The sequence below is a fragment of the Aestuariimicrobium sp. G57 genome (assembly GCF_050110855.1).
GTDB lineage: Bacteria > Actinomycetota > Actinomycetes > Propionibacteriales > Propionibacteriaceae > Aestuariimicrobium.
Window position 1 is genome coordinate 57672 of sequence record NZ_JBNINW010000006.1, and the last position, 92784, is coordinate 150455.

Genomic DNA, 92784 nt, shown 5'->3' on the forward strand with positions numbered 1-92784 from the left:
TCGAAGCGTTCATGGGCGGCAAGGGGCTCGAGCCCGACATCATCGTCGACGGATTCAACGCCGTCGAGGCCCCCGCACGCCTCGAGCTGATGCGCACCTCACCGCCGATCGTCGTCGACACCGCCCACAACCCGCACGGCGTGCGCGCCACGCTGGCCGGCGCCGCCGAGGCCTACGGATTCCAGCCCATGGTCGGCGTGCTCGCGATGATGCGCGACAAGGCCGTCGACGACGTGCTCACCCTGCTCGACGAGGTGCTCGACCACGTGGTGGTCACCACGGTCAGCTCGACTGACCGCGGCATGACGGTTGACGAGCTGGCCGAACGTGCCGAGGGGGTCTTCGGTGCCGCCCGCGTCGACCGTGCCGACACGATGGCCCAGGCACTCGAGAAGGCCACCCTGCTCGCGGACGAGGCAGGCGCCGGTGCCGGTGTGCTCGTGCTCGGCTCGGTCATCGCGGCCGGCGAGGCACGCGCGCTGCTGCTGCCCGCCCGGCTCGCCGAACAGCACGAGGCCGCCAACGACGCCCTGCTGCGGGTGGGCCCGACCCGGGCTGACCTGGGGCTCGACGACGCCGAGGAGGCATGGTGATCCTTCCGCCGACCAACCCGCTGCTGCGCGCCATGGCCATGACGCTGTGGTTCGAGGTGATCATCTTCATCCTGGCGCTGCCCGGCATGCTCTTGATCGACCACCGCGACACCGCGCTGAGCATCACCATCGTCGTGGTCGCCTGCGTGGCGGCGGTCGTGGCCGCCATGCGCGTCAAGCGGCCGTGGGGCCAGGTGCTCGGCCTGGTGGTGCAGGCCGGTGCCATCGCGATGGGCCTGATGACGTCGATGATGTTTGCCGTCGGCATCATCTTTGCCGTGGTCTGGTTGATGTGCGTGATCCTGGGCCGTCGGCTCGAATCGCAGGCAGCGGCCCGCGACCAGTAGGCTCCGGCGCATGACTGATGCCACCTTCAGCCCCGCGGACGGTTCGCAGACCCTGGTGATCCTCAAGCCCGACGCCGTCTCGCGCGGGCTCGCGGGCAAGATCCTCGACCGCTACCTGACCAAGGGGTTGACCCTGGCAGCGCTTGAGCTGCGCCACGTCGACCAGCAGCTTGCCGCCGCCCACTACGCCGAACACGAGGGCCGCCCGTACTACCCGACGCTGATCCAGTTCATCACCTCGGGGCCCGTCGTGGTGATGGTGCTGCAGGGTGAGCGGGCCATCGACATCGTGCGGCTGCTGAACGGCTCGACCGATGCGGGGCTGGCCGCTCCCGGCACCATCCGCGGGGATTTCTCGATCTTCTACCAGCGCAACGTCGTGCATGCGTCCGACTCACCCGCGACGGCCACCCGCGAGATCGGGTTGTGGTTCCCGCAGCTGTGAGTGCGCGCCCGTAGGTTGCGTGGCGAAGATCACTTATCCTTGGTCGCAATGAGCACCATGACTGAGCCCGAAACCCTCTTCCCGAAGCTGGAACCGCTGCTGGCGCAGGTCAGCAAGCCGATCCAGTACGTCGGTGGCGAGCACAATTCCGTGCGCAAGGCCTGGGACTGCGGCGCCGATGCCGGCCACGAGACCGTCCGCTGGGCGCTCATGTACCCCGACGCCTATGAGGTGGGCCAGCCCAACCAGGGTGTGGCGATCCTCTACGAGATCCTCAACGAGCGCGACTGGATCCTCGCCGAGCGCACCTATTCCGTGTGGCCCGACCTGGCCGACCTGATGCAGGCCCACGGCATCCCGCAGTTCACCCTCGACACGCACCGCCCCGTCGGCGCGTTCGACGTGCTGGGTCTCAGCTTTGCCACCGAATTGGGTTACACCAACATGCTGCAGGCGCTGCACCTGGCCCAGCTGCCGCTGCACGCCGTCGACCGCGGCGAGCATGACCCGATCGTGCTGGCCGGGGGGCACGCCGCGTTCAACCCCGAGCCGATCGCCGACTTCATCGACGCCGCCATCATCGGCGATGGTGAAGAGGCGTCGCTGCTGGTCAGCGAAATCATCCAGGAATGGAAGGCCGATGGCCGCCCCGATGGCCGCCACGGCCTGTTGCTGCGGCTCGCGTCGACCGGTTCGGTCTATGTGCCGAAGTTCTACGAGGTCACCTACCTGCCGGACGGGCGCATCCAGCGGGTGGCGCCGACGCTGCCGCAGGTGCCGTTCCAGGTGCGCAAGCACACCCTGATGAACCTGGACGAGTGGCCCTACCCCCGCAAGCCGATCGTGCCGCTGGCCGAGACGGTGCACGAGCGCTATTCAGTCGAGATCTTCCGTGGCTGCACCCGTGGCTGCCGGTTCTGCCAGGCCGGCATGATCACCCGTCCGGTGCGCGAGCGCAGCATCGAGACCGTCGGCCAGATGGTCGCGGACGGGCTGAAGGCCACCGGCCTCGAAGAGGTCGGGTTGCTGTCGCTGTCGAGTGCCGACCATTCCGAGATCGGCGACATCACCAAGCAGCTGGCCGACCGTTACGAGGGCACGAATGTCTCACTGTCGCTGCCGTCGACCCGCGTGGACGCGTTCAACATCGACCTCGCCAACGAACTGTCGCGCAACGGCCGCCGTTCGGGCCTCACGTTCGCTCCCGAGGGCGGCTCTGAGCGCATGCGCAAGGTGATCAACAAGATGGTCAGCGAGGACGACCTGATCAACACCGTCGCGACGGCTTTCGGCAATGGCTGGCGGCAGGTGAAGTTGTATTTCATGTGCGGGCTGCCCACCGAGACCGACGAGGACGTGCTGGCGATCGCCGACATGGCCGCTCGGGTCATCGAGACCGGTCGCCAGGCCTCGGGCACGCGCGACATCCGGTGCACCGTCTCGATCGGCGGGTTCGTGCCCAAGCCGCACACGCCGTTCCAGTGGGCCGGGCAGACGTCGGCCGAGGTCGTCGACGACCGGCTGTTCAAGCTGCGCGAAAAGATCAAGGCCAACAAGCAGTACGGCAAAGCCATCGGCATGCGCTACCACGATGGACGACCCGGGATCATCGAGGGACTGCTGTCACGCGGCGACCGTCGGGTGGGCCGGGTCATCGAAGAGGTGTGGCGCCGCGGCGGCATGTTCGACGGCTGGAGCGAGCACTTCAGCTATGACCGCTGGGTCGAGGCGAGCCGCGATGCACTCGCCGGCGAGCCTGTCGACCTGGACTGGTTCACCACCCGCGAGCGGGACTACGACGAGGTGCTGCCCTGGGACCACCTGGACGCCGGCCTGGACCGCGACTGGCTGTGGGAGGACTGGCAGGACGCCATCGACGAGCAGGAGGTCGAGGACTGCCGCTGGACGCCGTGTTATGACTGCGGCGTGTGCCCGCAGATGTCGACCGAAATCCAGATCGGGCCGACGGGTCGCCAACTGCTGCCGTTGTCGGTGGTGGGGCGCGACCTGGCCTAGGGCTTCGCGGCCTGTCAGTGCTTGGCGGGTGCCAGGCCCAGCTCGTCCTCAATGGTGCCGCAGCTCACGGTGATGAAACCTGCGGTGCTCATCGCCAACGACATGGCCAGCATCAGCAGCAGCGGGGCCGTCCAACCGCCGGTGGCCTCGTAGAGCACGCCGACCAGGAACGGCCCGAACAGCGCGATCGCATAACCGGCGCCCTGGCCGAACCCGCTGAGGGCGACGGTGCCGGCGCCGGTGCGGCCCTTCATGGCGAACAGGCCCAGGATGAGCGGGAAGCTCGACGTGCCGATGGCGGCCAGCGTCGCCCACAGCCAGGGCATGGTCATCGGCGCGACCAGCAGGCCGGTGTAGGCCGCGAGGCCGCACAGCCCGATGATCACCTGCAGCGTGATGGGGCGCGGGTTGCGCTGCATGTATGCGGGCCACAGGAACGCCAGGGGAACGCCGACACCGGTGGTGATGCCGAGCATCCAGCCGGCGTCGGTCTGGCTCATGCCGGCGTCGGTGTAGATCAGGGGCATCCAGCCGAACAGCGAATAGGCCTGTGCCGACTGCATGCCGAAGAAGATGGCGATGGCCCAGCCCAGCGGGGTGCGGGCCACGCTGGTGAGCGTGATCGGCGAGGCGGGTTTGGCTGAGGCGGTCTGGGGATTGGCCTTGTCGAAGCCGATGGCGAAGAGCCACGGGATCACGGCGAGCAGGGCGGTGACGGCAGAGGCCAGGTAGGCCTGCCGCCAGCCGCCCAGTGCAATGGTCATGGGCACGGTGAATGCACTGGCGACAGTGACGCCGATCGAGAGCAGCAGCGAGTACAGCGCGGTGACCAACCCGATCTGGTGCGGGAAGTGCCGCCGGATCACGCTCGGGGCCAGCACATTGCCGACGGCCATGCCGGCCAGCGCCAGCACGGACAGCGCCAGGAACACGTACTGGTTGCTGGTGAACGTGCGGGCCACGCTGCCCACGAGCAGGGCCAGCATCGCGACCAGGATGAGCCGGTGCATGCCGATGCGGGTGGCCAGCCACGGGGCGGCGAAGCCGAAGATGGCGAAGCAGATGGTCGGCAGCGAGGTGAGCAGGCCCGCAGTGATGCCGGACAGGCCGAGGTCGGCCTGCAGGTTGCTCATGACGGGGCCGATCTCGGTGGCCACGGGGCGCAGGTTGTAGGCCATCACCAGGATGGCGACGAGCATGAGGGCGCCTTTGCTCCACCAGGGGGCGGCTGCGGTGGGTGCGGGGTTGTGGCTCACAAGCTCAGGAGTCTACGTGGGCCGCGGCGTGGGTGTGGTTTCGTCCGGGGTGGGGGTGGGGTCTGGGGGAGAGCGGGGGCGACAGTGTGTGAAAAGACGTGCCCAGAGACGTCTTTTCACACACTGTCGGACGAGCTGCCGCGGCGGGTGGTCACGCGGGTGCTTACAAGGGGCCGCATGCGGGACATGGCTGCGGGTAGCCCTGCCAGCCGCGCTGGCGCAGCACCCGGGCCACGAGCCCCGCCACCCCGCAGGCTCGGTGGAACACGTCGATCCACCCAAACCTCATCGTGACCAGCCCCATGGTGAGGTGCTCGGCATCACGCCAGGCATCGCGCACTTCACCGGCCCCACGATGGCCCAGCTCGCCGTCAAGTTCGATGAGGGTGTTGAAGTCGGCATAGACAACATCGGTGCGGGTGCGCTTGCTCATCGAAACCTGCCGCAGACCCGTCGGCAGCGCGTGGGCCTTCTCGACATCGCGGCGGTAGCGCAGTTCCAGCGGGCTCTCGATGCCGCTGTCGAGCCAGTCCAGCAGCTGCACCACCGACGCGCGCCCTTTCAAGCGCGTGGCGCCCTCGAGTGTCGCGCGCAGCCGAGACGTGGTCGTCCGGCGCCCCACCACCGCCCGGGTCACCCAACCTGCCTGGCCGTCGATGGATTCGCCTGCGCAGAGATCGAGCACCGTCTGCTCTATCGAGAGCCGCGCAGGTGAGCTGTGGCCGGCGCGATGGCCACGGCGAAACCTCCAACCGGGTTGCTGGCGGACGGCATTGGCGTTCGGGGGCAGCCAGACCTCGATGAGGTCGACGCCACCCCTGTGCAGTTCGTGCAGCTTGGCAGCGACCAACCCGCCAAGCACGGCTTGTTCCCCCCCTGCCAGCACGCCAGCCCAGGCCCGCTGCTGCCAGTCGGCGCCGGCGCTGGAGTACACCCCGTGCAGCAGCCGCTGCCAGCCATGGTCCGGCAGCGTTTGCACTTGCGTGCGGCTCAACCCGTGTGCCCGAGCCTGCGCATTCGACATGACGCCTCGCTGGGCATGGACGAGCTCAGCCAGTGCCGGGGGGAGCTGATGGGGGCGCATGCGTCCCATTCTGTGGCGTCGGCGGGTCATGAGCCCGGCAACAGTGTGTGAAAAGACGTCTTGGGAGACGTCTTTTCACACACTGTCGGTTCAGGGGCGCTGGGGTGATGACCAACGGCGGCTCACGCGCCCGCCCGCAGGTGGTTCAATGGTCGGCGATGAGCGAGAACACCGCCCCCGAGCCCAAGAAGCGGCGCCAGCCCGAGCAGCAGGCCCCACCCGTGCAGCGCCTGCGCGTGCGCTATGCCAAGCGGGGTCCGGCCCGGTTCACCAGCCACCGTGACGTCGGGCGAGCGCTCGAGCGGGCGCTGCGGCGCGCTGAGATCCCGATGGCGTATTCATCGGGGTTCTCGCCGCACCCGCGCATCTCGTATGCCAATGCCTCGCCCACCTCAGCCGCCACCGAGGCGGAATACCTCGAGCTCGGCCTCAGCGAGGTCTGTGATCCCGACAAGGTGGCCGCCGCCCTCAACGAGGTGCTCGGCCCGGGCCTTGATGTGCTCGAGGTTGTCGAGGCCGGCAAGGAGTCGTTCAACGACCTGCTCGTGGCCTCCGCGTGGTTGATCGACCTCGGCGAGGTCGACCAGGCCACCCTCGCCCGGGCCGTCGACGCACTGCTCGCCAGCGAGTCGGTCACGGTGAAGCGCATGACCAAGAGCGGCATGCGCGAGTTCGATGTGCGCGCCGCGCTGGTCGAGTTGCGCGTCGAGTCGGCCACCGGTCAGTTGTTCTTCATCGGACGCCACGAGGCCCCGCTGGTGCGACCCGATGATGTGGTCCAGGCGCTGCGCCAGCTCGAGCCCGGGCTGGGCTCCGCTCGTCCGGCACTGCTCACCCGACTGGCACAAGGACGACTGCCGGTGCCCGCGGCGCAGGGGGTGCTCGTCGACCCCTTCAGCGACACCCCGGTGGCGGTGCGGTAGCGGAGAATCACGTCACCGAGGGGCTGTGTGGCATACTGGCAGGCAGGGAACGGGCACCAGATGTGCCCAGTACCGGCAGCAGTACCGCTAGCCACACCGCGACGAAACCTCGACCGCGGGGGTAGCCGGCAGCTGCCGACCCGCCTGCTTTGGACACGGTTCGCCGTGCCCCGAACCGCACCTTCGTGTGCCAGGAGCCGCCATGCTCGATGAGAACACCACCGAAAACTCCACCCCTGTCGACGAGCCCCAGGCCACCAGGCCCGTGCGTCGCCGTCGCGCCGCCACCCGGCCCTCGGGCCCGCCCAGCACCGCGGTGAAGCCGGCCGTCGTGACCACGCCCGAGCCGGTCGCTGACGCGCCGCAGCCTGAACCCGTGCCGCAGCCTGAGCCGGAGCCTGCGCCGCTCGACCAGCCCGAGGCCGCCGCCGAGGCCGACACCACCGCTGAAGAAGACGTCGTTGAGCCAGCCCCGCGCAAGACCGCGGCCCGCAAGACCACGCCGCGCAAGCGCGCCGCGCGTGAAGAAGGCGCTCCCACGACCACCCGCCGCCGCAAGAAGGCGGCTGAGCCGGTGACCTCGCCGAGCGCCGATGAGCCCATGGAGGCCAGCGAATCCACCGACGAGCTCGGCGAGCGCCTGCGTGCCGCCGCCGAGGCCGCGGCCGGTCGTCAGGGCACCGGCCGCGCGGGCCGCAAAGTCAGCGGAGTCGTCGCGAACCCCTTCGCCACGTCCGGTGACGGCGATGCGGCCGCAGTGCTGCAGTCGCTCGCGGCGTCCATTGCCGGTGCTGCGCCCGTCGTGACCTTTGATGCCGCCCCCGTGGCCGAGGACGAGGCCGAGGATGAGGCCGAGGTCGAGGTCGAGGCCACCGCCGAACAGACCACTGCCGAGACCGACGAGCAGGCGGCGACCGAGGCCCCCGAGGCCACCGAGGTCGTCGCCCAGGATGCGGTCATCGAGGATGAATCGTCCACCGATGAGTCCGCCACCGACGATGCCGCCACCGACGATGCCACCACCGAGGACGAGTCCAGCGAGGATTCCGATGACGAGGGTGACTCGGGCAACCGTCGCCGCCGCCGTCGCCGGGGTGGGCGCCGCCGTCGTCGCGGGTCTGATTCCGCCGAGGCCGAAGCAGACACCGATGCCGAGGCGTCGACCGACGAGGGCGACGAGACGACCGCCGACGCCACTGAGGCCACCGAGGGTGACGAGAACGTTGACCAGGCCGACACCGGCCGCCGTCGTCGCAGGCGCCGTCGCCGTCGCGGCGAAGACGCGTCCGGTGCTGATGATGACCCCAGCGATGTCGTGGTGCGGGTGCGCGAGCCGCGTGCCCACCGCAGCGCCGCCGATGAGGTCACCGGCATCGAGGGTTCGACCCGACTTGAGGCCAAGCGCCAGCGCCGCCGCGAGGGGCGCGCTGCCGGGCGCCGCCGCGCGCCGATCCTGAGCGAGGCCGAGTTCCTGGCCCGTCGCGAGTCGGTCAAGCGGTCGATGCTCATTCGCCAGCGCGCCGACTACACGCAGCTCGCGGTGCTCGAGGACGACATCCTGGTCGAGCACTACGTCGACCGGGCCACCGCGCAGTCGCTGATCGGCAACGTCTACCTGGGACGAGTGCAGAATGTGCTGCCCAGCATGGAGGCGGCCTTCATCGACATCGGCCGCGGCCGCAATGCCGTGCTCTATGCCGGCGAGGTTGACTGGGACAGCTTCGGCGCCCAGGGCGGCCAGCGCAAGGTCGAGCAGGTGTTCAAGTCGGGCCAGACCGTGCTCGTCCAGGTGTCGAAAGACCCGGTCGGTGCCAAGGGTGCGCGCCTTACCAGCCACATCTCGATCCCGGGCCGCTATGTCGTGTACTCACCCGGTGGCCAGCTGTCGGGCATCAGCCGCAAGCTCGCCGACACCGAGCGGCACCGCCTGAAGGAGATTCTCGGCCACCTGATCGACGAGGATTCGTCGGTGATCGTGCGCACGGCCGCCGAGGGCGCCTCGGAGGACGAACTGGTGCGCGACGTCACCCGACTGAAGGCGCAGTGGGAGGCCATCGAGAAGAAGGTCAAGCAGGGTTCGGCCCCGCAGCTGCTGTATGCCGAGCCGGTGCCGACCGTGCGCATCGTGCGTGACCTGTTCACCGAGGACTTCCACGAGCTGGTCGTCGAGGGGGCCGGTGGCACCGAGGACGTCGGCGACACGATCATCAACTACGTCGAACACGTCGCCCCGCACCTGCTCGAGCGGGTCAAGCGCCACGAAGCAGGCGATGGTGACCTGTGGGCGAAGTACCGCATCGACGAGCAGATCTCGAAGGCGCTGGAACGCAAGGTGTTCCTGCCCTCGGGTGGTTCGCTGGTGATCGACCGCACCGAAGCCATGACGGTCATCGACGTCAACACCGGCCGGTTCACCGGCAGCGCCGGCAACCTTGAGGCCACCGTCACCAGCAACAACCTCGAGGCAGCCGAAGAGGTCGTGCGCCAGCTGCGGCTGCGCGACATCGGCGGCATCATCGTGATCGACTTCATCGACATGGTGCTGCCCAGCAACCGTGAGCTGCTGCTGCGCCGCCTGACCGAATGCCTGGCCCGTGACCGGACGAGGCACCAGGTCGCCGAGGTGTCGAGCCTCGGCCTGGTGCAGATGACCCGCAAGAAGATCGGCACGGGGCTGGCCGAGGCGTTCACCGAGCAGTGTGAGCACTGTGGCGGACGCGGCTACCACAAGTTCACCGAGCCGGTGGATTCGCAGGCCCCGGCCGATGGTGGCGATCGCCATCGTCGCGGGGGAGGGCATGGTCCGGTGCCGGCGATGGCGCACAAGGCGAAGACCGAGCCGGTGAAGGATGAGCCGGCCAAGGAAGCGCCGAAGGACGAGCCGGCTGCTGAGGAGCCCGCGCCGCGTCGACGTCGGGCGCGCCGGGCTGCGGGCAAGCCGGAGCCGGTCGTGGTTGACGAGACCCCGGTGGTTGACGAGACCCCGGTCATCATCGAATCCGAGCCGGTCGAGGCACCTGTCCAGGACGAGGCTACTGCCGCGGCTGAGTGATCAGCCCAGCTCCTCCGCGAGCCCGATAAGGATTCCCTCGGGCCCGCGGAGGTAGCAGAGCCGGTAGATGTCCAGGTATCGCTCGACCGTGCCTTCGAGCTGTGCGCCATGCTCGAAGGCCGACGTCAGTGTGGCGTCCAGGTCGTCCACCTGGAACATCACCCGCAGGTAACCCAGCGCGTTCACGGGCGCGCGGCGGTTGTCGGCGATGACGTCGGGTTCGAGGAAGCGGGACAGCTCCAGGCGCGAGTGGCCGTCGGGAGTGCGCAGCATCGCGATTTCGACGCGTTGGTGGCCCAGGCCGGTGACCCGACCGGCCCAGTCGCCCTCGACCAGCTGGCGACCCTCGAGTTCGAGGCCCAGTGCGGTGAAGAAGTCGATCGTCGTGCTGAGGTCTTCGACGACGATGCCGACGTTGTTCATGGTGATGGTCATGGGCGACGGTAACAGGCAAGCACCCTCCCAGGCCCGATGTGGGCCGGGGAGGGTGCTGCGACGTCCAGTAGGAGACGTCCAGTAGGAGGGGTACGCAGACCGGGCCGGACACCCTCCAGAATTGTGTGACGTCGTTTTCGTTTTCATCACGTTGTTATTGAAACAACGTCGCAGAATATGTTGCAGTGGGTTTCCGTGGATCGCTCGTCGACGCTGCCGCGATGGGGCTATCTTGGGTCCATGTCGCGCATTCTCGTCCGGTCGTTCCGATTTCAGGAAATCGTGACCCGGTCGATACACTTCCTGCGGTCTTGGCGTGCGACAGCGAGTTTTTGAGGAGGATGAGTGCCGAAGCGAAGCGCGGTGGTGGGGCTCGTCCTGCTGGCGGTCGTTGCGTTGGCCTTGTCCTGGCTGGCGCTGTCCCGACCCGCGGCCACCCACACCACCGGGACGCCCTCGCGGCCCACTGGTGAGGTGCCGGTCACTCCCACGCCGACGGATGGTTCGAGTCCCTCAGCCTCGGCCAGTCCCGCGCAGTCGCAGGCGCAGGGCACCCTGGTGGTGCTCGGTGACGGGTACTCGGCCGCCGCGTCATGGCCCAAGTATGCGGGTGAGGCACTCGGCATGACCGTGGTGAACATGGCCGCAAGCGGCACGGGGTACACCAAAGCGCCGGGAAGCTGCCCTGTCGCCCCCTGCACGTCTTTCAAGGATTCGGCTGCCAAGGTCGCCGCTGCGAAACCCGCCGTCGTCGTGGTTGTCGGGGGTGAGGTCGATGGCGACGTACCGCTCGCTGCGGACGCCACTGCCACCCTGAATGCGCTGAAGCAGGCGGTGCCGCGGGCGAGGATCGTCTTCATGACGCCGATCAGCTCGCGCGCCACACACCCGGTCTGGCTCACCACCCATGCCGAGACACTCAAGACGGTGGCGGCGGACGGCAATGCCATCTGGATCGACACCAGTTCGGTGGTCGCCACGGCCAGCTCCTATGCCAATGGTGACCTGACCGATGAATCAAGTCAACGAATCGCTGCCCAACTTGTCGAAGGCCTGAAGTAGCCAACAGAGAGGTTCCCACGTATGGGATTGACGGACTACTTGCAGATTCTGCGCAAGTTCTGGATCAGCATCACAGCGGTGACCCTGATGGGGCTCGCCGTTGGCGCCATCGCCTCGCTGCTGGCCACCCCCACGTACACCTCGTCGGTGTCGGTGTACCTCACGGTGCAGAGTGGCGACAGCGCCGCCGACCTCTCGCAGGGTTCGTCCTACACCGAACGCCAGGTGAAGTCGTTCGCCCAGATCATCGAGGCACCCGTTGTGCTGCAGCCGGTGGTGGACCAACTGCAACTTGGCATCTCCGCAGGTCAGCTGGCGGGTCGGGTCACCGTGCAGGTGCCCGCCAATACGTCGATCCTCAACATCTCGGTTGTTGACACGGACGCCAACCGAGCGGCGGCAACCGCCAGGGCGACCGGCGACCAGCTGATCAAGACCGTGGCGAACCTTTCGCCCAAGAGTTCTTCGGGTCAGGCCACCGTGATCGCCACGGTCATCACGCCGGCGACCGTCCCGACATCGTGGACGACGCCGAGGGTCGCACAGAACCTGGCCCTCGGACTGTTGCTCGGCCTGTTGGTGGGCGTCGGTCAGGCTGTCCTGCGTCGGGTGCTGGACACCAAGGTGCGAAACGCCGAGGACATCGCGAAGGTCACGGACGTGCCGGTCGTGGCCACCATGGCGTACGACCCCGAGACGAAGAAGCATCCCCTGCCCGTCATCACCGACCCGTACTCGCTGCATGCTGAGGAGTTCCGGCGCCTGCGCACCAACCTGCAGTTCCTCGGGGTCGGGCCCCGCGGCGGGGCCATCGCGTTCTCATCATCGTTGAACTCCGAGGGCAAGACGACGACGGTGCTCAACACCGCGATCGCGTTGGCGCAGGCCGGCAAGCGCGTGCTGCTCATCGACGCAGACCTGCGGCGCCCCCGAGTCGCCCCGCGGCTCAACCTGGAGTCCAACGCCGGGCTGAGCACCATCCTGGTCGGAAGGGCCCACCTCGAGGACGTGGTCCAGCCGGTCCACGGCGTCGACGTGCTCGCCGCCGGGCGGGTGCCCCCCAACCCGTCCGAGCTGTTGGGGTCCTCTGCCATGCGTGACCTCATCACCGAGGGGCTGAACCACTACGACTGGGTTCTTGTGGACACCGCCCCGGTCGGCATGGTCGCCGACACCGCAGTGCTTGCCTCGGCAGTCGGCGGCGTGCTGCTTGTCGTCGAAAGCGGACGAGGCGATGTCACCCAGCTGGAGGACTCGATCACCGCCGTCCAGACCGCCGAAGGACGGGTGATGGGCATTGTGCTGAACAAGCTCAAGGCTGAGGATGCCGGCAGCCGGCGCAGTCGCTACTACGGCGAGGCCTATGGCGATGTGGCAGCACCCGAGGCGCCCACTCGCGCTCTCGACGAGCCCCAGCCCGACGCCACGCCTGCCCGGGCAATGCGCAGCGCAGATCTGGCGGCGTCATGGTGACCGCAGCCGGGGAGCCGTTCGAGATCCTGGTGGTGTGCACCGGCAACATCTGCCGATCACCTGCCGGTGAGGTGCTGCTCCAGGATGCCCTCGGGCCATCCGTGCGAGTGCGCAGTGCCGGCACCGGAGCGCTGGTGGGCCGAGCGGTGGACCCGCAGATGGCATCGCTGCTGCAGTCCGACAAGCTCGACCATGCCGGGTTCCGGGCCCGCCAACTGGCAGAGGACGAACTCAGGGGCGCTGGCCTCGTGCTGGCCATGGACCTTGACCATCGTTCAGCGATCGTTGAACTCGCCCCGGCCACCGTCCGGCGAACGTTCACCCTGCTGGAGTTCGCCGACATCGTGGGCCAACTCGATCCCTCCGCGCTGGCTGGCCGACAGACCCCGGTGGATCGGCTTCAAGCCCTCGTGCCGCTGGCGACTGCCGCCCGTGGACGAACGCGCCACGATGCCGCCGTCGAGGTGCCTGATCCCTACCGGCAGTCCCAGCAGCAGTTCGAGCACAGCTACGGACTCATCCGTGGGGCCGTTGACACGATCGCCGGGGTGGTGAACCCCTAGCAGCGAAACACGTCCACATGTTCGTGCCGAGCAAGCTGGTCAGCCGCAGTCCACGGTAGCGATTCAGCGCCATCGCCCAAGTGGTGATTTCCCCTCATTCCTTCTGGAAGGATCATTGTGTATCAGGTTGACGCGCGTCGCAAAAGGGCGTTTTTCGCACTGCTCGACATTGCCTCCTGGCCCGTCGCGACCTTGTTCTTTGCTGCGGCTCGATATGATTTTCAGCTCAGTGCTGTCCAGTGGACCGGAGTGGTCTTCTACCCGGTCGTGGCCGTGGTGTTGCATGTCTGCATTGCGTGGTGGCTGCGGCTCTACCGGGGCCGGGCCCGCATCGGGTCGTTCCAGGAGGCATCGTTGCTGGCGCTGGTCGTGGCTGGGATCGGCTTCGTCTGCGCCGTGATCTTCCTCGGCTTCGTGCCCCTGTTCCCACGGGGTGTGGCGTTCACGGTGCCACTGGGTGCGCTCGCGCTGATGGGCTTCTACCGTGTGCTGCAGCGGCAGCAGTCCATGCGCCTGCACCACTCGGTCGCCAGCGGCAAGGAACGGGTGCTCATCTACGGCGCCGGCAATGCGGGCGGCAACATCGGGCAGTTGCTGCTGTTCGACCCCGAGACGCCTTATGACATCGTCGGGTACATCGACGACGACCCCGACAACCGCAACCTGCGCCTCGCGGCGGGTCGGGTCCTGGGTGCGCGGGAAGATGTACCGCGACTGGCCGCCGCGATGGGCGTGCACACAGTACTCGTGGCGATCCCCAGCGCTTCGCCTGCATTCATTGATGGCGTCACCCGCGAGTTCGAGGCGCACCAGATCAACACCGTCGTCATGCCCACCCTGCAACAGCTGGCTGCTGGCCGGGTCTCGATCGAAGAACTACAGGAAGCCGAACTCGCCGACCTGATGGGTGGCGGCCCCGCACCTGCCGAAGCCGCCGTGGCTGCCCCGCCCAATGAGCGCATCTTCCTGTCCTCACCCGATGTGGGCGAGGCCGAGGAGGCCGCGATCGTCCGCGCCGTCCGCTCCGGATGGGTGGCGCCACTGGGGCCGGAGCTCGACGCCTTTGAGGCAGAACTGGCCGAGTACACCGGACGCCGGCACTGTGTGGCGCTGTCGTCCGGCACCGCGGCCCTGCACATGGGTCTGGTCACCCTCGGCATCAAGCCCGGTGACCTGGTGCTCACCTCGACGATGACGTTCGCGGCGACGGCCAACGCGATCATGTACACCGGTGCCGAGCCGGTGTTCGTCGGCAGTGACGATGCCGGGAACATGGACCCTGACCAGCTCGAGCAGGCCTTCAAGACCCTGTCGGCTGAAGGCCGTGAAGTCAGCGCCGTCATGCCCGTCGACCTGCTCGGCAAGGTCGTCGACCACGAGCGCATCGGCGCGATCGCCGACGCCTACGGGGTGCCGGTGATTTCTGACGCCGCGGAATCGCTGGGTGCCATCCGCAATGGCCGGTCGTCCGCAGCCTTCGGTGAGATGGCTGCAGTGTCGTTCAATGGCAACAAGATCATGACGACGTCAGGCGGCGGTGCCCTGCTCACCGACGACCCGGGCGTTGCCACCCACGTGCGCTACCTCGCGAGCCAGGCACGCCAGCCTGTGGTGCACTACGAGCACACCGACATCGGCTACAACTACCGCATGTCGAACCAGCTCGCTGCGCTGGGTCGCGCCCAGCTGGCCCGGTTGCCCGAGATGATCGAGCGCCGCCGGTTGCTGCGCCTGCACTACCGTGACCTGTTCGCCGGTGTGCCCGGTGTCAGCATCTTTGGTGAGCCCTCGGGCGCCGATGGGGGAGACACCCAGGACAACTTCTGGTTGACCTCGGTGCTCGTCGACCCCGAGTTGGCGGGCTTCACCTCAGAAGACCTGCGTCTGGCGCTGCTGGCCGAGCAGATTGAATCGCGTCCGCTGTGGAAGCCGATGCACCTGCAGCCTGTGTACTCCGAGATGCGCAGCTTCGTCGATGCCACCGGCGAGCGGCTGTTCCGCACCGGTCTGTCACTGCCCAGCGGATCGGTGCTGAAGCAGCCGCAGATCGACCGGATCGACGCTGCCGTCAACAGTTTCCTTGCCAAGGCGTCGGTCCATGCGTGAACGCCGTCCCTACGACACCCCCAAGCGTCTGCTGGACATCGCTGCGAGTGCCGTGGGCCTCGTCGTCAGCGCCCCCGTGCAGCTGGTCACGGCCGCAGTGGTGCTGGCTGCGCACGGTCGCCCGGTGCTCTTCCGTCAGGAACGCCCGGGACGTGACGGTGAGATCTTCGAACTGGTGAAGTTCCGCACGATGCGCCACCCCGACCCGACCCACCAGACCGACGCCCAGCGGCTCACGGGGGTCGGCAGGTTTCTGCGGGCCACCAGCCTGGACGAACTGCCAACCCTGGTGAACGTGCTCAAGGGCGACATGAGCCTTGTCGGCCCGCGGCCCTTGCTGGTGCGCTACCTCGACCGCTACACCCCCGAGCAGGCCCGCCGCCACGAGGTGCGTCCGGGCATCACCGGGCTGGCGCAGGCCTCTGGGCGCAATGGGTTGAGCTGGGAACAGAAGTTCGCCCTGGACGTCGAGTACGTCGATGCACGTTCGCTCGCGCTCGACCTGAAGATCCTCGCCATGACGGTGGGGTCAGTGCTCAAGCGCGAGGGCATCTCGCAGCAGGGCGAGGCGACGATGAGTGAGTTCCTCGGATGAGTGGTGCGCAGCAGGTCGTGGTGGTCGGCGCGTCCGGCTTCGGCCGCGAATCCCTTGATGTGCTCGAGGCGATGGTCTCGTCCGGGGCGCACCTCGAGGTTCTCGGTGTGGTGGACGACGCGCCGTCCGCGACCAATCTCGACCGGCTCGCGGGGCGCGGTGTGCGCCACCTGGGCGGACTGGAAACGTGGATCGCGACGGCCGCGGCCGACGTGCAGTATGTGCTGGGCATCGGCAGCCCGGCCGTGCGTGCGCGGTTGGTGGCGCGGCTGGACGAGGCAGGTCGTGAGGCCTTCACCGCCGTGCATCCCAGCGCGACGTTCGGGGCAGGCAGCGAGCCGAGTCAGGGCAGCGTGGTCTGCGCGGGGGCCGCCGTCTCGACGAATGTGCGTTTCGGTCGGCATGTGCACGTGAACCCGAACGTGACCATCGGCCACGACAGCGAACTCGCCGACTTCGTGTCGCTCAACCCGGGATCAATCATCTCGGGGGAGTGCCTCATCGACGAGCAGACGCTGGTGGGTGCGGGCGCGGTGGTGCTGCAGCAATTGCACGTGGGGCCGCGGTGCATCATCGGCGCCTGCGCGTGCGTCACCAGGGCAGTGCCCGCGGACAGCATCGCAGTGGGGGTGCCGGCACGGTGGTGAACGGGGCGAGACCCAGGAAGGTGACGTTGATTGTCACAGCCGAGGTCACCGCGGTGACATTCCTCAAGGGGTACGTGCGCCACCTGGGTCTGCATGGCTGGGATGTCCAGGTCTTCGCGCGGTCGACCGGGCGCCTCGAGCCCTGGGCTGAGGCCGAGGGTGCAAGAGGGCGCTCGGTGGACTTCGAACGTGAACCCGCACCCTGGGCCGACGTCAAGGCCCTCGCCCAGACGCTGTACCTGCTGGCGAAGGACAGGCCCGACGTGGTCGTCACTGCGACGCCCAAGGCGGGTCTGCTCGGTACCGTCGCGGCGGTCATCGCCCGCGTGCCGGTGCGGATCTACCAGGTCTGGGGCTTGCGGCTCGAGACGGAGACCGGTCTGAAGAGGCGGGTGCTCGCCGCCCTCGAGCGGGTGGCCGTCATGGCCTCGACCCAGGTGGTGGCCAACAGTGCGAGCCTTGCCGAGGAACTCGCGAGCGAGGGCCTCGTGGGGCGTCGACCCGTACGGGTGCTCGGGGCGGGTAGTTCGCACGGGGTGGATGTCATGCACTTCGCCCCCTCGAGCGGTGGCCCCCCGGACGACCGGACGCGCCGCTTCCTGGCATTGCAGCCGGATGACCTGGCGATCGTCTTCATCGGGCGCCTGGCGATTGACAAGGGCATCGACACCCTGGTGCAGGCGCTGGGGATGTGTCGTGATCGTGGACGCCGGGTGCGGGCATTGATCGTGGGCCCAGTCGAGAATGTCGACGTCGGCAGCCTGGTGCCTGATGCGGTCAGCGACCTCGTGCATCTTGTGGGCTCTGCGACCGATGTGCGGCCCTACATCGCCGCCGCCGACGTGCTGTGTCTGCCGACGTTGCGCGAGGGCTTCCCGAATGTGGTGCTGGAGGCAGCCAGCATGGGCGTCCCCGCCATCGTCTCTGACGCCACCGGGGCGGTGGACTCTGTGGTGGCTGGCGCGACAGGGCAGGTGTTCCCCGTGCGCGATGCCGCTGCTCTTGCTGACGCCATCGAGCGGTACATCGACGACCCCGAGCAGGTCCGACGGCATGGTGAGGCTGCCAGGGAACGCGCTGTGAACGACTTCGAACAGTCGCGGATCTGGGACCTGCAACTCGACAACATCGAGCAGCAGTGGGCCCGATCCCGTGGTGCGGGAAGGAGCCGGTGACCATGCACACCGCTGACGTGAGCGTGGTCATCCCGTTCTTCAACTCATCGTCCACCCTCGCGCGGGCGCTGGACTCCGTTGCTGCCCAGACCCTGCCCGTCCGGGAGGTGGTCGTCGTCGACGACTGCTCCACGGAGGCCGAGGCTCGTGCTGCGGCAGGCATCGTCGCCCGGATGAGCAACGCGCGGCTGGTGTCGATGCCCCGGAACGGTGGACCGGGAGAGGCACGCAATGCCGGCTGGCAGGCTGCCGAAGGGCACTGGGTCGCCTTCCTGGACAGCGACGACGCGTGGCATCCCCGCAAGGTCGAGGCACAGCTGCGGGCGGCTGACGCACTGCGTGACGACAAGCCAGTACTGATTGCGTCGCAGTGCGGGCTGGGGTACCAGGCCTGGGCCGCGGCTGGGGTCTCATTGGCGGACCGCACGCCTGCGACGCGCCTCACCAAACGCGGCTTCCTGCTGCGCAACCAGGTGCCGACGTCGTCGGTGATGGTGGCCCGAGACCTGCCCCACCGGTTCCCTGCCGCGCGTCGGTACAGCGAGGACTGGGAGCTGTGGCTCTCGATCGCGGCGCTGGGGCGACCGATGCTGAGGGTGGAATTCCCCTACTGCATCCAGTTCAAGGCCGTCTACGGCGAGTCAGGACTGTCTGGCGCAGTGTGGAAGATGATCCGGGGCGAGTACCGGGCGCTGTGGGCAGAGCGCCGAGCAGGCCGGTTGAGCCTGGCCGAGCTGGGCCTGGGGCTGGCGAGCCTCACGGTGCGTGTGGGCATCCGACTCGCTCGGCTCGGCCTGCGCCGGGCGCGCGTGAGCTGAGGGATTGACGAGCTGATGGATTGCCGAGCTGATGGATTGCCGAGCTGATGGATTGTCGGGGAAGGACAGCATGACCAAGCGGGTGCAGGCCGTGGGGTACTACGGCTGGGGGAACTTCGGCGACGAGCTGTTCCGAAGGACAGTGCAGCTGAGGAGCGACCTGCTGTGGGGCCGGCAGGCCACGGTTCGTTCTTTTGTGGCCCCCGGCCAGGCACTGCGCACCAGTGCGGGCGCGCTCGGCTCGCTGGTGCGCACCGGCGAGATGGTGGCAGGTGGACTGTGGAGTGACACCATCGCCCTGTGTGGGGGTTCGGTCCTGGAAGACGTGCGGGGGACCCAGAAGTGGCGCGACCGGTTGTTCGGCCAGTCCCGAAGCATTGAGGCGCTGGGCGTCTCCCTCGGTCCGTGGCGAACCGACGAGGCGCGAGCCCGGTCCATTGAGTACGTCCGCAAGATGGACCGAGTCGTGGTCCGTGACCGTGCCTCGGCGGACAGAATCGGTGCAGGTGTCATCCTCGGCACGGACCTCGCGGCGCTGCACCCGATGCCATCCCGACCCGCCGAGCACCGCCGATACCTGACGATCTGCCTGTCCAATGACTCCGGTGCGACCTCGGCGCAGTTGGTGGCGATGCTTCGTCCCATGCTGTCGGCGGTGGCGGTGCCGGTGAAGATCCTGGCACTCAATGTGCATCCCCGTCGCGGCGACCTCGCGCTGTCGCACGCCGTCAGGGACGGGCTGTCCGGTCTCGGTCTTGACATGACGGTCGAGGCCTTCGAGTCAGTCGACCAGACGATCGACATCATCGCGGGCTCCGCAGCGGTGTGGTCCCAGCGGCTGCATGGGATCATCGTGGCCTACCTGTGCCACGTGCCCTTCCTGGCGTTCGGGCATCATGCGAAGATCAGCGATTTTGCGCAGGACGTGGGTCTTGACGAGGTGCGCCTGATTCGCGAACTCGTCCCCGGCGACGCCGTGGTCGCGGCTGGACGAAGCACACTGTCGGGCTCGGCAGGGTGGGCACTGTCGCCGCAGGACTACATCGAGTTCGGGCAGCAGGCCTACACCAGCGCGACGGCATGAGGCTGCGCATCTGCGGGGCTGGTCGACTTGGTTCGCTGCTCGCCAGCGCCGGGACGTTCGCCGTCGCCATCTCTCAGTGGTACCTCGTGTGGCTGTTTGCGCGGGCCGTGGGCGGGGCCGAGGCGGTGGGCGAGTACTCGGCACTGCTGGCCATTGCCACGCCGGTGTTCGTCGTCGGCCAGTGGGGATTGCGAACCCTTTACCTGACACTGCAGCGTCGCGTGCCCTGGGGCGTCTACCTGGCCATGAGGTTGGCCGGGGCCGGCTTGGCAGCGGTCACAGTCCTGGCGATCGTCGCGTTCATGGCATCCGGCCGTGCCAGCCTCGAAGTGGGCATCTGGCTGGTCATCCTGAAAGTGGCCAACGCGCTCGCTGACCTGTTGTACGGACGCATCCAGCGCGGTGGCGAACTCGGGCTGTTGGGCCTGGTGACGTTGGGCAACGCGGCAGCCACCTGCGTGCTGGCGACCGTGGCCGTGGTGGCCACCGGCTCCATGGCCGCGGGGGTGGCGGCGTCCGCGCTGGCCTCGGCCATTGCGTGTGCTGCGGCGTGGTGGTGGGGACGACGTGTGGACGGGCAGGCGCAGGCGCGTTCGGCGACCCCGGCAGGCGTGGACTGGATGTACCTGTTGCGGCAGGGGCTGCCGGTGACGATGTCGCAAGGACTCGCGGCGCTGGGCACCTACCTGCCCGTGCTGCTGCTCTCGCTGGTGGCCGGCCGGCAGACGGTGGGGGTGTTCACGACTGCCAGTTACCTGTTGACGGCGGTGAACCTGCTCGGTGCCGCACTCCAGACCATCCAGGTCACGCACTTTCGAACCCTCACCCAGGCTGACGGGGTGCTGGCCCTGGCTGCCCGGACTGCGCGTCTCTCGAAATGGAGTGTCCTGCTGGGCGCGGCCGGTGTCCTTGTGGTGGTGGCATGTGGGTCGTGGGTGCTCGGCCTCGTCTTCGGCCACGAGTTCCGCGTGGGCCGCTGGGAACTGTTGGTGTTGGCAATCGGCGCGGTGGCGGTCGTGCCGAGTTACGTCTTCAGCACTGCGCTGTCGGTGCTGAACAGGTATCGCGAGCAGTCCCGCGCCTATGCCGTGGCCATCGTGGGTTCGGCTGGCGTCGGTGGTGCGCTGCTGGCACTCGGGGTGCCGCCGCTGATGTCTGCTTTCGCGATGACCGGGGCGCTCAACGCGATTCGGCTGGGTGCAATGGTGGGGTTCTTCCGCAGTCGGTGCCGGGCGGAATCGTCGCAGCCGGTGTCAGCTTGAGGCTGCCGTGGCCGGCAGCTTTTCGACAGCGGGCTGCGGATCCGGGGCGGGAACGGCTGCCTGGTGTTCAGCGGTGAGATCTCGCACCTGGAGCGCTGCCAGCATCCCGAGCACGAGCCAGAAGAGTCGGGCATTGTTGAGTGAGATCGCCAGTGAACCGGCGAACAGTACCAGCAGCACGGACTTGCTGGTGGCAGCGAGGGCAATGATGCCGGCTGCGGACGACCGGGGTTTTCTCGTCATCAGGTAGATCACCCATGCGAAGAAGATGGCGGTGAGGACGAGCCCCCATTCGGCGGCAAGCTGCAGGTAGGTGTTGTGGGCGATCGCTTCGGTCCCGGTCAGGGCAGCGAGCACGTGGCTGTAGGAGCCGAGTCCGACACCCACCAGGGGGGACGTCGCAATAAGGGTGAGGGCGCCCTGCCACGAGGCGTCCCTGTCGGAGCCGCTCTGCTCGAGTGCTGAGCCGAAGTCAGTCAGCAGCGGCACGAGCCTGTTGAGGGCCGGGATGGTCTCGAACGTTTGGGCGAGGCTCTGGGCCCATGGTCCGTTCCAGGCGACGATGAGCAGGCACAGGGCGACGACCAGGGTTGCCATCAGACCCAGGGCCGACAGTTGCGTGCGGCGCCCTTGTCGGGGCGTGCGCCACCTGAACAGTGCCCGGCTCATCGCGAAGAGGATCAGGACGACCAGTCCCGTTTTCGACCCGGACAACAGGATGGCGCCGGCCAGTACCGGGTAGGCGACGAGTCTGGTTCTGGTCTTGATTTCCTCGTCATGGGCGATGGCGGCAAGGCCGCAGATCGCCAGGATGGCGAAGTAGTTCGGATCATTCATCAGTCCCCGGAACCTGACCCCTGCGTAGTACATGCTGCCGGTTCCGGGCAGGGGGGTGATGAGCGAGACGACCCCGACCGCAGAGACGAGCGTGGCGCCGAGCGCGAAGTACCTCAGGATCCGTTGGCCATTGCCTGTGCGCGCCAGGTGGGCCCCGAGTATGAAGTACCCGAAGCATGTCAATAGCTTCACGAACGAGGCCAGGACTGACGATGCCGGGACCCCCGAGGGCGCCCACATGGGCGTCAGCAGGATGGTGGTGAGCAACGTGGTGCTGCTCACGAGCAGGAAGAACAGCAGCGGTGTCGTGGGGACACGCAGTTGCTTGGCTGTCGCCGCAGAGAGCAGAAGCAACAGCATCAGGGGGTCCGCGAGGGACAGGTTGACGCCCCCGATGACGCCTGACTGGTTCAGGAAGATCCCGGTCAGGGCAAGCAGTACGACGGTGAGTTGGAGCGTCGACCGGTGCTTGCTCTTCGCGGCGGGAATCATCGCGTCTCGGCGTTCATTTGGTAACGGCATTTCTGGGTGAGGGGTGCGTAGGAATTGCGGGGGACAAGTGCGAACCTGTCGTCCCGCCAAATCCTAGCGGCCCTCACCCCATCAACCCGTAATCCCCGAACCCGCTGCCGATCCGGCGTGCATACGACCACTGGCCATTGGGCAGGTTGTGGTAGGCCCAGACGGTGCCGTCGGAACGGCGACCGATGAGGTCCGCACGCCCGTCCAGGTTCAGGTCACCCGCCGAGAACGCCCCCGTGAAGGTGTACCAGCCCCGTCCGACAGGGACGCCCCAGCCGAGGCGTCCTCCCGGTTCGCCGCGGTAGGACCACAGCGTGCCGTCCTGGCGGATGGCAAGCAGGTCGGCGTAGCCATCGCTTCCCTTGTCGCCGACGCCGATCAGCTGCACCATGCCGTTCCAGTGCTGGCCGATCTGCACGCCATTCTTCAGCCCGGACGCAGTGAACTCGTACCGCCACAGGCTGCCATCGGCGGCGCGTCGGGCCAGCAGGTACTGGGTGGTGCCGCCGCCGAGGTTGCCCACGGGAACGATCTTGTCCATGCCGTTCCAGTTCCAGCCGATCTGGTGGCTCTTGGACACGTAGCCATTGCCCCCGGAGACGAACGTGAACAGGTTTCCGTAGATGTCCCTGGCGATCACGTCAGGCTGGCGATCGCCATTGAGGTCCTTGACCTGCGCGATGTAGGTCATGTCCTGCAGGTTGGTGCCCCGGGGGCCGACGTGGCGCAGCCCGCCGGTGGGCGAACCCGCAAAGAACTGGGTGACCCCGAAGCGGTCCACGGCGTAGACGTCAGCCACCCGGTCGCCGGTTGAGTCCCCGATCACGTTGGTCGAGGGGGCCGCGGGCAGCATCTGGACGACGGTCTGCACCACCTTGGGTGATGTGCTTCCGGCGACCGCGGCATTGCCGTGGTAACTCGCCGTCACCGGATGGTTCCCCGCCCCGACCCACGTGACATCCAGTTGGCAGCGGCCGCCCGTGAGCTCGCAGGTGCCCAGCGCTGTCGGGCCTGACAGGAAGCTCACTCGACCGGTCGCTGTGGTGGGGGAGACGACCGCGATATAGCTCGCCTTGCCGTACTTGTGCACGGGATTGATGCCGACCTTGAGGTCAACGCTGCTGCTGGCTTTCGGCGCCACGGTGTGGGTCACCGTTTGCGAGGCCGAAGCGGGGAAGCGAGCGTCACCGCTGTAACTGGCGGTGAGCGTGCGCGAACCCACCGGCAGCGCGCTCGTGGTGAGCTGGCACCAGCCGTCGCTCACGGTGCAAGACCCGATCGTCGTCGTTCCCTCCCGGAATGTGATGGTGCCCGTCGCCTGGCGCGGTGTCACCCGCCCGGTCAGGGTGATCGGCGAAGCGCTGAAGCTCCTGGGTGAGCTCACGGTGAGGGCGGTGGTCGTCCAGAGCTGGCCGACCGAGAACTGGCCGAGTTCAATGAAGTTGCCACTATTGCCCAGGGTGTCCGAGGTTTGCCAGACATTGGCGGTCCAGAGGCCGGGTGCGGCGCCCTGGGGGATCGTGATGGTGCGGGTCCACGTGCCGTCCGTGGTGGTGCCGCTGGCAAGGGTCATCGGGCCGAGGCCGACTTGCCGGACGTTCGAGCCGATGTTGTTGAGTTCCACCGTTGGTGTCTTGACGCCGCTGGGGTCGCTGAGGCGAATGGTGACCGTGACGTCGTGTGGGCCGTCCGCCGGGTCGATCGCCGTCGGGCTGACCGATGAGGAGTGCACCCGCGGGGAGGTGGAATCCACGACGGTGCTGCGCACGGTGAGTGTGGCGAGCAGTGTGTAGAACCGTGTGCTGTTGCCCAGGCCGTCGATGAGCGGGTCCATCATGGCCTCCCATTCCCCCGGGGCGGCGCCCTGGGGGACGGCGAATGCGACCTGCCAGACGCCATCGGCGGGGGTGCCGCTGACGAGGGTCCTGCTGACATGCGTCAGCCTCTGGAATGTGGTCGGGTGGTTCAGTCTGACGGTGGGGGCCGTCCCGCTGGGGTCGCTGACGTGGGCGGTGACGGTGACCGTGCCGGGACCGCTGGTCACGTCAAGCGCCTGCGGCTGCACGGACGACGAGACCAACTGTGGGGCGCTGAAGTCGCCGGGGCCTGGGGACTGCACGGTGAACCTGCCCACGGCGTGGGCGGTCTTGGTGCTGTTGCCCAGGACGTCGGCCAGCGGGCGCACGATCGCGGTCCATGCGCCGGGGGCCGCGCCCTGCGGCAGGGTGAAGGTATAGGTCCAGGTGCCGTCGGCGGCGGTTCCGCCGGCGAGGGTCATGCGGCCAACGCCCGTGGTCTGGGTGGTGGTGTCGCTGGCGAGCCTGACGCCCGGCACCTGCACACCGCTGGGGTCGCTGGTGCGCACGGTGACAGTCACCTCGCCGGGGCCGCTGGTCAGGTCGAGGATTGCGGGGCTGATGGACGAGGACAGCAGCTCAGGGGCAGACGTGTCGACCGCAGCCGCCGCGGCTCTGGGCGCGGCAGGCAGCAGCAGGGCAACTGCGCAGATCGCAGCCATCAGGGGACGAAAATGACGCATGTGGTGACCATCCGTTCCAACGTGGCTCCTCAGCGAACCACCGCTGTCGGTAACATATCGCCACGTCACGCACGATTGACGTCTGGTCTGGGTTCAAGCGTCATGGCCTGCCCCGGTTTGACCCACCCCCGCCCCCACACGTAGAGTTGTCCCTCGGTGTTCCCGCACCCCCTGTGTGGGTTGGGAACGAGGGGCTCTCCCGTGACTGTGTCAGGGACGTGGCCACGACATCATGAGTTTCTGTCCAGAGGAAGAGTGGTCACGTGTACGCAATCGTGCGCAGCGGCGGACGCCAGCACAAGGTTGCCGTCGGCGATGTTCTCGAGATCGACAAGGTCGATGGCGAGGTCGGCAGCTCCGTCACCCTGCAGCCCCTGCTGCTGGTCGACGGCGAATCGGTGACGTCGGCCGCCGACGACCTGAACAAGGTCTCCGTGACCGCCGAGGTGCTGGCTGAGACCAAGGGTCCCAAGATCCGCATCCTGAAGTACAAGAACAAGACCGGCTACAAGAAGCGCCAGGGTCACCGCCAGCGGTACACCCAGGTCAAGGTCACCGGGATCGAAGGCTGAGGAGCTGAACCATGGCACACAAGAAGGGCGCATCGTCGTCCAAGAACGGTCGTGACTCGAACTCGCAGCGCCTTGGCGTGAAGCGCTTCGGCGGCGAGCTCGTCAACGCGGGCGAGATCATCGTTCGCCAGCGCGGCACCCACTTCCACCCTGGCGACGGCGTCGGCCGCGGCGGCGACGACACCCTGTTCGCGCTGCGCGAGGGCAACGTCCAGTTCGGCACCCGCCGTGGACGCCGTGTGGTGAACGTGAACCCGGTCGAGGTCGCCTGAACCAGGCACTGACCAACGCAGCACAGCTGCAGCAGATCTGAAACGGCGGGCCGCTCCATGTGGAGCGGCCCGCCGTTGTTTGAGCGGGGGCCATGATCGTCGTTGCTTCCATGTGTTTAGAGAAGTAAACTGTTTCGCGTGACGCGAAACACGATATCTGGAGAAACATCGCCTTATGGCGCTCTTGTCAAGGCAGTGTTGCGCCGGGTCGAGTCCCTGCTGCCGGCGTCCTGGCGGCTTCACCTCCAACAGGATGGCCTCTCTACTACGGGCATCGATGGCGTGGTGACCCTCGCGGGGCCCACTGGCGATGCCGCGGAGTTCGCCGTCCAGGCGAAGAGAGGCGGCCTGCCCGTGGGGGTCGTCCTGTCCCTGCTGGCGCGTTCCAGTGCTGGTCGGCCTTTGCTGTTCGTGTCGGACTACCTGGGCCCTGCCCTGCGCGATGCCCTCGACCTGGCGGGAGTCAGCTATGCGGATGCCACAGGGTGGGTCCGCATCGTGTCCGATGAGCCGCTCATCCTGCTCACGGGACAGGGGGCGTCGAAATCTCCACGTGCAGGCAGAGGCTCGTCCCTTGTCAGGCTCAACGGTCCGGCGACGGGCCGGATCATCCGGGCGTTGTGCGAGGTGAGCACCCCGGTCGGGGTGCGTGAGCTCGCCGGGGTTGCTGGGGTGTCGCCCGGGTCCGTGTCGAAACTCGTGCCAACGCTTGTCGCAGAAAGCGTGGTTGATCGTTCCCCGCACGGCGACGTCACGGCAGTGCGGCGCAGGGCACTCATCGAGCGATGGGTCAGGGACTACTCGTTCGAGAAGACGAATCAGGACGTCGGTTGGTTCATCCACCCACGGGGGCTCGACCGGGCGCTGGAGCGCCTCGAACGGCTGGCGATGCCCACAACCCTTACGGGTTCCGCTGCTGCCCGACAGTTGCTGCCTGAAGGAGTCACTTCCGTGGCGCCCATGCAGCTGGTGGCCGTCTACGCCCAGGACCCTGATGCCCTGGTGAGCGCATTGGGTCTTGTCGAGGTGGACCCCGCGTCGGCGAATTTTGTCGTAGGCATCCCGCAGGATGTCGATGTGCTCAACAAAGAGATAGCGCCGCCGGCGCTCGTCATCGCTGACCTGATGACCTTGCCTGGCCGGGGCGACGCAGAAGCGGAACAGTTGATGGACGCGCTGGCGCGCGGAGACGCCGCCTGGGGGTCGTGATGAACGTCAGTCCCGAGTATGTCAGCGCTCGTCGGGTGCTGCTCGATGCCCTTGACGCACTCGAGCCGCACCTCGACAATCTGGTACTGGTCGGCGCGCAGGCGGTTTACCACCACACAGGCAGCCAGAATCTACGCGTAGCCCCCTACACGACGGACGCCGACCTCGCTGTGGACACCCGTTCGCTTGGGGATGTGCCGGAGATCGGGGGAGCGCTTCGGGACGCAGGCTTCATTGCCGGGCAACACCCCGGGCATTGGGTGAACGCCGGCGAGGTGGCTGTCGATCTGATGGTGGTGCCACATCAGTCAGGCACCCCCAAAGCAGGCGCACGTGCGGCGCGAATAGCGCGGCATGACAAGGCGGTGGCACGGATCACGGACGGCTTGGAGCCTGCGCTGGTGGACAACGAGCGCGTCACGATCTCATCGCTTGCGCCGGGCGACAAGCGAATGTTCGGGCTTCGTGTCGCGGGGCCCGCGGCACTGCTCACCGCAAAGGCCATCAAGATTGGCGAACGGCTCGAACTGGCCGACAGGCAGCCTGACCGGCTGAAGCAGAAGGATGCGCTGGATGCCTTTCGGCTTTTCCAGGCTATTGACACAGACGTGCTGGTGTCCGGGATAGTGCGGCATGAGGCCGAACCCCACGCCGCTGCCTCGACTCGCCGAGCCCTCGCCACCTATCGGGAACACGCATCATCACCGAACGGCAAGATCGCCCAGCTTGCGTCTGCTGCAGCCCTCGGCGATCCCACGGTTGCCCCTTCCTTCGCTGCGCTCGTCCGCGAACTGCTGACGTCGCTGCGGCACTAGACTGAGTCGACGCTGAAACTGAGCGCCACCCACCAATCCTGGAGCACACATGGCCATCCCATCCTTCGTCGACCGCGTGACCCTCAAGGTCAGCGCTGGCAACGGCGGGCACGGTGTTGCCTCGGTGCGCCGCGAAAAGTTCAAGCCGCTCGGCGGCCCCGACGGTGGCAACGGCGGTGACGGTGGCTCGGTGATCCTTGAGGTCGACCCGCAGGTCACCACCCTGGTCGACTACCACCACCAGTCGCACCGCAAGGCCACCAACGGCCAGCCAGGCAAGGGCGACCACCAGAACGGCGCCACCGGTGCCGACATCGTGCTGCCCGTGCCCGAGGGCACCGTGGTCACAGATGCCGACACCGGCCAGCTGCTGGCCGACCTGACCGGCGCGGGTTCGCGCCTGGTCGTGGCCCACGGCGGAAAGGGCGGGCTGGGCAACGCCGCACTCGCCACCGCCGCGCGCAAGGCGCCCGGGTTCGCGCTGCTCGGTGAGGACGGTGAGGAACGCACCCTGCAGCTTGAGCTGAAGGTCGTGGCCGACGTCGGTCTGGTGGGCTTTCCCAGCGCCGGCAAGTCATCCCTGATCGCAGCCATCAGCCGTGCCCGGCCCAAGATCGCCGACTACCCGTTCACCACGTTGGTGCCCAACCTGGGTGTCGTGCTCGCCGGTGAGTCGACCTTCACTGTCGCGGACGTCCCTGGGCTGATCGAGGGTGCCTCTGAGGGGCGGGGCCTCGGCTTCGACTTCCTGCGCCACATCGAGCGCTGCCAGGCCATCGTCCACGTCATCGACACCGCGACGTTCGAACCCGGGCGTGACCCGCTCAGCGACCTGCGCACCATCGAGGCCGAGCTCACCGCCCACGGCGGGCTCGAGGACCGTCCGCGGCTGGTTGCCCTGAACAAGGTCGACGTGCCCGACGGGGCCGACATCGCGTCAATGGTGCAGGCCGACATTGAGGCGCTGGGGCTGAAGGTGTTCCCGATCTCGACGAAGTCGGGCGAGGGTCTCAAGGCGCTCACCTTCGCGATGGCCGAGATCGTCGAGGCGCGCCGGGCCACACTGCCGCCGCCCAAGCCCGTGACGACTGTGTTGACGCCGACCCCGGTCGGTGGCCGCGAGGAGTTCACCATCAAGCGCCAGGGCGATGGTGAGGGCGGGTTCCTGTGGCGCGTGAGCGGCACCAAGCCGGAACGCTGGGTGCGCCAGACCGACTTCAACAACCCCGAGGCCGTGGGCTACCTGTCCGACCGGCTCAACCGGCTGGGGGTCGAAGAGAAGCTGGCCAAGCTCGGCGCCGTCCAGGGCGACGCAGTCGCCATCGGCGGCGAGGACGCGGTCATCTTCGACTTCGCCCCGCAGATTGAATCGGGCGCCGAGATCCTGGCCCGCCGCGGCGAGGACCAGCGCCTCGAGCACGAACGCCCCGCCGCCACCCGCCGTCGTGCCGAGGACGCCGAATACCGTGCCGCCCGCGCCGAGCGTGGCGTGGTGGGCCGCGACGACACAGGACGATCCTGGCGTGCGGTCGACTATGCCGTCACGGGGCTGGAGGACGAGGAACGGGCCCCGGCCGACCCGCAGTCGCTGTGGGACGAGGACTGGCAGGACGACGAGGACCAGTTCGATGACGAGCCCGTCGACCAGGACGCGGACGACGCCGCCGAGGACGATGTCGAGGTCGATGTCGAGGTCGAGTGGGTGGGCCGCCCCGATGAGCGCTGAGCCGACCACCACGGGCGCACGCGAGGCCCTGCGCGAGGCCTCGCGGATCGTGGTCAAGGTCGGTTCATCGTCCCTGACCACCGCCGAGGGTGGGCTCGACCCTGCCCGGCTCGAGGCCCTCGTCGAGACCCTCGTCGACGTGCGCGCCAGCGGCAAGCAGGTCGTGCTGATCTCATCCGGTGCGATCGCCGCCGGCCTGGCCCCGCTCGGCATGAGCTCCCGTCCGCGGGGGCTCGCCGAACAGCAGGCTGCTGCTTCAGTGGGGCAGGGCCTGCTCGTGCGGGCCTATACGGAGGCCTTTGGGCGCCATGGGCTGCAGGTCGGCCAGGTGCTGCTGACCGTCGACGACCTGACCCGGCAGTCGACGTACAAGAACGCCGGCCGCACGCTCACGGCGCTGCTGCGCATGCAGGCCGTGCCGGTCGTCAACGAGAACGACACGGTCGCCACCCATGAGATCCGCTTCGGCGACAACGACCGGCTTGCTGCGCTGGTGGCCCAGCTGGTGCGCGCCGATGCGTTGGTGCTGCTGACCGACGTCGATGCGCTCTACACCGCCCACCCCAGCGAGCCCGGTTCCAGGGCCATCCGGCACGTGCCCGACGTCGAGGCACTCGAGGTCGACACCTCACGCACCGGCTCGGCCATCGGCACCGGAGGCATGGTCACCAAGCTCGAGGCGGCCCAGATCGCCACCAGCGCCGGCATCCCGGTGCTGCTGACCAGCGCCACCCATGTACGTGAGGGGCTCTACGGTCACGACATCGACGGCGAACCTGTAGGCACGTGGTTCGAACCCATCGACAAGCGCCGCCCGCGCCGGCTGCTGTGGCTGGCCCACATCAGCAACACCCGCGGTCGGCTGTTCATCGACGCGGGTGCCGTGCGGGCCCTCACCCTGGGCGGGGCGTCGCTGCTCGCGGTCGGTGTCACCGGCTTCGAGGGCGACTTCGTCGCGGGTGACCCCGTCGACATCGTGGCGCCGAACGGGGTGGCCGTGGCCCGCGGCCTGGTCGGGTTCTCGTCCGATGACCTGCCGGCGATGGTCGGGCGCAGCAGCCAGCAGCTGGCCGACTCGCTCGGCACGGAGTACGAACGCGCGCTGGTGCACCGCGACGTGCTGGTGCTGCTGCACCAGCCGGTGGGCTCGCGGAACGGGTCTGCTTGAATTGGTCGTGGCCTGTGTGGGCTGCGCGTTGTGAATGAGGAACAGTGATTGACGTTCTCGGGTGGGCCGCCGCGGTCGCCGGTGCCACCTTGTCGTTGCCGCAACTGGTGCGGCTGATCCGGTCGAAGGTCTCGGCCGGGCTCTCACTGCTGATGTGGCAGTTGCTGGTCTCGGCCGGCTTCGGCTGGACCGTCCACGGCCTGGTCGTGGGCCGACCCAACATGTGGGTGCCCAACTTCATCGTCGCCTGCTGCTCGGTCGTGATCATCCGGCTCATCGGGCGCGATCGTGCGCTGCCGGCATGGAAGGTGTGGGTCGTGCCAGTAGCCGTGCTCGCGGCACTGGTGACCATCGACGCGGTGTGGGGGGCCGTGGCCTATGGCGTGGCCACCTCGGTGCCGCAGGTGATCGGCGCATTCGCGCAGTTCGTCGACGTGGTGCGCGAGGTCGACATCCGTGGGATCAGCCCGTTCTTCGTGGTCGCGGCCGTGGTGGTGCAGGGATTGTGGTGGGCCTGGGGCTATCTCGTCCCCGAAATGGCGGTGTTCGTGTCGGCGAGCGCCAACGGGGCTGTCGCGCTGCTGACTCTGCTGTGGTACATCGCCCGGCAGCTCGGTGCGCCGCCGCTGTGGCCGCAGGCACGCACTGCGGACGCCGCCCACGAGGTGGCCGGGACGCCGGGGGTCGACGCGGCGGTGTAGGCAGCCGACCGGAACCCTTGAGTTGCACGGTGCTCCTGTGTGGTGTCGCCGCGCTCCCTTCGAGGGTGGTTCCGGGGTGAGCGTGGCGAGTCCACTGGGAGGGTCGTGCGCTCGCGGGGGGAGCGGTAGCACTCCAGGTGCACGTTGACACCTTTGTGTACGCGTCGATACCTGTCGACGGGTGTCGGGGTGCACCCAAGGGTGTCGGCGTGGCCGCTCCGGCGCCAGCGTGCCGGTTGGGGTGTCGACGTGGACGAAGCATGCCGCCGGTCTTGGACGAGCCGGGGGCTGGTGAGGGGCCTGGCTGGTGCTCGTCCGCGCACCCCGACGTGCACAAGCGGCGTGGGTGCCGGTTCTGCAGGTGATTCGGCCGATCCGGGGTGCATACGCGGCGTGGGTGCCAGTTGTGCAGGTTCTTGGACGAGCCGGGGCTGGTGAACGGCCCGCGCTCATGCTCGTCGACGCACAAAACCTGCATACGGGGCGTGGGTGCCGGTTCTGCAGGTGATTCGGCCGATCCGGGGTGCATACGCGGCGTGGGTGCCAGTTGTGCAGGTTCTTGGACGAGCCGGGGCTGGTGAACGGCCCGCGCTCATGCTCGTCGACGCACAAAACCTGCATACGGGGCGTGGGTGCCGGTTCTGCAGGTGATTCGGCCGATCCGGGGTGCACACGCGGCGTGGGTGCCAGTTGTGCAGGTTCTTGGATGAGTCCGGACATGACCGCCAGCTGGGCCACCGGACCCCACCCGGGGTCCCCGTCTAGGCTTGCTGCATGGATTTCCAGACCCAGGCCCGTGCCGCCCGCGTCGCTGCCCGCGAACTCGCCACCACCCAGCGTGACCGCAAGGACGCCGGTCTGCATGCCATGGCCGATGCGCTGCTCGCCGCCACCGACGAGGTGCTGGCTGCCAACGCGATCGACGTCGAGACCGCCAAGCAGGCGGGCACAGGCACCGCCCTGGTCGACCGGCTGACGCTCACGAAGGCCCGCATCGAGGGCATGGCCCAGGGCCTGCGCGACCTGGCCGGGCTCAACGACCCGGTCGGAGAGGTCGTGCGGGGCTGGCGCACCGCCACGGGGTTGAACATCTCGCAGGTGCGGGTGCCCATGGGCGTGATCGGCATCATCTATGAGGCCCGGCCGAATGTCACCGCCGACGCTGCCGGCATCTGCCTCAAGTCGGGCAATGCGTCGCTGTTGCGGGGCTCGTCGTCGACGATCAACTCCAACCGGGCCGTGGTCAAGGCGCTGCACGCCGGGCTCGAGGCGGCCGGGTTGCCTGTGGACGCCGTGAACCTGGTTGAGGGTGGCCGTGAGGTGACGACCGAGATGATGCAGGCGCGCGGCCTGGTCGACGTGCTGATCCCGCGCGGGGGAGCAGGCCTGATCAATGCCGTGGTCACCGGTTCGCAGGTGCCCGTCATCGAGACCGGCACCGGCAACTGCCACCTCTACGTCGATGCCTCGGCCGACCTCGACATGGCCGTCGAGATCGCCATGAACGCGAAGACCCAGCGCCCGAGCGTGTGCAATGCGCTCGAGACGGTGCTGGTGCACACCGATGTCGCCGAGCAGTTCTGGGCACTGGCCGACAAGGCCCTGTCCGGTGCCGGGGTGACGGTGCATGCCGACGCGCCCACCCGTGCCTACGTCCCCGGGGCCGTGGCGGCGTCCGACGACGACTTCGAGGGTGAGGCGCTCACGCTTGACCTGTCCGCCAAGGTCGTCAGTGGCATCGATGAGGCGATCGAGCACATCCAGCGCTACACGACCGGGCATTCCGAGACGATCGTCAGTGAGGACGCCGAGGCCATCGACGAGTTCGTCAACCGCATCGATGCGGCGGCGGTGCTGGTCAATGCCTCGAGCCGGTTCGTCGACGGCGGTGAGTTCGGGTTCGGTGCCGAGATCGGTATCAGCACCCAGAAGCTGCACGCCCGCGGCCCGATGGGGCTGGCCGAGATGACGTCGACCAAGTACATCGTGCTCGGGCGCGGTCAGACACGCGGCTGACGGCCGGGTTTCGCTAGGCTGTCGCCATGTTGCTGCTTGAAACCAACTTTTGGCCGTACGTCATCGCCGGCATCGCGATCTTTGCCCTGCTTGGGTGCCTCGCCGTCGTCATGGGCTACGGCAACAGCCGCCGCCACAGCTGAGCGAGTGACGCGACCACGCGCGTGACGCACGTTCCCACCACCAGCCACGGGTCTTCGACACACGGGTCTTCGGTTCACGTACCCCAGCCGCCGGATGCGACCGGCAACCCCGGCCACCGCGAGGGCCTGCTCGGCAGCCGCCGGCACCGGCTGGGAGTGATGGGTGGCACGTTCGACCCCATCCACCACGGCCACCTGGTGGCGGCCAGTGAGGCCGCTGCGCGGTTCCACCTCGACGAGGTGGTGTTCGTGCCCACCGGCATCCCGTGGCAGAAGGCTGGTCGGGCGGTCTCACATTCCGAGGACCGCTACCTGATGACCGTCATCGCGACGGCATCGAACCCGCGGTTCTCGGTCTCACGCGTCGACATCGACCGGGCGGGCAACACCTACACCGTCGACACGCTCAAAGACCTGCGCAAGGTGCGTGGGCCCGACACCGACCTGTACTTCATCACCGGCGCCGATGCGCTCGCGAAGATCCTGACCTGGCGTGGTGCCGATGAACTGTTCGACCTGGCGAAATTCGTGGGCGTGTCTCGTCCGGGGGTCGAACTTGGGCAGGACGACATCTCGCACCTGCCGGCCGACAAGGTGACGTTGCTCGAGATCCCGGCCATGGCGATCTCGTCGACCGCCTGCCGCGAACGGATCAGTGAGGGCCTGCCCATCTGGTACCTGGTGCCTGACGGCATCGTGCAGTACATCGCCAAGCGGGGCCTGTACGCGACAGGGTTCGCCGACCCCACCAATGACATCACCGTGACCGAACCGGGCTCGCCCGAGCCCATCGGCACGTCCACCAGCACCACCGAGGGAGACGCATGACCGCCACCGAAGAAGCCATGAACACCGCCCAGCTGGCGGCCGAGGCCGCCGATGCCAAGCAGGGTCGCAGCATCGTGGCGTTCGACGTCTCGGAGCACCTGGCCATCACCGACATCTTCCTGGTCGTGAGCGCCTCGAATGAGCGCGCGGTGGGTGCCATCGTCGATGCCATCGAAGAGAAGCTGCTGACGGTCGGACTGAAGCCGGTGCGCCGCGAGGGCGACCGCGAGAACCGGTGGGTGCTGCTCGACTACCTCGATGTGGTGGTGCACGTGCAACATGACGAAGAGCGTGAGATCTACTCCCTCGAGCGGCTGTGGCGCGATGCGCCGGCGATCGCCCTGAACCTGCCGGACCACTCGGCGGACGATGCTGCGGGCGAGGCCGGTGCCGGTGGCCCCGAGTACACCGTCTGAATTGCCGGCCCAGGTCTCGTCCGCGGGTGGGCACCGGGACTGACCAGGGCGATAGGGTCAGGGCGACGTAACCGCGACCCCGGAGGATGCCATGACGACCACCCTGATCCTGCTGCGCCACGGCCAGACCGACTGGAACGCCGAGGGGCGGTTCCAGGGACAGCACGACGTGCCGCTGAACGACATCGGCATCGGTCAGGCCGAGATGGCCGGACGCGCGCTGGCGACGATGCGACCCGAGGTGATCTATTGCTCCCCGCTCGGCCGCACTCGGCAGACGGCCGAGCCGCTGGCCCGGATCACCGGACTTGACCCGATCTTTGACGACCGGCTCAAGGAGATCCACGTCGGCACCTGGGAGGGCCTGTCGTGGCAGCAGGTCGACGAGATCGACCCTGCCTTCCGTGAGGGGCTGCGGGCCGGCGAGGACATGCGCCGCTCGGCCGAGGGCGAGACCGCCATGGAGACCGGCGAGCGCAGCGCGGCGGCATTGCGAGACATCGCGGCGGCGCACCACGGCCAGCGGGTCGTCGTCGTCTCGCACGGCATCGCGCTGAAGCAGGGCATCGCGGCATTCCTGGGCTGGGATTGGGAGCACAGCACCAACCTTGGCCACTTCGACAACTGCTCGTGGGCGGTGCTGCAGCAGGTGCCTGCGGGCTGGGTGCTGGCGGCCTACAACGTCAACGCGCAGGCCGTGATGGCGCTGCTGGCAGACCCGTCGGCCGAGCAGCAGGAGGTCTGAGGGGCCGGGGGTTTGGCCTCGTCCACGCTCGTTTTGCGTTCGTCGCAAAGAGTGCGCTAACCTCTTCTAGTCCCAAGCGGGGGCCGCAAGGCCGAAGGGAGGGGGCCCGCCGCAAGGCATGGGGCTATGGCGCAGTTGGTAGCGCGCTTCCATGGCATGGAAGAGGTCAGGGGTTCGAATCCCCTTAGCTCCACAAACAGCGAACAACACACAAGAAGCCCGGCCATCAGGCCGGGCTTTTTTGTTGTCCGCGCCCCCGTCTTGCAAATGAGAATGATTCTCATTAGAGTGAAGGCCTGCCCACGTTGAAAGGCCTCCATGACTGCCACCGCCACCACGGACACCCGCGTGCCCGTCACCGTGCTCACCGGATTTCTCGGGTCGGGCAAGACCACGCTGCTCAACCGCATCCTCACCGAGCAGCACGGGCAGCGCATCGCCGTGATCGAGAACGAGTACGGCGAGGTCGGCATCGACGACGCCCTGGTCTACGACTCCGATGAAGAGATTTTCGAGATGAACAACGGCTGCATCTGCTGCACCGTGCGCGGCGACCTCATCCGCATCCTGGGTACGCTGATGAAGCGTCCTGACCCGTTCGACCGCATCGTCATCGAGACCACGGGCCTCGCCGACCCGGCCCCGGTGGCCCAGACGTTCTTCGTCGACGACGAACTGCGCGCCCAGCTGCGCCTCGACGCGATCATCACGATGGTCGATGCACGCCACATCCTGGAACACCTCGACGAGGTCAAGCCCGAGGGCGTCGAGAACGAGGCCGTCGAGCAGGTGGCCTTCGCCGACCGGCTGGTGCTCAACAAGACCGACCTGGTCGACCGGGACGAACTCGAGACCGTCGTCACCCGGCTGCGTGGCGTCAATGCGATGGCCGACATCCTTCCTGCACAGCATGCCGATGTCGATCTGGCCGGCGTGCTCGACGTCGGTGCGTTCGCGCTCGACCGGGTGCTCGAGACCGACCCGACCTTCCTCACCCAGACCGACCACCAGCACGACCTGACCGTCGGCTCGGTCGGCATCGAAACCGAGGGCGCCATCGACGTCGACAAGCTCAACGACTGGCTGGGCAAGATGCTGGGGCAGCGCGGCCAGGACATCTTCCGGTCCAAGGGCATCCTGAACATCAACGGCATGGACAACCAGTACGTCTTCCAGGCCGTGCACATGCTGTTCGACGGCGACGAGGGCCGCCCCTGGGCCGAGGGTGAGCCCCGCCTCAACCGCATGGTGTTCATCGGACGAAACCTCGACCGCGACGAACTCACCGAAGAGTTCAACGCCTGCCTGGTCGGCGCGGGGCAGTGAGCGCCCGCGAATCCACCCACCACGTCGACGCCGAGATCACCACCTTCGCGGTGAGGGCATTGGACGACCGCGCCGTGGTCGCCCTCGGCACCGCCGACGGCACCAGCTGGTGGATCGACCTGGTCGATGCCTCGCAGTACTCGACTGCGACCGACGTGGACCTGCCCACCGGCATCGCCATCCACCCGCACCGCGACGAGGTCACCCTCACCGGCCCGCGTGGGTACGCCGTGTGGCGTCCGGGGTATGGCGTCGAGCAGCAGCTGGGCCGCGGCTGGGGCAGCGCTGCTGCCTACGCCCATGGCGGTGACCTGGCGGTGGCGGTGGGCCGGACGGTGCGGATCCATGCCGATGCCGAGGGCTCGGAGCCGTATGTCTCGGCCCCGGCCCCCAGCACCGTCACCGACGTGGCATGGACCCCGCAGGGCAACCGGGTGGCGGCGAGCGCCTACGGCGGGGTCTACGTCCATGACGGCCGCGCCGCTGAACCCGTCCGCGTCTACCCCTACCTGGGGTCGCACCTGGCGGTTGCCGTCAACCCGAACCGGCGCTGGGTCTGCAGCGGCAACCAGGACGCCAGCGTGCACATCTGGCGCACCTCGGACGGTGAAGAACTGCAGATGACCGGGTTTCCGCAGAAGGTGACCCGGCTGGCGTTCGACGACACCGGCCGCTGGATGGCCAACAACGGTGCCGAAGAGGTCGCCGTCTGGGACTTCATCGGGCAGGGCCCGGGCGGTCGCAACGCCCTGATGCTGCCCGGGCACAGCCGGGTGGTCGACCTCGACTGGCGTCCCGGGCAGGGCGGCCGGTTGGTCACAGCGGGCGCCGAGGGTGGCGTGCGGCTCTGGAACCTGACTGGGGCGAAGGCCGGCCAGCGCCGGCGGATCCCCGGTCGTGCGCTCGCGTTCGACGACGCACTGGGCGCGCGTTGGTTGGGTACCGACCGGGTGGTGGTCACGCGAGCGGATGGGGTCGTGAGCGTGGTGGGCATCAGCTGATACCCAGGGTGCTGGACCTCGTCGGTGTGTTCGCCGACCGTTTCAGGGGTGCAGGGTGGGTCGGTAGGTGAGCTGCTGGATGTTCCCGTCGAAGGTCCGGCTGTCGAGCAGTTCGAGGTCGAAGTCGGCGGCTCCGCCGAAAATCGGCTCGGTGCCGGTGCTGCCGCTGATCACGGGGAAGATCGTCACCTGGATCGCGTCGACGAGTCCCGCGGCCATGAGCGCATGGTTGCTCGCGAGACTGCCGTGCGAGCGCAGCGGGGTGTTGGAATCGGCCTTGAGGCGCGCGACCGCATCGGTGACGTCGCCGGGAACGAGCGTCGCGTCGGGCCAATCCAGCGGACCGACGAGCGTATTCGACACCACGGTGGTCGGCAGGTGCCGCATCCGCGTGACCCAGTTGTCGTGGACCCCGGAATCGGTCGGGCCCGTGGCCAGCATCTGCGCGAAGGACCGGAAGGTATTCGCGCCGAGCACGAGCCGGACGTCTTCGCTGTACTGGGCCAGGCGTTGGGCGAGAAACTCGGGCCCCTGCTTTCCCCAGTACCCGCCCCAGTCGCCGTGCTCGTTGTACGAGCCGTAGCCGTCGAGGGTGCTGAAGATGTCCCAGGTATAGGTGGCGGTCATGATGACTCCTTTGTCGTAGCCGTCGGGGTGATGTACTCGACCACGTGCTGCACGACGTGATCCATCGTCCTCGCAACTTCATTTAGTAAAGCAAACTTGCCGTTCGGAAGTCAACTGGTAATGTCAGTGCATGGCGAGTCGGGAGTACGGGCAGTTCTGTGGGTTGGCGCGCGCCGCCGAGATCGTGGGGCAGCGGTGGACACTGCTGATCCTGCGTGACCTGCTGGTCGGGCCGCGGCGTTACTCCGACCTCGCCGCCGGATTGCCGGGCATTCCGTCCAACCTGCTGTCCTCCCGACTGAAGGAGCTGGAACAGGACGGCTTGGTCACCCGCGAGGCACGATCCGGGGCGGACCGGGCAATCGTGTACAGGGTGACCCCGCACGGTGCTGCACTGCAACCGGCCCTCGACGCCCTCTCTCGCTGGGGAGCCGCTGGGATGCGCGAGCCGCGGGAGGGCGAGATCGTCACCGAGGCTTCCCTGATCTCCGCGTTGCGCGTCGCGGCCGGGGGCGGAAGGTCACCGGCGAAGCCGCTCGCGTTCACGATCAGGGCCGGCGACATCGTGGTCCACGCACTGGCAGTCGACGGCGCCATGCAGGTCGGTGCGGGCGCCGCGGCGGATGCCGACCTCGTGATCGAAGCGGGTCCGGCGTTCCGCGACCTGTTGGCGGGCACGCTAACCCCTCGGTCTGCGCTTGCCGAGGGACTGGTGGCGATCCAGGGCGACCCGGCGCTGCTCGATGACTTCACATCCATCTTCCGCGTTCCCTATGGCCCGAACGCGTAAAGAGCGTAGGCCTGCGCACCTGCGGACGCCCGCCCGAGAATCAGCTGTCGCCGCAGCGGACCGGGACTCCATGGCACCCCCGTTGGGCTGAACGTCGCGACGCTCCACTCTGCTGACACAGTGTCAGCAGAGTGGAGCAGCCCCGGCATATCGTGTGAGCTGTCACTACCACTGGCAGGGGAGGAGCGCTGGGTGGAACCCATCCACGTGTCCGAGCTGTTCCGGGTGCTGGACCTCGTCGGGGTGTTCGCCAACGCGATCCTGGGTGGTCTGGTGGCCCGGGAATTGCGGCTCGACCCCATCGGGTTCGCCACGCTGGCGGTGCTCTCGGGGCTGGGCGGCGGCATGCTGCGCGACGTGCTGCTCGGGCAGGGCCCCCCGGCTGCGCTGCTCGACTATGCCTACCTGGTCACCGCGCTGGCGGGCGCGGCGTTGAGCTACCTGCTCAACGTCAGCGGGTCCCGCCTGGCAGCGAATCTGGCCTGTCATTGATGCTGTCGCGCTCGGCACCTGGGCGGCGGCCGGCGCCGCGAAGAGCCTGGCCGCCGGGCTGGGCTGGTTGCCGGCGATCCTGCTGGGCACGATCACGGCCGTCGGTGGTGGGGCCATCCGCGACATGGTCACCCGCAAGATGCCGAGCGTGCTGGGCGGCAACACGCTGTATGCGACCTGCGCCATCGCCGCGAGCGGCGTCCTCGTGGTGTTGACCCGACTCGGCCACCCGACCGTGGGCATGGTCACCGCGACAGTGGTGGGTGCGGGACTGTGCCTGGTGGCTGCGTGGCGCGGTTGGATCCTGCCGGAGGCAGGATCCTGGTCCGGTCGGGCGGTCATCACCCGCGTCGGACGAGGCGTGTCGAGTCGGCTGCCCCGTGGGCATCGTCCAGAACAGGGCAGACCGGAACACCCCGTCACACCAGAGGAGCCATCATGACCACCACCGCCGCCCGCGCCGTCTTGGCCGGCCTCGACGACCTTCGACCGGACCTCGAGGGCCTGTACCGCGAACTGCACCGCAACCCTGAGCTCTCGCACCACGAGGTCGAGACCGCGGCCAAGGTTGCCGACCTGCTGAGGCTGGCTGATTTCGAAGTCACAGAGGGTGTCGGTGGTACGGGTGTGGTGGGCATCCTGCGCAACGGCAGTGGGCCTCGCGTGCTGCTGCGTGCCGACATGGACGCGCTGCCCGTGAAAGAGGCCACCGGACTCGACTACGCCAGCACCGCCACCGCCACTGACAAGGCCGGCAATCCGGTGTCGGTGATGCATGCCTGCGGCCATGACGTACATGTCGCGTCATTGGCGACCGCCGCGACTCTCTTGTCCCGGGGGCGCGCCCAGTGGCAGGGCACGTTGGTGATCGTCTTCCAACCAGCTGAAGAGGTCGCCGACGGCGCGGACAGCATGGTCGCGGACGGGCTCGTCGACGTCGTGGGCGGGGTTGACATCGCACTGGCGCAGCATGTGCTGGCGATGCCGGCCGGGGCGGCATATACCCGGGCGGGGGCGGTGCTCTCGGCGGCCGACAGCCTCCGCATCACCGTGCACGGGCGCGGTGCCCACGGGTCGATGCCGCAGGCCGCCGTCGACCCGGTGGTGCTGGCGGCGATGATCGTGATCAGGCTGCAGACGGTGGTCTCGCGTGAGCTCGCCCCCACCGAGCCGGCGGTGCTGACGATCGGCAGCATCCATGCAGGCTCGGCGAGCAATGTCATCAGTGACCACGCCGTGATCGAATTGAACCTGCGCACCTACAACGACCAGACCCGCACCCAGGTGCTCGACGCCATCAGGCGCATCGTCGTCGCCGAGTGCGAGGCATCGGGTTCACCCAAGCCGCCCGAGTTCGAGATGTTCGACCAGTTCCCGCTCACGTTCAACGAGGACGAGCCGACGGCCGTGGTGCGTCAGGCCTTCGACGACTTCTTCGGCGCCGACTCCCGCGACTTGCCATTGCAGAGCGCGAGCGAGGACTTCAGCGACATCCCGAAGGCCTTCAACGCGCCGTACGTGTACTGGGCCGTGGGTGGGGCCGATCCCGAGACGTACGCCGCCGCCGAGAAGGCCGGCACCGTTGCCTCGGACATCCCGGTGAACCACTCGCCCTTCTTCGCCCCGGTGCTGCAGCCGACGCTGGACGTCGCGACCCGGGCGATGGTCGTGTGCGCGCTCGCGTGGTTGGGTGCGCCGCGGGGCTGAAGGGCTCGCCTCGTCCACCAGGTCGGAAATCTGAGAAACAAGTAACCAGCGGCCGCCTCAGGCGCACTTTCGCGCGTCAAGTGGTCGCTGGTTACTTGTTTGTCGGATCAGGAGCGACCCTCGGCGGCCAGCCGGGCGTTCGCCTCGAGCAGCGTGCCGGCAGCGACCTGCAGGCCTTCGATGCGGCCGAGCGAGGTGTCCTCGTGCTCGATGTTGAGCCACATGTCCGGGTCGACGTCATGCAGGGCGCGCATGAAGTCGGCCCAGTAGTCGACGTCGTGGCCGCGGCCCACCGCGACGAAGTCCCAGGCGGACTCGCCATGCTTCGGCCACTCGTTGCACCATTCGTCGCCACCGATGTTGGTGCGGTCCTCGTCCGGGCCCAACCGGCGGAAGTGGTTGTCGAGCACGCTGCGCACCGAGGCGGCCGGGTTGACGCGGGTGTCCTTGGCAGCGGCGTGGAAGACCAGGGGACCGAGGAACTTCACGGCCTCGATCGGGTCCATCTGCTGCCAGAACAGGTGCGAGGCGTCCAACTCGACGCCGACGTTGGTGGCGCCGGTCAGCTCGATGAACTTCTGCACGTCGAGCGGGGTGAAGACCAGGTTCTGCGGGTGCAGCTCCAGGGCCACCTTCACGCCGTGGTCGCCGGCCAGCGCGTCCATCTCCTTCCAGAACGGCACCGCCACATCCCACTGGTAGTCCAGGATGTCGGTCTGACCCGAGCTCCAGGCGTTGACCACCCAGTTGATACGGGTCGAGCCGGGCTCGCCGCCGGGAACACCGGACATCGTCACGACCCGGTTCTGGCCAAGACGCTCCGCGAGCCGGATGGAGTGGCGGATGTCCTCAGCATGCGCGTCGCCGATCACGGGGTTGGGGTGCAGCGGGTTGCCGTTGCAGTTCAGGCCTGCGATTTCGACGCCGGTGCCCTCGAACAGGCCCAGGTAGTCGTCGCGGGCGGTGTCGCTGGTCAGGATGGCGTCGAAATCAGGGATGTGCTTGGCGGGCAGGAAGCCGCCGGAGTTGATCTCGATGCCGGTCAGGCCGAGGTCAGCGATGACCTTGAGCGCCTCGGGCAGGGTGCGATCATGCAGGATCGCGTTGTAGACGCCGAGCTTCATCGGGTTTCCTCCTTGTCGATGGTGACGGCCGCGCCGTCGCGTGCGGCTGATTCGGCGACCGCTCCGAGCAGAACCATGTTGCGGACTCCCTCGTCGAACGAGGCATTGCGGGGCAGGGCCTGGTCCTCATGGATGCCGGCCACCTCTTCCAGGAATGCCCGGGCCTGGAACACGAAGGCGTCGTTCTGGCCGACGCCAACACCGGTGGCGTCCATGGGCAGGCCGCCCGAGAAGTACGGGTGGTCCGGGCCGGCGTGGACGACGCGGTAGCCGTTGCGGCCATAGGGCGCATCGTTGAGGTAGAGCTCGAACTCACCGGGGCGTTCCTGGGAGTAGCGGGCGGCGCCGTTCTCACAGAAGACCTCGAAGGCCAGCCCGTTCGGATGCCCGGCAGCGACACGCGAGACCTCGAGCGCTCCCGAGCCGTTCTCGAACTGCGCCATGAAGCCGGCGTAATCGTCATTGGTGACGTCGCGGTAATCGTCGCTGACCTCGACGTGGTCGTGGCCCTGCACCGCGGCGAGCGGCAGGGGCCGCTGGGTGATGGCGGTGGCGAACCGGCCACCGCTGACCGACTGGATGTCGCCACACAGGAACTCGCTGACGTAGCTGAGGTGGCTGCCGACGTCACCGAGGGCTCCGGTGCCGGGCTCGCCCTCGTAGCGCCAGCTCATCGGCGCCTTGGGGTCGCAGGAGTAGTCGCACCAGTAGCGGCCTGAGAAGTGCCGCACCTGGCCCAACGTGCCGTCCAGAATCATGTTGCGGATCGCGGCGATGGCGGGCATGCGGCGGTAGGTGAAGCCGATGCGCGCGACAGTGCTGGCGTTGCGGGCTGCGTCAGCCATGGCACGGGCGCTCTCGAGCGAGTCGCTCAGCGGCTTCTCGCAGAGCACATGCTTGCCGGCAGCCAGCAATCCCTCGACCACCTCGCGGTGGAGCGAGTTGGCGACGACGACGCTCACGACCTGGATGTCCTCGGCGGCGGCGATCGCGCGCCAGTCGGTCTCGGCCCGCTCGTAGCCGAAGCGCCTGGCGGCCGAGGCAGCGAACTCGGGGTTGATGTCGGCGATCGCGACCAGGCGGATCTCTGGCAGCACGGGGTCGTACAGGGTCGTGGCCGTGCGGTAGGCGGCCGCGTGGGCCCTTCCGGCCATGCCGGCTCCGATGACGGCCACACCGATGGGTGCGTTCATTTCTGTCTCCTTGTTGGGTGCGGAAGCGGTGGGTGCCGGCTGGTGGACGGCGCTCACTTGAAGCGGCCTTCAGAGAAGTCGAGCTCGAGCTGCTCGAGCGAACGACCGCGGGTCTCGGGGACGTAGAACTTGATGAACAGCCAGGCGATGATGCCGAGGATCACGAAGATGAAGAAGGTGCCCTGGATGTCGATGGCCTCGATCACGATCGGGAAGCCGAAAGTGATGATGGTGTTGACGATCCACAGCATGAAGACCGAGAACCCCATGGCGACACCGCGGATGCGCTGGGGGAACAGTTCGGACAGCAGCACCCACATCGGCATGTTCAGGAACAACTGCATGCAGCCGATGAACAGCGCCACCAGCACGAGGATCACGCTGGCCTTGACGACGCCGTCGGGCAGCAGCATCGAGCTGGTGACCACCAGCGCGTGCAGGGTGGTGGTGATCGCGAAGCCGGTCAGCAGCAGGGTGCGGCGCGGGAACTTGTCGATGATGAAGAAGCACAGGCCGGTGCCGAGCACGGCGAGCAGGCCGTTGGCGGTGTTGGCGATCAGGGCGGCGCTGCTGTCGAAGCCGGCGATGGTCAGCAGCTCGGTGCCGTAGTACATGATCGAGTTGTGCCCGGCGAACTGCTGGGCCATCGCCACACCTGCGCCGGCGATGAAGATGCGCCGGATCCACGGGATCTTCAAGTCCTTGAGGCTGCCGCGCTCGAGGTGCTTCTCGGCGTCCATGGTGGCGCGGCACTGGGCGAGTTCGGCACGGGCGCGCTCTTCGGGGCGCACCTGCATGAGCACCCGGAGCGCCTCGTCGTCACGTCCCTTCGACATCAGCCAGCGGGGCGACTCCGGCACGCTCAGCATGCCGATGAACAGGGCCATGGCGGGCAGGGCGGCGACGGCCAGCATGTAGCGCCAGACGCTGCCGTGGTCGGCCCACACGGTGCCGATGATGGCGTTGATGACGAAGGCGAGGAACTGGCCCACGACGATCGCGAACTCGTTGCGACCCGCGACCGTGCCGCGTCGCTCGGTGGGTGCGAGTTCGGCCAGGAACACGGGCACCACGACCGATGCGCCGCCGACGGCCAGCCCGAGCAGCACTCGGGCAATCACCATGACGGAGACGTCGGGGGCGAATACCGAGGCCAGGGTGCCCACGAAGAAGAGCACCGAGAGTCCTTGGATCGTGGTGCGGCGGCCGATCCGGTCGGCTACGCGCCCGAAGATGATGGAGCCGAAGGCGGCGCCCAGCAGCAGGGATGCGGTGACCATGCCCTCACCGACTGCGTCAATGCCGAGGTCGACCTTCATGGGGCTCAGGGCACCGTTGATGACACCGGTGTCATAGCCGAACAGCAGGCCGCCCAGGATCGCGATCGTCGCGATGCGGTCGAGGCGGCGCTGGTGCGGGCCGGCAGCCAGCGGGGGCAGCTCTTCCTGCCTGGCTTTGTTCTTGGTTTGTTCGCTCACGATGACCTCCGTTGGTCGCTGGCGGGACCCGGCGTTGGGTCAGGCCTGTTCTGCGTTGAACTTGTGTTGTGCTGTGAACTTGTCGTGTGTCGGGCTGGTGCCGACCTGGCGGCCCATCTCGGCGATGCAGTGGACCGGTCCAAACAAGCGTGGCATATGTCTGTACATATGTCAAACAAAGATCTGACTTGGGTGGCTAGACGTGCGGCACCCGGCCGCTGGTCCCACGGACCACCAGGGACGTGGGGCCCTCGAACTGCCGCGCCTGTGCTTGTGGGGATGCAATGCGATCGGCGAGGAACTCCCCGGCCCGCACCCCGACTGCATAGTTGCCGTTGTCGACCGAGGTCAGCGAGATGCGCCGGATCCTGGCGAGGCGGGTGTTGTCGAAGCCCACCACCGAGAGTTCATCGGGCACTGCAATCCCGAGGTCGTCGGCGGCCGACAGCGCGCCGATGGCCGCGGCGTCGTTGTAGGCGAAGATCGCGGTCGGCCGGTCGGCGAGGGCCAACAGCTCGCGGGTGGCCGTGTAGCCACCATCCTCGCTGGCGCCGCTGGTCACCACGAGCTCCCGGTCGCTGAGTCCCGCCTCGACGAGCGCCTCGCGGTAGCCGGTCAGGCGGGCCTGACCCACTTCTCCCGGGCCCATGAGGTGGGCGATCCGTTGGTGGCCCAGGCCGATCAGGTGCTCTGTGGCCTGCCTGCCGCCGCCTGTGTCGTTGTCGGCGGCGATGTCGGCGAACGGCAGGTGGGGCCGTCGGGTGCCGGCGAGCACGATGGGGGTGGTTGTGGCTGCCGCGCGCAAGGGCTCCTCCTCGTCCGTGGAGCCGACCACGACGATGCCGTCCACGCCGAGTGCAGTGAGCGATGCCACCGCATCGCCGCCGGCCGCCCGGACAGTGGTCGCATCGGTGAGGACCGGGGTGAGTTCGGCGGCCCGCAGTGTCGAGGTGAGCCCCTCGAGCAGGTCGACGAACCAGGGGTTGCGCAGGTCTTCAATCAGGATCCCCACCACGCCGGAGCGTGCGGTCGACAGCGAGCGGGCGGCGTGGTTGGGTCGGTAGTCGAGTTCAGCCATGGCGGTCAGGACGGCCGCGCGACGCTCCTCGCTGACCCGGGGGTCACCGCGCAGCACGAGCGAGACCAGGGATTTCGAGACCCCGGCGAGCTGGGCGACGTCACGGATGGTCACCCCCCGTGGTTGTGGCATCAGCGCAGTCCTTCCCTGGTAGACGCGCTTCCATTGTGGCGGTACTGGGCGCGCGGGCTGCAGCCGGGGCTCCTCCGAAGGATGGACAAAACTCGCTGGCCACCCAGGGCCCCGGCGGCGAGGCTGGTGGGCATGAAGAGACTCTTGTACGCATCGTTCGCCTACATGGTCGTCGGGGTGCTTTCGGGGCTGTTCTACCGCGAGTTCACCAAACTGAACAACTGGCCCGAGGGCCAGTTCACCCAGTTGGGCCTGGCCCACACCCACCTGCTGGCCCTCGGGTTCATCGTCCTGCTGGTCGTGCTGCTGCTCGAGAAGGTCTTCACCCTCTCGCACAGCAACCTGTTCGGCTGGTTCTTCTGGCTCTACAACGCTGGGGTCGTCGTCACCTCGGGCATGCTCATCGTGCACGGCAGCCTGACGGTGCTCGGGCGCGAGTCGAACGCCATGATCGCTGGCATCGCCGGGCTGGGCCACATCCTGGTGACCGTCGGCATGGTGCTGTTGTTCCTGATGTTGCGCACGGCGGTGAACCGGCCGGCTCACACCGCCAGCTGAGCCGCCCGCTGCTGCACCCAGCTGCCCCAGCGAAGCCTTGTCAGAATCATCGAGCCAGCTGGCCCGTACCCCGTCGAGCGCGATGGCCCGAGGTGGTTGGGTCGATCGTGGTCGCTGGTGACACAATGGCTGCGGCCCGGGAATCGTGGCCGACCGCCACCTCACTCCAGGGAATGCTGCATGTCTGTGCCCGATATCCGCCGCCTGCAACTGGCACGCCTCGGCGTGGGCCTGATCTTTCTGAGCAACGGCGCGGCCTACGCGAGTCTGGTGCCGCGGCTGCCCGAGGTGAAGGCCGAGCTGGGCATGACCAATGCCGTGTTCGGGCTGGCCATCGCGGCGTTCCCGGCGGGGGCGCTGGCCGCCGGTGCCGCGGCCGGTGTGCTGATCCGCCAGTTCGGGTCGAGGCTGTTGGCCTGGGTCGGCATGGTTGTCTCGATGGCCGCGATCCTGGCCGCGGCGGCCGCCAACAGCCTGCCGCTGTTCATCGCCGCGATCTTTCTTGCCGGCTGCGCCGACTCGATCACTGATGTCGCCCAGAACCACCATGCCCTGCGCGTGCAGAAGCTGATGGGTCGCAGCATCATCAACAGCTACCACGCCATGTGGTCGGTCGGCGCACTGATCGGAGGCGCGCTGGCGGCTGGTGCGATCAGCGTGGGCCTGCACCGGGTCGCCCACCTGGCGATCGTGGCCGTGCTGATCCTGGCGGTGACGACGGTCGGCCACCGGCTGATGCTGCCCGGGCCCGAACCCACCGAGGCCACGCCGCACGAGGCCCACACCCATGGCAACGGCCGAGTCCGCCACCCCTACCTGGTGCTGGCGATGCTGTCGATCCTGGCCATCGCCGGGGCAATTGAAGAGGACAACGCCGGCTCGTGGGCCACCCTGTACATGTCGACCGAACTCGGCGTCACCGGTGGTCTGGCCGCCACGGGTTATGTCGCGGCGATGGGTTCGCACTTCCTGGGCCGCATCACCGGCGACTGGCTGGTGAACCGGCTCGGCCAACGCACCATGGCCAGGCTGGGTGGGGTGCTGCTGGTGCTCGGCACCGCGATCATGATCGTGTTCCCCTCGCCGTGGACGACCATCCTCGGCTACGCGTGCGCCGGCTACGGCGTCGCCACCGTCGTGCCGTCGATCTTCGAGGCCGCCGACTCGATGCCCGGGTTCAAGCCCGGCACCGCGCTGACGGTGGTCTCGCTGACACTGCGCATCGGCTTCCTTGCCTCACCGCCGCTGGTCGGACTCATCGCCGATGCGTCAGCCATCCGCTGGGGCCTGCTCGTGCTGCCTATCAGCGGCCTGGTCATCGTTGCCCTGTCGGGGGTGCTGTCGTCGCGGCACGAGACCTGGGACGTCCCGGTGCTGGACAAGTGACCGGGCCCGCGTCGTCCACGCTGTCGGGCCAGCAGTGGCGCGAGCAGCGCGACGCGCACGCACAGCGGGCGCAGCGGCTGCTGGCCGACGTCATCGAACGACGCACTCACGGTGACAAGCACCCGGTCGAGGACTTCATGTTCGACTACTACCGGCTGCGACCGGGGCAGTTGCTCGAATGGCACCCGGGTGTCGGCGTCGAACTCGAGGACGCGGATGACCTTGCCGATCGCCGCTGGTACACCCGCACCGAGGTGGCCGGACGCGCCGTGGTCGGTGTCGATGCCGAGGCATTCGTCGCGGCGCGCGGCACGACACTGGACTTCACACAGCGCCTGCTGGGGGCCACGACGCGCAGACCCGCGCAGTTCGGCTGCTTCGGCATGCACGAGTGGGCCATGGTCTACGGGCTCGACCAGCACGAGGCCCGCCACGCCGGGGTGCCGCTGCGGTTCAGCGTCGCACGCACCCGCGAGATCGTGGACGCGAACGGTCTGCGGTGCACCCACTACGACGCGTTCCGCTTCTTCACCGACGAGGCCGCGCCGATGAACCAGCGGCAACTCAGCCGCGACGACCAGGTCGAGACCGACCAGGGCGGCTGCCTGCACGTGAACATGGACCTGTACAAGTTCGCGGGCAAACTGTTGCCGCTGACCCCCTCGGAGCTGCTGCTCGACACCTATGAGCTGGCGCGTGAGGTGCGCGAGCTCGACATGCGGGCCAGCGCCTATGACCTGTCCGGGTGGGGCTACGAGCCGGTGCCGGTCGAAACCCCGGCGGGCAAGGCGACCTATGTCGCGATGCAGCGCGGGTTCGCCGCGAGGGCCGAGGTGCTGCGGGGGCGACTGCTCGACGTCATCGCACGGGCGCTTGGGCAGGGTTGACCAGGCGCGAGCGGTGGGCGTGGGCACTGACGAACCACGTGAACCCGCTGCTCGCCACCGCCGCGCCGAACGCCGCCAACCAGACGAACTCGCCGTAGCGCATGCTCATGGTGCCGAGCAACAGCAGCATCGTGCAGGCGGCTGCGGCGATGCTGACAAGGCCGAACAGTGACTGCGCGGCCACCGACAGGGCAGTGGGCACGGGGGCGGGCTGCACGTGGACCATGGTGTGGGGGACGATGGTGTTGGGGACGATGGTGTTGGGGACGATGGCGTTGGGGACGGTCGCACTGGCTGGTGCCAGCGCTGGCAGGTCGCGGGCGAGCTGGTGCAGGTCGGCGGCGGTGGTCGCCTTGACGGCGAGGTCTGTGCGTTCGCCGAGCTCGGCCAGGCTGAGTCGTCCGGCGGCGTAGTGGGCGCCGAGCACCTCACACATGTGGTCGCGCTCGGCGTCCCCGATGCGCAACCCGGGTCGGGGGCCCACGGTGGCGGCGATCGGTCGGGGCAGGGGCGCTGGTGCGGGTGCTGACTGGTCCATGTGCACCATCGTGAGCCCCACCAGGGCTGTTGGACGCCGCCGACTGCTGGAATGCAGACTGTGGTGGCGCCGGACGCGACCGCAGTGTGACGGCGGGGTCGGACGGCACGACCCCGGTCGGATGGATCGGTGTTGGGGGACCAGCGATGGTGGACTCTGCATCGGTGGTTGAGTGTTGCGTCACGATTTGGATGCAACCAGACGTTGTTGGGGGGCGTAGATGGAGTGACAACACACCGAGCGCCTAGTCTGTGATCGGTTTCCTGCGACTTCCCCCTGGAGGAATCATGTTCAACGCCATCCCCTCGCGGATGCGGAAGGGTGCCGCACTGGCCGCACTCGCCGCGTCGATCACCCTGGCGCTGTCCGGCTGCGCCGGTGTGGTCGACTCACCGAGCGCTGGCATGCCGACCCAGACCCGGGTGCAGCAGACCCCGCAGCCCCCGCCGACGACGAGCGACCAGCCGACCGGCGAACCGACGGGGCAGCCGACCGCGCAGCCCACCGACACGCCCTCGCCGACGGACGCGCCGCCGGCGACCCCGTCCGAACCGCCGTCCGCGACCGAGAAGCCACTGCTGGCCCGCGGGTCGACCGGTGACAAGGTGCGTGAACTGCAGCACCGGCTGGCGCAGCTCGACTGGTACGACGGGCTGATCACCCCCGATTACGGCCAGGCCACCGAGGCGGCCGTCCAGGGGTTCCAGGGCAAGCGTGGCCTGCCGAGCACCGGCAAGGTTGACCAGAAGACCTGGGACGTGCTGGTGGGCATGACGAAGATGCCGACCCACGACCAGATGTACAACGTGCTCAAGCCCGGCCCCGCGCTGATGAAGCAGGGCAGCACCGGCGACAAGGTGCGTGACCTGCAGGCCCGGCTGAAGCAGATCGACTGGTACAGCCAGCTGGTTGATGGCACCTATGGCCAGGCCACGGTCGACGGGGTCAAGGGGTTCCAGGCCAAGCGGGCCATCCCGGTGACCGGTGAGGTCGACCAGCGCACCCTCGACCGCCTGTATGACATGACCCACAAGCCGACGGCGGAAGAGCTGACCAACAAGCCGCCGAAGCAGAATGCCGGCAAGGTCGACCCGCGCTGCCTGACCGGTCGGGCGATCTGCATCGACAAGTCCACGAACCAGCTGCGCTGGGTGGTCGACGGCTCGGTGAAGCAGACGCTGGCCGTGCGGTTCGGGTCAGAGCTGACCCCGACACGTGAGGGCTCGTTCACGCTGTACTGGAAGTCGCGCCACCACGTCTCGACGATCTACAACACCCCGATGCCGTGGGCGATGTTCTTCTCGGGTGGACAGGCAGTGCACTACTCGGCGGACTTCGCCGCCCGCGGCTACAACGGCGCGTCCCACGGGTGCGTGAACGTGCGCGACAAGGCTGGCATCGCCTGGCTTTATGACCAGACCCGTGAGGGCGACAAGGTCATCGTCTACCGTTCGTGACGCTCGGTCACGACCAGCACCGCTGCCGGCGGGGGGCTCAGCCCTTCGCCGGCAGTGCTGAGATCTGGCGGCCGAATCCGGTGGCCAGGTAGACCATCGTGTCGCCGCGGTCCTTCTCGAAGACGACCAACCCGCTCGCGGTCTCACCGGCACCCAGCGTCGAGAACGGCAGCGCGTTCGCATCCGAGATCTCGACGGGGTCGAAATCGTCGGTGGTCTTGTTGTCGAGGCAGAACAACGAGTACCGGAAATTGCCCTTGGTGACGGTGATCTTGAGGATCAGCTCCAGGCCCCGGTCGGTCCATTTCTGGTCGAGGATCTCCCAGAAACCCTCTGCATTGTCATAGCTCGAGACGAATGCCACGGCGTTGCCGGTGACCTGCACGGACGGGCCCTGGGTCACGCTGGGGGTCGGCGTGGACGAGGTCGTGATCGGCGGTTGTTCAGGGCGCGAGGTGATGACGGCTGCGGCCACGAGACCGGCAATGACCACGGCCGAAACCCCGGCGAGCCACCACTTCGCATTCGACTTGGGCAACTGGTAGTCGTTGATCGAGACGGACTGGTATTCCTGCTGCAGGGGCTGGGTGCCGGGCTGCTGTGGGGCCCAGGTCGAGCGCGGGTCCTGCCACTGGCCATTGCCGTGCTGGGGCTGGCCGGCGTTGGGCCACTGCGAGGGCGCGGACGGGCTCCACGGCTGGCCCTGCGGTGAGGCGGGCGGGCGCCAGGGCCCTTGCGGCGGTGGTTGCTGAGTCATGGTGTGGCCATGATACTCGGGGCGCCGTCCAGCCCCCGGGCTGAACGGGCCGCCTGTGGACAGCCAGCCGCGCAAGAATTCGTCCTGTGGAAAAGCGACACATTCGTGGATTTCGCCACATAACCGGGGCATGACAGGTTCAACCCGCATCACCGCCCGCAGCGCCACCGAGATGCTCTCGCTGGTGCCCTACATGTTCGGCTTCCACCCGTGGGATTCTGCGGTGCTGCTGATCTGCACGCCCAAGACAGTCGAGGTCTCGCTGCGCTTCGACTACTGGATGTTCGACTCACCGGGGATGGTGCATGCGAGCGTGGCGGCCATCACGGCCCGCTACGAGCGGCCCCGGGTGTTCCTGGCGACGTTCGGTGACGACCGCGACCGGGGCGACGAGGCACTGGCGGTGCTCGAACAGTGCTTCGACGCCGAGGACATCATCGACTCGGTGCACACCGACGGGCAGCGCTGGTGGTCGCGGGCCTGCTCGGCACCCTGCTGCCCACCCGAGGGCAATGCATGCGACGAGGCCACGTCTGTCGTGGCCCAGGCGATCCTGGCCGGGTCGGCGGCGTTTGCGTCCCGGGCAGAGCTGGAACGTTCGGTCGAGGGCCCGTCGTTGTCGGAGCAGGCCACGATGCTGGGCGTCTACGCCGACGCCGCCGGCAGGGTCGAACGGCTGTCGGACGAGGACCGGGTGCGTCGGGTCGCCGGGATCCTGGGCGACCACCTCGACCATGCCGAAGTGGGGGTCGACGTGGCGTGCGAGCTGGCCTGGCTCGTGCAGGACGTGCCACCGCGCGACGAGGCATGGCTCGAGATGGGCATGGCGCGTGCCCACGAGCATGTCGCACTGTGGCGGCAGGTGGTGGTGCGCTGCCCCGATCGGCTGGCGGTGGCCCCGCTGTGCCTGCTCGCCGCGGCGGCATGGCTCAATGGCAACGGCGCGCTGATGGCGTGCGCGCTCGCGCGTGCCGAGTCGCTCGACAAGGACTATTCGATGCTGCACCTGCTGCAGCAGGTGCACCGCGAGGCAGTGGAACCCAAGCTGTGGGCGCAGGTGATGACGGGCTGAGTCGCGGCGCGGCGTCGTCAGCATTGGTCCGCCCACAGGGCGGCGCGGTAGCGTAGGGCCTCGGAATCCCGGGCGCGGCGCCCGGGGCGTTCGGAGGATGAGGACACGTGGCCGAGCACGAGGCTGAGCGCAGCGGGTACGACGCTGTCGCGGCCCAGCAGAAGTGGGCGAAGTACTGGGACGAGCACCGCACCTTCGCGGTGCTCGACGACGAGTCCCGCGAACGCCGCTACCTGCTCGACATGTTCGCCTACCCCTCGGGCGACCTGCACATGGGCCACGCCGAGGCATGGGCCATCGGCGATGTCGTGGGTCGCTACTGGAAGATGAAGGGCTACAACGTCCTGCACCCGGTCGGCTGGGACTCGTTCGGGCTGCCCGCCGAGAATGCCGCCATCCGCAACAACGCCCACCCCGCCGAATGGACCTACAAGAACATCGAGACCCAGGCGGCGTCATTCCGCCGCTACGGCATCGGGTTCGACTGGTCACACCGCCTGCACACCTCTGACGTCGAGTACTACCGCTGGACGCAGTGGCTGTTCCTGCGCTTCTTCGAGAAGGGCCTGGCCTACCGCAAGGACTCCTACGTCAACTGGTGCCCCCAGGACATGACGGTGCTGGCCAACGAACAGGTCAAGGACGGCCGCTGCGAGCGGTGCGGCACCGTGGTGACCAAGCGCCAGCTGAACCAGTGGTACTTCAAGATCACCGACTATGCCCAGCAGCTGCTCGACGACATGGACCAGCTCGAGGGCGGCTGGCCCGAGCGTGTGCTGGCCATGCAGCGCAACTGGATCGGCCGCTCCCAGGGCGCGCACGTGAAGTTCCAGGTCGAGGGCCGCGACGAGCCGGTGACCGTGTTCACCACCCGCCCCGACACGCTGTTCGGTGCGACGTTCATGGTCGTGGCCCCGGACGCCGCTCTTGCTGACGAAATCGTCAGCGATGCGCAGCGTCCGGCCTTTGAGGAATACCTCGAACAGGTCAAGAAGCAGACCGAAATCGAGCGGCAGTCGACCGAGCACGTCAAGACCGGCGTGTTCCTGGGCGTGCACGCGACCAACCCGGTCAACGGCGAACAGGTGCCGGTATGGGCCGCCGACTACGTGCTGGCCGACTACGGCACCGGTGCGATCATGGCCGTGCCCGCGCACGACCAGCGTGACCTGGACTTCGCCCGCACCTATGACCTGCCCGTGCGCATGGTCATCGACACCGGCGAGGGCGACCCGGCCGAGACCGGGGTGGCGACCGCCGGGGACGGTGACTACGTGAACTCGGGACTGCTCGACGGGTTGGCCACCAAGGCCGAGGCCATCGACCGGATCAACGCCCAGCTCGAGGCCGACAAGCTCGGCCAGGCGGCCATCACCTACCGGCTGCGCGACTGGCTGATCAGCCGGCAGCGGTTCTGGGGCTGCCCGATCCCGATCATCCACTGCCCGGACTGCGGTGAGGTCGCCGTGCCCGACGACCAGCTGCCGGTGCGGCTGCCCGACGACATGCGCGGTGAGCAGCTGGCCCCCAAGGGCGTCTCGCCGCTCGCGGCCAACGACGCCTGGAAGAACGTGGACTGCCCGCAGTGTGGTGGCCCGGCCGTGCGGGACACCGACACCATGGACACGTTCGTCGACTCGTCGTGGTACTTCTACCGCTACGCCTCGCCGCAGTACACCGACGGCCCGTTCGACGTCGAAGCCGTCAAGAAGTGGATGCCAGTGGCCCAGTACGTCGGTGGCGTCGAGCATGCCACCATGCACCTGCTGTACGCCCGGTTCTTCAACAAGGTGCTGCGCGACATGGGCATGGTCGACTTCGATGAGCCCATGCTGCGGCTGATGAACCAGGGCCAGGTGATCAACCAGGGCAAGGCGATGAGCAAGTCGCTGGGCAATGGGGTCGACCTGGGCCAGCAGATCGACGAGTTCGGTGTCGACGCCGTGCGCACGACGGTGATCTTTGCGGGCCCGCCCGACGAGGACATCGACTGGGCCGACGTCTCACCGGGATCGACGCTGAAGTTCCTGCAGCGGGCCTACCGGCTGGCCGGTGATGTGACGAGCCCTGCCGGTACGCCGGCTGCCGGTGGCGACCGGGCCCTGCGCCAGGCCACCCACAGGGCGATCGCCGAGATCACCGAACTGGTCGAGTCGCAGCGCTTCAACGTCGTCGTCGCCCGCGTGATGGAACTGGTCAATGCGACCCGCCGCACCATCGATTCGGGTGCGGGTGGCGCTGACCCGGCGGTGCGTGAGGCGGCGGAGTTCGTCACGCAGGCACTCTCGCTGGTGGCGCCCTATGTCGCCGAAGAGATGTGGGAGGCCCTGGGCCTGCCGCCGTCGGTGGCGCAGAGCGCGTGGCCGGACGCCGACCCGTCGCTGCTGGTGGTCGACCACGTGACGATGGTGGTGCAGGTGCAGGGCAAGGTGCGCGCCAAGCTCGAGGTCTCGCCGGACATTTCCGAGGCCCAGGCGACTGAGCTGGCGCTGGCCGATGCCGGGGTGCAGCGCTCGCTGGATGGCCGTGAGGTCGCCAAGGTGATCTGCCGGCTGCCGAAGATGGTGAGCATCGTCCCGAAGTGAGGCCGGGCGTATCCCCGGGGGTTGTCCACAGGGTGTTGTCCGTTTCGTGCTGGACGACGTGAGGCCCGCATAACCGGGGCATGCGAGTCGAGAACGAGCATGGCGAACGGCTGCGGACCGTGCTGGCCGGGCAACCACTGCCGCGGCACGGTCCACGGCGGGCGCTGCCCGAGCCCCCGCAGCCTGCGTCGGCGTCGTCGGCGTCTGCCGAGTCTGCCCCCGAGCCGCCCGAGCGGCCCGAACCCACTGAGGACGCCGATGCTGGCCCACCCACCGGGCTGGTGCAGCGCGCGCAGCAGTTCACCCGGGCCCACCTGCAGGCGATCGCGATCCTGGTGGTGGTCGCGCTGGTGTTCACCAGCGTGCAGCTGCTGCGGGCCAGGCCCAGCGAGGTGCCGCTGGCGCTCGAACCGGCGATCGGCACCCCGGGCAGCGCGTCGTCAGGGCCGGGGTCGACGGGATCGGCCGACGCGAGCCCCGCACCGTCAGCGGCCGCGTTGCTGCAGGTGCATGTGCTGGGCGCGGTGCGCCGACCGGGGGTGGTGCAGGTGCCGCAGGGCGCGCGGGTGCATGACGCGATCGCGGCGGCCGGTGGGCTGACCCCGCAGGCGCACCTGGGCGCACTGAACCTGGCCGCGCCGGTCAGCGATGGCATGCAGGTGGTGGTCGCCGACAGCCCCGGGGCGACATCAACGACGTCGGGCGAGCAGCCCGCCGACCAGCCCGGTGCCACCGGCAGCGGCGGGCAGGGGTTGATCAACCTGAACACAGCCACCCAGGCGCAACTCGAGACGCTGCCGGGGGTGGGTCCGGCCACCGCGCAGAAGATCCTCGCCTGGCGTGACGAGCACGGTAGGTTCAACCGGATCGAGGAACTGCAAGAGGTTGACGGCATCGGCACAAAGACGTTCGAGCGACTCAAGCCGCATGTCACGGTCTGAATCGGTGCAGCCTGAACCAGAACCCATCGACCTGCGTCTGGTGCCGCTGGCGGCCGGCGCATGGTTGGCGGGCTGGTGGGCGCTGACCGCGTCTGGGCGGTGGGTGCTGGTCGCAATGGGCTGCGCCATCGTGGCCGCCGGTTTGGCGATGGCCCGTCGGTACTGGCACCTCGCGGCGCTCGGCCTGGTTGTGGCCACGGTACTCGGCGTCTCCCTGTTGCGTGTCGGCGCCGTACAGGCCTCGCCACTCGCCCATGCCGGCGTCGACGGCGCGCTCGTGCTGGCCGAGGTCGTGCTCACCACCGACGTACGGGTGGTCGGGCAACCGGGCCGGGAGCGCGCGGTCGTCACCGCGCACACGGTCTGGGCCGAGTCGCGCGGGCAGCGGTGGCGGGTGCGCCAACCGGTGCAACTGTCGGCGAGCCAGCGGCTCATGCACTCGCTCACGGTCGTCCCCGCCGGCACGACGCTGCGCGTTGAGGCCCTGGCGCGCGCACCTGACCCCGGAAGCCCCGAAGCGGTGGAACTGCGGCTCAGCACGGCACCCCGGGTGGTGGCGGCCCCGTCGTGGTGGTCGCGGCAGGTGAACCGGGTGCGAGCGGGGCTGGTGGCGTCGATGCGCTGGTCACCGGCAGAACAGGCGGGCCTGGTGCCGTCGCTGGTGGTGGGCGACACGTCCGGGGTGCTGCCGCAGACCAAAGAGGCGTTCCAGGCCACCGGGCTCACGCACCTGACGGCGGTCAGCGGCACCAACCTGACAATGCTGTTGGCGACCATGCTCGTCGCCTCGCGCGCGATAGGGGTGCGGGGTCGCTGGCTGCACCTGATCGCGGTGGTCGGGGTGGTGGTGTTCGGGGTGGTGTGCCGCTCAGAACCCAGCGTGCTGCGAGCCTCGGCCATGGGCGTCGTCGGGTTGGCGGCCGTGGGGGCCGGGGCCGACCGAAGACGCGGGTTGCGGCACCTGTGCGTGGCGATCGTGGCGCTGGTGGTCATCGACCCCTGGCTGGCGAGGTCGTGGGGGTTCGCGCTGTCGGCGAGCGCCTCGGCGGGCATCCTGTGGTGGGGCCCACCGTGGCGCCAGCGGCTGACCCGCTGGATGCCCGGCTGGTTGGCCGAATCGCTCGCCGTACCGTTGGCGGCGCAGCTGGCCACCCAACCGCTCGTGACGGCGCTGTCAGGCACGATCTCGACGAGCGGCCTGTTGGCGAACGTGCTGGTGGGCCCGTTCGTTGGCCCGACGACGGTGCTGGGGTTGTGTGCGGCAGTGGCGTCGTTGGTGGTGCCGGTCGTCTCGGCGGCGTTCGGCTGGCTGGCGGGCTGGTGCGTGCAACCGGTGATCCTGGTGGCCCACGCCGGTGCCGGACTGCCCGCGGCAACCTGGACCTGGCCACCCGGGCCCTGGGCGCTGGTGGTGCTGACGGCGCTGATGCTGGTCGCCGGGCTGGTGATGGGTTGGGTGCTGGCACGCCGCTGGGTGGCCGTCGCGATGGCGCTGGTGATGGTGGCGGCGATGCTGCGCCAGCCGCCGCCGGCGGGCTGGCCAGGGGACTGGGCGGTGGCGTTCTGCGCGGTCGGGCAGGGTGATGCGACGGTGCTGAATGCCGGCAGCGGGCGGGCGGTGCTGGTCGACGTGGGGCCCGAGGCGGGGCCGGTGAACTCCTGCCTGGCGAGTCTCGGGGTGCGTGAGCTGGTGGCCGTGGTGCTGACCCACAACCATGCCGACCACATCGGCGGGCTGGCCGGGGTGCTGGGCAACCGTCGGGCGGGGATGATCCTGCACAACCCGCTGCTCGAACCGGCGTTCGCCCACCAGCAGGTCGTGGCGCTGGCAGCTCGAGAGCAGGTGCCGATGCGTGCGGCAGCCGCGGGCCTCGTGGTCGAGGTCGGCACCGTGCACCTCCGGGTCGTCCACGCCGGGGCCCCGGCTGGGTCAGGCGGCACTGCGGCGGGGGAGAGCTCTGCCGAGAACGATTCGTCGATCGTGTTGCTGGCCCGGGTGGGCAAGACGCGGGTGCTGCTGCCGGGCGACGTCGAGCCCCTCGCACAACAGGTGGTGATGTCGACCTCACCCGACCTGCGCGCCGACGTGATCAAGATGCCGCATCATGGGTCGAGCCGTCAGCAACGCGAATTCTGGGCGGCGACGGGGGCGAAGGTCGCCGTGGCCTCCGCGGGTGAACGCAACACATTCGGGCACCCGGCCCCCGCAGCGCTGAAGTTGGCGGAGTCGTTGTCGATGCGTGTGCTTCGCACCGATGCGGGGGAGTCGTTCATCGTCTGGGTGCAGGGCGACCGGCTGCAGGTCAGGTCGGCGCGGGTCGGTTCGTCGTAGACCGGGGTCAGGACGACGCGAGCAATGCCAGGTCACGCCGGATGTAGCGCAGGTGCGCCCATTCCTCTTCGAGGATCACCCGGATGCAGTCACCGACCGAGGGGTTCCAATCACCGCCCCACGGGTCCTCGCGTTCCTCGGCCAACTGCTCGGGGGTGACCGACGCCAGGAACTCGGTGACCATCGCCTGTCGTTCGGCCCGCACCGCCAGCACCTCATCCCAGGCCGGTGCGTCGTCGCGGAAGATCGTCATGTCGAAACCGCCCTCGGCGGCGCCGGTGAAGATCTGGCCGATCTCGTGGAATGGCTGGTCGATGCCCCGGATCGCCCCGCGCAGCCACGTGTCGGTGGCCAGGATGAGGTGGCGCAGCGTCTGGGCGAGCGACCACTCGTCGGGCACGTGTGCATCGCGCAACTCCGCTGGGGTGTCGGCCACCGTCGTGGCCCAGGCCTGCTGCACGGCCACCCAGCCCTCGCGCAGACCCTCAGGGGTCTCGGCCTTCTGCAGTTCGCGTCCCGGGAACATCCGGTTCAGTTCGGCGTCGACGTACGGCACCACATCGACCCCGTTGACGATCAGCTTGCCGAAGAACAGGTCGTGGCTGTCGACGTCGAGACCGTCGAGGTCGACGCCACGCATCGTGACGCCGCTGACGTCACTGAAGCGGATCGTGGCACCCCGGAAGCTGGCCCGGTCGAAGGAAGCGCCCTCGAACTCCTTGGTGCGTGAATAGGTCGTCATGGGCCCATCCTCAGCCCGGGACGGGCCCTGCGTCTGCCGGGGGAGCGAATTGTCAGTGCCCGCTGGCAGACTGGCCCCGTGAGCAATCAGGTGTTGGGTACCGCCCTGCTCGTCCAGGGCCCGGAGTCGCTGCTGGCCGAACGTGCCGTGCAGGCGCGCATCGCCGCCGCGCGGCGTGACGACCCGCAGGTCGAGGTCAACACCGTCGACGCCGCCACCCTCGATGCCGGCAGTTTCACCGAGCTCACCGGCGGCTCGTTGTTCGCGACCTCATCCGTGGTGGTGCTCGAGGATGTCTCGAACCTCGACCAGGGGCTGTTCGACCTGGTCGCCGCCACGGCCCAGAACCCGCCCGAGACACTCGCGCTGGTGCTCGTCCACCCCGGTGGGGTGAAGGGCAAGGGACTGGTCGACAAACTCAAGAAGGCCAAGGTCACCATCGTCGAGGCCGCGGCGATCAAGGCCTGGAAGCTGCCCGACTTCGTCAAGGGCGAGGCCAAGCGCGCCGGCCTGGCGTTCGAACAGGGTGCGGTCGAGGCGCTGGTCGAGGCGGTGGGCGAGGACGCCCGTGCGCTGGCGGCTGCCGTCGACCAACTCGCCGCCGACCTGCCTGAACCACGCGCGACCACCCCACTGATCCACCGCTACTTCGCCGGCCGCAACACCATCTCGAGCTTCAACGTGGCCGACGACATCATGGCCGGTCGCACCGGCGAGGCGCTGCTCAAGCTGCGCTGGGCCCTCGACACCGGTGTCGCCCCGGTGCTGCTCACCTCAGCGATCGCGAACTCGCTGCGTGGGCTGGGCCGCTACCACGACCTGCGCGGCAGCCGGCTGCCCGAGGCGGAACTCGCCCGCCAGATCGGCGTGCCGCCGTTCAAGATCAAGCAGATCGCCCAGCAGTCACGCGCCTGGAGCCCCGCGGCGATCGCCGCCGGCATCCGGGCCGCGGCCATCGCCGATGCCGCGGTCAAGGGCGCCCAGCACGACCCTGAATACGCCCTCGAGCAGTTGCTGGGCCGGCTGGCGGCTGCGCGTGCGTCCGGCTAGGTCTCAGACCAGCGGCCAGTACAACACCGTGCGCATCGTCGCCGGGTCGACATCGGGGCCCGGCTCGGTCTCGTAGACCTCCCACATCATGGGTCCGACCTGTCGTCCCTGCTCGACCACCCAGGCGTAGAGCTCGCGCCAACTCTCGCCCAACCCCTCGTAGCCGCCGACATGCACGGCCCGGACGACGTCGCCGGCGGGCAGTTCACTGGGCACGACGTCGTCCTCGGCAGTGATCTGCCCATCGGTGATGAAGCCGACCTCGAGGTCGACGGTCTCGGCGGGCGTGCTCAGGTACAGGCCGAACGCTGCGATGATGCCCACCTGTTGGCGGGTGGCCGCCTGGACCGCTGCCGGGAAGGCACGGTCGTAGAATTCCCGGATCTGCGCCATCGCGACGGTGTCCTTGACCACGGCGGTGGGCTGCGCGTCGACGATGGTGATCTGTGGCTGCTCAAGCATGAGCCCATCATCCCACGCCGGATTTGGGCCTGCCGCTGCCCACTGATAAAGTCGTGTGTCGCGCCTGTCATGACTGTGATGCGGCGCGCAACACCCAGAGAACCCCTGAGTTTGGAGAGCAACGCCCCATGGCAAACATCAAGTCGCAGATGAAGCGCATCAAGACCAACGAGAAGTCGCGCCAGCGCAACAAGGCCGTGAAGTCGGCGCTGCGTACCCACATCCGCAACTTCCGTGAGGCCGTCGCCGCCGGCGAGAACGAGAAGGCTGCCGAGCTGGCCAAGGTCGCCACCAAGGCCCTCGACAAGGCTGCTTCGAAGGGCGTCATCCACGCCAACCAGGCCGCCAACCGCAAGTCGGCCGTGGCCTCGAAGGCTGCCGCTCTCTGAGTTGAGCACACAAACCAGCGTTCCGGCACTCTGGGTGGCCGGAACGCTGGTTTTTGTCGTGTCCTGAAGTCGTGTCCTGAACCCGCGGGCTCAGATCTTCAGTTCGCCCATCTCGTCCCAGCCGTTGCCCTCGACCTGGCGGCTGATGATCTTCGGGGTCTCGACGATGCACGGGCGCATCGCATCGAGACCTGCCTTGAAGTGGTCCGAGTTCACGTGCGGTCCGGCGCCCTCGTCGGTGAAGGCCTCGATCAGCACCCAGGTGTCGGGCTCCTCGACGCTGCGCGACCACTCGAAGAACAGGTTGCCGGGCTCGGCGCGCGTCGCCTCGGTGAACGGCCGGACGATCTCGGGCCAGCTCTCGGTGAACTCGGGCTTGCTCTTGAACTTGACGACGATGGAATACATGCGGTGAGTCCTTTCGTGGCGGGTTCCGCCTGCTGGGTGAACCTTCTGCGTGCCCATCGTCACCATGAATTCCACGACTCGTCAATCCCCGCACCCGGCGCCGCGGGCCAACTAACATCGGCTCATGACATCGTCGTCACCGGGTTTCGTGGACGAGGCCGAGCGCTTCGAGGACGACGGCCGCACGGGGCGCAGCGGCCCGGTCGAGCGGGCCCTGGGCATTCTCGAGGTGGCCGCCGACCGCAACGGGGCCAGCGCCCGAGAACTGGCTGATGCGCTCGACCTGCCCCTGCCCACCGTCTATCGCATCGCAAAAGAGCTTGTCGGGGCCGGGTACCTGTTGCATGCGCAGGCCGGCCGGTTCGAGCTGGGCCACAAGCTGCACCTGCTGGGCATGTCGCTGCACCGCCAGGTGGGGCTGTCGCGCCCGGTCACCAGCGAGATCGCACGCCTGCACGAGGCGACCGGTTTCGCGGCCTACCTGGCCATCCTGCGCGGTGGCGAGATGGTGATCGTGCACGTCGTCGACTCACCCGACTGCCCCCGCCTGAGCCCGCTGCGGTTCGGCTTTCACGAGGCCCCACATGCCACCGCCTTCGGCAAGCTGCTGCTGGCCGACCTCGACCCCGATTTTCGCGGTGACTACTTGGAACGCCACACCATGGTGGCGTTGACGGCGCGCACGCTGACCGAACGCAGCGCCCTTGGGGCCGAGCTTGCCGCAGTGGCACGGCGCGGCATCGCCTGGGAGTTCGGGGAGTTCATCCCCGGCTGGGACTGCGCCGCCGTGCCCGTGCGGGCGGGAGACTCCCGCCTGCTGGGTGCCGTCGCGGTCTCGGCACAGGCCGGACGGCTGAACGGGCGTGAGCGCGTCCTCGAATCAACGCTGCGCGCCGTCTCGTCACGGGTGGGTGCGCTGCTGCGCCAGGGCAACTGAACGGGCCCACAGTTCTCGGGGCAAGAATTGTGTGATTCGTCACGGTGATTATCACTGGGTGAGAAGCACCCTCCCTGCGCCGGCGAACCCTTGGCCTACGGTGGCAACAACCCACACCGGCGTGGGCCGCCGAATGCAGCAAAGGAGCAGCGCAGTGAGTGGCGAGACCGAAACAGCACTTGAACCTGACGAACTGCAGGTCGACCAGGAACAGGTCGAACCAGCGCAACCAGAACCACTGGACGAGGCCCAGCTGGCGACCCTGACACGACTGCTGCGGGTGATGTACCCGCACGCGCAGTTCCCGGACGGGCCCTACCAGCGCACCGCCGAAAAGGTGCGCGACGGCGCCCAGACCGACCTCGCGGTCGGCCTCGGGGCGCTTGACGGGCAGGCGGGCGGTTCGTTCCTCGAGGCCGACGAGGCAGCCGCGGCCGAGCTCATCGCCGGCTTGGGGTTCGACGACGAGTTCCTGCTGGCGGTGCATTCAGTGGCGATCAACACCCTGTACGACGACCACGAGGTCTGGGCCCTGCTCGGCTACGAGGGCGCCTCGTACGACAAGGGCGGCTACATCAACCGCGGGTTCAACGACCTCGACTGGCTGCCCGACCCCCGCATCACCGAGTTCGACGGCGAGCCGCGCACCGAGAACGTGCCGCTGGCAGGACGGAGCTGACCCATGGCCACCATTGATGAGAAGGATCCGGTTGTCGTCATCATCGGCTCGGGTGCCGGTGGCGGCACGCTGGCCCATGAACTGACCACGAAGGGTGTGAAGTGCGTCGTCCTCGAGGCAGGCCCGCACCTGACCCGCGACGACTACGAGAACGACGAGTGGCGCGCCTTCGGGCAGATGGCGTGGCTCGACATGCGCACCACCAGCGGCTCATGGCGGGTGGCGAAGAACTTTCCGAACCTGCCCGCCTGGATCGTCAAGGCCGTCGGCGGGTCGACGACCCACTGGTCGGGTGCGACCCCGCGGTTCATGAACCATGAGTGGAAGGCCGCGACCACCTACGGCAAGCTCGATGGCACCACGCTGCTCGACTGGCCCATCGGCACCGACGACCTGGCCCCTTGGTACGACAAGGCCGAGGTCGCGATGGGCTCGACCCACCGGCATGGTCGCCCGCCGCTGCCGGCCAACAACAACTACAAGGTCTTCGCGGCGGGTGCCGAGGCGATCGGGCTGAAGTACTACGCCACCGGCCCCTATGCCACCAATGCCGAGCCCTATGACGGGCGCCCGGCCTCGGTGCAGGACGGCTTCAACTTCCAGGGTGACAAGTCCGGGGCGAAGTGGTCGACCGCCGTCCGCGAGATCCCGCGGGCGCTCGAAACCGGCAACCTCGACCTGCGTCCCGAATGCCAGGCGGTGCGCATCACCCACGATGCGGCGGGCAAGGTCGACGGTGTCGAATACCTCGACGCGTCGGGGGCGCTGCACAAGCAGGCAGCCCGGGTGGTGGCCCTGGCCGGCAACTCGATCGAATCACCGCGCCTGCTGCTGATGAGCGCATCGTCGCTGCACCCCGACGGCCTGGCGAACTCCTCGGGCCAGGTGGGCAAGAACTACATGCGCCACCTCACCGCGTCGGCCTACGCCGCGTTCGACAAGCCCGTGCACATGTACCGCGGCGAGACGATGGCCGGCATCATCGCCGACAACGCCATCAACGACCCGAACCGTGGGTTCGTCGGCGGCTACTACATGGAGACCCTGTCGCTGGGCGTGCCGTTCATGGGCGCATTCCTCGACCCGGGCTACTGGGGGCCGGACTTCACCCGCAAGATGGATGCCTATGACAACCTGGCCGGCATGTGGATCGTCGGCGAGGACATGCCGCAGGAGACCAACCGGGTCACGCTCAACACCGACGTGCTCGACCAGCACGGCCTGCCGGTGCCGAACGTGCACTTCGACGACCACCCCAACGACATCGCCATGCGCGAGCACGCCTGGAAGACCGCCGAAGACCTGTACTCCGCGGTCGGGGCCCTGTGGACGTTCCGCACCCCGCCCTACCCGTCGACGCACAACCTCGGCACCAACCGCATGAGTGCGCGGCCAGAAGACGGCGTGGTCAACAGCTACGGACGCACCCACGACGTCGAGAACCTGTTCATCAGCGACGGGTCGGTGATGACCACCGGCGCCTCGGCCAACCCGACGCTGACGATCGTCGCCCTGGCCATGCGCCAGGCCGACCACATCCTGTCCGAAATGGGTGCGGGCCGGCTGTAGTTCACAGACCGCTGGACTCCTGGGTGATGCCACCGTCGACGGTCAGCGTGGTGGCGGTGATGTAGGTGCCGCCGCTGCTGGCCAGGAACATCACCAGGGCAGCGATCTCGCCGGGCGTGGCGACGCGCTCAAGGGGGATTTCCTTCTTGAGCGCGCGCTCGGCTTCTTCCCAACCCAGCGACTCGGTGTTCATCGGCGTGGCGACTGCGCCGGGTGCGATGCCCACCACCCGGATGCGGTGCGGCGCCAGTTCGACCGCCGCATTTCGGGTCAGCATGCGCATGCCGCCCTTGCTGACGCAATAGGCGTGGTTGCCGGGCATGGGCCAGTCCTCGTGCACCGAGCTCATGTTGACCACCAACCCGCCCGGGACGCCGCCGGCCTGTGCCTGCTTGATGAACTGCCGCGCCGCCAGTTGGGTGCCGAAGTAGGCGCCCTTGAGGTTGACGTTCATCGTCAGGTCGAAGTCGCGCTCATCGGAATCGAGCAGCGACTTGCGCGTCTCGAGGCCCGCATTGTTCACCATGACGTCCAGGCGCCCGAAGTGCTCGACCGCGGCATCGACCAGCGACTGCAGCTCATCGACCTTCGTGACGTCGGCCCGCACCGCGACGGCCCGGCCACCGGCGGCGGTGATCTCGTCGATCAAGGGCTGGTTGTTCTCCTCGCGGTCGACCCAGTCGATCACGACGTTGCCCTCGTTGCGCCCCACGAACCGGCAGATCTCTGCACCGATGCCGGTGTTGCCGCCGGTGACGATGAACGTGTGCCCGGCGATGGAGGCGAAGGTGTCATACGTGGTCATGTTCTGCTCCTTGCGGTGTGGTCTGGTGGGGTGAGGGCTCGTGGACGTGTGCATTCGAGTCGGCTGCGGACTGGGACGGGCGGCGGCAGATGAGGTGGGCCACCATGGCCGTCCAACCGGTCTGGTGCGAGCCGCCCAGGCCCTCACCGGTGTCGCCGTCGAAGTACTCGCTGAACGTCGGGTGGGCCGACCACAGTGGGTGGCGCGGGTGGTCACGAGGGGTGCCCGGTGCGCTGCCGTCCGGTCCCGGCCGGAACAGGGCGACCAGGCGTGCGGCGATCTCGTCAGAGATCTCGGTGAGGGTGAGGTGGCGTCCCGAGCCGGTGGGAAACTCCCAGGTCAGCGCCGCGCCCACCCCTTCGCCGCGCTCCGCGAGGGCGTCCACGAGCAGGCTGTTCAGCGGGAACCAGATCGGCCCACGCCAGTTGGAATTGCCGCCGAACATGGCATTCTCGCTGACCCCGGGCGTGTAGCGGATCGACAGGTCGCGGCCCAGCAGGTTGAACGTGGCGCCCTCGCGGTAGACCGCCGACAGTGACCGGATGCCGTGGTCGGACAGGAATTCGCCCGGGTCGAACAGCCGGGTGAGCACCTGCGGCAGCCGGGTGCGGTCGACCAGGGACAGGGTCTGCACGCCGCCGTCGTCACTCTGTTCGGTGGTGATGTAGCGGAACAGGTCGGGGCGGTTCGCCTCGAGCCAATTGCGGCGTCGGCGCAGGTCGGGCAGCTCGTCCTCGATCCACGCGGGCGAGTTGCCGACCGCCAGCAGGGGCACCAGCCCGACCAGCGAGCGCACCTTGACCCGTTCGACCTGTCCGGTGGGGCTGACGAGTTCGTCGTAGAAGAAGCCATCGTCCTCGTCCCACAGGCTCACCTGGCCGGTGCCGAAGGCCTCGACGGCCTGGCAGATCGACAGGAACCGGTGGAAGAAGGTGGTGGCCGTCTCTTCCCAGGCGGGCACGTCGCGGGCCAGCTCTTCCGAGATGCGCAGCATCGAAAGGCAGAAGAAGGCGATCCAGCTGGTGGCATCGGACTGTTCGAGGCGCCAGCCGTCGGGGATCTGTTGCGAGCGGTCGAACAGCGAAATGTTGTCCATGCCGAGGAACCCGCCCTCGAAGATGTTGTTGCCCGCTTCGTCCTTGCGGTTGACCCACCAGCCGAAGTTGAGCAGCAGTTTGGTGGTGATGCGCACCAGGAACTCGGTGTCGTGGTCGCCGGCGGCCTGGTAGACCTGCCACGCGGCCCACGCGTGCACCGGTGGGTTCACGTCCGAGAAGTTCCACTCATATGCCGGCAGCTGGCCGTCGGGGTGCTGGGCCCATTCACGGCACAGCAACAGCAGCTGGTTCTTCGCGAACTGCGGGTCGACGTGGGCCAGTGCGACGCAGTGGAAGGCGTGGTCCCACGTCGCGAACCAGGGGTATTCCCAGTCGTCGGGCATGGCCAGCACATCGGCCAGGTCGAGGTTGCCCCAGCGGGTGTTGCGGCCCTCGGGCTGGTCGCGGCGCCGCTCTGGCGGGGGAGCGGGCTCGTGCGGGTCACCCTCGAGCCATTCGTGCACGCTGTAGCGGTACAGCTGCTTGTTCCACTGCAGGCCGGCGAATGCCCGCCGGGCCACGTGCCGGTCGATGTCGTCGACATGGTCGGGGATGACCGCGCCGAAGAACTCCTCGGCCTCGCTGCGGCGCTCGGCCAGCACGTCGTCGAAGGTCTCGAACGGCGCCAGCAGCACATCGTCCGGGTCATCCTCGTCGAAGCGGGTCAGCCGCAGCCGCACCGCCACCGTCTGCCCCGGGGCGATGGCGTCGAAGTGGTACTTGAAGCCCACCTTCGTGCCGGTCAGGTCGGGGTTCAGCCCGGACGCGTCGCCACGCACGATGGCGGCATTGATGGCGTCCTTGGGGTGGGGTGAGGGATTCGTGTCCGTTCCCCACAGCGCGACCTCGTTGCTCTCGTTGTCGCAGAACATCACCTCGGGCGTGCCCTGGGCGGCCAGCCGGTAGCGGCCGAGCCAGGCGTGGTGCAGGTCGATGACGGCCATGCCTTCGGTGTGGGGGGCGCGCACCAGCGACAGCGATGCCTTGCGGGCGTCTCGTCCCCATGCCCACGTGTTGCGGAACCACCCCTGCGGCACCAGGTCGAGCGGGGCGGGGTCGGGCCCATGGTTGGTGGCCCGGAACTCGAGGCAGACGTCGTGCGGGGTGGCCTTGGCGTGGGTGACGGTGATGTCGAAGAACCGGTTGTCGGCGAAGATGCCGGTGTCGGCGAGTTCGTATTCGGGCTGGTCGTGGCCGCGTGCGGCGTTGGTGCGCACCAGGTCGTCATAGGCGAACGCGGCCTGTGGGTAGCGGTAGAGCCATTCGGCCCACGAATGGGTCGGGGTGCCGTCGAGGGCCCAGTAGTACTCCTTGACGTCCTCGCCGTGGTTGCCCTGCGGGTTGGTCAGGCCGAACAGGCGTTCCTTGAGCCGGTCGTCATGCCCGTTCCAGCAGGCCATGGCGATGTTGAAGAACCCGTGGCGGTCACACAACCCGCCAAGGCCGTCCTCGCCCCAGCGGTAGGCGCGCTGGTGGGAGTGCTCGAAGGGGAAGTATTCCCAGGCGTTGCCGTCGGCGGAATAGTCCTCGCGGACGGTGCCCCACTGGCGTGCGGCCAGGTAGGGCCCCCAGCGGCGCCAGGCGGAGTCGTCGGAGCCGGAGGATGCCAGCCGGATGCCTTCTCGGGTCTTGCGTGCGGGGGTCACGTCGTCCAACCTACGGAAGCCGGCAGCGGCGGTGGGCCGTTCTCAGCGAGTTCGCAGCTGTCACTGACCCACGAGTCACTGACCCACGAGTCACTGACCCACGAGTCACTGACCCACGAGTCACTGACCCACGATGGGCTTGCCACCCATCGTGATGATCCACCGGTCCAGGGCCCTTGCCGAGTTGTCGTCCTCGCCCTGCAGCACGTCCTCGTAGTCCCAGCTGGCGCTCAGTTCACCGGACTCGGGGTCGTAGACGCTGATGATGCGCTGCGGCACCGACCCGGTGTCACGACAGGCCTGCACCAGTTCGAGGTCGGTGCTGGTGTCGGCGATCTCGTCGACCAGGGCCCAGGCGTCGTGCTCGTGGTCGGGGTCGGCGGCCTCGAGCTCGCCGTGGTTGACGAACTGGTCGTTGAGCCGGAAGAACGGGTGGCTCGTGATGGTCTCGAACGCCATGTCGGTGTAGACCCACAGGCGGTCGACGTCGGTGTCCTCACCGACGAAGTTCACCATCGCCTGCAGGGTGTGTTCGATGTAGGCCTGGTAGGCCTGCTGGACCGCTTCGCGGGCATCGGCGGACATGATTCTCCTCGTGGGCTGGTCGCCGGGCTAGTTGCTGAACTTCGTGACCGGTTGTGGCACACCGTCGATGACGGTCCTCACGGTGAAACCCGATGGTCTCGCCGCATCCCCAACGTAGTGCACCTCGGTGAACACCTCGACCTTCTTGCCGGCGCGCAGGGCATCGGCCCAGCCCTCCTCCATGTTGCGCCAGGCGCCCTGGTTGAGGTCGCGGGCCTGCGAGACGATGTTGTCGAGGCCGCCGGAGCCGTCGAACTGGTCGGCGATCAGGTGCCCGGCGTCGTCCCCGGCCTGCTTGCCCTTCGACTTCGAGTTGTGCGAGCCGCGTTTCTGGCCCTGGGGCTTCAGCTTCAGGTTCTCGGCATAGGCGCCGCGGATGCGGCCCTTGTCGTCGGTGACGTACTCGTACTTCGGCTTGCCTGCACCAGTCTTGCCGGTCTTGTAGTACTGGTTGGGCTCCAGCCCGCCCTTGGTGGTCGAGTTGTACTTGCGCACATCGAACTCGACGACCTTCAACTTCTCGGCCAACCGCCGGAACGGGCCGCGCAGGGCACCCGAGGGGACTTTGGTCGCCATGTCAGGCCTCCAGGATCTTGGCGATGGCCACTTCAACGGCCTTGTCAATCGCGTACTCGACGCCGCGCTTCAGCAGGAAGCTGACCGGCCCGGCCGCCAGCGCGGGAGCCAGCAACGCCAGCTGGAACAGCACCACACCCTTCAGCGTCACCACCGCATAGGCGCAGATCTCACAGCCCTGCGCCGCCACCTCGCAGCCCTCGCCGAACCGGTCGAGGGTGGCCATGTCGGCGTCCTGGCCATTGGCCTGGACGACGAACGCGTCGATGCCGGGACCCTCGTTGTGTGACTGCAGGTGGCTGACGGCCGCCGCGAGTGAGGCGTTGGCCTGGTCGAACGTGCCCGACATCGACCGCAGCTGGCCCGCCCATTGGAACAGGGTGTCCTCGTTGGTCTGGGGGAATTCCTTGCCGAGGTAACGGATGGCCTCGACCAGCCACCCGGGAAGCGTGATTGCCATGAGGGGATCCGTTTCGCTAGAGGGTGGTCGACTGGCCGGCCGCAGTGGCGATGTCGGACTCGACCTGGGCGTAGGTGGTCCCGGTGTCCTGGAGCGCTGTCCCGACGGCTTCGAGGTTGCTCGCAAGGTTCTCGCAGGCTTCGAGGAAAACGTCCTTGATGACCGGGACGATCACGGCGAGGGTGATGTCAATCGGGTGGCCGCCATTGGCCGAGCCGAGCGCACCGACGTCGAGGCTGGCGACATTCGCGGCGACCGCCGAACGCAGCGCGTTGGCCTCATCGATGTAGGCGGCGCCGCCCCGCGCCCAGGCCTCAGGGCTGAACTGCACCGTGCTCATGAGGCACCGCCCGCGTTACCGGACGAGGATGGTAGTCGCGACAGGGCGTTCGCGTACGCGACATTGAAGTCAGCTGACAGTTCCTTCAGCCCGGCGTAGACCTCGTCCATGGGCAGCGCGTGCGACTGGGCCTCGAGGATCTCATCACGCAGGTACCGGCCGAGCACGTCGTTGACCGCCTCGACCGTGGCGGCCTCGACCGCACGCGCAGAGGGCTTGGTCTGGTCGAACCAGTAGCCGTCCAGGCTGATCTGCTCGACCTTGAAGTCCTTCATCGTGACGGTGACCAGGCCATCGGGGTCGGTGCCGGTGAGTTCGCGCTCGCTGGACAGTTCGAACTCCTGCGGCGGCTCAGGGCTGCGGGCCGCCCACTCACCCACCTGGGCGGTGAGCCGGTCGAACATCTCGGGCATCTCGGGTGAGGACATGGCGACCTTTCCACAGGCGACTCGGGGTGCGTGGCCCAGTTTGGTGGGTGTGGGGGTCATCTGCTGCTGTCACAATCCCTGCATGAGCAGCGCGCGTTTCGATGACCTGCGGCCCGGGCGGCGGCGTTCGTTCCGGCTGACCGGTCTCGTGGACGAGTTCACGGCGCGGCATGTTGGGGACGTGCACGCGGTGCTCGCCCACGCCGAGGCGGCCGTCGCGTCGGGACGCTGGGTGGCGGGATGGGTCAGCTATGAGGCGGCGCCCGCTTTTGATGTGGGGCACGTGGTGCGTCCGGTGGCCGGGACGCCGTTCGCTGAACTGCCGCTGGCGTGGTTCGGCGTGTTCGAGCGACGGGAGCCGGTTGACCAGCCCGGGGGCGATGCACAGCCGGGGAAGTGGACGGCATCCATCGACGAGGCGCGCCACCGTGAGGACATTGAGGCGATCAGGGCCCGGATTGCGCGGGGCGACAGCTACCAGGTGAATCACACGTTCCGGTTGTCGGCGCCGTTCACGGGTGAGCCGGCCGACCTGTACGGACGGCTCGCGCATGCCCAGCGAGGCGGGTTCGGGGCGCTCATCGAGGCCGGGCGCTGGGCGGTGGTCTCGGCGTCGCCGGAGTTGTTCTTCGACTGGGCAGGTGACCGGGTGACGTGTCGGCCCATGAAGGGCACGGCGCGGCGCGGGTTCGACGCTGACTCGGATGCCCTGGCGCGGGCAGGGCTGCTGGACTCTGCGAAGGACCGGGCCGAGAACCTGATGATCGTCGACATGATGCGCAACGACCTGGCCCGGGTGGCGGTGACGGGCACGGTGGCCGTCGAGGAGTTGTTCACCGCCGAGCGCTATGACACGGTCTGGCAGTTGACGTCTTCGGTGACGGCGCGTACGCGCCCCGGCACAACACTGGGCGGGGTCTTCGACGCGTTGTTCCCGTGTGCGTCGATCACGGGGGCGCCAAGGTCGTCGACGATGCGGATCATCGCTGAGCGTGAGACGACCCCGAGGGGTGTGTACTGCGGGGCGATCGGGTTCGGGGGACCGTCCCCGACCTCCGGCGCTGCACGGTGGGTGTTCAACGTGGGCATCCGGACGGTGCTGGTCGACCGGCAGACGTCCACGGCGTGGTACGGCACGGGCGGGGGCGTGACCTACGACTCGACCGCTGCGGGGGAGTATGCCGAGGCGCTGCTCAAGGCCGAGGTGCTGACCCGTGCCCCGGCGACATTCGGGCTGCTCGAGACGATGCGGTGGCAGCCGGGGGAGTCCGGGATCGGGGTGGTGGGGTGGGATGCACATCTCGCGAGGTTGCAGGACGCCGCGCGGTACTTCGACATACCCCTCGATGCGGGGCGGGTGCGCGATGCGGTGCTGGACGCCGTCGCCGTGGGTGGACCTGGACCTGGGTCCGGACCGCGGCGGGTGCGGCTCGTGGTCGACCAGCAGGGGGTGCCCGAGGTGACGACGGCTGCGCTGCCGCCGGCCGGGTCGGATGCTGCACCAGTGCGGGTGGTGGTCGACGAGGTGCCGGTGGATTCGCGTGACCCGTTCCTGCGGCACAAGACGACACTGCGGGCGGTGTATGAAGCCGCGGCCGCGCGACACCCGCAGGTCGATGATGTGGTGCTCGTCAATGAGCGGGGTGAGGTGACCGAGACGACGATCGCGAGCATTGCCGCGCTCATCGATGGTCAGTGGTGCACGCCGACGCTGGACTCGGGGTGCCTGCCGGGCACCACCCGGGCCCGGCTCGTGGCATCCGGACAGTGGCACGAACGGGTGCTGGAACCCGGCGACCTCGCGGCGGCGCAAGCGCTGGTGCGGGCCAATGCGGTGCGGGGCTGCGAACCGGTCGAGCTGGTTCTGCCCAGCAGCGGCTCGTGAGAGAATGGCGCGTCAGGGCGGCCACACCGTCGCCCACACCTGTCCGACGAGCGACCCGACTGGATCTGCTGAATGCCCGTTTCTGCCAACGTCCCGGCTCCCGGCGCCACGCCGCCCGAGGTGATCCGCAACTTCTGCATCATCGCCCACATCGACCATGGCAAGTCGACCCTTGCCGACCGGATGCTGCAGCTGACCGGGGTCGTGGACGAGCGCCAGGCCCGGGCACAGTACCTCGACCGCATGGACATCGAGCGCGAACGCGGCATCACCATCAAGAGCCAGGCGGTGCGGATGCCGTGGCAGGTCGACGGCACCACCCACGTGCTCAACATGATCGACACACCGGGGCACGTCGACTTCACGTACGAAGTGTCGCGGTCGCTGGCGGCGTGTGAAGGCGCGATCCTGCTGGTGGATGCCGCCCAGGGCATCGAGGCACAGACGCTGGCGAACCTGTACCTGGCGCTGGATGCCGACCTGCACATCATCCCCGTGCTGAACAAGATCGACCTGCCCAGCGCGAACCCCGAGAAGTACGCGGCCGAACTGGCGGGCATCATCGGCTGTGACCCCGGCGACGTGCTCAAGGTGTCGGCCAAGACGGGCGTGGGGGTGGCCGACCTGCTCGACGAGATCGTGGCGCAGATCCCGGCGCCGGTGGGGGTCAAGGATGCCCCGGCCCGCGCGATGATCTTCGACTCGGTCTATGACACCTACCGCGGCGTGGTCACGTATGTGCGCGTGGTGGACGGGGAACTCAACCACCGCGAACGCATCCTGATGATGTCGACGAAGGCGACGCACGAGGTGCTCGAGGTGGGGGTGATTTCACCCGAGCCGATGAAGTCGCAGGCGCTCGGGGTGGGTGAGGTGGGTTACCTCATCACCGGGGTGAAGGATGTGCGTCAGTCGCGCGTCGGCGACACGGTGACACTCACGACCAGGCCGGCGACCGAGAGCCTCGGTGGCTACAAACACCCGAACCCCATGGTGTTCGCGGGGCTGTACCCGATTGACGGGGACGACTTCGGTGAACTGCGTGAGGCGCTCGAGAAGCTGCAGCTCAATGACGCGGCGCTGACCTATGAGCCGGAGACGTCGGCCGCGCTCGGGTTCGGGTTCCGCATCGGGTTCCTGGGACTGCTGCACATGGAGATCACCCGCGAGCGGCTCGAGAACGAGTTCAACCTTGACCTGATCTCGACGGCCCCCAACGTGGTCTACCGCGTGGTGATGGAGGACGGTTCAGAGCACACGGTGACCAACCCCTCGGAGTACCCCGAAGGTAAGATCAGTGAGGTCTACGAGCCGATGGTGCGGGCCACGATCCTGGCTCCGGCGGAATACATCGGCACCATCCTGGAGCTGTGCCAAACGCGTCGTGGTGTCCAGCTGGGTCTCGACTACCTCTCGGAGGACCGCGTCGAAATCCGTTACCGCCTGCCGCTGGCCGAGATCGTGTTCGACTTCTTCGACGCGCTGAAGTCGCGGACGAAGGGGTATGCGTCCCTGGACTACGACGCAGACGGCGAGGAGGCAGCCGACCTGGTGAAGGTCGACATCCTGCTGCATGGGGAGCCAGTGGACGCGTTCAGCTCGATCGTCCACAAGGACAAGGCCTACGCATATGGCGTGGCGATGGCGGGCAAGCTCAAGGAGCTCATCCCGCGCCAACAGTTCGAAGTGCCGATCCAGGCGGCGATCGGGGCGCGGGTGATCGCCCGCGAAACGATTCGTGCCATCCGCAAGGACGTGCTTGCCAAGTGCTATGGCGGCGACATCAGCCGCAAGCGCAAGCTGCTCGAGAAGCAGAAGGAGGGCAAGAAGCGCATGAAGATGGTCGGCCGCGTCGAGGTGCCCCAGGAAGCCTTCGTTGCTGCGCTGCAGACGGGTGAGGGTGGTAAGGACAAGGACAAGAAGTCCTGACGGTACAAGCAGTCCTGACGGTCAGCTGGTGCGGCACCAGCTAGCGAAGCAACAGGTCCAACTCTGGTTCGCACTGGCACGGGCACGCGGGTAGGCAGCTCGGCTGTTCGTGGCACGCCAGCTCGCAGCGGCACGGCTCAGGTGCGGGTCCGGGGTATTGGTTGGCCGGTCGGCGACGTGATCTCAACGCTGCACGCCTCGACTCATGCAGTTCTCGCACCACCGCTTGCCAATGGGCGTGGTCGTCCAGCGTGGGGATGTCACGGCACAGACGTCGCGCACCGGCATACCTGCTCTGGAACGGGACGCAGCCCGGCGCCACCTCGACCGGCTTGTGCGCCTCAAAGGCACGATCCATGTCCCGGCGGCGGCGCCGAGGCGCATGCACGGTGGTGGCCACCTGTTCCCACCCGCCCGGCACATATCTGTTCGACCGCCAGGTCCAGCGCTCGTCCAGCACGACATCGAGGTGCACCGGAACCCGTCGGCCACCCCTGTCCCGCAGCGGCTCGCCCGGGGCAGCCCGCACCCGCTCGTCGCGGTGGTCAAGCACTGCCAACCGGTAGCCGGCCAGGGCCACGACCGCTGCCAACGCCTCGGCGCTGGGCTGGCGTTCACCGGTCTCCCACCGCGCGACCAGACTGGCGGAGACCCCCAACCGCTCCGCGAGATCCCGCTGTGACAGGTCTGCGGTACGTCGACAGCGAAGGATGATCGCGACCACGTCGAAGCCTGATCCCACCGACGATTCAGTCGACTCCGAGGACTCTGACAACTCTGACGACGCCGACGTCCGTTCTGCAGGCGAATAGTGCTCCGGTCCCCGCACCGGGCCATAGCCCCACAGTCCACGCCACATGTGCGTCCCCACCTTCCTGCATCGCTGCCCGGATCGTCGATGTCAGGCAGCCTCACACAGGGCACTGACAAAATGTTCCGGACCGCGATCGACCTGATCGGACGCCCCCTGGGCGTCGGCTCTCGGCTACTCCACACTGCTGACACAGTGTCAGCAGTGTGGAGTGCCCGGGAGGGCATGCCCGGGGGGACACCGCGAGCGGCTCGCCCCGAGTTCGCCGGCGGGAGCGGTGGGTTACCTGATGCCTGAGGTCTCCACTCCCTGCACCAGGAATCGCTGCAGCACCAGGAACACGATCACCACGGGGACGATCGCCACGAGCGCGCCGGCGAACAACTCGGGGTAGCGCACCCCCTGGCTCGTCATGAACTGGCTGAGGGCCAGCTGCACCGTGGTGGTGTTTGAGCGGGTGACCAACAGTGGCCAGAGGAACGCGTTCCAGGCGCCGATGAAGGTGATGGAGCCCACCGCGCCGATGATGCCCATGGAGTTGGGGACGACGACCCTCCAGAAGGTGGAGAAGGGGGTGGCGCCGTCGATGAGGGCGGCGTCCTCGAGTTCGCGGGGGAAGCTGACGAACGTCGAGCGGAACATGAACGTCGCGAACGCCGAGAACATTACGGGGATGATCAGGCCGCGGTAGGTGTCGATCCAGCCGAACTGCGCGGTCATCACGAACATGGGGATGAACACCACGGCCATCGGCACCATCAGCGTGAAGACCGTGAGGGCATTGAAGAGCCTGCCGACCCAGTTGTCCAGCCGGGCGAGGGCGTACCCGGCCAGCAGCGACACCACGATTGTCGCGAGCGTTTGCAGCACCGCCACTACGGCCGAGTTCCACAGCGCGGTCGTCAGGTCGAGCTGGGTGTCGGCGAACATGCGTGAGATGACGCTGAAGTCCCATTCCTGGGGGATCCATTGCCAGCGGGCCGCGACGATCGTCTGGTTGGTGCTGAAGGCGTTGCGGACGATGACGTAGAAGGGCAGGAGGAAGAACAGTGCCAGCACCACGAGCACGAGGTACCGCAGGGCACCGAGCCACTTCGAGCGGCGTCCGCCGACCATGCTCATCGCGTCACCGCCCGGTCCGCGGCCGTCTTCAGTGCAGCCTTCTGTGCCTTGCGCTCGAGCCGATCAGGGCGACCCAGCACCCAGTTCTGCGCCAACCCGAAGACCACGATCAGCGACGTGATGACCACGGTGGCCGCACCGCCCACACCAAGGTCCTGCTGGGCCCCGCCAAGGCTGATCAGGTACATGTGTACCAGCGGTGGGCGGGCGTACGGGGGGTAGCTGCCGATCGAGCCGAACAGGTTGTAGAACTCGTCGAAGGCCTGGAATGCCCCGATCAGCAGCAGCATCAGCACCGCGATGGTCGTGGGCCGCAGCTGCGGCAATGTGATGTAGCGCAACCTGCGCCAGCCGGTGGCCCCGTCGATCGCGGCGGCCTCATACGTCTCTTGTGGGATGCGGTTCAGCCCGGCGATCAGCAGGATCATGTAGAAGCCCACCTGCAACCACAACCGCAGCGAGACCACGACGAACCAGTACCAGTAGTTCGTGCCACCCAACCAGTTGATGTTCTCGAGCCCGAGCTGGCGCAGCAGTGAGTTCGCCAGGCCGAAGCGGGCGCCGTTGAAGAAGCTCAGCCTCCACACCATGGCCGCGATCACATACGACACCGCCGTCGGGATGAAGAACACCGACCGGAAGAACGCCTGGCCCCACCGCGCACCCTGCAACAGCAGCGCAAGCCCCAGCGAACAGGCATACGTCACCGGCACGATGAACGCAGCGAACACGATGAAGACCAGCAGAGAATCGCGGAACAGCTCCTGGCCGAACAGGTACTGGTAGTTCGCCAGTCCGACGAACTTCGTCGGCGTGATGGTGTTGCGGGCGTCAAAGAACGACAACCCGACGCTCCACACCATTGGCACGTACACGAACGTGATGAGCCCCACCAGGAACGGCAGGAAGAACGCGATGTACCAGAGGTTGCGCCCCTGGTACCCACGGAAGCGCCGCCACCAGGACATCGTCCCGGCGGCGGCCCCCGACTGTCGTGCCGACATCAGCCCTTGACGCGCTTGAGCTCAGTCGCGGCGAGCTCACCCACCGACTTGAACTCGGCGGCCGGGTCGGCATTCTGCTTGATCACCTTGGTCACGGCCGCGCCGTAGGCGTCGCCGAGCGGGCCGGTCCACATGATGTCGTTGGTGAACCCGTTCTCTGACGCGAACTTCGCTGCATCGGCCCCGGCACCATCCTTGAGCTTCGATGCCTTGGCCACGAGCGCCGTCTTCGACGGGATGTGGGTGCCGAACGCATCCGCGAACTCGACCTGCTTGTCCTCCTGGTCGATCCAGAGCCACTTCACGAACGCCTTGGCGGCGTCCACGTTCTTGCCCTTCGCCGCAACACACGAACCGAACGCGCCAAACGGCACTGCGGCGCGTCCGCTGCCACCGATCGCCGGGAACGGCACCACACCGAAGTCGTCACCGACCGCCTTCTGGATGTCCGGCATCGACCACAGGCCGCCCCACTGCATCGCCGTCTCGCCGTTGGCGAACGCCGAGCCGTCGTACCACTCCTTCGAGGCCGACTGCAGCAGGCCTTTGGTCTTCGAGAAGTCCCGGTAGGCCTTCAGCGCGTCGTAGAACGCCGGCTCCAGGAATGTCGCCTTCGTCCGTCCCTCGTCGAACTGTTCAAGGCCGGAAGCCCAGATGAACATCGTGCCGAGCACGCCCACGCCGCCGTCATTTCCGGCGAAGAACCCGCCCATGTCACCGGTCGCCACCTTGTTGGCGACGTCGACCAGTTCTGCGAAGGTCTTGGGCGGCTGCACACCGGCCTTCTCGAGCACCGACTTGCGGTAGTACAACAGCTGCATGTCCACGACCTGCGGCACGGCATAGAACTTGCCGTCGAACGTGAACCGCTTGATCACGGCAGGGTTGAACTGCGAGACGACCGGGGCCATGATGTCGGTCAGGTCGGCGACCTGACCCTGCTTGATCATGTCGAGGCTGGCACCCTGCTCCGACTCGAAGACGTCGGGCACATCATTGGTCAGCAGCGCCGCACCCAGCTTCTTGGCGTACTCACCGGGGTTCCAGCTGACGGTGACCTTCGCCTGGGTGTATTCGGCCGCGTACTTCTCCACGGCCTCCTTCACCCCGGCCTCGCCGTACTCGTGGTACCACTGCGACAGCGCCACGTTCGATGCGCTGCTGCCGCCGGTCGTCGGCGCCGATGACGACGCCCCCAGGCCACCAGAGTTGGACCCACACGCAGCCAGGGTGGCGGTAGCAGCGAGGCCGCCAGCGGCGGCGAACAGGTGTCGACGATTCAGTGTCATGGCCCGATCCTAGGAATGCCGGGTCTTGATCGGGTCACGGCGCGCACTCCGAGACACAATCGATGCCGAACTTCGCTGCGGGCGAACGTTGCACGCACCGCCTACCCTTGTCACTCGTGGGAGCTCAGCCGGACGGACTCGACGTACCACCCGGGGGACCGCTGCCCCCGGGGCACCAGGTCGACCCCTCGACCACGCTCAGTGCCTACCTGCATGTGCCGTTCTGCACCACCCGCTGCGGCTACTGCGACTTCAACACCTACACCGCCACCGAACTCGGCGAACCGGCGGACGCCCCCGGGCTCGGCATGTCCAGCTGGCTGCACGGTATGCACTCCGAGATCGACACCGCCGCCTCCCAGCTGCACGCCCTCGGCGACCAGCGCCCCCTGGGCACCGTCTTCGTCGGCGGCGGCACGCCCAGCCTGGTGCCCGCTGACGACATGGCCGGCCTGCTCGACCACCTGCGCACAGCGTTCGGCCTCGCCGCTGATGCCGAGGTCACCACAGAGGCCAACCCCGAATCCACCACCCCCGAATGGCTCGAAGGGCTCCGCGCCGGCGGATTCAACCGGCTGAGCCTCGGCATGCAGTCTGCCAAGCAGCACGTGCTCGCCCTGCTCGAGCGCCAGCACACGCCCGGCCGCGCGCTGCAGGTCGTCCAGTGGGCTCGCGAACAGGGCTTCGACGACGTCAGCCTCGACCTGATCATGGGCACCCCCGGCGAGAGCAGCGACGACTTCCGCGCCAGCCTCGAGGCCGTCATCGGCGCCGGTGTCGACCACACCTCGGTCTACTCCCTGATCGTCGAAGAAGGCACGCGCTTCGCCGCGAAGGTGCGGCGCGGTGAGATCCCGATGCCTTCCGACGACGACCACGCCGAGACGTACCTGCTCGCCGAGCAACTGCTCACCAGCGCCGGGTTCGAGAACTACGAGGTCAGCAACTGGGCCCGGCCACGCCCCGGGCGCGCCCACCGCAGCGTGCACAATCTCGCCTACTGGCGCTCCCAGGACTGGTGGGGCTTCGGCCCCGGGGCCCACAGCCACGTCAACGGCGTGCGCTGGTGGAACCACAAGCACCCCACCAAGTACACCCGTGCCCTCGCCGAAGGTGCCCCGGCCGCGGTCGGACACGAACTGCTCACTGGCGCACAGCGCCACGAAGAACGGGTGTTGCTCGAACTGCGCATCGCCGACGGCATGCCACTCGCCGAACTCGACCCGGACGAACGGTCGCGCCTCGACCCGTGGGTCTCTTCGGGCCACGCCGTCATCGCCGACCACCGGGTGCGTCTCACACTGCCCGGACGGCTGCTCGCCGACGGCATCGTGCTCGACGTCCTGGCCGGCTGACCCCCCCGACAACGCGACGTAGAGTCGGGACATGACCATCGCCGCAGAAGTCAACGTTGACCAGGTCCTCGCCGCCGTCCCGTCAGGCCAGTTCATTGCCGGCGAGTTCGTGCCCACCGGACGATCCTTCCCCGTGCTCAACCCCGCCACCGGCGAGGTGCTCACCGAGGTCAGCGACGCGGGCCCCGACCAGGCCCGCGCCGCCATGGACGCTGCCTGCGCCGCCGGCCCCGACTGGGCGGCGACTGACCCGCGCACCCGCGCCGAGCTGCTGCGCCGGGTCTTCGACCTGGTCACCGAACGCCAGCACACCTTCGCGGCCCTGATGACCCTCGAGATGGGCAAGCCACTGGCCGAGGCGCTGGGCGAAGTCGCCTACGGCGCGGAGTTCCTGCGCTGGTTCAGCGAGGAGGCCTGCCGCATCGAGGGCCGCTGGTCGACCGCGCCCAGCGGCGGCAACCGCATCGTCACCATGAAGCAGCCCGTCGGGCCGGTCTATGCCATCACGCCCTGGAACTTCCCGCTCGCGATGGGCACCCGCAAGATCGGCCCGGCCCTGGCCGCCGGCTGCACCGTGGTGATCAAACCGGCCTCGGCCACACCGCTGACCATGCTCTACCTGATGCAGGCCTTCGCCGACGCCGGGCTGCCCGCCGGGGTGCTGAACTGCGTGGTCAGCTCACGGTCGCGTGAGGTCTCCGAGCCCATCCTCGCCGATCCGCGGCTGCGCAAGCTCACCTTCACCGGCTCGACCGAGGTCGGTCGCTCGCTGCTGGTCCAGGCCAGCAACAACGTGCTGCGCACGTCCATGGAACTCGGCGGCAACGCCCCCTTCCTCGTGCTCGGCGACGCCGATGTCGACGCAGCGGTGAAGGGCGCGATGGTGGCGAAGTTCCGCAACAATGGTGAGGCCTGCACCGCCGCCAACCGGTTCTATGTGCACCGCGACGTCGTCGAGCAGTTCACCCGGAAGCTCGTCGCCGCCACCGAACAACTCGTGCCCGGCCCCGGCATCGAGGAGGGCACCACGCTCGGCCCGCTGGTCGACCAGGCGACGCTCGACAAGGTCGCCGAGCTCACCGACGATGCCGTGGCCAAGGGGGCCCGCACGTTGACGGGGGGAGCGCGCCTGGATCGTCCGGGGTTCTTCTTCGCACCCACGGTGCTGGGCGATGTGCCCCGCGACGCCCGGCTGCTGACCGAAGAGATCTTCGGCCCCGTCGCCCCGATCGTTGTGGTCGACGACGACGACGAGGCGGTGGCCCTGGCCAATGACACCGAGTTCGGGTTGATGGCCTACGTCTACGGTCGCGACATCGGACGCGCCATGCGCGTGGTCGAACGACTCGAATCGGGCATGGTCGGCCTGAACACCGGGCTGGTCTCGAACCCGGCTGCACCGTTCGGCGGCGTCAAGCAGTCCGGGCTCGGGCGCGAGGGCAGCCACGAGGGCCTCGAGGAATACCTGGAAACCAAGTACGTCGGCCTCACGCTGTAGCCTCGACTGTCGTGAATCGATACTCCGGTGACGTGCTCAAGCAGGGTTGGCGCAACGAGGGACGACCGACCTCACGCGATGTGCCCCTCGAGAAGGGACTGGTGGTCGAAGATCCCAGCAGCGGCTTCGTGGGGGCAGTCATCGGTTGGGAGAACGGCATCGTCGTGCTCGAGGACCGCCGCGGCACCAAGCGGTCATTCCCCGTCGGTCCCGGGTTCTGGATCGAGGGCAAACCGGTCGCGCTGCGCATCCCGCTGAGGCAGGGCACCAACAAGGTCACGTACACCGCCTCGGGGTCGAGGGCCGACGTCACCCCTGCCCAGCCGAAGGTGGCGCTGCCCAGCCGCATCTATGTCGAGGGACGCCACGACGCCGAACTGGTCGAGAAGGTCTGGGGCGACGACCTGCGCCACGTCGGCGTGGTCGTGGAGTTCATGGGGGGCATCGATGACCTGCCCGCGATCGTGCACGAGTTCGCCCCCGCTCCCGGGCGCCGGTTGGGTGTGCTGGTCGACCACCTGGTGCCCGGTTCGAAGGAATCGCGCATCGCCGCCGAGGTGGCGAAGGCCGGCTACCGCGACCTGGTGATGGTGACGGGGCACGACTACATCGATGTCTGGCATGCGGTGAAGCCGGCGGTCATCGGGCTGAAGAAGTGGCCCGAGGTGCCCCGCGATGTTGACTTCAAGAAGGGGACGCTCGCCGCGTTGAAGCAGCCGCACGACGACCAGAAGGACATCGCCACGTTCTGGCGTGCCCTGCTGGGGCGGGTCAAGTCCTATCGTGACCTCGACGGCAGGTTTGTGACCGAGGTCGAGAAGCTGATCGACTTCGTCACCGCCGACCATGTCTGACCAGCCCACGCTGCCGCCGCTGCACGTCATCGCCGACGACCTGTATTCCCGCGACCCGGCAGAGTTCATCGCCCGGCGCGATGCGTGGGTCAAGCAGGCCCGCACCATCAAACGACGCGACGCCGCGGACGAGATCAAGGCGCTGCGGCGCCCCTCCGTGGCGGCCAGCTACCTGAACCGAGCGGTCCGCACACCGCTGCCGACGCTGCTCGAATTTCTCGACCTGGGTGGGCCGATGCGCGAGGCGCAGGCAGCGCTGAGCGTGACCGAGCTCGCCGGGTTCGCAGCCCAGCGCCGCGCCCTCGAGGACCAGGTGGTCACGGGGCTGGTGGCGCTGCTGGCCGACCTGGGGGTGCAGCCCTCAGCGGCGAGCCTGGACGAGGTGCGCCTGACGCTCACCGCTGCGCTCGCCGACCCCGAGGCTGAGCAGGCGGTCCGGTCGGGCTGCCTGGCGCGTTCGCTCAGCTATGCCGGGTTCGGGCCAGTGGACCTCGACCAGGCGCAGGGCGCGCCACCCCGGCGCGACCGGTCACACCTCACGCTCGTCCCCGACCTGCCGGACGAGGCCGAGGCGGAGGCCGAACGCACCCACCGGCAGGCCGGACGCGCACACGACCGCGCCGTGAAGGTGCACGAGCGGGCAGTGCAGGCCCAGGCGAAGGCGCAGTCACATCGCGACGAGGCGGCCGCCCGGCGCGACCAGGCGCGTGCCGACCTCGAGGCCGCCCGCGCAGCCCTCGACCGGGCACAGGACCAACTCGACGTGGCCGACCAACGGCTGCAGGACGCCGACGAGGCCCTGGCCACCGCAGACCAGGACCGCGAGGACACCGCCCACGCCCTGGGGACCAGCGCCGATGCGCTGGCCGCAATTCGTGGGTCCGGGCACCCAACTGGTTGACTGGGGCCATGGACACCGAAGCTGTGCTGGACCTGATCCATCGAGTCGCCGACGAGGTGATCAACCCGCGTTTCCGGGCGCTGACTGCTGACCAGATCATCGAGAAGGACGGCCCCGGTGACCTGGTCACCGTCGCCGACCGCGAGGCCGAACAGGCCATCACCAGCGAGCTGGTCGCCCGCATTCCCGGCTGCGTCGTCATCGGCGAAGAGGCGACCTTCGAAGACCCCACGCTGCTCGACAAGGTCGCCAGCGCGCCCCATGCCTTCCTGGTCGACCCGATCGACGGCACCAAGAACTTCACCGAGGGCAAGGTCGAGCATGCCGTGATGGTCGCCGAGCTCAAGCACGGGGTGACCACGCGCTCGTGGATCCACCAGCCGGCGCTGGGCCACGACTACGTCGCCGAACTGGGTGGCGGCGCGTGGTGCGACGGTGTGCGGCTGGCCAAGCGCGAACCCGTCGAGGGCACCCCGCGCGGGCGCACCAGCCGCACGCGCGTGCTGCAGACCGACACCGGTGGCCAGCTCACCTTCGAGGGCAGCAAGTGGTGCTGCGGGGTCGACTACCCCGACATCGCGCAGGGCACCAACGACTTCCTGATCTACCTGAACAACAAGCCCTGGGACCATGCGCCGGGTGCGCTGCTGGTGGCCGAGGCGGGCGGCGGTGTCTACAGCTGGACCGGCAGCCCGTACGCCGCCGGCAACACCGAGAAGGGCCTGCTGGCGGTGGGCCACCCGAGCCTGTTGCCGACGGTCAAGAACCTGCTCGACCTGCGCATCGGCGCCGCCTGACTGGAGTCGTCCAGGAGCTAGAGCCGGCCCAGCAGCGGCAGCTGGGTGCGGGGCACCTGCCCGTGCCCGGCCAGTTCGGCATACAGCTTGGGCAGCGCCGCGGCGACCGTTGTGGTGCTGAACGGCCACTCCCACTCGGACGCGCCGGGGTGGGGGTTGCCGTCGGGCAGGGTGGGCGTCGTCAGCGCCTCGATGGCCTGCTCGAGGCGCACACCACGCTTGACCAACGCCTCGGCCGAGCCGTAGAGCATGCCGATGTTGGCCCGCTGTTCGAAGATGCCGACCCGGTTCGTCGCCGGCCCGTGCCCGGGCACATAGACCGTCTCGTCGGTGGCACCGCCCAGGATCCCGTCCAGGGCCATCGGCCAGGTCTCGATCGAGGATTCATCGCTGGTCTGGACATCGCCGGAGGTCTCGACCAGGTCTCCGGTGAACCACACCTTGCGGCTCGGCAGGTGCACCAGCACATCACCCTGGGTGTGGGCGGGGCCGAAGTGCAGCATCTCGACGCGCAACTCGCCCAGGTCGATGGCCTTGACCAGCGAGAAGGGGTGTGAAGGCGCTGCCTGGCCCTCGACGGCCGCGGCCGCCCCCACCAGCGACTCGTGGCCGTAGCTCGCGGCGTCGGGGTCCGACAGGTCGATACCGGCCAGCCCACCGAAGTGGTCTGCGTGGGCGTGGGTGATGACGACCCGGTCGACCGGGCGGCCTACCAGCTCGGCGGCCGAGGCGGCGATCGCGCGTCCCTGCTCGGGCACGGACCCCGTGTCGACGAGCAGCACATGCTCGGTGCCGACGACGAGGCCGACGTTGACACCGTCGGGCTCGCAGGCCAGCACCCACACGTCGTCGGCGACGGGTGTCCAGCTGCCGTTCGACCAGGTGTCCACTGACTTGTTTGGCACAGCCTTGTTTTGCACAGCCCCAGCCTGCCACGACTGCAGCGAGTCGTTGAATCGGAGTAGACTGGCACTCGTTTGCCATGAGTGCCAAGATGCCCGGGGGAGTGTAGGAGGTGAGTGCCGTGGACGACAGGAAGCTCGAAGTGCTGCGGGCCATCGTCACCGACTACGTCGACAGCCGCGAACCCGTCGGGTCGAAGGCGCTGGTCGACCGCCACCAGCTTGACGTCTCGCCCGCGACCGTGCGCAACGACATGGCCGTGCTCGAAGAAGAGGGCTACATCACCCAGCCGCACACCAGCGCCGGTCGAATCCCCACTGACAAGGGCTATCGCCTGTTCGTCGACCGGCTTGGCGAGGTCAAACCGCTGTCGGTGGCCGAGAAGCGGGCCATCAATGCCTTCATGACCGGTGCCGTCGACCTCGACGACATCGTGGGACGCACGGTGCGGCTGCTGGCCCAGCTGACCCGCCAGGTCGCGATCGTCCAGTACCCCAGCATGCAGACCGCCGTGGTGCGCCACGTCGAGCTGGTCTCGCTGTCGGTCGACCGGGCGCTGCTGGTGCTGATCACCTCGAGCGGACGCGTCGAGCAGCGGGTCATCGACCTGCCCGCCCACACCGAGGAACAGCTGGCCGCGTTGCGCGTTGGGCTGAACACCGCCGCGGTCGACCAGTTGCCCCAGAGGGCCGCCGAACGGCTGCAGACCGTGCTCGACGACGTCGCCTTCGACGACCGGGTGGCTGCGGCCACGGTGATCGCGACGCTGCTCGAGATGCTGGCCACCGACCCCAGCGCCCGCATCGTGGTCGCCGGGGTGCCGAACCTGACCCGGTTCACCCAGAACTTCGAGACGGCCGTGCAGCCGGTGCTCGAGGCGCTCGAAGAGCAGGTGGTGCTGCTACGGCTGCTGGGTGAGACCCGCGGCGGTGATGTCACCGTGCGCATCGGTCAGGAGAACCCATACGAGAACCTGCAGACCACCTCGGTCGTGACGAGCGCGTACGGTGACCCGGGGCACACCTGGGCCAGCTTGGGCGTGGTCGGCCCCACCCGGATGGACTACCCATCGACGATTGCCTCGGTGCGCGCGGTCGCGCGCTACCTGGGCCGCTACCTGGCGGAAGGATGAGCCAACCCTGATGAGTCGCGACTACTACGAGGTGCTCGGCGTTGACCGGGACGCCACCCCGGAACAGATCAAGAAGGCCTATCGCAAGATGGCCATGAAGGTCCATCCCGACGTGGCCAGCGACCCTGATTCCGCCGAGAAGTTCAAAGAGGTGCAAGAGGCCTACGAGGTGCTGCACGACGAGCACAAGCGTGCCGTCTATGACCGTGGGGGAGACCCCAACGGCCGCGGCGGGGGGGCTGGCTTCGACGGCTTCGGTGGTTTCGGCGGCGCGGGCTTCGGCGGTGCGGCGGGAGGCTTCGACTTCACCAACCTGGTCGATGCGATGTTCGGGGCGCAGGCCCAGCGTGGTCCGCGCTCGCGCACGCGTCGTGGTCAGGACGCGCTGGTGCGCCAGCAGCTCACGTTGGCCGAGGCGGCCTTCGGCGTGACCAAGCCGCTGACGATCGACACGGCGGTGCTGTGCCCGAAGTGTGCGGGCAGCGGCGCCGAAGAGGGTTCGGAGCCCATCACCTGCGCGACCTGCCATGGCCGCGGCGACGTGACCACCGTGCAGCGCTCGTTCCTGGGTGACATCCGCACCAGCCAGCCCTGCCCGGTCTGCCGCGGCTACGGCACCGTGATCCCGCGTCCGTGTGGCGAGTGCTCCGGTGAAGGACGCGTGCGCCACAAGCGCCAGATCAGCGTGAAGATCCCCGCCGGCGTCAACACCGGAAACCGCATCCACCTGGAATCGCAGGGTGAGGTCGGCCCCGGCGGCGGCCCCGCCGGTGACCTGTACGTCGAACTCGTCGTCGCCAACCACGAGGTGTTCAGCCGCGAAGGCGACAACCTCGAAATGGCGCTGCGCATCCCGATGACCGCCGCGGCGCTGGGCACCACCATCGAGGTGACCACCCTCGAGGCTGAACGCGATGACTCGGACGAGGCAGACCGCACCATCTCAGTCGAGGTGCCGGCCGGCACGCAGTCGGGCACCCGCGTCGGTGTCGCCAACCGGGGTGTGCCACACCTGCGTGGCGGTGGCCGCGGCGAGCTCGGCATCACGTTCGTGGTGCAGACGCCCACCAAGCTGAACGACCGCCAGCGCGAACTGCTCGAGCAGCTGGCCACCGAACGGGAAGAGACCAACGTCTCGCCAAGCGTGCACAAGGGCCCCAAGTCGGTGCTCGGACGCATCAAGGAAGCCTTCGGCGGATGAGTGACGCCCTCTACCTCGGCGACCCTGCCCGGCTCGCGGTCGCCGCGGTGGGCCAACCCCTCACGCTCGACGGTGACGAGGGCCGCCACGCTGCCACCGTCAAGCGCACCCGGGCCGGCGAGACCATCCTGGTCAGCGATGGCCTGGGCCGGGCCGCGCGGCTGCGGGTCACCGAGGTGGCAGGCAATACCGTGACCGGCGAGGTCATCGAGGTGGTCGTCGCGGACGCCCCAAGGCACACCTGGCGCGTCGTCCAGGCGCTGGCGAAGGGCGATCGCAGTGACCTGTCGGTCGAACTGCTCACCGAGGTGGGGGTGCACCACCTGACCGCGTGGCAGTCACAGCGCACCATCGTGAAGTGGGACAACAAGGCCGACAGGGGCCTGGCCAAGTGGCGCTCGACCGCCCGTGAGGCGGCCAAGCAGTCGCGCCGCAGCTGGGTGCCGCAGGTGCATGACCAGGTGGTCACCACGAAGTCGCTGGTCGCGCACCTGGCCGCTGTCGGTGGGGCCGGCGAGGGCGGGCTCGTGCTGGTGGCCCACGAAGAGGCCACCACCCCCATCAGCGAGGTCGTCCTGCCCCCGTCGGGGCCGGTGACCGTGCTGGTCGGGCCCGAGGGCGGCATCAGCCCCGACGAGCTGGCGATGCTGGTCGAGGCCGGGGCGCAGCCGGTGCTCGTGTCCGACGGGGTGCTGCGTGCCTCGACCGCGGGCGCCGTCGCGCTGGTGCAACTGCAGCTGCTCGCCGACCTGCAGGCGGCGGGCGAGTGAGCGACCAGCAGCACGCCTTTGGGTTCACGCATGGCGCGGTGCTCGACAACGGGCTGGGCCGCACCGGCACGATCACGACCCCGCACGGCCAGGTGCAGACCCCGGCCTTCATCGCTGTGGGCACCAAGGCCACGGTGAAGGCCGTGCTGCCCGAGTCGGTCGCCCAGACCGGGGCGCAGGCCGTGCTGGCGAATGCCTACCACCTGTACCTGCAGCCGGGCGCCGACATCGTGGACGAGGCCGGCGGGCTCGGCCGGTTCATGAACTGGCCGGGACCGACGTTCACCGACTCGGGCGGCTTCCAGGTGATGAGCCTGGGCGTGGGGTTCAAGAAGGTGCTCGCCATGAGCACCGAGCGGGTCACCGACGATGACGTGATTGCCGAGGGCAAGCAGCGGATGGCCCACGTCGACGACGACGGGGTCACGTTCAAGAGCCACCTGGACGGGACGAAGCACCGGTTCACCCCGGAGGTCTCGATGGGCGTGCAACACCAGCTGGGCGCCGACATCATCTTCGCCTTCGACGAGCTGACCACGCTCATGAACACCCGCGACTACCAGGTGGAGTCCCTGGAGCGCACCCGGCTGTGGGCCGAGCGCTGCCTGGCTGAACACAGCCGGCTGACGGCTGCGCGTGCCGAGAAGCCCTACCAGGCGCTGTTCGGGGTACTGCAGGGTGCCCAGTACGAAGACCTGCGCCGCAAGGCCGCCCGCGACCTGGGAGGCATGGACGTCGACGGACAGCGCTTCGACGGCTTCGGCATCGGCGGGGCCCTCGAGAAAGAGAACCTGGGCACCATCGTCGGCTGGGTCGCCGAAGAACTGCCCTTCGACAAGCCGCGACACCTGTTGGGCATCAGCGAGCCCGACGACTTCTTCGCCGCGATTGCCGCCGGCGCCGACACGTTCGACTGTGTCAACCCGTCGCGGGTGGCCCGCAATGCGGCCATCTACACCGCCGACGGGCGCTACAACGTGAACACGGCTGCCTCGCGGCGCGCGTTCGTCCCGCTCGAGGACGGCTGCGACTGCTACACCTGCCGGCACTACACCCGGGCCTACCTGCACCACCTGTTCAAGGCCAAGGAAATGCTGGCCTCGACGCTGGCCACGATCCACAACGAGCGGTTCACGGTGCGGCTGGTCGACAACATCCGGCTGGCGATGCAATCGGGTGACTTCGAGGCCTACCGCGACGAGTTCCTGGGCAGGTTCTACGGCTCGCGGGCCTGACGCGGTTGCAGGGTGGCGGCGAGCCGTTCGACCAGGTCGGCCATCGCCTGGCGCAGCTCAGGGCCGTCGTCGATCGTGAACGGGTGCGGGATCTCGGCCAGCCATTCCGCGGCGAACGCGTCGGGGGTGCTGGTGCTGCCGGTGAGCACGCATCGTCCGGGGTCGTCGGGGTCGGTGACCAGTTGGCCCATGGACGCGCCGATCCAGTGCCGCACCTGCTCGAGTGGGGCGTCAAAGGTGACCTTCACGGGGTAGCGCCAGCCCATGGCGAGATTGCGCTCGAACTCGGTGACGGGATCGAGGCCCTCGGGCACGTCGGCCTCGGTGCCGGTGTCGACCGGGTTGGTCACGCGGTCGATGCGGTAGGTGCGCACGGCATCGACGCGGTGCGAATGGCAGAGCAGGTACCACTTGCCGAAGCGCGCCACGATCGCCCACGGGTCGACCACCTCGCGCCACTGCCGGTGCTCGGTGGTGTAGTCGAGCTCGACCCGGGTGTGGGCGGCCACCGCCGCCACCAGGGTCGCGATCACCTCGGGGTCGGTGGCGATCGGTGGACGACTCGATGACGTGGCGGCGTGTTCGATCATCAGCGCCGCGGGGCGGCCCACCCGCTCGGGCAGGGCACGCACCAGCTTGCCCAGCGCCTGTTCGACGGGGTCGGACAGGCTGGAGCCGGCCTGGGTGCCGTCCAGTGCCGCCATCACCAGGCCCAGGGCCTCGGTGGCGGTGAAGAGCAGTGGAGGCAGGCGCAGGCCTCGTCCCAGTCGGTAGCCGCCGTAGGGCCCACGTTCGGATTCGATGGGCACCCCGATGCCGCGCAGCGTGGTGATGCTGCGCCGGGCGGCGCGTTCAGAGACGTTGAGTCGGGCGGCGATCTGGGCCGCGGTCACCCCCGGGTGTGCCTGCAGCAACTCGAGTGCCAGCAGTGCCCGCGCGGTGGGTCCGGCGTCGGGGAACATGACTGAATTCTGCCCCGGATTGTGTCCAGATTTCGTCCGGAACCACTCCTAGCGTGGTGAGCAAGGTCACAGTAAGGAGTTCGTCATGACCAGCATCACGTTGCCCGCAGTGCGCATCGCCAGGGCCGCACGCCGGGTCAGGCCATGGCGCCGGTGGTGGGTGGCAGCGCGGCGGCCGTCGGGGTGGGACCGTTTCGACACGGTGCATGGCGAGGCCATGGGGCCGGTCGGGGCCGGGGCCGAGCAGCACAGGTTGTACCTGCAGATGCGGTAAGCCTGCCTGGCAGGCATTCTCAGCGCTGGTGCAGCGCGGCCTGGTAGCTCGGCTCGCGCTGCTTCAGCCAGCCGATGATCAGCCGGGTCACTGGCACGAACGCGAACTCGACCAGCGTCTTCCACAAGAACCCGAAGAAGACGTAGTTCAGCCACTGGGTGATCGAGCTGATGCCGATCGCGGTGGCGGCGATGGTGCAGAACAGCAGCGTGTCGAGCAGTTCGCCGACGCCCGTCGAACCCATCAGCCGCAACACCAACGCGCGTTCGTGGGTGCGGGCCTTCATGCGGCTCATCACCCAGGCGTTCGACAACTGGCCGGCCAGGAACCCGGCCACCGAGGCGGCGACGATCTGCCAGACAGGCCCGAGCGCTGTTTCAAGGGCCGCCTGCTTGGCCAGGCCATAGTCGTCCGAGAAGCCGGGCAGCGCGATCAGCACCCAGAACGTGAGCACCGCAAGGATCGAGGCGCCGAAGCCGAGCAGGGTCGCACGGCGGGCCGCCCGGAAGCCGTAGACCTCGCTGATCACGTCGCCCACGATGTAGGCGATCGGGAACAGGAAGAAGCCGCCGTCAGTGATGATCGGACCCAGCTGCACACCCTTGGACGCGCCGATGTTCGACAGCACGATCACGACGGCCATCAGGGTCACGAGCACGTCGAAGTGGGACGAGCCACGCTGGGCATAGGCGGGGGTGGTGGTGGGGCGTTCGGCGGTCTGGGTCACCGGGGCATTGTAGTCGTCCCGGGCGGCCTTTCGCTGGTTCGCTGACAAGCCTGATTGTTCTGGTCGAGTTGGCGGGGGGTTGCTTGGGACAAGGGCAAACGGGTGGCAGAATCGGGTCATGGAAGCCACCTACGAAACAGATGAGGCCGCAGAAGACATCGTCGTCGACCAACTGCAGCCCGGGGAGACCCTGATCGATCGTGGTGTGGATGACGCCCTCGACGAGGGCATCATCGCCCCGTTCGACTGGTCACCGGCGCAGGGGTTCGGCAACACTGCGCGTGAAATGCGTGAGGGCGAGACCCTCGAGATGCGCATCAAGCAGGAAGTGCCCGAGGTCGTGTCCACCGACGACGAGCAGGACTGGAACCCGCTGAAGGAGCGGCGCCAGGTCGGGTCTGAGCGGGCCGGACGGCTCGTCGGTCACGATCATGGGTACGACTCCGTCGACCTCGAGAAGGAATCGATCGGTGAGGACGTCGGGTTCGCCGGCGGTGCTGCGTCGGCCGAAGAGGCCGCGATGCACATCATCAGCGATGACGACCTGGAGAACTCTGCCGAGGACGAGGGCGACCTCGAAGAGACTGTCGAGGTCTGAGGGCCCCCGCGGGCATGCCGGTGGCCCGCCGGGGTGCGGCGGGTGCGGCTGGGTGGGATCGCTCAGCTGGCCAGGGTGTCTTCCTCGCGTTCGGGGCGGGGCAGGATCTGTCCGGTGGGGTCTTCGACGAGCCAGGTGTGGCTGGGGGTGACGAGGTAGCCGAAGCCGAGGGGTGATTTCCAGAGGTAGGTGCCTGGGGAGGGTTGGGATAGGCGCCAGCCGCCGTGGGTTTTGGCGCGGTGCACCTTTCGGGAGAGTGGGGCGAGGTTGTCGGGCCTGGTCAGGGGTTGTTGGCCGGGTTGGGGTGGTGTCCAGGGGATGGTGTGGTCGAGGTCGAGCCCTCGTGAGGGTTTCTTGGAGAACGGGAAGGCTTCGCGGGGGTTGCGCAGCCGGACCCATTCCCGCATCCGGGCCGGCACGTGGTAGGCGTCGGTCGGTGCGAGCTCTTCCGGGTTCAG

The 92784-nt window shown here is 68.2% G+C and carries 88 protein-coding genes, 1 tRNA gene and 1 pseudogene (1 of these 90 cut by a window edge); 60 read left to right on the forward strand and 30 right to left on the reverse strand.

Features of this window, described 5'->3' with window-relative positions; genetic code table 11:
* The 4 genes in view from ACQCX5_RS13035 to ACQCX5_RS13050 are tightly spaced (at most 57 nt apart) and all read left to right on the forward strand, a layout consistent with a single transcriptional unit that may run on beyond the window.
* Positions 1 to 593: the end of a bifunctional folylpolyglutamate synthase/dihydrofolate synthase gene (locus tag ACQCX5_RS13035; protein ID WP_434542472.1), read on the forward strand. The gene continues 853 nt to the left of window position 1, outside the view; only the last 593 of its 1446 coding nucleotides appear in the window; its start codon lies off the left edge, out of view; its stop codon occupies positions 591 to 593.
* Positions 590 to 940, forward strand: a complete 351-nt coding sequence (locus ACQCX5_RS13040) for a DUF4233 domain-containing protein (RefSeq protein ID WP_434542473.1) — start codon at positions 590 to 592, stop codon at positions 938 to 940. Before ACQCX5_RS13035 ends, ACQCX5_RS13040 begins: the two co-directional genes overlap by 4 nt.
* A 10-nt stretch (positions 941 to 950) precedes the next feature.
* Positions 951 to 1385: a nucleoside-diphosphate kinase gene (gene ndk / locus ACQCX5_RS13045; RefSeq protein WP_434542474.1), complete on the forward strand. Its 435-nt coding sequence runs from the start codon at positions 951 to 953 to the stop codon at positions 1383 to 1385.
* Between the two features lie 57 nt (positions 1386 to 1442).
* Positions 1443 to 3401 carry a TIGR03960 family B12-binding radical SAM protein gene (locus tag ACQCX5_RS13050; RefSeq protein ID WP_434542558.1) on the forward strand — a complete coding sequence of 653 codons (1959 nt, stop codon included), beginning with the start codon at positions 1443 to 1445 and terminating at the stop codon, positions 3399 to 3401.
* Between the two features lie 14 nt (positions 3402 to 3415).
* Here ACQCX5_RS13050 and ACQCX5_RS13055 read toward each other — a convergent pair whose 3' ends face one another.
* Both ACQCX5_RS13055 and ACQCX5_RS13060 read right to left on the reverse strand, forming a co-directional pair.
* Positions 3416 to 4657: an MFS transporter gene (locus tag ACQCX5_RS13055; protein ID WP_434542475.1), complete on the reverse strand. Its 1242-nt coding sequence runs from the start codon at positions 4655 to 4657 to the stop codon at positions 3416 to 3418.
* Between the two features lie 163 nt (positions 4658 to 4820).
* A complete protein-coding gene (locus ACQCX5_RS13060; RefSeq protein WP_434542476.1) occupies positions 4821 to 5741 on the reverse strand; it encodes a hypothetical protein in 921 nt (306 codons plus the stop codon).
* Between the two features lie 158 nt (positions 5742 to 5899).
* On the opposite strand from ACQCX5_RS13060, the gene ACQCX5_RS13065 reads away from it, so the two are divergent.
* Both ACQCX5_RS13065 and ACQCX5_RS13070 read left to right on the forward strand, forming a co-directional pair.
* Positions 5900 to 6664: a TIGR03936 family radical SAM-associated protein gene (locus ACQCX5_RS13065; RefSeq protein WP_434542477.1), complete on the forward strand. Its 765-nt coding sequence runs from the start codon at positions 5900 to 5902 to the stop codon at positions 6662 to 6664.
* Between the two features lie 202 nt (positions 6665 to 6866).
* Positions 6867 to 9716 carry an Rne/Rng family ribonuclease gene (locus ACQCX5_RS13070; RefSeq protein ID WP_434542478.1) on the forward strand — a complete coding sequence of 950 codons (2850 nt, stop codon included), beginning with the start codon at positions 6867 to 6869 and terminating at the stop codon, positions 9714 to 9716.
* On the opposite strand, the gene ACQCX5_RS13075 is transcribed toward ACQCX5_RS13070, so the two are convergent.
* Entirely contained in the window at positions 9717 to 10151 is a 435-nt protein-coding gene (locus ACQCX5_RS13075) for a VOC family protein (protein ID WP_434542479.1), read from the reverse strand.
* Positions 10152 to 10496: 345 nt separating this feature from the next.
* On the opposite strand from ACQCX5_RS13075, the gene ACQCX5_RS13080 reads away from it, so the two are divergent.
* From ACQCX5_RS13080 to ACQCX5_RS13125, 10 genes are all read left to right on the forward strand, one after another.
* Positions 10497 to 11213 carry a hypothetical protein gene (locus tag ACQCX5_RS13080; RefSeq protein WP_434542480.1) on the forward strand — a complete coding sequence of 239 codons (717 nt, stop codon included), beginning with the start codon at positions 10497 to 10499 and terminating at the stop codon, positions 11211 to 11213.
* A 21-nt stretch (positions 11214 to 11234) separates the two neighbouring features.
* A complete protein-coding gene (locus ACQCX5_RS13085) occupies positions 11235 to 12686 on the forward strand; it encodes a polysaccharide biosynthesis tyrosine autokinase (protein WP_434542481.1) in 1452 nt (483 codons plus the stop codon).
* Positions 12680 to 13249 (forward strand): hypothetical protein, encoded by a 570-nt coding sequence (locus ACQCX5_RS13090; protein WP_434542482.1) that lies wholly within the window; start codon positions 12680 to 12682, stop codon positions 13247 to 13249. Before ACQCX5_RS13085 ends, ACQCX5_RS13090 begins: the two co-directional genes overlap by 7 nt.
* Positions 13250 to 13498: 249 nt before the next feature.
* A complete protein-coding gene (locus ACQCX5_RS13095) occupies positions 13499 to 15355 on the forward strand; it encodes an aminotransferase class I/II-fold pyridoxal phosphate-dependent enzyme (protein ID WP_434542483.1) in 1857 nt (618 codons plus the stop codon).
* The gene (locus ACQCX5_RS13100; RefSeq protein ID WP_434542484.1) at positions 15348 to 15950 is read left to right on the forward strand and encodes a sugar transferase; all 603 of its coding nucleotides are present in this window, start codon (positions 15348 to 15350) and stop codon (positions 15948 to 15950) included. Before ACQCX5_RS13095 ends, ACQCX5_RS13100 begins: the two co-directional genes overlap by 8 nt.
* Positions 15947 to 16597: an acetyltransferase gene (locus ACQCX5_RS13105; protein ID WP_434542485.1), complete on the forward strand. Its 651-nt coding sequence runs from the start codon at positions 15947 to 15949 to the stop codon at positions 16595 to 16597. The genes ACQCX5_RS13100 and ACQCX5_RS13105 overlap by 4 nt, the downstream gene beginning before the upstream one ends.
* A gap of 26 nt (positions 16598 to 16623) precedes the next feature.
* Positions 16624 to 17772 (forward strand): glycosyltransferase family 4 protein, encoded by a 1149-nt coding sequence (locus ACQCX5_RS13110; RefSeq protein ID WP_434542486.1) that lies wholly within the window; start codon positions 16624 to 16626, stop codon positions 17770 to 17772.
* A 2-nt stretch (positions 17773 to 17774) separates the two neighbouring features.
* The gene (locus tag ACQCX5_RS13115) at positions 17775 to 18590 is read left to right on the forward strand and encodes a glycosyltransferase family 2 protein (RefSeq protein WP_434542487.1); all 816 of its coding nucleotides are present in this window, start codon (positions 17775 to 17777) and stop codon (positions 18588 to 18590) included.
* Positions 18591 to 18660: 70 nt separating this feature from the next.
* Positions 18661 to 19674, forward strand: coding sequence for a polysaccharide pyruvyl transferase family protein (locus tag ACQCX5_RS13120; RefSeq protein WP_434542488.1), 1014 nt, complete (start codon positions 18661 to 18663; stop codon positions 19672 to 19674).
* Positions 19671 to 20936 (forward strand): lipopolysaccharide biosynthesis protein, encoded by a 1266-nt coding sequence (locus ACQCX5_RS13125; RefSeq protein WP_434542489.1) that lies wholly within the window; start codon positions 19671 to 19673, stop codon positions 20934 to 20936. The genes ACQCX5_RS13120 and ACQCX5_RS13125 overlap by 4 nt, the downstream gene beginning before the upstream one ends.
* On the opposite strand, the gene ACQCX5_RS13130 is transcribed toward ACQCX5_RS13125, so the two are convergent.
* Entirely contained in the window at positions 20928 to 22265 is a 1338-nt protein-coding gene (locus tag ACQCX5_RS13130) for an O-antigen ligase family protein (protein ID WP_434542490.1), read from the reverse strand. The two genes, ACQCX5_RS13125 and ACQCX5_RS13130, sit on opposite strands and share 9 nt — an antisense overlap.
* 103 nt (positions 22266 to 22368) lie before the next feature.
* The gene (locus tag ACQCX5_RS13135; RefSeq protein WP_434542491.1) at positions 22369 to 24834 is read right to left on the reverse strand and encodes an Ig-like domain repeat protein; all 2466 of its coding nucleotides are present in this window, start codon (positions 24832 to 24834) and stop codon (positions 22369 to 22371) included.
* Between the two features lie 263 nt (positions 24835 to 25097).
* On the opposite strand from ACQCX5_RS13135, the gene rplU reads away from it, so the two are divergent.
* The 14 genes from rplU to ACQCX5_RS13205 all read left to right on the forward strand — a co-directional run bounded on the left by rplU (position 25098) and on the right by ACQCX5_RS13205 (position 37772).
* Positions 25098 to 25406, forward strand: coding sequence for a 50S ribosomal protein L21 (gene rplU / locus ACQCX5_RS13140; RefSeq protein WP_434542492.1), 309 nt, complete (start codon positions 25098 to 25100; stop codon positions 25404 to 25406).
* Between the two features lie 11 nt (positions 25407 to 25417).
* The gene (gene rpmA / locus ACQCX5_RS13145; RefSeq protein ID WP_434542493.1) at positions 25418 to 25678 is read left to right on the forward strand and encodes a 50S ribosomal protein L27; all 261 of its coding nucleotides are present in this window, start codon (positions 25418 to 25420) and stop codon (positions 25676 to 25678) included.
* Positions 25679 to 25816: 138 nt separating this feature from the next.
* Positions 25817 to 26887: a hypothetical protein gene (locus ACQCX5_RS13150; protein ID WP_434542494.1), complete on the forward strand. Its 1071-nt coding sequence runs from the start codon at positions 25817 to 25819 to the stop codon at positions 26885 to 26887.
* Positions 26887 to 27702: a hypothetical protein gene (locus tag ACQCX5_RS13155; protein ID WP_434542495.1), complete on the forward strand. Its 816-nt coding sequence runs from the start codon at positions 26887 to 26889 to the stop codon at positions 27700 to 27702. Before ACQCX5_RS13150 ends, ACQCX5_RS13155 begins: the two co-directional genes overlap by 1 nt.
* Before the next feature lie 49 nt (positions 27703 to 27751).
* On the forward strand, positions 27752 to 29428 hold the full coding sequence (obgE, locus tag ACQCX5_RS13160) for a GTPase ObgE (protein WP_434542496.1): 1677 nt from the start codon (positions 27752 to 27754) through the stop codon (positions 29426 to 29428).
* A complete protein-coding gene (proB, locus tag ACQCX5_RS13165) occupies positions 29418 to 30596 on the forward strand; it encodes a glutamate 5-kinase (protein ID WP_434542497.1) in 1179 nt (392 codons plus the stop codon). Before obgE ends, proB begins: the two co-directional genes overlap by 11 nt.
* Before the next feature lie 44 nt (positions 30597 to 30640).
* On the forward strand, positions 30641 to 31297 hold the full coding sequence (locus ACQCX5_RS13170; protein WP_434542498.1) for a SemiSWEET family sugar transporter: 657 nt from the start codon (positions 30641 to 30643) through the stop codon (positions 31295 to 31297).
* Positions 31298 to 32071: 774 nt separating this feature from the next.
* Entirely contained in the window at positions 32072 to 33313 is a 1242-nt protein-coding gene (locus ACQCX5_RS13175; protein ID WP_434542499.1) for a glutamate-5-semialdehyde dehydrogenase, read from the forward strand.
* Between the two features lie 302 nt (positions 33314 to 33615).
* Positions 33616 to 34284, forward strand: a complete 669-nt coding sequence (gene nadD / locus ACQCX5_RS13180) for a nicotinate-nucleotide adenylyltransferase (RefSeq protein ID WP_434542559.1) — start codon at positions 33616 to 33618, stop codon at positions 34282 to 34284.
* Entirely contained in the window at positions 34281 to 34700 is a 420-nt protein-coding gene (gene rsfS, locus ACQCX5_RS13185; protein ID WP_434542500.1) for a ribosome silencing factor, read from the forward strand. Before nadD ends, rsfS begins: the two co-directional genes overlap by 4 nt.
* A gap of 91 nt (positions 34701 to 34791) precedes the next feature.
* Positions 34792 to 35445, forward strand: coding sequence for a histidine phosphatase family protein (locus tag ACQCX5_RS13190; RefSeq protein ID WP_434542501.1), 654 nt, complete (start codon positions 34792 to 34794; stop codon positions 35443 to 35445).
* 120 nt (positions 35446 to 35565) lie between these two features.
* Positions 35566 to 35638 (forward strand) — tRNA-Ala (locus ACQCX5_RS13195).
* 125 nt (positions 35639 to 35763) lie between these two features.
* Positions 35764 to 36771 carry a CobW family GTP-binding protein gene (locus tag ACQCX5_RS13200; protein WP_434542502.1) on the forward strand — a complete coding sequence of 336 codons (1008 nt, stop codon included), beginning with the start codon at positions 35764 to 35766 and terminating at the stop codon, positions 36769 to 36771.
* Positions 36768 to 37772 (forward strand): WD40 repeat domain-containing protein, encoded by a 1005-nt coding sequence (locus ACQCX5_RS13205; RefSeq protein WP_434542503.1) that lies wholly within the window; start codon positions 36768 to 36770, stop codon positions 37770 to 37772. The genes ACQCX5_RS13200 and ACQCX5_RS13205 overlap by 4 nt, the downstream gene beginning before the upstream one ends.
* Before the next feature lie 42 nt (positions 37773 to 37814).
* Here ACQCX5_RS13205 and ACQCX5_RS13210 read toward each other — a convergent pair whose 3' ends face one another.
* Positions 37815 to 38399 carry a dihydrofolate reductase family protein gene (locus ACQCX5_RS13210; RefSeq protein ID WP_434542504.1) on the reverse strand — a complete coding sequence of 195 codons (585 nt, stop codon included), beginning with the start codon at positions 38397 to 38399 and terminating at the stop codon, positions 37815 to 37817.
* Positions 38400 to 38529: 130 nt separating this feature from the next.
* On the opposite strand from ACQCX5_RS13210, the gene ACQCX5_RS13215 reads away from it, so the two are divergent.
* The 4 genes from ACQCX5_RS13215 (at position 38530) to ACQCX5_RS13230 (ending at position 41388) form a co-directional block, all read left to right on the forward strand.
* A complete protein-coding gene (locus ACQCX5_RS13215) occupies positions 38530 to 39189 on the forward strand; it encodes a winged helix-turn-helix transcriptional regulator (protein WP_434542505.1) in 660 nt (219 codons plus the stop codon).
* A gap of 192 nt (positions 39190 to 39381) precedes the next feature.
* Positions 39382 to 39681, forward strand: a complete 300-nt coding sequence (locus ACQCX5_RS13220; protein WP_434542506.1) for a trimeric intracellular cation channel family protein — start codon at positions 39382 to 39384, stop codon at positions 39679 to 39681.
* 46 nt (positions 39682 to 39727) lie between these two features.
* Positions 39728 to 40123: a trimeric intracellular cation channel family protein gene (locus ACQCX5_RS13225; protein ID WP_434542560.1), complete on the forward strand. Its 396-nt coding sequence runs from the start codon at positions 39728 to 39730 to the stop codon at positions 40121 to 40123.
* Positions 40120 to 41388, forward strand: a complete 1269-nt coding sequence (locus ACQCX5_RS13230; protein ID WP_434542507.1) for an amidohydrolase — start codon at positions 40120 to 40122, stop codon at positions 41386 to 41388. Before ACQCX5_RS13225 ends, ACQCX5_RS13230 begins: the two co-directional genes overlap by 4 nt.
* A gap of 107 nt (positions 41389 to 41495) precedes the next feature.
* Here the strand turns inward: ACQCX5_RS13230 and ACQCX5_RS13235 are convergent, their stop codons facing one another.
* From ACQCX5_RS13235 to ACQCX5_RS13250, 4 genes and pseudogenes are all read right to left on the reverse strand, one after another.
* The gene (locus ACQCX5_RS13235) at positions 41496 to 42512 is read right to left on the reverse strand and encodes a sugar phosphate isomerase/epimerase family protein (RefSeq protein WP_434542508.1); all 1017 of its coding nucleotides are present in this window, start codon (positions 42510 to 42512) and stop codon (positions 41496 to 41498) included.
* The gene (locus ACQCX5_RS13240; RefSeq protein WP_434542509.1) at positions 42509 to 43705 is read right to left on the reverse strand and encodes a Gfo/Idh/MocA family protein; all 1197 of its coding nucleotides are present in this window, start codon (positions 43703 to 43705) and stop codon (positions 42509 to 42511) included. The genes ACQCX5_RS13235 and ACQCX5_RS13240 overlap by 4 nt, the downstream gene beginning before the upstream one ends.
* A gap of 53 nt (positions 43706 to 43758) precedes the next feature.
* A pseudogene (locus tag ACQCX5_RS13245) lies at positions 43759 to 45195 on the reverse strand (sugar porter family MFS transporter); the annotation flags it as partial.
* Between the two features lie 184 nt (positions 45196 to 45379).
* Positions 45380 to 46393, reverse strand: a complete 1014-nt coding sequence (locus ACQCX5_RS13250) for a LacI family DNA-binding transcriptional regulator (RefSeq protein ID WP_434542510.1) — start codon at positions 46391 to 46393, stop codon at positions 45380 to 45382.
* Between the two features lie 132 nt (positions 46394 to 46525).
* Between ACQCX5_RS13250 and ACQCX5_RS13255 the strand changes: the two genes are divergently transcribed.
* From ACQCX5_RS13255 to ACQCX5_RS13265, 3 genes are all read left to right on the forward strand, one after another.
* Positions 46526 to 46951, forward strand: coding sequence for a DUF2871 domain-containing protein (locus tag ACQCX5_RS13255; RefSeq protein WP_434542511.1), 426 nt, complete (start codon positions 46526 to 46528; stop codon positions 46949 to 46951).
* 180 nt (positions 46952 to 47131) lie between these two features.
* Positions 47132 to 48337, forward strand: a complete 1206-nt coding sequence (locus ACQCX5_RS13260; protein WP_434542512.1) for an MFS transporter — start codon at positions 47132 to 47134, stop codon at positions 48335 to 48337.
* Positions 48334 to 49224 (forward strand): 3-methyladenine DNA glycosylase, encoded by an 891-nt coding sequence (locus ACQCX5_RS13265; RefSeq protein ID WP_434542513.1) that lies wholly within the window; start codon positions 48334 to 48336, stop codon positions 49222 to 49224. Before ACQCX5_RS13260 ends, ACQCX5_RS13265 begins: the two co-directional genes overlap by 4 nt.
* On the opposite strand, the gene ACQCX5_RS13270 is transcribed toward ACQCX5_RS13265, so the two are convergent.
* On the reverse strand, positions 49196 to 49762 hold the full coding sequence (locus ACQCX5_RS13270; protein ID WP_434542514.1) for a DUF1707 SHOCT-like domain-containing protein: 567 nt from the start codon (positions 49760 to 49762) through the stop codon (positions 49196 to 49198). The two genes, ACQCX5_RS13265 and ACQCX5_RS13270, sit on opposite strands and share 29 nt — an antisense overlap.
* Positions 49763 to 50049: 287 nt before the next feature.
* Between ACQCX5_RS13270 and ACQCX5_RS13275 the strand changes: the two genes are divergently transcribed.
* Complete coding sequence (locus ACQCX5_RS13275) at positions 50050 to 51219, forward strand: peptidoglycan-binding protein (protein WP_434542515.1); 1170 nt, start codon at positions 50050 to 50052, stop codon at positions 51217 to 51219.
* Positions 51220 to 51256: 37 nt separating this feature from the next.
* On the opposite strand, the gene ACQCX5_RS13280 is transcribed toward ACQCX5_RS13275, so the two are convergent.
* Positions 51257 to 51976, reverse strand: coding sequence for a hypothetical protein (locus ACQCX5_RS13280; RefSeq protein ID WP_434542516.1), 720 nt, complete (start codon positions 51974 to 51976; stop codon positions 51257 to 51259).
* 130 nt (positions 51977 to 52106) lie between these two features.
* On the opposite strand from ACQCX5_RS13280, the gene ACQCX5_RS13285 reads away from it, so the two are divergent.
* The 4 genes from ACQCX5_RS13285 (at position 52107) to ACQCX5_RS13300 (ending at position 58906) form a co-directional block, all read left to right on the forward strand.
* A complete protein-coding gene (locus tag ACQCX5_RS13285) occupies positions 52107 to 53048 on the forward strand; it encodes a DUF4192 domain-containing protein (RefSeq protein WP_434542517.1) in 942 nt (313 codons plus the stop codon).
* A gap of 107 nt (positions 53049 to 53155) precedes the next feature.
* On the forward strand, positions 53156 to 55633 hold the full coding sequence (leuS, locus tag ACQCX5_RS13290) for a leucine--tRNA ligase (RefSeq protein ID WP_434542518.1): 2478 nt from the start codon (positions 53156 to 53158) through the stop codon (positions 55631 to 55633).
* Between the two features lie 80 nt (positions 55634 to 55713).
* Entirely contained in the window at positions 55714 to 56574 is an 861-nt protein-coding gene (locus tag ACQCX5_RS13295; protein ID WP_434542519.1) for a helix-hairpin-helix domain-containing protein, read from the forward strand.
* Positions 56561 to 58906: a ComEC/Rec2 family competence protein gene (locus ACQCX5_RS13300; RefSeq protein WP_434542520.1), complete on the forward strand. Its 2346-nt coding sequence runs from the start codon at positions 56561 to 56563 to the stop codon at positions 58904 to 58906. The genes ACQCX5_RS13295 and ACQCX5_RS13300 overlap by 14 nt, the downstream gene beginning before the upstream one ends.
* A gap of 7 nt (positions 58907 to 58913) precedes the next feature.
* On the opposite strand, the gene ACQCX5_RS13305 is transcribed toward ACQCX5_RS13300, so the two are convergent.
* Positions 58914 to 59648, reverse strand: coding sequence for a DinB family protein (locus ACQCX5_RS13305; RefSeq protein ID WP_434542521.1), 735 nt, complete (start codon positions 59646 to 59648; stop codon positions 58914 to 58916).
* 78 nt (positions 59649 to 59726) lie between these two features.
* Between ACQCX5_RS13305 and holA the strand changes: the two genes are divergently transcribed.
* Positions 59727 to 60698, forward strand: a complete 972-nt coding sequence (holA, locus tag ACQCX5_RS13310; RefSeq protein ID WP_434542522.1) for a DNA polymerase III subunit delta — start codon at positions 59727 to 59729, stop codon at positions 60696 to 60698.
* 3 nt (positions 60699 to 60701) lie between these two features.
* Here the strand turns inward: holA and ACQCX5_RS13315 are convergent, their stop codons facing one another.
* Entirely contained in the window at positions 60702 to 61160 is a 459-nt protein-coding gene (locus tag ACQCX5_RS13315) for a GyrI-like domain-containing protein (protein ID WP_434542523.1), read from the reverse strand.
* A gap of 128 nt (positions 61161 to 61288) precedes the next feature.
* On the opposite strand from ACQCX5_RS13315, the gene rpsT reads away from it, so the two are divergent.
* Positions 61289 to 61549, forward strand: coding sequence for a 30S ribosomal protein S20 (gene rpsT, locus ACQCX5_RS13320; RefSeq protein WP_434542524.1), 261 nt, complete (start codon positions 61289 to 61291; stop codon positions 61547 to 61549).
* Positions 61550 to 61639: 90 nt separating this feature from the next.
* Here the strand turns inward: rpsT and ACQCX5_RS13325 are convergent, their stop codons facing one another.
* Positions 61640 to 61957 (reverse strand): putative quinol monooxygenase, encoded by a 318-nt coding sequence (locus ACQCX5_RS13325; protein WP_434542525.1) that lies wholly within the window; start codon positions 61955 to 61957, stop codon positions 61640 to 61642.
* 124 nt (positions 61958 to 62081) lie between these two features.
* Here ACQCX5_RS13325 and ACQCX5_RS13330 point away from each other — a divergent pair, with 124 nt between their 5' ends.
* The 3 genes from ACQCX5_RS13330 to ACQCX5_RS13340 all read left to right on the forward strand — a co-directional run bounded on the left by ACQCX5_RS13330 (position 62082) and on the right by ACQCX5_RS13340 (position 65142).
* On the forward strand, positions 62082 to 62894 hold the full coding sequence (locus tag ACQCX5_RS13330) for an IclR family transcriptional regulator (protein ID WP_434542526.1): 813 nt from the start codon (positions 62082 to 62084) through the stop codon (positions 62892 to 62894).
* Between the two features lie 154 nt (positions 62895 to 63048).
* A complete protein-coding gene (locus tag ACQCX5_RS13335) occupies positions 63049 to 63573 on the forward strand; it encodes a hypothetical protein (RefSeq protein WP_434542527.1) in 525 nt (174 codons plus the stop codon).
* A gap of 3 nt (positions 63574 to 63576) precedes the next feature.
* Positions 63577 to 65142, forward strand: a complete 1566-nt coding sequence (locus ACQCX5_RS13340) for a GMC family oxidoreductase (RefSeq protein WP_434542528.1) — start codon at positions 63577 to 63579, stop codon at positions 65140 to 65142.
* Between the two features lies 1 nt (position 65143).
* Here ACQCX5_RS13340 and ACQCX5_RS13345 read toward each other — a convergent pair whose 3' ends face one another.
* The 7 genes from ACQCX5_RS13345 to ACQCX5_RS13375 all read right to left on the reverse strand — a co-directional run bounded on the left by ACQCX5_RS13345 (position 65144) and on the right by ACQCX5_RS13375 (position 71079).
* Positions 65144 to 65947: an SDR family NAD(P)-dependent oxidoreductase gene (locus tag ACQCX5_RS13345; RefSeq protein WP_434542529.1), complete on the reverse strand. Its 804-nt coding sequence runs from the start codon at positions 65945 to 65947 to the stop codon at positions 65144 to 65146.
* Positions 65934 to 68690: an MGH1-like glycoside hydrolase domain-containing protein gene (locus ACQCX5_RS13350; RefSeq protein WP_434542530.1), complete on the reverse strand. Its 2757-nt coding sequence runs from the start codon at positions 68688 to 68690 to the stop codon at positions 65934 to 65936. The genes ACQCX5_RS13345 and ACQCX5_RS13350 overlap by 14 nt, the downstream gene beginning before the upstream one ends.
* A 120-nt stretch (positions 68691 to 68810) precedes the next feature.
* The gene (locus ACQCX5_RS13355) at positions 68811 to 69275 is read right to left on the reverse strand and encodes a hypothetical protein (RefSeq protein WP_434542531.1); all 465 of its coding nucleotides are present in this window, start codon (positions 69273 to 69275) and stop codon (positions 68811 to 68813) included.
* 27 nt (positions 69276 to 69302) lie between these two features.
* Positions 69303 to 69851, reverse strand: coding sequence for a DNA/RNA non-specific endonuclease (locus ACQCX5_RS13360; protein ID WP_434542532.1), 549 nt, complete (start codon positions 69849 to 69851; stop codon positions 69303 to 69305).
* A gap of 1 nt (position 69852) precedes the next feature.
* Positions 69853 to 70311 carry a hypothetical protein gene (locus tag ACQCX5_RS13365; RefSeq protein ID WP_434542533.1) on the reverse strand — a complete coding sequence of 153 codons (459 nt, stop codon included), beginning with the start codon at positions 70309 to 70311 and terminating at the stop codon, positions 69853 to 69855.
* A 16-nt stretch (positions 70312 to 70327) separates the two neighbouring features.
* A complete protein-coding gene (locus tag ACQCX5_RS13370) occupies positions 70328 to 70651 on the reverse strand; it encodes a hypothetical protein (protein ID WP_434542534.1) in 324 nt (107 codons plus the stop codon).
* Positions 70648 to 71079 (reverse strand): hypothetical protein, encoded by a 432-nt coding sequence (locus ACQCX5_RS13375; RefSeq protein WP_434542535.1) that lies wholly within the window; start codon positions 71077 to 71079, stop codon positions 70648 to 70650. The genes ACQCX5_RS13370 and ACQCX5_RS13375 overlap by 4 nt, the downstream gene beginning before the upstream one ends.
* 82 nt (positions 71080 to 71161) lie before the next feature.
* Here ACQCX5_RS13375 and ACQCX5_RS13380 point away from each other — a divergent pair, with 82 nt between their 5' ends.
* Together ACQCX5_RS13380 and lepA are read left to right on the forward strand one after the other, a co-directional pair.
* Positions 71162 to 72964: a chorismate-binding protein gene (locus ACQCX5_RS13380; RefSeq protein WP_434542536.1), complete on the forward strand. Its 1803-nt coding sequence runs from the start codon at positions 71162 to 71164 to the stop codon at positions 72962 to 72964.
* Between the two features lie 72 nt (positions 72965 to 73036).
* Positions 73037 to 74893: a translation elongation factor 4 gene (gene lepA / locus ACQCX5_RS13385; protein ID WP_434542537.1), complete on the forward strand. Its 1857-nt coding sequence runs from the start codon at positions 73037 to 73039 to the stop codon at positions 74891 to 74893.
* Between the two features lie 40 nt (positions 74894 to 74933).
* Here lepA and ACQCX5_RS13390 read toward each other — a convergent pair whose 3' ends face one another.
* From ACQCX5_RS13390 to ACQCX5_RS13405, 4 genes are all read right to left on the reverse strand, one after another.
* Positions 74934 to 75752 (reverse strand): helix-turn-helix domain-containing protein, encoded by an 819-nt coding sequence (locus tag ACQCX5_RS13390; protein ID WP_434542538.1) that lies wholly within the window; start codon positions 75750 to 75752, stop codon positions 74934 to 74936.
* 234 nt (positions 75753 to 75986) lie between these two features.
* Entirely contained in the window at positions 75987 to 76820 is an 834-nt protein-coding gene (locus ACQCX5_RS13395; protein ID WP_434542561.1) for a carbohydrate ABC transporter permease, read from the reverse strand.
* Positions 76821 to 76822: 2 nt separating this feature from the next.
* Positions 76823 to 77830 (reverse strand): carbohydrate ABC transporter permease, encoded by a 1008-nt coding sequence (locus tag ACQCX5_RS13400; protein ID WP_434542539.1) that lies wholly within the window; start codon positions 77828 to 77830, stop codon positions 76823 to 76825.
* On the reverse strand, positions 77830 to 79119 hold the full coding sequence (locus ACQCX5_RS13405; RefSeq protein ID WP_434542540.1) for an ABC transporter substrate-binding protein: 1290 nt from the start codon (positions 79117 to 79119) through the stop codon (positions 77830 to 77832). The genes ACQCX5_RS13400 and ACQCX5_RS13405 overlap by 1 nt, the downstream gene beginning before the upstream one ends.
* Positions 79120 to 79235: 116 nt before the next feature.
* Here ACQCX5_RS13405 and hemW point away from each other — a divergent pair, with 116 nt between their 5' ends.
* The 5 genes from hemW to ACQCX5_RS13430 are packed head-to-tail and all read left to right on the forward strand — an operon-like array spanning position 79236 to position 84524.
* The gene (hemW, locus tag ACQCX5_RS13410; protein WP_434542541.1) at positions 79236 to 80474 is read left to right on the forward strand and encodes a radical SAM family heme chaperone HemW; all 1239 of its coding nucleotides are present in this window, start codon (positions 79236 to 79238) and stop codon (positions 80472 to 80474) included.
* A 31-nt stretch (positions 80475 to 80505) separates the two neighbouring features.
* Positions 80506 to 81972, forward strand: a complete 1467-nt coding sequence (locus ACQCX5_RS13415) for an NAD-dependent succinate-semialdehyde dehydrogenase (RefSeq protein WP_434542542.1) — start codon at positions 80506 to 80508, stop codon at positions 81970 to 81972.
* An 11-nt stretch (positions 81973 to 81983) separates the two neighbouring features.
* Positions 81984 to 82826 carry a DUF3097 domain-containing protein gene (locus ACQCX5_RS13420; protein ID WP_434542543.1) on the forward strand — a complete coding sequence of 281 codons (843 nt, stop codon included), beginning with the start codon at positions 81984 to 81986 and terminating at the stop codon, positions 82824 to 82826.
* Positions 82819 to 83727: a hypothetical protein gene (locus tag ACQCX5_RS13425; RefSeq protein ID WP_434542544.1), complete on the forward strand. Its 909-nt coding sequence runs from the start codon at positions 82819 to 82821 to the stop codon at positions 83725 to 83727. Before ACQCX5_RS13420 ends, ACQCX5_RS13425 begins: the two co-directional genes overlap by 8 nt.
* An 8-nt stretch (positions 83728 to 83735) precedes the next feature.
* Positions 83736 to 84524: an inositol monophosphatase family protein gene (locus ACQCX5_RS13430; RefSeq protein WP_434542545.1), complete on the forward strand. Its 789-nt coding sequence runs from the start codon at positions 83736 to 83738 to the stop codon at positions 84522 to 84524.
* Positions 84525 to 84541: 17 nt separating this feature from the next.
* Here the strand turns inward: ACQCX5_RS13430 and ACQCX5_RS13435 are convergent, their stop codons facing one another.
* Positions 84542 to 85429: an MBL fold metallo-hydrolase gene (locus ACQCX5_RS13435; protein ID WP_434542546.1), complete on the reverse strand. Its 888-nt coding sequence runs from the start codon at positions 85427 to 85429 to the stop codon at positions 84542 to 84544.
* 110 nt (positions 85430 to 85539) lie between these two features.
* Here ACQCX5_RS13435 and hrcA point away from each other — a divergent pair, with 110 nt between their 5' ends.
* From hrcA to tgt, 4 genes are read left to right on the forward strand one after another with little or no spacing between them, the layout of a single operon-like run.
* Positions 85540 to 86559, forward strand: coding sequence for a heat-inducible transcriptional repressor HrcA (gene hrcA, locus ACQCX5_RS13440; protein ID WP_434542547.1), 1020 nt, complete (start codon positions 85540 to 85542; stop codon positions 86557 to 86559).
* 10 nt (positions 86560 to 86569) lie between these two features.
* Positions 86570 to 87760, forward strand: coding sequence for a molecular chaperone DnaJ (dnaJ, locus tag ACQCX5_RS13445; protein ID WP_434542548.1), 1191 nt, complete (start codon positions 86570 to 86572; stop codon positions 87758 to 87760).
* Positions 87757 to 88530, forward strand: a complete 774-nt coding sequence (locus tag ACQCX5_RS13450; RefSeq protein WP_434542549.1) for a 16S rRNA (uracil(1498)-N(3))-methyltransferase — start codon at positions 87757 to 87759, stop codon at positions 88528 to 88530. Before dnaJ ends, ACQCX5_RS13450 begins: the two co-directional genes overlap by 4 nt.
* Entirely contained in the window at positions 88527 to 89765 is a 1239-nt protein-coding gene (tgt, locus tag ACQCX5_RS13455) for a tRNA guanosine(34) transglycosylase Tgt (protein ID WP_434542550.1), read from the forward strand. Before ACQCX5_RS13450 ends, tgt begins: the two co-directional genes overlap by 4 nt.
* Here the strand turns inward: tgt and ACQCX5_RS13460 are convergent.
* Positions 89747 to 90727 carry a helix-turn-helix transcriptional regulator gene (locus ACQCX5_RS13460; protein WP_434542551.1) on the reverse strand — a complete coding sequence of 327 codons (981 nt, stop codon included), beginning with the start codon at positions 90725 to 90727 and terminating at the stop codon, positions 89747 to 89749. The genes tgt and ACQCX5_RS13460 overlap by 19 nt on opposite strands.
* An 85-nt stretch (positions 90728 to 90812) precedes the next feature.
* Between ACQCX5_RS13460 and ACQCX5_RS13465 the strand changes: the two genes are divergently transcribed.
* On the forward strand, positions 90813 to 91001 hold the full coding sequence (locus tag ACQCX5_RS13465) for a hypothetical protein (RefSeq protein WP_434542552.1): 189 nt from the start codon (positions 90813 to 90815) through the stop codon (positions 90999 to 91001).
* 19 nt (positions 91002 to 91020) lie between these two features.
* On the opposite strand, the gene ACQCX5_RS13470 is transcribed toward ACQCX5_RS13465, so the two are convergent.
* Positions 91021 to 91728 carry a queuosine precursor transporter gene (locus ACQCX5_RS13470; protein ID WP_434542553.1) on the reverse strand — a complete coding sequence of 236 codons (708 nt, stop codon included), beginning with the start codon at positions 91726 to 91728 and terminating at the stop codon, positions 91021 to 91023.
* 118 nt (positions 91729 to 91846) lie between these two features.
* Between ACQCX5_RS13470 and ACQCX5_RS13475 the strand changes: the two genes are divergently transcribed.
* Positions 91847 to 92326 (forward strand): DUF5709 domain-containing protein, encoded by a 480-nt coding sequence (locus ACQCX5_RS13475; protein ID WP_434542554.1) that lies wholly within the window; start codon positions 91847 to 91849, stop codon positions 92324 to 92326.
* A 62-nt stretch (positions 92327 to 92388) separates the two neighbouring features.
* Here the strand turns inward: ACQCX5_RS13475 and ACQCX5_RS13480 are convergent.
* Positions 92389 to 92784, reverse strand: a 396-nt coding sequence (locus ACQCX5_RS13480) for an HNH endonuclease signature motif containing protein (RefSeq protein WP_434542555.1), incomplete at its 5' end; no start/stop codon positions are given.

Bases quoted from the DNA above. Each gene is read 5' to 3' on its own strand.
- ACQCX5_RS13315 (WP_434542523.1), bottom strand. From the start codon at position 61,160: ATGCTTGAGCAGCCACAGATCACCATCGTCGACGCGCAGCCCACCGCC.
- ACQCX5_RS13235 (WP_434542508.1), bottom strand. From the start codon at position 42,512: ATGAAGCTCGGCGTCTACAACGCGATCCTGCATGATCGCACCCTGCCC.
- ACQCX5_RS13360 (WP_434542532.1), bottom strand. From the start codon at position 69,851: ATGGCGACCAAAGTCCCCTCGGGTGCCCTGCGCGGCCCGTTCCGGCGG.
- ACQCX5_RS13275 (WP_434542515.1), top strand. From the start codon at position 50,050: ATGTTCAACGCCATCCCCTCGCGGATGCGGAAGGGTGCCGCACTGGCC.
- ACQCX5_RS13155 (WP_434542495.1), top strand. From the start codon at position 26,887: ATGAACGTCAGTCCCGAGTATGTCAGCGCTCGTCGGGTGCTGCTCGAT.
- ACQCX5_RS13390 (WP_434542538.1), bottom strand. From the start codon at position 75,752: ATGTGGCGTGGACTGTGGGGCTATGGCCCGGTGCGGGGACCGGAGCAC.
- ACQCX5_RS13050 (WP_434542558.1), top strand. From the start codon at position 1,443: ATGACTGAGCCCGAAACCCTCTTCCCGAAGCTGGAACCGCTGCTGGCG.
- nadD (WP_434542559.1), top strand. From the start codon at position 33,616: ATGGGTGGCACGTTCGACCCCATCCACCACGGCCACCTGGTGGCGGCC.
- ACQCX5_RS13325 (WP_434542525.1), bottom strand. From the start codon at position 61,957: ATGTATTCCATCGTCGTCAAGTTCAAGAGCAAGCCCGAGTTCACCGAG.
- ACQCX5_RS13370 (WP_434542534.1), bottom strand. From the start codon at position 70,651: ATGAGCACGGTGCAGTTCAGCCCTGAGGCCTGGGCGCGGGGCGGCGCC.
- ACQCX5_RS13065 (WP_434542477.1), top strand. From the start codon at position 5,900: ATGAGCGAGAACACCGCCCCCGAGCCCAAGAAGCGGCGCCAGCCCGAG.
- ACQCX5_RS13400 (WP_434542539.1), bottom strand. From the start codon at position 77,830: ATGTCGGCACGACAGTCGGGGGCCGCCGCCGGGACGATGTCCTGGTGG.
- ACQCX5_RS13085 (WP_434542481.1), top strand. From the start codon at position 11,235: ATGGGATTGACGGACTACTTGCAGATTCTGCGCAAGTTCTGGATCAGC.
- ACQCX5_RS13090 (WP_434542482.1), top strand. From the start codon at position 12,680: ATGGTGACCGCAGCCGGGGAGCCGTTCGAGATCCTGGTGGTGTGCACC.
- ACQCX5_RS13365 (WP_434542533.1), bottom strand. From the start codon at position 70,311: ATGGCAATCACGCTTCCCGGGTGGCTGGTCGAGGCCATCCGTTACCTC.
- ACQCX5_RS13345 (WP_434542529.1), bottom strand. From the start codon at position 65,947: ATGACCACGTATGACACCTTCGCCTCCATCGCCGGGCACACGTTCATC.
- ACQCX5_RS13060 (WP_434542476.1), bottom strand. From the start codon at position 5,741: ATGCGCCCCCATCAGCTCCCCCCGGCACTGGCTGAGCTCGTCCATGCC.
- rsfS (WP_434542500.1), top strand. From the start codon at position 34,281: ATGACCGCCACCGAAGAAGCCATGAACACCGCCCAGCTGGCGGCCGAG.
- ACQCX5_RS13425 (WP_434542544.1), top strand. From the start codon at position 82,819: ATGTCTGACCAGCCCACGCTGCCGCCGCTGCACGTCATCGCCGACGAC.
- ACQCX5_RS13450 (WP_434542549.1), top strand. From the start codon at position 87,757: ATGAGTGACGCCCTCTACCTCGGCGACCCTGCCCGGCTCGCGGTCGCC.
- ACQCX5_RS13075 (WP_434542479.1), bottom strand. From the start codon at position 10,151: ATGACCATCACCATGAACAACGTCGGCATCGTCGTCGAAGACCTCAGC.
- ACQCX5_RS13395 (WP_434542561.1), bottom strand. From the start codon at position 76,820: ATGGTCGGCGGACGCCGCTCGAAGTGGCTCGGTGCCCTGCGGTACCTC.
- ACQCX5_RS13375 (WP_434542535.1), bottom strand. From the start codon at position 71,079: ATGTCCTCACCCGAGATGCCCGAGATGTTCGACCGGCTCACCGCCCAG.
- lepA (WP_434542537.1), top strand. From the start codon at position 73,037: ATGCCCGTTTCTGCCAACGTCCCGGCTCCCGGCGCCACGCCGCCCGAG.
- ACQCX5_RS13270 (WP_434542514.1), bottom strand. From the start codon at position 49,762: ATGGACCAGTCAGCACCCGCACCAGCGCCCCTGCCCCGACCGATCGCC.
- ACQCX5_RS13280 (WP_434542516.1), bottom strand. From the start codon at position 51,976: ATGACTCAGCAACCACCGCCGCAAGGGCCCTGGCGCCCGCCCGCCTCA.
- ACQCX5_RS13430 (WP_434542545.1), top strand. From the start codon at position 83,736: ATGGACACCGAAGCTGTGCTGGACCTGATCCATCGAGTCGCCGACGAG.
- ACQCX5_RS13100 (WP_434542484.1), top strand. From the start codon at position 15,348: ATGCGTGAACGCCGTCCCTACGACACCCCCAAGCGTCTGCTGGACATC.
- ACQCX5_RS13215 (WP_434542505.1), top strand. From the start codon at position 38,530: ATGGCGAGTCGGGAGTACGGGCAGTTCTGTGGGTTGGCGCGCGCCGCC.
- ACQCX5_RS13330 (WP_434542526.1), top strand. From the start codon at position 62,082: ATGACATCGTCGTCACCGGGTTTCGTGGACGAGGCCGAGCGCTTCGAG.
- rpmA (WP_434542493.1), top strand. From the start codon at position 25,418: ATGGCACACAAGAAGGGCGCATCGTCGTCCAAGAACGGTCGTGACTCG.
- ACQCX5_RS13230 (WP_434542507.1), top strand. From the start codon at position 40,120: ATGACCACCACCGCCGCCCGCGCCGTCTTGGCCGGCCTCGACGACCTT.
- ACQCX5_RS13380 (WP_434542536.1), top strand. From the start codon at position 71,162: ATGAGCAGCGCGCGTTTCGATGACCTGCGGCCCGGGCGGCGGCGTTCG.
- ACQCX5_RS13130 (WP_434542490.1), bottom strand. From the start codon at position 22,265: ATGATTCCCGCCGCGAAGAGCAAGCACCGGTCGACGCTCCAACTCACC.
- ACQCX5_RS13070 (WP_434542478.1), top strand. From the start codon at position 6,867: ATGCTCGATGAGAACACCACCGAAAACTCCACCCCTGTCGACGAGCCC.
- ACQCX5_RS13190 (WP_434542501.1), top strand. From the start codon at position 34,792: ATGACGACCACCCTGATCCTGCTGCGCCACGGCCAGACCGACTGGAAC.
- ACQCX5_RS13355 (WP_434542531.1), bottom strand. From the start codon at position 69,275: ATGTCCGCCGATGCCCGCGAAGCGGTCCAGCAGGCCTACCAGGCCTAC.
- ACQCX5_RS13250 (WP_434542510.1), bottom strand. From the start codon at position 46,393: ATGCCACAACCACGGGGGGTGACCATCCGTGACGTCGCCCAGCTCGCC.
- obgE (WP_434542496.1), top strand. From the start codon at position 27,752: ATGGCCATCCCATCCTTCGTCGACCGCGTGACCCTCAAGGTCAGCGCT.
- ACQCX5_RS13115 (WP_434542487.1), top strand. From the start codon at position 17,775: ATGCACACCGCTGACGTGAGCGTGGTCATCCCGTTCTTCAACTCATCG.
- ACQCX5_RS13175 (WP_434542499.1), top strand. From the start codon at position 32,072: ATGGATTTCCAGACCCAGGCCCGTGCCGCCCGCGTCGCTGCCCGCGAA.
- ACQCX5_RS13135 (WP_434542491.1), bottom strand. From the start codon at position 24,834: ATGCGTCATTTTCGTCCCCTGATGGCTGCGATCTGCGCAGTTGCCCTG.
- ACQCX5_RS13295 (WP_434542519.1), top strand. From the start codon at position 55,714: ATGCGAGTCGAGAACGAGCATGGCGAACGGCTGCGGACCGTGCTGGCC.
- rpsT (WP_434542524.1), top strand. From the start codon at position 61,289: ATGGCAAACATCAAGTCGCAGATGAAGCGCATCAAGACCAACGAGAAG.
- ACQCX5_RS13460 (WP_434542551.1), bottom strand. From the start codon at position 90,727: ATGTTCCCCGACGCCGGACCCACCGCGCGGGCACTGCTGGCACTCGAG.
- ndk (WP_434542474.1), top strand. From the start codon at position 951: ATGACTGATGCCACCTTCAGCCCCGCGGACGGTTCGCAGACCCTGGTG.
- ACQCX5_RS13240 (WP_434542509.1), bottom strand. From the start codon at position 43,705: ATGAACGCACCCATCGGTGTGGCCGTCATCGGAGCCGGCATGGCCGGA.
- dnaJ (WP_434542548.1), top strand. From the start codon at position 86,570: ATGAGTCGCGACTACTACGAGGTGCTCGGCGTTGACCGGGACGCCACC.
- ACQCX5_RS13285 (WP_434542517.1), top strand. From the start codon at position 52,107: ATGACAGGTTCAACCCGCATCACCGCCCGCAGCGCCACCGAGATGCTC.
- ACQCX5_RS13305 (WP_434542521.1), bottom strand. From the start codon at position 59,648: ATGACGACCTATTCACGCACCAAGGAGTTCGAGGGCGCTTCCTTCGAC.
- ACQCX5_RS13200 (WP_434542502.1), top strand. From the start codon at position 35,764: ATGACTGCCACCGCCACCACGGACACCCGCGTGCCCGTCACCGTGCTC.
- ACQCX5_RS13125 (WP_434542489.1), top strand. From the start codon at position 19,671: ATGAGGCTGCGCATCTGCGGGGCTGGTCGACTTGGTTCGCTGCTCGCC.
- ACQCX5_RS13255 (WP_434542511.1), top strand. From the start codon at position 46,526: ATGAAGAGACTCTTGTACGCATCGTTCGCCTACATGGTCGTCGGGGTG.
- ACQCX5_RS13340 (WP_434542528.1), top strand. From the start codon at position 63,577: ATGGCCACCATTGATGAGAAGGATCCGGTTGTCGTCATCATCGGCTCG.
- proB (WP_434542497.1), top strand. From the start codon at position 29,418: ATGAGCGCTGAGCCGACCACCACGGGCGCACGCGAGGCCCTGCGCGAG.
- ACQCX5_RS13210 (WP_434542504.1), bottom strand. From the start codon at position 38,399: ATGACCGCCACCTATACCTGGGACATCTTCAGCACCCTCGACGGCTAC.
- ACQCX5_RS13465 (WP_434542552.1), top strand. From the start codon at position 90,813: ATGACCAGCATCACGTTGCCCGCAGTGCGCATCGCCAGGGCCGCACGC.
- ACQCX5_RS13260 (WP_434542512.1), top strand. From the start codon at position 47,132: ATGTCTGTGCCCGATATCCGCCGCCTGCAACTGGCACGCCTCGGCGTG.
- ACQCX5_RS13415 (WP_434542542.1), top strand. From the start codon at position 80,506: ATGACCATCGCCGCAGAAGTCAACGTTGACCAGGTCCTCGCCGCCGTC.
- ACQCX5_RS13300 (WP_434542520.1), top strand. From the start codon at position 56,561: ATGTCACGGTCTGAATCGGTGCAGCCTGAACCAGAACCCATCGACCTG.
- ACQCX5_RS13120 (WP_434542488.1), top strand. From the start codon at position 18,661: ATGACCAAGCGGGTGCAGGCCGTGGGGTACTACGGCTGGGGGAACTTC.
- ACQCX5_RS13475 (WP_434542554.1), top strand. From the start codon at position 91,847: ATGGAAGCCACCTACGAAACAGATGAGGCCGCAGAAGACATCGTCGTC.
- ACQCX5_RS13105 (WP_434542485.1), top strand. From the start codon at position 15,947: ATGAGTGGTGCGCAGCAGGTCGTGGTGGTCGGCGCGTCCGGCTTCGGC.
- ACQCX5_RS13405 (WP_434542540.1), bottom strand. From the start codon at position 79,119: ATGACACTGAATCGTCGACACCTGTTCGCCGCCGCTGGCGGCCTCGCT.